104 protein-coding genes, 1 tRNA gene, 1 other RNA gene, 3 pseudogenes and 1 riboswitch (1 of these 110 only partly in view) are annotated in these 113195 nt (G+C 66.5%); of the genes and pseudogenes, 59 read left to right on the forward strand and 50 right to left on the reverse strand.

Annotated features, from left to right (window positions below; translation table 11 throughout):
* Nucleotides 1-169 precede the first annotated feature (169 nt).
* Nucleotides 170-748 (reverse strand): pseudouridine synthase, encoded by a 579-nt coding sequence (locus DIE11_RS03505; protein WP_059527744.1) that lies wholly within the window; start codon nucleotides 746-748, stop codon nucleotides 170-172.
* 274 nt (nucleotides 749-1022) lie between these two features.
* On the opposite strand from DIE11_RS03505, the gene icd reads away from it, so the two are divergent.
* Entirely contained in the window at nucleotides 1023-2279 is a 1257-nt protein-coding gene (icd, locus tag DIE11_RS03510; RefSeq protein WP_124621532.1) for an NADP-dependent isocitrate dehydrogenase, read from the forward strand.
* A 260-nt stretch (nucleotides 2280-2539) separates the two neighbouring features.
* Entirely contained in the window at nucleotides 2540-4768 is a 2229-nt protein-coding gene (locus tag DIE11_RS03515) for an NADP-dependent isocitrate dehydrogenase (RefSeq protein WP_124621534.1), read from the forward strand.
* A gap of 117 nt (nucleotides 4769-4885) precedes the next feature.
* Here DIE11_RS03515 and DIE11_RS03520 read toward each other — a convergent pair whose 3' ends face one another.
* Nucleotides 4886-5110 carry a hypothetical protein gene (locus DIE11_RS03520; RefSeq protein ID WP_006490888.1) on the reverse strand — a complete coding sequence of 75 codons (225 nt, stop codon included), beginning with the start codon at nucleotides 5108-5110 and terminating at the stop codon, nucleotides 4886-4888.
* A gap of 697 nt (nucleotides 5111-5807) precedes the next feature.
* Here DIE11_RS03520 and DIE11_RS03525 point away from each other — a divergent pair.
* The gene (locus tag DIE11_RS03525) at nucleotides 5808-7406 is read left to right on the forward strand and encodes a multicopper oxidase family protein (RefSeq protein WP_124621536.1); all 1599 of its coding nucleotides are present in this window, start codon (nucleotides 5808-5810) and stop codon (nucleotides 7404-7406) included.
* 179 nt (nucleotides 7407-7585) lie between these two features.
* Here the strand turns inward: DIE11_RS03525 and DIE11_RS03530 are convergent, their stop codons facing one another.
* On the reverse strand, nucleotides 7586-7789 hold the full coding sequence (locus DIE11_RS03530) for a cold-shock protein (RefSeq protein WP_004196460.1): 204 nt from the start codon (nucleotides 7787-7789) through the stop codon (nucleotides 7586-7588).
* 547 nt (nucleotides 7790-8336) lie between these two features.
* Between DIE11_RS03530 and clpS the strand changes: the two genes are divergently transcribed.
* From clpS to DIE11_RS03555, 4 genes are all read left to right on the forward strand, one after another.
* Nucleotides 8337-8651 (forward strand): ATP-dependent Clp protease adapter ClpS, encoded by a 315-nt coding sequence (gene clpS / locus DIE11_RS03540; RefSeq protein WP_006398529.1) that lies wholly within the window; start codon nucleotides 8337-8339, stop codon nucleotides 8649-8651.
* Nucleotides 8648-10948: an ATP-dependent Clp protease ATP-binding subunit ClpA gene (gene clpA, locus DIE11_RS03545; RefSeq protein ID WP_124621538.1), complete on the forward strand. Its 2301-nt coding sequence runs from the start codon at nucleotides 8648-8650 to the stop codon at nucleotides 10946-10948. The genes clpS and clpA overlap by 4 nt, the downstream gene beginning before the upstream one ends.
* 103 nt (nucleotides 10949-11051) lie before the next feature.
* Entirely contained in the window at nucleotides 11052-12431 is a 1380-nt protein-coding gene (locus DIE11_RS03550; RefSeq protein ID WP_124621540.1) for an amino acid permease, read from the forward strand.
* Nucleotides 12432-12588: 157 nt separating this feature from the next.
* Nucleotides 12589-13359, forward strand: coding sequence for a hypothetical protein (locus tag DIE11_RS03555; RefSeq protein ID WP_124621542.1), 771 nt, complete (start codon nucleotides 12589-12591; stop codon nucleotides 13357-13359).
* A 54-nt stretch (nucleotides 13360-13413) separates the two neighbouring features.
* Here DIE11_RS03555 and dut read toward each other — a convergent pair whose 3' ends face one another.
* The 5 genes from dut to DIE11_RS03580 form a co-directional block, all read right to left on the reverse strand.
* Entirely contained in the window at nucleotides 13414-13860 is a 447-nt protein-coding gene (gene dut, locus DIE11_RS03560) for a dUTP diphosphatase (RefSeq protein WP_057926079.1), read from the reverse strand.
* Nucleotides 13861-13915: 55 nt separating this feature from the next.
* On the reverse strand, nucleotides 13916-15127 hold the full coding sequence (gene coaBC, locus DIE11_RS03565; protein WP_124621544.1) for a bifunctional phosphopantothenoylcysteine decarboxylase/phosphopantothenate--cysteine ligase CoaBC: 1212 nt from the start codon (nucleotides 15125-15127) through the stop codon (nucleotides 13916-13918).
* Nucleotides 15128-15194: 67 nt separating this feature from the next.
* Complete coding sequence (gene lspA / locus DIE11_RS03570) at nucleotides 15195-15695, reverse strand: signal peptidase II (RefSeq protein WP_059603968.1); 501 nt, start codon at nucleotides 15693-15695, stop codon at nucleotides 15195-15197.
* A 2-nt stretch (nucleotides 15696-15697) separates the two neighbouring features.
* On the reverse strand, nucleotides 15698-18535 hold the full coding sequence (gene ileS / locus DIE11_RS03575; protein WP_124621546.1) for an isoleucine--tRNA ligase: 2838 nt from the start codon (nucleotides 18533-18535) through the stop codon (nucleotides 15698-15700).
* Nucleotides 18536-18637: 102 nt separating this feature from the next.
* Nucleotides 18638-19630 (reverse strand): bifunctional riboflavin kinase/FAD synthetase, encoded by a 993-nt coding sequence (locus DIE11_RS03580; protein WP_059603965.1) that lies wholly within the window; start codon nucleotides 19628-19630, stop codon nucleotides 18638-18640.
* A 123-nt stretch (nucleotides 19631-19753) separates the two neighbouring features.
* Here DIE11_RS03580 and purN point away from each other — a divergent pair, with 123 nt between their 5' ends.
* From purN to nadC, 6 genes are all read left to right on the forward strand, one after another.
* Complete coding sequence (gene purN / locus DIE11_RS03585; RefSeq protein WP_059603964.1) at nucleotides 19754-20416, forward strand: phosphoribosylglycinamide formyltransferase; 663 nt, start codon at nucleotides 19754-19756, stop codon at nucleotides 20414-20416.
* Nucleotides 20413-21675: an RsmB/NOP family class I SAM-dependent RNA methyltransferase gene (locus DIE11_RS03590; RefSeq protein WP_124621548.1), complete on the forward strand. Its 1263-nt coding sequence runs from the start codon at nucleotides 20413-20415 to the stop codon at nucleotides 21673-21675. The genes purN and DIE11_RS03590 overlap by 4 nt, the downstream gene beginning before the upstream one ends.
* An 18-nt stretch (nucleotides 21676-21693) precedes the next feature.
* Complete coding sequence (locus DIE11_RS03595) at nucleotides 21694-23070, forward strand: mechanosensitive ion channel family protein (protein WP_124621680.1); 1377 nt, start codon at nucleotides 21694-21696, stop codon at nucleotides 23068-23070.
* 210 nt (nucleotides 23071-23280) lie between these two features.
* Entirely contained in the window at nucleotides 23281-24477 is a 1197-nt protein-coding gene (locus DIE11_RS03600) for an acyl-CoA desaturase (RefSeq protein WP_059468287.1), read from the forward strand.
* A gap of 355 nt (nucleotides 24478-24832) precedes the next feature.
* Nucleotides 24833-25969, forward strand: coding sequence for a quinolinate synthase NadA (nadA, locus tag DIE11_RS03610; RefSeq protein ID WP_059511738.1), 1137 nt, complete (start codon nucleotides 24833-24835; stop codon nucleotides 25967-25969).
* Nucleotides 25966-26847, forward strand: coding sequence for a carboxylating nicotinate-nucleotide diphosphorylase (gene nadC / locus DIE11_RS03615; RefSeq protein ID WP_124621550.1), 882 nt, complete (start codon nucleotides 25966-25968; stop codon nucleotides 26845-26847). The genes nadA and nadC overlap by 4 nt, the downstream gene beginning before the upstream one ends.
* 89 nt (nucleotides 26848-26936) lie before the next feature.
* On the opposite strand, the gene nadB is transcribed toward nadC, so the two are convergent.
* The 4 genes from nadB to radC all read right to left on the reverse strand — a co-directional run bounded on the left by nadB (nucleotide 26937) and on the right by radC (nucleotide 30140).
* Nucleotides 26937-28523, reverse strand: coding sequence for an L-aspartate oxidase (nadB, locus tag DIE11_RS03620; RefSeq protein WP_059603954.1), 1587 nt, complete (start codon nucleotides 28521-28523; stop codon nucleotides 26937-26939).
* A 180-nt stretch (nucleotides 28524-28703) separates the two neighbouring features.
* Complete coding sequence (rpmG, locus tag DIE11_RS03625; RefSeq protein ID WP_006478046.1) at nucleotides 28704-28871, reverse strand: 50S ribosomal protein L33; 168 nt, start codon at nucleotides 28869-28871, stop codon at nucleotides 28704-28706.
* Between the two features lie 17 nt (nucleotides 28872-28888).
* Complete coding sequence (gene rpmB / locus DIE11_RS03630; RefSeq protein WP_004186391.1) at nucleotides 28889-29122, reverse strand: 50S ribosomal protein L28; 234 nt, start codon at nucleotides 29120-29122, stop codon at nucleotides 28889-28891.
* A 238-nt stretch (nucleotides 29123-29360) separates the two neighbouring features.
* A complete protein-coding gene (radC, locus tag DIE11_RS03635) occupies nucleotides 29361-30140 on the reverse strand; it encodes a RadC family protein (RefSeq protein ID WP_124621552.1) in 780 nt (259 codons plus the stop codon).
* A gap of 135 nt (nucleotides 30141-30275) precedes the next feature.
* Between radC and DIE11_RS03645 the strand changes: the two genes are divergently transcribed.
* From DIE11_RS03645 to DIE11_RS03680, 8 genes and pseudogenes are all read left to right on the forward strand, one after another.
* Nucleotides 30276-30731, forward strand: coding sequence for a peptidylprolyl isomerase (locus DIE11_RS03645; RefSeq protein WP_059468284.1), 456 nt, complete (start codon nucleotides 30276-30278; stop codon nucleotides 30729-30731).
* Between the two features lie 2 nt (nucleotides 30732-30733).
* Nucleotides 30734-31714 (forward strand): 4-hydroxy-3-methylbut-2-enyl diphosphate reductase, encoded by a 981-nt coding sequence (gene ispH / locus DIE11_RS03650; protein ID WP_059603948.1) that lies wholly within the window; start codon nucleotides 30734-30736, stop codon nucleotides 31712-31714.
* A 270-nt stretch (nucleotides 31715-31984) separates the two neighbouring features.
* Nucleotides 31985-32823 (forward strand): annotated as a pseudogene (locus DIE11_RS03655) (branched-chain amino acid ABC transporter).
* Nucleotides 32824-33033: 210 nt separating this feature from the next.
* Nucleotides 33034-33984, forward strand: coding sequence for a branched-chain amino acid ABC transporter permease (locus DIE11_RS03660; protein WP_059468282.1), 951 nt, complete (start codon nucleotides 33034-33036; stop codon nucleotides 33982-33984).
* A 19-nt stretch (nucleotides 33985-34003) separates the two neighbouring features.
* Nucleotides 34004-35173: an ABC transporter permease subunit gene (locus DIE11_RS03665; RefSeq protein WP_124621554.1), complete on the forward strand. Its 1170-nt coding sequence runs from the start codon at nucleotides 34004-34006 to the stop codon at nucleotides 35171-35173.
* A 24-nt stretch (nucleotides 35174-35197) separates the two neighbouring features.
* A complete protein-coding gene (locus DIE11_RS03670; RefSeq protein ID WP_011352945.1) occupies nucleotides 35198-35974 on the forward strand; it encodes an ABC transporter ATP-binding protein in 777 nt (258 codons plus the stop codon).
* Nucleotides 35974-36690, forward strand: coding sequence for an ABC transporter ATP-binding protein (locus tag DIE11_RS03675; RefSeq protein WP_059603937.1), 717 nt, complete (start codon nucleotides 35974-35976; stop codon nucleotides 36688-36690). Before DIE11_RS03670 ends, DIE11_RS03675 begins: the two co-directional genes overlap by 1 nt.
* 288 nt (nucleotides 36691-36978) lie before the next feature.
* Nucleotides 36979-37650 carry a DUF2278 family protein gene (locus DIE11_RS03680; protein WP_059603934.1) on the forward strand — a complete coding sequence of 224 codons (672 nt, stop codon included), beginning with the start codon at nucleotides 36979-36981 and terminating at the stop codon, nucleotides 37648-37650.
* Nucleotides 37651-37678: 28 nt separating this feature from the next.
* Here DIE11_RS03680 and DIE11_RS03685 read toward each other — a convergent pair whose 3' ends face one another.
* The 3 genes from DIE11_RS03685 to DIE11_RS03695 form a co-directional block, all read right to left on the reverse strand.
* Complete coding sequence (locus DIE11_RS03685; protein WP_124621556.1) at nucleotides 37679-38134, reverse strand: GNAT family acetyltransferase; 456 nt, start codon at nucleotides 38132-38134, stop codon at nucleotides 37679-37681.
* Nucleotides 38135-38147: 13 nt separating this feature from the next.
* Nucleotides 38148-39332, reverse strand: a complete 1185-nt coding sequence (locus DIE11_RS03690) for an acetylornithine transaminase (RefSeq protein ID WP_124621558.1) — start codon at nucleotides 39330-39332, stop codon at nucleotides 38148-38150.
* A 294-nt stretch (nucleotides 39333-39626) separates the two neighbouring features.
* A complete protein-coding gene (locus DIE11_RS03695) occupies nucleotides 39627-40658 on the reverse strand; it encodes a CDP-6-deoxy-delta-3,4-glucoseen reductase (RefSeq protein ID WP_124621560.1) in 1032 nt (343 codons plus the stop codon).
* A 105-nt stretch (nucleotides 40659-40763) separates the two neighbouring features.
* On the opposite strand from DIE11_RS03695, the gene DIE11_RS03700 reads away from it, so the two are divergent.
* Complete coding sequence (locus DIE11_RS03700) at nucleotides 40764-41801, forward strand: NAD-dependent epimerase/dehydratase family protein (protein ID WP_124621562.1); 1038 nt, start codon at nucleotides 40764-40766, stop codon at nucleotides 41799-41801.
* Here the strand turns inward: DIE11_RS03700 and DIE11_RS03705 are convergent.
* Nucleotides 41784-41972: a hypothetical protein gene (locus DIE11_RS03705; protein ID WP_059682071.1), complete on the reverse strand. Its 189-nt coding sequence runs from the start codon at nucleotides 41970-41972 to the stop codon at nucleotides 41784-41786. The two genes, DIE11_RS03700 and DIE11_RS03705, sit on opposite strands and share 18 nt — an antisense overlap.
* A gap of 105 nt (nucleotides 41973-42077) precedes the next feature.
* The gene (locus DIE11_RS03710) at nucleotides 42078-42794 is read right to left on the reverse strand and encodes a pseudouridine synthase (protein WP_124621564.1); all 717 of its coding nucleotides are present in this window, start codon (nucleotides 42792-42794) and stop codon (nucleotides 42078-42080) included.
* Between the two features lie 195 nt (nucleotides 42795-42989).
* Here DIE11_RS03710 and DIE11_RS03715 point away from each other — a divergent pair, with 195 nt between their 5' ends.
* The 3 genes from DIE11_RS03715 to DIE11_RS03725 all read left to right on the forward strand — a co-directional run bounded on the left by DIE11_RS03715 (nucleotide 42990) and on the right by DIE11_RS03725 (nucleotide 45566).
* Nucleotides 42990-43490, forward strand: coding sequence for a DinB family protein (locus DIE11_RS03715; protein ID WP_124621566.1), 501 nt, complete (start codon nucleotides 42990-42992; stop codon nucleotides 43488-43490).
* Between the two features lie 193 nt (nucleotides 43491-43683).
* Nucleotides 43684-44457, forward strand: coding sequence for an SDR family oxidoreductase (locus DIE11_RS03720; protein ID WP_124621568.1), 774 nt, complete (start codon nucleotides 43684-43686; stop codon nucleotides 44455-44457).
* Nucleotides 44458-44636: 179 nt separating this feature from the next.
* Nucleotides 44637-45566: a LysR family transcriptional regulator gene (locus DIE11_RS03725; protein ID WP_059603910.1), complete on the forward strand. Its 930-nt coding sequence runs from the start codon at nucleotides 44637-44639 to the stop codon at nucleotides 45564-45566.
* A gap of 249 nt (nucleotides 45567-45815) precedes the next feature.
* Here the strand turns inward: DIE11_RS03725 and DIE11_RS36175 are convergent, their stop codons facing one another.
* From DIE11_RS36175 to DIE11_RS03735, 3 genes are all read right to left on the reverse strand, one after another.
* Nucleotides 45816-45986, reverse strand: a complete 171-nt coding sequence (locus tag DIE11_RS36175) for a hypothetical protein (protein WP_185633706.1) — start codon at nucleotides 45984-45986, stop codon at nucleotides 45816-45818.
* Nucleotides 45987-46343: 357 nt separating this feature from the next.
* Nucleotides 46344-46583, reverse strand: coding sequence for a hypothetical protein (locus DIE11_RS03730; protein ID WP_124621570.1), 240 nt, complete (start codon nucleotides 46581-46583; stop codon nucleotides 46344-46346).
* Nucleotides 46584-46592: 9 nt separating this feature from the next.
* On the reverse strand, nucleotides 46593-47285 hold the full coding sequence (locus DIE11_RS03735; protein ID WP_124621572.1) for a PAAR domain-containing protein: 693 nt from the start codon (nucleotides 47283-47285) through the stop codon (nucleotides 46593-46595).
* Between the two features lie 670 nt (nucleotides 47286-47955).
* On the opposite strand from DIE11_RS03735, the gene DIE11_RS37495 reads away from it, so the two are divergent.
* The 4 genes from DIE11_RS37495 (at nucleotide 47956) to DIE11_RS03755 (ending at nucleotide 50723) form a co-directional block, all read left to right on the forward strand.
* Entirely contained in the window at nucleotides 47956-48207 is a 252-nt protein-coding gene (locus DIE11_RS37495; protein WP_185633707.1) for an ogr/Delta-like zinc finger family protein, read from the forward strand.
* 211 nt (nucleotides 48208-48418) lie between these two features.
* Nucleotides 48419-48928, forward strand: a complete 510-nt coding sequence (locus tag DIE11_RS03745; RefSeq protein ID WP_124621574.1) for a PAAR domain-containing protein — start codon at nucleotides 48419-48421, stop codon at nucleotides 48926-48928.
* Complete coding sequence (locus tag DIE11_RS03750; protein ID WP_124621576.1) at nucleotides 48925-49629, forward strand: VRR-NUC domain-containing protein; 705 nt, start codon at nucleotides 48925-48927, stop codon at nucleotides 49627-49629. Before DIE11_RS03745 ends, DIE11_RS03750 begins: the two co-directional genes overlap by 4 nt.
* A 5-nt stretch (nucleotides 49630-49634) precedes the next feature.
* Nucleotides 49635-50723, forward strand: coding sequence for a type VI immunity family protein (locus tag DIE11_RS03755; protein WP_124621578.1), 1089 nt, complete (start codon nucleotides 49635-49637; stop codon nucleotides 50721-50723).
* A gap of 143 nt (nucleotides 50724-50866) precedes the next feature.
* On the opposite strand, the gene DIE11_RS03760 is transcribed toward DIE11_RS03755, so the two are convergent.
* Nucleotides 50867-52039 carry an FRG domain-containing protein gene (locus tag DIE11_RS03760; RefSeq protein ID WP_260437069.1) on the reverse strand — a complete coding sequence of 391 codons (1173 nt, stop codon included), beginning with the start codon at nucleotides 52037-52039 and terminating at the stop codon, nucleotides 50867-50869.
* A gap of 139 nt (nucleotides 52040-52178) precedes the next feature.
* Here DIE11_RS03760 and DIE11_RS03765 point away from each other — a divergent pair, with 139 nt between their 5' ends.
* Nucleotides 52179-52529 carry a hypothetical protein gene (locus DIE11_RS03765; protein WP_124621582.1) on the forward strand — a complete coding sequence of 117 codons (351 nt, stop codon included), beginning with the start codon at nucleotides 52179-52181 and terminating at the stop codon, nucleotides 52527-52529.
* A 262-nt stretch (nucleotides 52530-52791) separates the two neighbouring features.
* Nucleotides 52792-53979: an HNH endonuclease signature motif containing protein gene (locus DIE11_RS36700; RefSeq protein WP_221622442.1), complete on the forward strand. Its 1188-nt coding sequence runs from the start codon at nucleotides 52792-52794 to the stop codon at nucleotides 53977-53979.
* 211 nt (nucleotides 53980-54190) lie between these two features.
* Here DIE11_RS36700 and DIE11_RS03775 read toward each other — a convergent pair.
* The 4 genes and pseudogenes from DIE11_RS03775 to DIE11_RS03790 form a co-directional block, all read right to left on the reverse strand.
* Nucleotides 54191-54733 (reverse strand): annotated as a pseudogene (locus tag DIE11_RS03775) (tyrosine-type recombinase/integrase); the annotation flags it as partial.
* Nucleotides 54734-54909: 176 nt separating this feature from the next.
* Nucleotides 54910-54994 (reverse strand) — tRNA-Leu (locus DIE11_RS03780).
* 93 nt (nucleotides 54995-55087) lie between these two features.
* A complete protein-coding gene (locus DIE11_RS03785; protein ID WP_124621586.1) occupies nucleotides 55088-56245 on the reverse strand; it encodes an ABC transporter substrate-binding protein in 1158 nt (385 codons plus the stop codon).
* A 64-nt stretch (nucleotides 56246-56309) separates the two neighbouring features.
* Nucleotides 56310-57251, reverse strand: coding sequence for a CysB family HTH-type transcriptional regulator (locus DIE11_RS03790; RefSeq protein ID WP_009689198.1), 942 nt, complete (start codon nucleotides 57249-57251; stop codon nucleotides 56310-56312).
* A 214-nt stretch (nucleotides 57252-57465) separates the two neighbouring features.
* Here DIE11_RS03790 and DIE11_RS03795 point away from each other — a divergent pair, with 214 nt between their 5' ends.
* From DIE11_RS03795 to cobA, 6 genes are all read left to right on the forward strand, one after another.
* Nucleotides 57466-59145, forward strand: a complete 1680-nt coding sequence (locus DIE11_RS03795; protein WP_059603855.1) for a nitrite/sulfite reductase — start codon at nucleotides 57466-57468, stop codon at nucleotides 59143-59145.
* A gap of 25 nt (nucleotides 59146-59170) precedes the next feature.
* Nucleotides 59171-59713, forward strand: coding sequence for a DUF934 domain-containing protein (locus DIE11_RS03800; RefSeq protein ID WP_124621588.1), 543 nt, complete (start codon nucleotides 59171-59173; stop codon nucleotides 59711-59713).
* Nucleotides 59710-60453, forward strand: coding sequence for a phosphoadenylyl-sulfate reductase (locus DIE11_RS03805; protein WP_124621590.1), 744 nt, complete (start codon nucleotides 59710-59712; stop codon nucleotides 60451-60453). Before DIE11_RS03800 ends, DIE11_RS03805 begins: the two co-directional genes overlap by 4 nt.
* Before the next feature lie 75 nt (nucleotides 60454-60528).
* Nucleotides 60529-61491, forward strand: coding sequence for a sulfate adenylyltransferase subunit CysD (gene cysD, locus DIE11_RS03810; protein ID WP_059603846.1), 963 nt, complete (start codon nucleotides 60529-60531; stop codon nucleotides 61489-61491).
* Between the two features lie 22 nt (nucleotides 61492-61513).
* A complete protein-coding gene (locus DIE11_RS03815) occupies nucleotides 61514-62830 on the forward strand; it encodes a sulfate adenylyltransferase subunit 1 (protein ID WP_059603843.1) in 1317 nt (438 codons plus the stop codon).
* Nucleotides 62831-62905: 75 nt separating this feature from the next.
* Nucleotides 62906-63655 carry a uroporphyrinogen-III C-methyltransferase gene (gene cobA, locus DIE11_RS03820; RefSeq protein WP_124621592.1) on the forward strand — a complete coding sequence of 250 codons (750 nt, stop codon included), beginning with the start codon at nucleotides 62906-62908 and terminating at the stop codon, nucleotides 63653-63655.
* Between the two features lie 78 nt (nucleotides 63656-63733).
* Here cobA and DIE11_RS03825 read toward each other — a convergent pair whose 3' ends face one another.
* The 3 genes from DIE11_RS03825 to lptF are packed head-to-tail and all read right to left on the reverse strand — an operon-like array spanning nucleotide 63734 to nucleotide 66386.
* A complete protein-coding gene (locus tag DIE11_RS03825) occupies nucleotides 63734-64117 on the reverse strand; it encodes a sirohydrochlorin chelatase (RefSeq protein WP_059603835.1) in 384 nt (127 codons plus the stop codon).
* A 25-nt stretch (nucleotides 64118-64142) separates the two neighbouring features.
* The gene (lptG, locus tag DIE11_RS03830; RefSeq protein ID WP_059603833.1) at nucleotides 64143-65291 is read right to left on the reverse strand and encodes an LPS export ABC transporter permease LptG; all 1149 of its coding nucleotides are present in this window, start codon (nucleotides 65289-65291) and stop codon (nucleotides 64143-64145) included.
* A 3-nt stretch (nucleotides 65292-65294) separates the two neighbouring features.
* Nucleotides 65295-66386, reverse strand: coding sequence for an LPS export ABC transporter permease LptF (gene lptF / locus DIE11_RS03835; protein ID WP_059603829.1), 1092 nt, complete (start codon nucleotides 66384-66386; stop codon nucleotides 65295-65297).
* Between the two features lie 122 nt (nucleotides 66387-66508).
* On the opposite strand from lptF, the gene DIE11_RS03840 reads away from it, so the two are divergent.
* The 3 genes from DIE11_RS03840 to DIE11_RS03850 are packed head-to-tail and all read left to right on the forward strand — an operon-like array spanning nucleotide 66509 to nucleotide 69186.
* The gene (locus DIE11_RS03840) at nucleotides 66509-68020 is read left to right on the forward strand and encodes a leucyl aminopeptidase (protein WP_124621594.1); all 1512 of its coding nucleotides are present in this window, start codon (nucleotides 66509-66511) and stop codon (nucleotides 68018-68020) included.
* A gap of 34 nt (nucleotides 68021-68054) precedes the next feature.
* On the forward strand, nucleotides 68055-68471 hold the full coding sequence (locus DIE11_RS03845) for a DNA polymerase III subunit chi (RefSeq protein ID WP_059603821.1): 417 nt from the start codon (nucleotides 68055-68057) through the stop codon (nucleotides 68469-68471).
* A 25-nt stretch (nucleotides 68472-68496) separates the two neighbouring features.
* Nucleotides 68497-69186 (forward strand): DUF2486 family protein, encoded by a 690-nt coding sequence (locus DIE11_RS03850; protein WP_124621596.1) that lies wholly within the window; start codon nucleotides 68497-68499, stop codon nucleotides 69184-69186.
* Nucleotides 69187-69329: 143 nt separating this feature from the next.
* Here DIE11_RS03850 and DIE11_RS03855 read toward each other — a convergent pair whose 3' ends face one another.
* Both DIE11_RS03855 and ilvD read right to left on the reverse strand, forming a co-directional pair.
* Complete coding sequence (locus DIE11_RS03855) at nucleotides 69330-69659, reverse strand: c-type cytochrome (RefSeq protein ID WP_059603815.1); 330 nt, start codon at nucleotides 69657-69659, stop codon at nucleotides 69330-69332.
* Between the two features lie 125 nt (nucleotides 69660-69784).
* A complete protein-coding gene (gene ilvD, locus DIE11_RS03860; protein ID WP_059603812.1) occupies nucleotides 69785-71458 on the reverse strand; it encodes a dihydroxy-acid dehydratase in 1674 nt (557 codons plus the stop codon).
* A gap of 135 nt (nucleotides 71459-71593) precedes the next feature.
* Between ilvD and DIE11_RS03865 the strand changes: the two genes are divergently transcribed.
* Both DIE11_RS03865 and lgt read left to right on the forward strand, forming a co-directional pair.
* A complete protein-coding gene (locus tag DIE11_RS03865) occupies nucleotides 71594-72511 on the forward strand; it encodes a LysR family transcriptional regulator (RefSeq protein WP_124621598.1) in 918 nt (305 codons plus the stop codon).
* Between the two features lie 89 nt (nucleotides 72512-72600).
* On the forward strand, nucleotides 72601-73491 hold the full coding sequence (gene lgt, locus DIE11_RS03870; RefSeq protein ID WP_059603806.1) for a prolipoprotein diacylglyceryl transferase: 891 nt from the start codon (nucleotides 72601-72603) through the stop codon (nucleotides 73489-73491).
* A gap of 167 nt (nucleotides 73492-73658) precedes the next feature.
* Here lgt and DIE11_RS03875 read toward each other — a convergent pair whose 3' ends face one another.
* The 5 genes from DIE11_RS03875 to DIE11_RS03895 form a co-directional block, all read right to left on the reverse strand.
* Complete coding sequence (locus DIE11_RS03875; protein WP_124621600.1) at nucleotides 73659-74399, reverse strand: SIMPL domain-containing protein; 741 nt, start codon at nucleotides 74397-74399, stop codon at nucleotides 73659-73661.
* 208 nt (nucleotides 74400-74607) lie between these two features.
* Nucleotides 74608-75069: an EVE domain-containing protein gene (locus tag DIE11_RS03880; protein ID WP_059603800.1), complete on the reverse strand. Its 462-nt coding sequence runs from the start codon at nucleotides 75067-75069 to the stop codon at nucleotides 74608-74610.
* 69 nt (nucleotides 75070-75138) lie between these two features.
* Nucleotides 75139-75320, reverse strand: a non-coding RNA gene (ssrS, locus tag DIE11_RS03885) — 6S RNA.
* Between the two features lie 80 nt (nucleotides 75321-75400).
* On the reverse strand, nucleotides 75401-75715 hold the full coding sequence (locus DIE11_RS03890; RefSeq protein WP_011885730.1) for a cell division protein ZapA: 315 nt from the start codon (nucleotides 75713-75715) through the stop codon (nucleotides 75401-75403).
* On the reverse strand, nucleotides 75712-76062 hold the full coding sequence (locus tag DIE11_RS03895) for a hypothetical protein (RefSeq protein ID WP_059603797.1): 351 nt from the start codon (nucleotides 76060-76062) through the stop codon (nucleotides 75712-75714). Before DIE11_RS03895 ends, DIE11_RS03890 begins: the two co-directional genes overlap by 4 nt.
* Before the next feature lie 176 nt (nucleotides 76063-76238).
* Nucleotides 76239-76492, forward strand: a riboswitch (cobalamin riboswitch).
* Nucleotides 76493-77190: 698 nt separating this feature from the next.
* Here DIE11_RS03895 and DIE11_RS03900 point away from each other — a divergent pair.
* Genes DIE11_RS03900 through cobC form a run of 5 tightly spaced genes read left to right on the forward strand, consistent with a single transcriptional unit; the run spans nucleotide 77191 to nucleotide 81441 of the window.
* Nucleotides 77191-78189 (forward strand): iron ABC transporter permease, encoded by a 999-nt coding sequence (locus tag DIE11_RS03900; RefSeq protein WP_124621602.1) that lies wholly within the window; start codon nucleotides 77191-77193, stop codon nucleotides 78187-78189.
* Entirely contained in the window at nucleotides 78186-78998 is an 813-nt protein-coding gene (locus DIE11_RS03905) for an ABC transporter ATP-binding protein (protein WP_124621604.1), read from the forward strand. Before DIE11_RS03900 ends, DIE11_RS03905 begins: the two co-directional genes overlap by 4 nt.
* A 52-nt stretch (nucleotides 78999-79050) precedes the next feature.
* On the forward strand, nucleotides 79051-80106 hold the full coding sequence (gene cobT / locus DIE11_RS03910; protein ID WP_124621605.1) for a nicotinate-nucleotide--dimethylbenzimidazole phosphoribosyltransferase: 1056 nt from the start codon (nucleotides 79051-79053) through the stop codon (nucleotides 80104-80106).
* A complete protein-coding gene (locus tag DIE11_RS03915) occupies nucleotides 80096-80872 on the forward strand; it encodes an adenosylcobinamide-GDP ribazoletransferase (RefSeq protein ID WP_059603788.1) in 777 nt (258 codons plus the stop codon). The genes cobT and DIE11_RS03915 overlap by 11 nt, the downstream gene beginning before the upstream one ends.
* Complete coding sequence (cobC, locus tag DIE11_RS03920) at nucleotides 80857-81441, forward strand: alpha-ribazole phosphatase (protein WP_124621607.1); 585 nt, start codon at nucleotides 80857-80859, stop codon at nucleotides 81439-81441. The genes DIE11_RS03915 and cobC overlap by 16 nt, the downstream gene beginning before the upstream one ends.
* A 47-nt stretch (nucleotides 81442-81488) precedes the next feature.
* Here cobC and DIE11_RS03925 read toward each other — a convergent pair whose 3' ends face one another.
* The 4 genes from DIE11_RS03925 to cobU are packed head-to-tail and all read right to left on the reverse strand — an operon-like array spanning nucleotide 81489 to nucleotide 84913.
* The gene (locus DIE11_RS03925) at nucleotides 81489-82406 is read right to left on the reverse strand and encodes a cobalamin-binding protein (RefSeq protein ID WP_124621609.1); all 918 of its coding nucleotides are present in this window, start codon (nucleotides 82404-82406) and stop codon (nucleotides 81489-81491) included.
* Nucleotides 82403-83422: a threonine-phosphate decarboxylase CobD gene (gene cobD, locus DIE11_RS03930; RefSeq protein ID WP_124621611.1), complete on the reverse strand. Its 1020-nt coding sequence runs from the start codon at nucleotides 83420-83422 to the stop codon at nucleotides 82403-82405. Before cobD ends, DIE11_RS03925 begins: the two co-directional genes overlap by 4 nt.
* On the reverse strand, nucleotides 83415-84359 hold the full coding sequence (cbiB, locus tag DIE11_RS03935; RefSeq protein ID WP_124621612.1) for an adenosylcobinamide-phosphate synthase CbiB: 945 nt from the start codon (nucleotides 84357-84359) through the stop codon (nucleotides 83415-83417). The genes cobD and cbiB overlap by 8 nt, the downstream gene beginning before the upstream one ends.
* On the reverse strand, nucleotides 84353-84913 hold the full coding sequence (gene cobU / locus DIE11_RS03940; protein WP_124621614.1) for a bifunctional adenosylcobinamide kinase/adenosylcobinamide-phosphate guanylyltransferase: 561 nt from the start codon (nucleotides 84911-84913) through the stop codon (nucleotides 84353-84355). The genes cbiB and cobU overlap by 7 nt, the downstream gene beginning before the upstream one ends.
* Before the next feature lie 75 nt (nucleotides 84914-84988).
* Between cobU and DIE11_RS03945 the strand changes: the two genes are divergently transcribed.
* The 4 genes from DIE11_RS03945 to DIE11_RS03955 all read left to right on the forward strand — a co-directional run bounded on the left by DIE11_RS03945 (nucleotide 84989) and on the right by DIE11_RS03955 (nucleotide 88080).
* Nucleotides 84989-86494 carry a cobyric acid synthase gene (locus DIE11_RS03945; RefSeq protein ID WP_124621615.1) on the forward strand — a complete coding sequence of 502 codons (1506 nt, stop codon included), beginning with the start codon at nucleotides 84989-84991 and terminating at the stop codon, nucleotides 86492-86494.
* Between the two features lie 81 nt (nucleotides 86495-86575).
* Nucleotides 86576-86716, forward strand: coding sequence for a hypothetical protein (locus tag DIE11_RS36180; RefSeq protein WP_170296487.1), 141 nt, complete (start codon nucleotides 86576-86578; stop codon nucleotides 86714-86716).
* 163 nt (nucleotides 86717-86879) lie between these two features.
* Nucleotides 86880-87293, forward strand: coding sequence for a DoxX family protein (locus DIE11_RS03950; protein ID WP_124621617.1), 414 nt, complete (start codon nucleotides 86880-86882; stop codon nucleotides 87291-87293).
* A gap of 127 nt (nucleotides 87294-87420) precedes the next feature.
* Nucleotides 87421-88080, forward strand: a complete 660-nt coding sequence (locus DIE11_RS03955; RefSeq protein WP_059603772.1) for a ParA family protein — start codon at nucleotides 87421-87423, stop codon at nucleotides 88078-88080.
* Between the two features lie 182 nt (nucleotides 88081-88262).
* Here the strand turns inward: DIE11_RS03955 and panD are convergent, their stop codons facing one another.
* The 4 genes from panD to DIE11_RS03975 all read right to left on the reverse strand — a co-directional run bounded on the left by panD (nucleotide 88263) and on the right by DIE11_RS03975 (nucleotide 90854).
* Nucleotides 88263-88649 carry an aspartate 1-decarboxylase gene (gene panD / locus DIE11_RS03960; RefSeq protein ID WP_006484038.1) on the reverse strand — a complete coding sequence of 129 codons (387 nt, stop codon included), beginning with the start codon at nucleotides 88647-88649 and terminating at the stop codon, nucleotides 88263-88265.
* A gap of 41 nt (nucleotides 88650-88690) precedes the next feature.
* On the reverse strand, nucleotides 88691-89530 hold the full coding sequence (panC, locus tag DIE11_RS03965; protein ID WP_124621619.1) for a pantoate--beta-alanine ligase: 840 nt from the start codon (nucleotides 89528-89530) through the stop codon (nucleotides 88691-88693).
* A 258-nt stretch (nucleotides 89531-89788) separates the two neighbouring features.
* The gene (locus DIE11_RS03970) at nucleotides 89789-90661 is read right to left on the reverse strand and encodes a ScpA family protein (protein ID WP_059527573.1); all 873 of its coding nucleotides are present in this window, start codon (nucleotides 90659-90661) and stop codon (nucleotides 89789-89791) included.
* A 4-nt stretch (nucleotides 90662-90665) separates the two neighbouring features.
* Nucleotides 90666-90854 (reverse strand): DUF3460 family protein, encoded by a 189-nt coding sequence (locus tag DIE11_RS03975; RefSeq protein ID WP_044849219.1) that lies wholly within the window; start codon nucleotides 90852-90854, stop codon nucleotides 90666-90668.
* A 254-nt stretch (nucleotides 90855-91108) separates the two neighbouring features.
* Between DIE11_RS03975 and DIE11_RS03980 the strand changes: the two genes are divergently transcribed.
* The gene (locus tag DIE11_RS03980) at nucleotides 91109-92935 is read left to right on the forward strand and encodes an autotransporter assembly complex family protein (RefSeq protein WP_124621621.1); all 1827 of its coding nucleotides are present in this window, start codon (nucleotides 91109-91111) and stop codon (nucleotides 92933-92935) included.
* Nucleotides 92936-92963: 28 nt separating this feature from the next.
* Nucleotides 92964-97010 carry a translocation/assembly module TamB domain-containing protein gene (locus DIE11_RS03985; RefSeq protein ID WP_124621623.1) on the forward strand — a complete coding sequence of 1349 codons (4047 nt, stop codon included), beginning with the start codon at nucleotides 92964-92966 and terminating at the stop codon, nucleotides 97008-97010.
* Between the two features lie 118 nt (nucleotides 97011-97128).
* Here DIE11_RS03985 and metG read toward each other — a convergent pair whose 3' ends face one another.
* Nucleotides 97129-99285, reverse strand: a complete 2157-nt coding sequence (gene metG / locus DIE11_RS03990) for a methionine--tRNA ligase (RefSeq protein ID WP_124621625.1) — start codon at nucleotides 99283-99285, stop codon at nucleotides 97129-97131.
* A 368-nt stretch (nucleotides 99286-99653) separates the two neighbouring features.
* On the reverse strand, nucleotides 99654-100295 hold the full coding sequence (locus tag DIE11_RS04000; protein ID WP_059527561.1) for an OmpA family protein: 642 nt from the start codon (nucleotides 100293-100295) through the stop codon (nucleotides 99654-99656).
* Nucleotides 100296-100647: 352 nt separating this feature from the next.
* Between DIE11_RS04000 and apbC the strand changes: the two genes are divergently transcribed.
* From apbC to DIE11_RS04025, 5 genes are all read left to right on the forward strand, one after another.
* On the forward strand, nucleotides 100648-101739 hold the full coding sequence (gene apbC / locus DIE11_RS04005) for an iron-sulfur cluster carrier protein ApbC (protein ID WP_124621627.1): 1092 nt from the start codon (nucleotides 100648-100650) through the stop codon (nucleotides 101737-101739).
* Nucleotides 101740-101872: 133 nt separating this feature from the next.
* Nucleotides 101873-102409 carry a superoxide dismutase [Cu-Zn] gene (gene sodC / locus DIE11_RS04010; protein WP_124621629.1) on the forward strand — a complete coding sequence of 179 codons (537 nt, stop codon included), beginning with the start codon at nucleotides 101873-101875 and terminating at the stop codon, nucleotides 102407-102409.
* 112 nt (nucleotides 102410-102521) lie between these two features.
* Nucleotides 102522-103091 carry a dCTP deaminase gene (gene dcd, locus DIE11_RS04015; RefSeq protein ID WP_006398615.1) on the forward strand — a complete coding sequence of 190 codons (570 nt, stop codon included), beginning with the start codon at nucleotides 102522-102524 and terminating at the stop codon, nucleotides 103089-103091.
* Between the two features lie 81 nt (nucleotides 103092-103172).
* The gene (locus DIE11_RS04020) at nucleotides 103173-105452 is read left to right on the forward strand and encodes an arginine/lysine/ornithine decarboxylase (RefSeq protein ID WP_059603751.1); all 2280 of its coding nucleotides are present in this window, start codon (nucleotides 103173-103175) and stop codon (nucleotides 105450-105452) included.
* The gene (locus tag DIE11_RS04025; protein ID WP_124621631.1) at nucleotides 105452-106294 is read left to right on the forward strand and encodes a lysozyme inhibitor LprI family protein; all 843 of its coding nucleotides are present in this window, start codon (nucleotides 105452-105454) and stop codon (nucleotides 106292-106294) included. Before DIE11_RS04020 ends, DIE11_RS04025 begins: the two co-directional genes overlap by 1 nt.
* Nucleotides 106295-106383: 89 nt before the next feature.
* Here DIE11_RS04025 and DIE11_RS04030 read toward each other — a convergent pair whose 3' ends face one another.
* From DIE11_RS04030 to DIE11_RS04045, 4 genes and pseudogenes are all read right to left on the reverse strand, one after another.
* Nucleotides 106384-107067 carry an HAD family phosphatase gene (locus DIE11_RS04030; protein ID WP_124621633.1) on the reverse strand — a complete coding sequence of 228 codons (684 nt, stop codon included), beginning with the start codon at nucleotides 107065-107067 and terminating at the stop codon, nucleotides 106384-106386.
* Nucleotides 107068-107161: 94 nt separating this feature from the next.
* Complete coding sequence (argH, locus tag DIE11_RS04035) at nucleotides 107162-108571, reverse strand: argininosuccinate lyase (RefSeq protein WP_124621635.1); 1410 nt, start codon at nucleotides 108569-108571, stop codon at nucleotides 107162-107164.
* A gap of 111 nt (nucleotides 108572-108682) precedes the next feature.
* Nucleotides 108683-108916, reverse strand: a pseudogene (locus DIE11_RS04040) (FimD/PapC C-terminal domain-containing protein); the annotation flags it as partial.
* A gap of 43 nt (nucleotides 108917-108959) precedes the next feature.
* Complete coding sequence (locus DIE11_RS04045; protein ID WP_011657642.1) at nucleotides 108960-109769, reverse strand: helix-turn-helix transcriptional regulator; 810 nt, start codon at nucleotides 109767-109769, stop codon at nucleotides 108960-108962.
* Between the two features lie 182 nt (nucleotides 109770-109951).
* Here DIE11_RS04045 and DIE11_RS04055 point away from each other — a divergent pair, with 182 nt between their 5' ends.
* Nucleotides 109952-110704 (forward strand): class I SAM-dependent methyltransferase, encoded by a 753-nt coding sequence (locus DIE11_RS04055; RefSeq protein WP_124621639.1) that lies wholly within the window; start codon nucleotides 109952-109954, stop codon nucleotides 110702-110704.
* Between the two features lie 148 nt (nucleotides 110705-110852).
* Here DIE11_RS04055 and ppc read toward each other — a convergent pair whose 3' ends face one another.
* Nucleotides 110853-113195 carry the 3' portion of a phosphoenolpyruvate carboxylase gene (gene ppc / locus DIE11_RS04060; protein WP_124621641.1) on the reverse strand. It continues 672 nt past the right edge of the window, so only the last 2343 of its 3015 coding nucleotides appear in the window; its start codon lies beyond the right edge, outside the window — the gene reads right to left on this strand; it ends in the stop codon at nucleotides 110853-110855.

Genomic DNA, 113195 nt, shown 5'->3' on the forward strand with positions numbered 1-113195 from the left:
GCGCTGCGGGCGCCGAATCGTATTCGATAAAAACGTCGCTTTCGTGACGCAAACACGGGTTCGGCTGCCAATGCCGGATAGCTAAGGTTGGCATCTGCGTGGTTTAACGCGCGATCTTCGCAGGCGGTTGACGAAAAAGATGACGAAAAATTCGCGCGTCTGGAATGTGTCATTCGGCGCGTGCGAAACCGTCCCACGGGGCGCGCGGTGGCAGCGCGATTGTTTCGCCCGGTGCAATGCCGAGCGCGAATATGTCGAGCGCGCCGATGCCGACGCGCACGAGACGCAACGTCGGGAAGCCGATAGCGGCAGTCATCCGCCGCACCTGCCGGTTCTTGCCTTCGGTGATCGCAAGTTCGATCCACGTGGTCGGGATCGCGGCGCGATAGCGGATCGGCGGATTGCGCGGCCACAGCGTGTCCGGCGGTTCGATGAATTCGGCGCGGCACGGGCGCGTCACGTAGTCGCCGAGATCGACGCCGCGCGCGAGCGCCTTCAGGTCGGCCGGGCCCGGCGCACCGTCGACCTGCGCCCAGTAGCGCTTGACGAGCTTGTGGCGTGGTTCGGCGATGCGCGCCTGCAGCGCGCCGTCGTCGGTGAGCAGCAGCAGGCCCTCGCTGTCCGCGTCGAGCCGGCCGGCCGGGTAGACGCCGGGTGCTTTTACCCAGTCGCCGAGCGACGGCCGCGTCTCGTGCGCGGAAAACTGGCAAATCGTGCCGAACGGCTTGTTGAGGGCGATCAGGGTCATGGCGGGCGTCCGCCCGGCGTGCCGCGGCGGAAGCGGGACGGGCGGTCTATGGCAAATGGCGGAATCTTAATGCATAATACGGAACGGCAAGTCCTCTGTCTTATATAAGACATAAGGGAAGACTTGATACGCAGCGTCGCGCTTCGTGCCGCCGGCCCCGGTTGGGGCGCTAGAATAGCGCTCGCTGTTGCCGTCACGAGGGTGGCAGGGCCACCTCGCCGCGCGCGCAGTTTCGACCAGCATCACCTGCTCAGCCACGTCACTGGAGTCGATCATGCCGTATCAGCACATCAAGGTTCCGGAGGGCGGTGACAAGATCACCGTCAACAAGGACTTCTCGCTCAATGTTTCCGATCAGCCGATCATTCCCTATATCGAAGGCGACGGTACGGGCTTCGATATCACGCCGGTGATGATCAAGGTCGTCGATGCGGCGATCGCGCATGCCTACAAGGGCAAGCGCAAGATCCACTGGATGGAGATCTTCGCGGGCGAGAAGGCGACGAAGGTGTACGGTCCGGACGTGTGGCTGCCGGACGAAACGCTGCAGGTGCTGAAGGAATACGTGGTGTCGATCAAGGGGCCGCTCACGACCCCGGTCGGCGGCGGCATCCGTTCGCTGAACGTCGCGCTGCGCCAGGAGCTCGACCTCTACGTGTGCCTGCGCCCGGTCCAGTATTTCAAGGGCGTGCCGTCGCCGGTGCGCGAGCCGCAAAAGATCGACATGGTGATCTTCCGCGAGAACTCGGAAGACATCTACGCGGGCATCGAATGGGCCGCGGGCTCCGAGCAGGCGAAGAAGGTCATCAAGTTCCTGCAGGAAGAGATGGGCGTGAAGAAGATCCGCTTCCCGGAAACCTCGGGGATCGGCGTCAAGCCCGTGTCGACCGAAGGCACCGAGCGTCTCGTGCGCAAGGCGATCCAGTACGCGATCGACAACGATCGCAAGTCGGTCACGCTGGTGCACAAGGGCAACATCATGAAGTTCACGGAAGGCTTGTTCCGTGACGCCGGCTATGCGCTCGCGCAGAAGGAGTTCGGCGGCGAGCTGATCGACGGCGGCCCGTGGATGCGCGTGAAGAATCCGAAGACGGGCAACGAGATCGTCATCAAGGATTCGATCGCCGACGCGTTCCTGCAGCAGATCCTGCTGCGTCCGGCCGAATACGACGTGATCGCGACGCTGAACCTGAACGGCGACTACATCTCCGACGCGCTGGCCGCTCAGGTCGGCGGCATCGGGATCGCGCCGGGCGCGAACCTGTCTGATTCGGTCGCGATGTTCGAGGCGACCCACGGCACGGCACCGAAGTACGCGGGCAAGGATTACGTGAACCCCGGTTCCGAGATCCTGTCGGCGGAAATGATGCTGCGCCACCTCGGCTGGACGGAAGCGGCCGACACGATCATCGCCGCGATGGAGAAGTCGATCCTGCAGAAGCGCGTCACGTACGACTTCGCGCGCCTGATGGAAGGCGCGACGCAGGTGTCGTGCTCCGGCTTCGGCGAAGTGCTGATCGAGAACATGTAAGTCCCCTTCCGGGGCAGGCCGGCGGACCGCCGGCAGCCCCGGCGCCTACTGCCGGCGGCGGGGCGTTTCATGAACGGCAGGTTTGTTGGCAGGGCGGTCCGGCATGCGGCCCGCATGCCCTGCAAGGTAGAACATGACGGCCCTCGCAACACCACCGCCCGGCTAGCCGGCACGCCCCTTTCGCGATCGACCCGGTCGCTCCCCGCCGATTACCGTCGGCGCCCCTCAGTCCCAAATTTTCACGTAGCAACGCATCGACCATGTCCACTTCGCCCAAGATCATCTACACCCTCACCGACGAAGCGCCGGCGCTCGCGACCTATTCGCTGCTGCCGATCGTCAAGGCCTTCACGCGCTCGTCGGGCGTCGCCGTCGAAACGCGCGACATCTCGCTCGCCGGCCGCATCATCGCGGCATTCGCCGACGTCCTGCCGCCGGAGCAGAAGGGTTCCGACGATCTGGCCGAACTGGGCCAGCTCACGCTGAAGCCGGAAGCGAACATCATCAAGCTGCCGAACATCAGCGCATCGGTGCCGCAGCTCAAGGCCGCGATCGCCGAACTGCAGGCGCAGGGCTACAAGCTGCCGGCGTACCCGGAAGAGCCGTCGACCGACGAAGAGAAGGCCGTCAAGGCCCGCTACGACAAGATCAAGGGCAGCGCGGTGAACCCGGTGCTGCGCGAAGGCAACTCCGACCGTCGCGCGCCGCTGTCGGTCAAGAACTACGCACGCAAGCACCCGCACAAGATGGGCGCGTGGAAGGCCACGTCGAAGGCGCACGTCGCGCACATGAGCGAAGGCGACTTCTACGGCAGCGAGAAGTCGGCGCTGATCGCCGATGCCGGCAGCGTGAAGATCGAACTCACGACGGCCGACGGCGTGAAGAAGGTGCTGAAGGAAAAGACGGCCGTGAAGGCCGGTGAAGTCATCGATGCATCGGTGATGAGCCGCAAGGCGCTGCGCAGCTTCATCGAAGCGCAGATCGCCGACGCGAAGGCGCAGGACGTGCTGTTTTCGGTGCACCTGAAGGCGACCATGATGAAGGTCTCGGACCCGGTCCTGTTCGGTCACTTCGTGTCGGTGTTCTACCGCGACGTGCTCGCGAAGCACGCGGAGGTGCTGGCGCAGGTCGGCTTCAACCCGAACAACGGCATCGGCGACCTGTACGCGCGCCTGAAGGACCTGCCGGCCGACACGCGCGAAGCGATCGAAGCCGACGTCAAGGCCGAATACGCAGTGCGTCCGCGCCTCGCGATGGTCAACTCGGACAAGGGCATCACGAACCTGCACGTGCCGAGCGACGTGATCGTCGATGCATCGATGCCGGCGATGATCCGCGAGTCGGGATGCATGTGGGGCCCGGACGGCGAACTGTACGACGCGAAGGCCGTGATTCCGGACCGCTGCTACGCGGGTGTCTATCAGGCCGTGATCGAGGACTGCAAGCAGCACGGCGCATTCGACCCGGTCACGATGGGCAGCGTGCCGAACGTCGGCCTGATGGCGCAGGCGGCCGAGGAATACGGTTCGCATGACAAGACGTTCCAGATCCCGGCCGACGGTGTCGTGCGCGTCACGGACGAAGCCGGCAACGTGCTGCTCGAGCACGCGGTCGAGTCGGGCGACATCTGGCGCATGTGCCAGACGAAGGACGCTCCGGTGCAGGACTGGGTCAAGCTCGCGGTGAACCGCGCCCGCGCGACCGGCGTGCCGGCCGTGTTCTGGCTCGATCCGGCACGTGCGCACGACGCGCAGATCATCGCGAAGGTCGAACGCTACCTTAAGGATCACGACACGAACGGCCTCGACATCCGCATCATGACGCCGGAAGACGCGACGCGTTTCTCGCTCGAGCGCATCCGCGCGGGCAAGGACACGATCTCGGTCACGGGCAACGTGCTGCGCGACTACCTGACCGACCTGTTCCCGATCATGGAACTCGGCACCAGCGCGAAGATGCTGTCCATCGTGCCGCTGATGGCCGGCGGCGGGATGTTCGAAACGGGCGCGGGCGGCTCGGCACCGAAGCACGTGCAGCAGTTCGTCGAGGAAGGCTTCCTGCGCTGGGATTCGCTCGGCGAATTCCTCGCGCTGGCCGCGTCGCTCGAACACCTCGGCAACGCGTACCAGAACCCGAAGGCGCTCGTGCTCGCGAAGACGCTCGACCAGGCGACCGGCAAGTTCCTGGACGAGAACAAATCGCCGGCGCGCAAGGTCGGCGGCCTCGACAACCGCGGCAGCCACTTCTATCTGTGCCTTTACTGGGCGCAGGCGCTGGCCGAGCAGACCGAGGATGCCGCGCTGAAGGCGCAGTTCGAAGGCGTCGCGAAGTCGCTGTCCGACAGCGAAGCGCGCATCCTGGAAGAACTGTCGGCCGCGCAGGGCACCGCGCAGGCGATCGGCGGCTACTACCGTCCGAACGTCGAGCTGACGAGCCGGGCGATGCGCCCGAGCGCAACGCTGAACGGCATCGTCGACGCAGTCGCCTGACGCAGGCCGCGCTCCCGCGCGCGCCACGGCAACGGCAGCGGCCGATGCGGCTCGCCGTTCCGCCGAACATGAAAACGCCCCGGTCACCCGGGGCGTTTTTCGTTGCCGGCGTGCCATTCAGACGTGAACGATTTCCCACTCGGCGATTTCGTGCGGCACTTCGAGCGTGGCCGTATCCAGTTCGGACAATTGCTCGCAGTCGCCGCGGGAGATGTGGTCGGCCGCCACTTCCGGGCACGAGAACGCGCCGAGCAGGGCGTTGCCGAACGTCGCTTCCCAGCCGCCGTTACCCGGCAGGATATAGAACGACCCGAGCGCTGAACCAAAGCGAAATCCCTTCATTTCCGTTCTCCCTTTCTGATCACAAGCGATTCTGTTGTGCCGCCCGCCGGCTCGTCCGGCTGTGGCCCGACTGGCTGCTTGCGCCGGGGTCCATATCGACCGTCGTGGCGAAGCGTCAGTGCATGGAACAAAGTCTACGTCCGGGGCGGCGCCCGATGGTGCGCGTAGAGCGCTTTCTCGAAACAAAAAATCTCTCGTAAAAACAGAGGCTTATTGCGCGCGTTTTGTATTGCGGAACGTTTTTTGGCATCGCGAAACAGCGAATTTGTGCCATGCACCACGAATTTTTATAACGCAGTGACTTATTCCGCATCGTGAAAAATTGGCGGGTTCATGCGTGGCTGCCGCGCGGCATGCCGATCGCGGGATGAGCGGCAGGGGCGAACTGTCTCGACCGGGCGTGGCGAAAGCGATCGGCGAAGGCCGGCGGTCGGCTCCAATTGCGATGAATGCGGTGAGGTGCCGCAGCACCCGGCGACGATCGAAAACGCTTGATGATCGCAAGCCGGCCTGTTCGTCCGACCGGCCGCCCTGCGTCGTATCGACGCTCGTCCGCTGCTGCCGTGCCTCAGCCGGGGGCTGCGGTTATGATGACGCGGGCATCAGGATTCGCGTCGCGCACGAGCGCTTCTCCGTGCCCGCCGGCGCGAGTGTCGCGACGGCGGCGCGACGCAGCATGAATAACGAGGAACGATTGATGATACGGAGAACCTTCCTGTCGCACGCCATCGGCGTCGCGGCGGCATCGCTGTTTGCGCGCACCGCCTGGGCGCAGCATGCCGGTCATACGGGCATGGCAGGCATGGATCAGATGGACGACATGCCGGGCATGTCAGGGATCGCAGACCACGCGCAACACGCGAAACCGGCGCCGGCTGCGCTCGCGGCGGCCGATGCGCTGCCGGCCGGCGCGCCGCTCGCGTCGCTGCGCACGCTTGCGAACGAAAGCCGCGAGCCGGGCACGTTCCGCGCGACGCTGGTCGCCCAGCCGGTCGCGCGTCCGATGCTGCACGGTGCGCGTCCGACGACGTTCTGGCAGTTCGGCGCGGGCACGCAAGGGCCGGTGGTCGGCTCGCTGATCGACGTGCGCGAGGGCGACACGGTCGAAATCCGCTTCGTGAACAAGCTGCCGCAGCCGTCGACGATCCACTGGCACGGCCTGCCGGTGCCGCCCGACCAGGACGGCAACCCGTCCGATCCCGTCGCGCCGGGCGCGTCGCGCGTGTATCGCTTCACGCTGCCGAAGGGGAGCGCCGGCACATACTGGTATCACCCGCATCCGCACATGATGACCGCCGAGCAGGTGTTCCGCGGGCTGGCCGGCCCGTTCATCGTGCGTGCCGCCGACGATCCGCTCGCCGGCTGGCCCGAGCGCAACCTGTTCGTGTCCGACCTGAAACTCGCGCGCGACGGCACGATCCCGCCGAACGACATGATGGACTGGATGAACGGCCGCGAAGGCCAGTTCGTGCTGGTCAACGGTGCGCGCCGGCCGCGGATCGACGTCTCGGGCGACGAGCGCTGGCGCGTGTGGAACGCGTGCAGCGCGCGCTACCTGCGCATTGCGTTCGACGACGGCCGCGCGTTCGAGCAGGTCGGCACCGACGGCGGGCTGTTCGATGCGCCGCGCCGCGTGACGTCGCTGCTGCTCGCGCCGGGCGAGCGCGCGGAACTGCTGGTGCGCGCCGGCGATCGCGCGTCACGCGCGGTGCTGCAGGCGGCCGAATACGACCGCCGCAAGATGGCGATGTCGCACGACGGCGGCCACGCCAGCCTGCCGCCCGATCCGGCGCTGCCGCTCGCCGACGTCACGTTCGCACCGGCTGCCGCCCGTGCGCTGCCGGCCACGCTGCGCGCGGTGCCCGCCCTCGGCGAACCGGTCGCGCACAAGGAAGTCGCGTTCGGCGAAGAGATGGACATGGACGCGATGATGAACAGCCCGGCGCATGGTCGCCCGGCCGGGATGCGCTTCACGATCAACGGCGCGACCTACGCGCCGCACCGTGCGACGCTGACGAGCCGCCGAGGCGACGTCGAACGCTGGGCGATTCGCAACGCCACCGACATGGATCACCCGTTCCACTTGCACGGCACGCAATTCCAGGTAATCGAGCGCGCATCGGGCGGCACGCGCACGAGCGAACCGTTCCGCGCGTGGCGCGACACCGTGAACGTGCGCAGCGGCGAGACCGTGACGATACTCGTCATGCAGGACATGCCCGGCGAGCGCATGTTTCACTGCCATATTCTCGAACACGAGGATCTCGGCATGATGGGCACGCTGAAGGTCGTGTAACGAGTATTGAATATGTTTCACGCGTATGTCGGCATTCGATTTGCGCGTGAAACAGGACAATGCATGTTCAATTATCGGGATTGAACGAAAAGGCCTGCCAATCGAATTAACGCGTGGCTGGTCTGAAAAAAAAGAAACCCGGCGCAATGCCGGGTTTCTTCGTCTGATATCCGGTGCCTTTACGCGGCCTGGATGTTCGACGCTTGCTTGCCCTTCGGCCCTTGAACGACCTCGAAGCTCACCTTCTGGCCTTCCTTCAGGGTCTTGAAGCCCTGCATGTTGATGGCCGAGAAGTGCGCAAACAGATCTTCACCGCCCTCGTCGGGAGTGATGAAACCGAAGCCCTTCGCGTCGTTGAACCACTTAACGATACCAGTTGCCATTTTCCTACTTCCCCTGTCACACAGTCGCTGCTACTTACCACGAGCACGCTCGAAAAGCTAAACGACCGGAAAATACAGCCGTTCCCCCCTCACAAGCTCACCTTCGGCCTCTTTCATTTCGCCAACCGACGAGTTGAAAAAAGTGCCAGCTTGATTGTTGGCGCTCTTTATTTGAGTGTCAAGCGGAATTTTTAGACGGTTAGAGGGCCGTTGTAAAGAACCCATTTTCAGGGTTTTTCCGGCTTTGCTTTGCAGCATGCCGCCGAGCGCGCGGACTTGAAAAGTCGCATAATCGGCTCATATACCAGGCTCGAGTGACACGCGATCGAGTCGTCCCGGCTTGTGGGATACTGGATGCGGATGCGACGTCCGGTGCGGTTTCCCCCTGACGGTTCGTGTTCCGCGCCACGCGTGAAAGCCGGCACCGCAGCCGGCTTTCGTATGGTGCGAAGACGATCGCGAGTCGTCGGGAACCAGGGAGGGCGCCGGCCGGTCGGTCGGGTAATGGCAGGATTGCGGGCCTGTCCGAGTTGTTTAGAATGGGTGTATGGCGATTATCCCGGACAAGCAGGACAGCACCGTCCTGGAACGCAAGCAGCAGAAGCTCAAGCCGCCTTCGATGTACAAGGTGGTGCTGCTGAACGACGACTTCACGCCGATGGAGTTCGTCGTGATGGTCGTACAGGAGTATTTCAAGAAGGATCGCGAGACGGCCACGCAGATCATGCTGAAGGTCCATCGTGAAGGGCGAGGGGTATGTGGGGTCTATACGCGGGACATCGCGTCGACCAAGGTTGAGCAAGTCGTTACCCATGCGCGGCAGGCCGGGCATCCGCTGCAGTGCGTGATGGAGGAAGCATGATTGCCCAGGAATTGGAAGTCAGCCTGCACATGGCGTTCATGGAAGCACGCCAGGCGCGCCATGAGTTCATTACGGTCGAGCATCTGTTGCTGGCCCTGCTGGATAATCCGACGGCAGCCGAGGTGTTGCGCGCGTGTGCGGCCAACATCGAGGACTTGCGTCAGAACCTGCGCAATTTCATCCACGACAACACACCTACCGTCCCGGGCACCGACGATGTCGATACCCAGCCGACGCTCGGTTTCCAGCGCGTGATCCAGCGCGCGATCATGCACGTCCAGTCGACGTCGAATGGCAAGAAGGAAGTCACCGGCGCGAACGTGCTGGTTGCGATCTTCGGCGAGAAGGACTCGCACGCCGTCTATTACCTGCAGCAGCAGGGCGTCACGCGCCTGGACGTCGTGAACTTCATTTCGCACGGCATCGCGAAGACGAACGGCGGCGAAGCCGCGAAGTCGACCGACGCGAACGCGGAAAGCGAAGACGCGAACGCGCAGAAGGAAACCCCGCTCGCGCAGTTCACGCAGAACCTGAACCAGATGGCGAAGGACGGCCGCATCGATCCGCTGATCGGCCGCGAGCCGGAGGTCGAGCGCGTCGTGCAGGTGCTGTGCCGTCGCCGCAAGAACAATCCGCTGCTCGTCGGCGAAGCCGGCGTCGGCAAGACCGCGATCGCCGAAGGGCTTGCCTATCGCATCACGCGCGGCGAAGTGCCGGACATCCTCGCGAACGCGCAGGTGTATTCACTCGACATGGGCGCGCTGCTCGCGGGCACCAAGTATCGCGGCGACTTCGAGCAGCGTCTGAAGACGGTGCTGAAGGAGCTGAAGGAACGGCCGCACGCGATCCTGTTCATCGACGAAATTCACACGCTGATCGGCGCGGGCGCCGCTTCGGGCGGCACGCTCGACGCATCGAACCTGCTGAAGCCGGCGCTGTCGTCGGGCACGCTCAAGTGCATCGGCGCGACCACGTTCACCGAATATCGCGGCATCTTCGAAAAGGACGCGGCGCTGTCGCGGCGCTTCCAGAAGGTCGACGTGACGGAGCCGACCGTCGAGCAGACGGTCGCGATCCTGCGCGGGCTGAAGTCGCGCTTCGAGGAGCATCACGGCGTCAAGTATTCGTCGGGTGCACTGTCGGCCGCGGCCGAGCTGTCGGCACGCTTCATCACCGACCGTCACCTGCCGGACAAGGCGATCGACGTGATCGACGAAGCGGGCGCCGCGCAGCGCATCCTGCCGAAGTCGAAGCAGAAGAAGACGATCGGCAAGAGCGAGATCGAGGAAATCATCTCGAAGATCGCGCGCGTGCCGGCGCAGAGCGTGTCGCAGGACGATCGCAGCAAGCTGCAGACGCTCGATCGCGACCTGAAGAGCGTCGTGTTCGGCCAGGATCCGGCGATCGACGCGCTCGCGGCGTCGATCAAGATGGCGCGAGCCGGTCTCGGCAAGATGGACAAGCCGATCGGCGCGTTCCTGTTCTCCGGCCCGACGGGCGTCGGCAAGACCGAAGTGGCGCGCCAGCTTGCGTTCACGCTCGGCATCGAGCTGATCCGCTTCGACATGTCGGAATACATGGAGCGTCACGCGGTGAGCCGCCTGATCGGCGCGCCGCCGGGCTACGTCGGGTTCGACCAGGGTGGCCTGTTGACCGAAGCCGTCACGAAGAAGCCGCACTGCGTGCTGCTGCTCGACGAGATCGAGAAGGCGCATCCGGACATCTTCAACGTGCTGCTGCAGGTGATGGACCACGGCACGCTGACGGACAACAACGGCCGCAAGGCGGATTTCCGCAACGTCATCATCATCATGACGACGAACGCGGGCGCCGAGTCGATGCAGAAGGCGACGATCGGCTTCACGACGCGCCGTGAAACGGGCGACGAGATGACCGACATCAAGCGCCTGTTCACGCCGGAGTTCCGCAACCGCCTGGATGCGATCATCAGCTTCCGCTCGCTCGATGAGGAAATCATCATGCGCGTGGTCGACAAGTTCCTGATCCAGCTCGAGGAGCAGCTGCACGAGAAGAAGGTCGACGCGCTCTTCACCGACGCGTTGCGCAAGCATCTCGCGAAGCACGGCTTCGACCCGCTGATGGGCGCGCGGCCGATGCAGCGGCTGATCCAGGACACGATCCGTCGCGCGCTGGCCGATGAACTGCTGTTCGGCAAGCTCGTCAATGGCGGTCACGTGACGGTCGACGTCGACGAAAACGACAAGGTGCAGCTGTCGTTCGACAAGCTGGCGAATCCGCCGCACAAGCCGAACGAAGAGACGGTCGAAGTCGAGTAAGCGATAATTCGTTGTTCATGCGAACGGCGCGGGAAGTTTTCCGCGCCGTTTCGTTTTATCTGGCGCCGGTGGCGCGATGGTGGTGGAGGGGAGTGGTAACGCGGTGACACAACAACAACGGTCGTTCGACAACATCGTCGCGCGCGAACAAGGGTTGCGCCATGCGCTGACGTCGGGGCAGATGGCGATGATCGCGATCGGCGGCGCGATCGGCACGGGGTTGTTCCTCGGCAGCGGGTTCGCGATCGGGCTCGCGGGCCCGAGCGTGCTGGTTTCGTACGCGATCGGCGCGCTGATCGCGCTGCTGTTGATGGGCGCGCTCGCGGAAATGACGGTCGCGCATCCGACGGCCGGCTCGTTCGGCGCGTACGCCGAGCACTACGTCGGCCCGCTCGCGGGCTTTCTCGTGCGCTATGCGTACTGGTTCGCGGTCGTGTTCGCGATCGGCACCGAGATCAGCGCGATCGCCGTCTTCATGAAGTACTGGTTCCCCGCCGTGCCCGGCTGGTACTGGGTGATCGGCTTCTCCGCGCTGCTGATCGCGGTGAATCTCGCGAGCGTCACGCTGTACGGCTCGGTCGAATATGCGTTCTCGTTGCTGAAGATCGCGGCGATCGTCGTGTTCATCGTGCTCGGCGCTTATTTCGTGTGGTCGGCGCCGACCGCATCGGGCATCGGCTTCGCGAACTACACCGCGCACGGCGGCTTCATGCCGAAGGGGCCGTGGGGCACCTGGGTTGCGGTGATCGTCGCGATCTTCAGCTACATGAGCATCGAGGCGGTCGCGATCGCGGCCGGCGAGGCGCGCGATCCGCAGCACGCGGTCACGCGCGCGTTCCGCTCGACGGTATTCCGCCTCGTTCTGTTCTACCTGCTCACGCTCGCGCTGATGCTCGCGATCGTGCCCTGGACGCAGGCCGGCACCGACGAGAGCCCGTTCGTGAAGGTTATGGCCGCGACGCACGTGCCGTATGCGGCCGGCGTAATCAACTTCGTGCTGCTGATCGCGGCGCTGTCGGCGATGAACAGCCAGCTCTACGTGACGACGCGGATGATGTTCAGCCTGTCGCGCGCGCGGCTCGCGCCGGGCGTGTTCGGCCGGCTCGGCAACAACGGCGTGCCGCGTGCGGCGCTGTGGATCTCGACCAGCGGCGTCGCGGTCGCGGCCGTGCTGGTCGCGCTGTCGCCGGATACCGCGTTTACCGTAATGATGGCGATCGCGATGTTCGGTGCGCTGTTCACGTGGCTGATGATCTTCGTCACGCACCTGCGTTTTCGCGCGCAATATCGCGGCCCGACGCTCCCGTTCCGGATGTGGGGGCACCCGTTCGGCAGCCTGCTCGGCGCCGGGCTCGTCGGCGCGATCCTGCTGACGACCGCGTTCACGCGCGAATTCCGGATGACGATGGTGGTCGGCGTCGTGTTCGTCGTGCTGCTGACGCTCGCGTATGCGCTGCACTACCGGCACGAACACGCACGCTGACGGTGCCCGCGCGGCCGCCCACGGCCGCGCTCGCCGGCCATACCGTTCTTCGCGTTCGCTAAGGTTTCGTTAAGCCGGCGGAGACTAGCATTCGATCCTGTCTGCAACGCGGGCCGGCACGCGCCGGCTCGCCGCTTTCCTGCATAAAGGGGTTCGAATGAACAAACTTCCTGAAATCACGCTCGCGTTCTGGATCATGAAGATCTGCGCGACGACGCTTGGCGAGACCGGCGGCGACTTGCTGTCGATGACGCTGAACGTCGGCTATGCGGTGAGCTCGATCCTGCTGTTCGGTTTCTTTCTCGTGACGCTGGGCGCACAGCTCAGAACGACGCAGTATCGCCCGGCGATCTACTGGGCCGTGATCGTCGCGACGAGCACCGCCGGCACGACGATGTCCGATTTCATGGACCGGACACTCGGCCTCGGCTATGCGGCCGGCTCGTCGATTCTCGTCGCGATCCTGCTGGCAATCTTCGCGGTGTGGCGCCTGAGCGGCGAATCGCTGTCGGTCGATCTGATCCGCACGCGCAAGGTCGAACTGCTGTACTGGATCGCGATCCTGTTCTCGAACACGCTCGGCACGGCGCTCGGCGATTTTCTCGCGGACAGTTCGGGCCTCGGCTTCGGCGGCGGCGCGCTGCTGATCGGCGGGCTGCTCACACTGATCGTTCTGGCCCACTATTTCACGCGCATTTCAGGCGTGCTGCTGTTCTGGGCCGCATTCGTACTCACGCGGCCGTTTGGGGCCACGGTAGGCGACCTGTTGACGAAACCGGTTGCCAAGGGCGGACTCGCGCTCGGCACGGTCGGATCGTCGGCGGTGCTGCTCGGCGTGCTCGTCGCGATGGTGATCTATGCAAGCATCGCGCAGGCGCGGCGACGCGAGCTTGTGCCCGCGCGGATCGCGCAGACGGCCGATCGGTGAGCGGTAACGGAAAAAGGAAAGGGGCCGCGAGGCCCCTTTTTTGCATGGTGTCGTTCAGTGTCGGCCGGTGCTGCCGAAGCCGCCTTCGCCGCGATCGCTTTGCGCGAAGTCGTCGACGATGTTGAACTGCGCCTGCACGACCGGCACGATCACGAGCTGCGCGAGCCGCTCGAACGGGTTCAGCACGAATTCGGTCTGGCCGCGATTCCACGTCGAGACCATCAACTGGCCCTGGTAGTCGGAATCGATCAGGCCGACGAGGTTGCCGAGCACGATACCGTGCTTGTGGCCGAGGCCCGAGCGCGGCAGGATCAGCGCTGCGTAGCCGGGATCCGCGAGGTGGATCGCGAGGCCGGTCGGCACGAGCGTCGTTTCGCCCGGCTGCAGCGTGACGGGTGCGTCGAGACACGCGCGCAGGTCGAGGCCCGCGCTGCCGGTGGTGGCGTAGGCGGGCAGGTAATCGCGCATGCGCGCGTCGAGAATCTTCAGATCGAGTTTCATGCGGTCGTCGAATCGGTCGGGAAGGGCGCGGCGGTGCGGGCCGCCGCGCGGGTGATCAGATCAGGCGGTTGTCCGGCAGGCGCTTCGCGATTTCCGCGACGAGCACGTGCGCGAGTTCGTCCTTCGGTGCGCGCGGCAGGCGCGTGAGGCCGGCCGCCTCGAACAGCACGACTTCGTTGTCGTCGCGGCCGAACGTCAGCGGGCCGAGATTGCCGACCAGGAGCGGCACGTTCTTGCGCTTGCGCTTCTCGTCGCCGTGCACGTCGAGGTCGCCGCTTTCGGCCGCGAACCCTACGCAATAGGGCGGATCGGGCAGCGCCGCGACCGACGCGAGGATGTCCGGGTTCTCGACGAACGCGAGTGCCGGCATCTTGCGGTCGGCCGTCTTCTTCATCTTGTGCTCGGCCGGATGATCGACGCGCCAGTCGGCGACCGCGGCCACCGCGATGAAGATGTCGGCGTCGGACACCGCTTGCATCACCGCGTCGTACATCTGCTGTGCCGTCTGCACGTCCTGGCGGGACACGCCCCACGGCGTGTCGAGCGCGACCGGCCCCGCGACGAGATGCACGTCGGCACCGGCCTGCTGCGCGGCGCGCGCGAGCGCGAAGCCCATCTTGCCGCTCGAGCGGTTCGTGAGGCCGCGTACCGGATCGAGCGGCTCGAACGTCGGGCCGGCCGTGATCAGCACGCGCCGGTGCGCGAGCACCTTCGGCGCGAAGTGCGCGACGATCGCTTCGTAAATCGCCTCGGGTTCGAGCATGCGGCCGTCGCCGACTTCGCCGCAGGCCTGGGCGCCCGAATCGGGGCCGAGCACCGACACGCCGTCGGCGCGCAACTGCGCGACGTTGCGCTGCGTGGCCGGGTTCTGCCACATCTGGCGGTTCATCGCGGGCACGACGAGCAGCGGGCAGTCGCGCGCGACGCACAGCGTCGACAGCAGGTCGTCCGCGAACCCGTGCGCGAGCTTCGCGAGGAAATCCGTCGACGCGGGCGCGATCACGATCGCGTCGGCTTCGCGCGACAGGTCGATGTGCGCCATGTTGTTGTCGATGCGTGCGTCCCACTGGCTCGTGTAGACGGGCCGGCCGGACAGCGCCTGCATCGTGACGGGCGTGATGAACTGCGTCGCGGCTTCGGTCATCGCGACCTGCACGGTCGCGCCTGCCTTCGTCAGCAGCCGGGTGAGCTCGGCGATCTTGTAGCAGGCGATGCCGCCCGTCAGGCCGAGAACGAGGTGTTTTCCTGCGAGTTCTGCGTGTGCCAACTCAGGCCTCCAAGGGTCAAACGGAACGGCCGGCGCGAAGCCGGCCGTCGACACCGAGTATGCGCGCTCAGCGCGAGCCGCGCACGCGACGCAGTTCGTCGTAGATCAGCAGCACCGCACCGATCGTGATCGCGGAATCGGCGAGGTTGAACGCCGGGAAGTGCCAGGCGCCGACGTGGAAATCGAGAAAGTCGATCACGTGGCCGTAGATCAGCCGGTCGATCACGTTGCCGAGCGCGCCGCCGAGGATCAGCGCGAGCGACAGGCTGAACAGTCGCTGCTGGCCGTGACGGCGCAGCAGGAAGCAGATCACGAGCGTGGCGCCGATGCCGAGCGCGGTGAACGCCCAGCGCTGCCAGCCGCTCGCGGTCGACAGGAAGCCGAACGCGGCGCCGCGGTTGTACACCAGCACGAGGTTGAAGAACGACGTCAGCGCATGCTGCGCGCCGTACGCGAACGTTTTCAGGATCGCGATCTTCGACAGCTGATCGAACAGGATCACGATCAGCGAAATGCCGAGCCAGGGCGCGAGCGCGCCGCTGGCCGGTTTCGACACAGTCTTCGCCATATTCAAGCAGCGCTCCGGGTTTCGCCGTTTTCAAACAGGTTCGAGAAGCAGCGGCCGCACAGCGTCGGATGATCGGCGTGCGCGCCGACGTCCTCGCGATAGTGCCAGCAGCGTTCGCACTTCTGGTACTTCGACGCCGCAACGTCGACGCTTTCCTGCGCTTCGTCGTCGACCTTCACGACCGTTGCCGCCGACGTGATCAGCACGAACTTCAGGTCCTCGCCGAGGCTCGCGAGTGCGTCGTAGCGCGCGCCGCTCGCATGCACGGCCACTTCCGCCTGCAGCGACGAACCGATGCGGTTCGCGGTGCGTGCCTCCTCGAGCGCCTTCGTCACGTTGCCGCGTACGTCGCGCAGCAGCGCCCACTTCTCGATCAGCGCGGCCGAGCCGGCAACTTCCGGATACGCGTAGTAGGTTTCCGTGAATACGGTGTCGCTGGCCGGCTGGAACACCTTCCACGCTTCTTCCGCCGTGAACGACAGGAACGGCGCGAGCACGCGCAGCAGGCCGTGCGTGAGGTGGTACAGCGCGGTCTGCGCGGAGCGGCGTGCGCGCGAATCGGCCGCGCTCGTGTACAGGCGGTCCTTCAGCACGTCGAGGTAGAAGCCGCCGAGGTCTTCCGAGCAGTACGTCTGCAGCTTCGCGACGACCGGGTGGAACTCGTACTTCTCGTAGTGGCCGAGCAGTTCCGTCTGCAGTTGCGCGGAGAACGCGACCGCGTAGCGGTCGATCTCGAGCCATTCGTCGACCGGCACCGCGTGCTGCGCATAGTCGAAGTCCGACAGGTTCGCGAGCAGGAAGCGCAGCGTGTTGCGGATGCGGCGATAGCCTTCCGTCACGCGCTTCAGGATTTCCTCGGAGATCGCGAGCTCGCCCGAATAGTCGGTCGACGCGATCCACAGGCGGATGATTTCCGCGCCGAGTCGGTTCGCGACTTCATGCGGGTCGATGCCGTTGCCGAGCGACTTGCTCATCTTGCGGCCTTCGCCGTCGACCGTGAAGCCGTGCGTGAGCAGGCCCTTGTACGGCGCGCGGCCGTCGATCATCGACGCGGTCAGCAGCGACGAGTGGAACCAGCCGCGGTGCTGGTCCGAGCCTTCGAGGTACAGGTCGGCCGGGAACTGCAGCTGATCCTTGTGCGAGCCACGCAGCACGTGCCAGTGCGTCGTGCCCGAATCGAACCATACGTCTAGCGTGTCGCGGTTCTTTTCGTACAGGTTCGCGTCGTCGCCGATCAGCTCGCGCGGGTCGAGCGTCTGCCACGCCTCGATGCCCGACTGCTCGACACGTTTCGCGACTTCCTCGAGCAGCTCCAGCGTGCGCGGGTGCAGCTCGCCGGTTTCCTTGTGCACGAAGAACGCCATCGGCACGCCCCACTGGCGCTGGCGCGACAGTGTCCAGTCGGGACGGTTCGCGATCATGCTGAACAGGCGCTGCTTGCCCCACGACGGGTAGAACGCGGTCGCCTCGATGCCCTCGAGCGCGGTTTCGCGCAGCGTCTTGCCGTCGTCGCGCGGGGTGACGTCCATGCCGGCGAACCACTGCGACGTCGCGCGGTAGATGATCGGCGTCTTGTGGCGCCAGCAGTGCATGTAGCTGTGCGTGTACTTCTCGCTGCGCAACAGCGAGCCGGCCGCGTTCAGTGCATCGACGATCTTCGGGTTCGCGTCCCAGATCGACAGGCCGCCGAACAGCGGCAGCGATTCGATGTAGCGACCGTCGCCCATCACCGGGTTGATGATGTCCGAGTCGGTCATCCCGTGCGCCTTGCACGACTGGAAGTCCTCGATGCCGTATGCGGGCGACGAGTGCACGACGCCGGTACCCGTATCGGTCGTCACGTAGTCGCCGAGGTAGACGGGCGCGGTGCGCTTGTAGCCGGGGTGGGCCGATGCGAGCGGGTGGTGGAAGCGCAGGTTCGCGAGCTTCACGCCGGGGGTGGTCGCGACGACGCGGCCGGTCAGCTTGAACTCGGTCATGCAGGCTTCGACGCGTTCTTGCGCGATGATCAGCAGCCCGCGCTCGGTGTCGACCAGCGCATAGACGATTTCCGGATGGAGGTTCAGCGCCTGGTTGGCGGGGATCGTCCACGGCGTGGTGGTCCAGATCACGATGCCGCCCTCGGCGCGCGGCAGCGCCGGCAGGCCGAACGCCTGCGCGGTCTTTTCCGGTTCCGCGAATGCGAACATCACGTCGATCGTCGGGTCGGTGCGGTCCTTGTACTCGACCTCCGCCTCGGCGAGTGCCGAGCCGCAGTCGAAGCACCAGTTCACCGGCTTCAGCCCGCGATACACATAGCCCTTCTCGATGATCTTGCCGAGCGCGCGGATCTCTTCCGCCTCGTTGACGAAGTTCATCGTCTTGTACGGATTCGCCCAGTCGCCGAGCACGCCGAGGCGCTTGAAGCCGACCTTCTGCTTCTCGATCTGCTCGGTCGCGTACGCGCGCGCCTTGCTCATCACTTCGGCCGCCGGCAGCGACTTGCCGAACTGCTTTTCGATCTGGATCTCGATCGGCATCCCGTGACAATCCCAGCCCGGCACGTACGGTGCGTCGAAGCCGGCCATGTTGCGCGACTTGACGACGATGTCCTTCAGGATCTTGTTGACCGCATGACCGAGGTGGATGTCGCCGTTCGCATACGGGGGGCCGTCGTGCAGGATGAACTTCGGCCGGCCCTGGCTGGCCGCGCGGATCTTCTCGTAGATGCCGCGCTCTTCCCATTCCTTGACCCACTGCGGCTCGCGCTTGGGCAGGTCGCCGCGCATCGGGAACGGCGTGTCGAGCAGGTTGACCGGATACTTGGCCTGCGGTTTCGAATCGGCTTTCTTGTTGCTCATGATGGGATCGCTATCTAAATCGGGGGACGCTCGGGCGTCGTGAATCGGGGATGCGCGTGAGTGGGCGGCGCGAGGGTGCGGCGCCAGGCGCCGCCGTCCGGATCAGCTAATTCGGTCGGTTGCCGACGTCGAGAAGCCGGTCGCGCGGCTGCCCGGCGCACGGTCGCGCTCGATGAAGTACGCGCGCGCGTTCGCGACGTCCAGTGCGATCGCGCGCGACAGCGCCTCGAGATCGTCGTACTTCGCCTCGTCACGCAGCTTCTTCAGGAATTCAACGCGGATCAGCTTGCCGTACGCGTCGCCGTGCCAGTCGAGCAGGTGGACTTCGAGCAGCACGCGGCCGGAATCGTCGACGGTCGGGCGCAGCCCGAGGCTCGCGACGCCCGGCAGCGGGTCGGGGCCGAGGCCGTGCACCTGCACGACGAAGATGCCCGCGAGCGCCGGCCGCTTGTGCGCGATCGGCAGGTTCAGCGTCGGGAAACCGAGGTCGCGGCCGAGCTTCAGCCCGTGCGCGACGTGGCCGCTGATCGCATAGCCGTGGCCCAGCGCCTGCGCAGCCGCGCCGAGATCGCCCGCGGCGAGCGCGGCGCGCACGCCCGAGCTCGAGATGCGCGTGCCGTCGCTGCCGGCGACCGTGCCCATCTGCTCGACCTCGAAGCCGTACTGTTCGCCGGCCGCCTTCAGCGTGTCGAAGGTGCCCGCGCGCTTCGCGCCGTAGCAGAAATCGTCGCCGACCATCATCCAGCGCGTGTGCAGCCCGTTCACCAGCGTGCGTTCGACGAACGCCTGCGGCGACTGGCTCGCGAAGGTGTGGTTGAAGTGCTCGACGACGACGCGGTCGACACCGTGATCGCGCAGCGCCTCGAGCTTGTCGCGCAGCATCGCGATGCGCGGCGGCGCGCCGGCCGGATTGAAGAATTCGCGCGGGTGCGGCTCGAACGTCATCACGCACACGGGCAGGCCGCGCGCGTCCGCTGCCGCGCGCACGCGCGCAAGCAGGGCCTGGTGGCCGCGATGGACACCGTCGAAGTTGCCGATCGTCAGCGCGCACGGGGCACGGCTCTCGGCGTTGGGCAGGCCGCGGAAGACTTTCACGATAGCGGATGCAGCGGTCGGGGAATGGGCGGTGGGATGCCGCAAAGCAGAAGATTATAAACGTTCGGGCGGCCCGGCGGCCGAGAAGGGGGGAAACGCGGGGGCGAATGGTAAAATTCGCGGATGAAAAAACTCGTGATCCTGATTTCCGGTCGCGGCAGCAACATGGAGGCCATCGTCCGCGCGTGCGCGCAGGAACGCTGGCCGGCCGAGGTCGCTGCCGTGATCGCCAACCGGCCCGACGCGGCCGGCCTGGCTTTTGCCGCGTCGCACGGGGTGGCGACCGCGGTGGTCGACCATCGCTCGTTCGACGGCCGCGACAGCTTCGACGCGGCGCTCGCCGCCGAGATTGACCGTTTCGCGCCTGATCTCGTCGTGCTCGCCGGCTTCATGCGCATCCTTACGCCCGATTTCGTCAGACGATATGAGGGCCGGCTGCTGAACATCCATCCGTCGTTGCTGCCGAGCTTCAAGGGCATCCACACGCACCAGCAGGCGCTGGATGCCGGCGTCGCGCTGCATGGCGCGAGCGTGCATTTCGTGATTCCCGAGCTCGACAGCGGCGCGATCGTCGCGCAGGGCGCGGTGCCCGTGCGCGCGGGCGACGACGCGGCCGCGCTCGCGCAGCGCGTGCTGACGGTCGAGCACGTGCTGTATCCGCGTGCGGTGCGCTGGTTCGTCGAGGGGCGCCTGCGCCTCGAGAACGGCCGGGCAGTGGTGCCGCCGGATGAGGCGCGCTGGATTTTCGCGGATCAACCGCATACCGAAACGAGCGAGGGCGTATGAAGCTGCACGGATTCCTGATTGGCCAGACCGAGACCTTGCTGGCCGAGGTGCTGAAGTTCACCGGCCCCGCCGACGCGACCACGAGCCGGTTCTTCCGCGCGCACCCGAAGCTCGGCCACGCCGAGCGCGGCGTGATCGCCGAGGCGGTGTTCGCGGTGCTGCGCCGGAAGATGGAGTTTTCGCACCTGGCCGAGAGTGGCACGGGCAGCCCCGCGCGGCGCCTGACGCTGCTCGGCCTGATGCAGACGCTCGGCCGCAATGCGCTGAAGCCGTTCGTGTCCGACACCGAGGCCGCGTGGCTCGAGCACGTGTCGAAGATCGATCCGGCGAGCCTGCCGGTGCGCGTGCGCACGAACCTGCCGGACTGGATCTACCAGGCGCTGTCGGCCCGTTTCGATGCCGAGGAACTCGCGCAGCTCGCCGCGGCGCTGAACTACCCGGCGCCGCTGGACCTGCGCGCCAACGCGCAGAAGGCCACGCGCGATCAGGTGATCGACGCGCTGCGCGCGAACGGCATCGACGCGGGCGAGACGCCGTTTGCGCCGCACGGCGTGCGCGTCGTCGGCAAGCCGGCGCTCACGCGCCTGAAGCTGTTCGAGGAAGGTCAGATCGAGGTGCAGGACGAGGGCAGCCAGCTGCTGTGCTCGCTGGTCGCGCCGCGACGTGGCGAGATGGTCGTCGATTTCTGCGCGGGCGCCGGCGGCAAGACGCTCGCGCTCGGCGCGATGATGCGCTCGACCGGGCGCCTGTATGCGTTCGACGTGTCGGAAAAGCGCCTCACGAAGCTGAAGCCGCGCCTCGCGCGCAGCGGGCTGTCGAACGTGAATCCGGTGCTGATCGACAGCGAGCACGACGCGAAGATCAAGCGGCTCGCCGGCAAGATCGACCGCGTGCTGGTCGACGCGCCGTGCAGCGGTCTCGGCACGCTGCGCCGCAACCCCGACCTCAAGTGGCGCCAGACGCGCACGTCGATCGAGGAACTCACGCCGAAGCAGGCGTCGATCCTCGCGAGCGCCGCGCGTCTCGTGAAGAAGGGCGGCCGGCTCGTGTACGCGACCTGCAGCGTGCTCGACGCGGAGAACGAAGCGATCGTCGAGCAGTTCCTGGCCGATCATCCGGACTTCGTGCTGGTGCCCGCGCAGAAGGTGCTGGCCGACCAGCGCATCGCGCTCGAGACCGGCGACTACCTGTCGCTGTGGCCGCACCGCCATGCGACCGACGGCTTCTTCGCCGCGGTGCTCGAACGGCGCGCGCAGTAACGGCAGGACCCACGGATGATGCAGAACCGCCTGCTGTCGCACCGGCTCGCGTCGGTAATCCGCGACTTCAACCAGCCCGTGATGATCTGGCAGGCAGCGATCCTCGTCGGCGCGCTGTGTTTCGCGTGGGTCGCCGCGCGCTTCGTGCACGGCCGCATCGACGCGCGCCGGCGCGCGGCCGGCCGGACGCCGGGTGCCGGTGCGCAAAGCCTGAAGCGCGCGCTGTTCCCGCTGTTCGGCGGCCTGTTCGTGCTGGCCGCGCAGCTTGGGTTCGACCCGTTCATGTCGACGTCGCTGCTGTCGCTCGCGCTTGTGCCGCTGTTCGGCATCGGGTTGATCTACGTACTGTTCTTCTTCGCGCGGCGCGTGTTTGCCCGTGACGGCCACACGCACGCGTGGCTTTCGATCGTCGAGAAGATCGTGTCGGTGATCGTGTGGGCGGCGATGGTGCTCACGGTGCTGGGGATCCAGCGCGACGTGATCGCGTGGCTCGACAGCGTGCAGTTCCGCGTCGCGAATGCGCACCTGACGCTGCTGTCGGTGATTTCCGGTGCGCTGTGGGTGTGCGTGACGCTGATGGTCGCGATGTGGCTCGGCTCCGTGTTCGAGGAGCGACTCGCGCGCGCCTCCACGCTCGACGCGAACCTGAAGGTCGTGCTGTCACGGGTCGGCCGCGCGCTGCTCGTGTTCGCGGCGATCCTGATCGGACTGTCGCTCGTCGGCATCGACGTGACGGTGCTCGGCGTGTTCGGCGGCGCGGTGGGCGTCGGCCTCGGCTTCGGGCTGCAGAAGATCGCCAGCAATTACGTGTCGGGCTTCATCATCCTGCTCGACCGCTCGTTGCGGCTCGGCGACGCGATCAGCGTCGGCGGGCTGCAGGGCGTCGTCACGCAGATTCGCACGCGTTACACCGTCGTGCGCGGCCTCGACGGCAACGAGACGCTGATCCCGAACGAGAAACTGATCACCGACGTCGTGCAGAACCAGTCGTCGTACCTGACGCGCGGCTACGCGAAGGTCGCCGTGCAGGTCGCCTATACCAGCGACGTCGAGCAGGCGCTCTCGGTGCTCGCGGAAGCCGCGAACGGCGTGCCGCGCGTGCTCGCGGAGCCGGCGCCGACCGCGTACCTGGTCAGCTTCGGCGCGGACGGGATCGATCTGGAGCTCGGTTTCTGGATCGAGGATTCGGCGAAAGGCACGTCGGGCGTGCGTTCGTCCGTGAACCGCAACATCTGGCGGCTTTTCGGCGAGCACGGAATCTCGATTCCGTTCCCGCAGCGCGAAGTGCGCGTGGTCGGCCTGCCCGACGGGTTTGCCGCGACCGGCGTGGTGGCCGAGGGCGTGCCCGTGGCGGCGGTCAACGGCGCGGGGGACGGGCGGGCGTCGGCGGCCTAGGCGCGAATCGGGCAATTCGGGCGGTCAGAACCGGAGCGCGGGGCTTTCCCGGTCCGCCGATGGACTGTCCGCGTTGCGTCAAGACAAGAAAATATTCATTTTTTACAAAGACTTGGAACGGTTGAAGTAAAATTCCGGTCTACACGCGGTATGCTTTCATTTTTATGACGTCGGCCTGCGCCGGCGTCGCTCTCACCACAGGTAACTGCCTTGTTGAATTCCCTGCTCGATTTTCTTTCCCACGGGCTCCTGCGCTTTTCGTGGTGGCAGGTCGCGCTGTTCGCGCTCGCCGTCACGCACGTCACGATCATCGGCGTGACGGTCTACCTGCACCGCTGCCAGGCGCACCGCGCGCTGGAGCTGCACCCGATCGCGAGCCACTTCTTCCGTGTCTGGCTGTGGATGACGACGGGCATGCTGACGGGCCAGTGGGCCGCGATCCATCGCAAGCACCATGCGAAATGCGAAACCGAGGAAGATCCGCACAGCCCGCAGACGCGCGGCATCTGGAAGGTGTTCCTCGAAGGCGCCGAGCTGTATCGCGCGGAAGCGAAGAACGAAGAAACGATGCGCAAGTTCAGCCACGGCACGCCGAATGACTGGATCGAGCGCAATCTGTACTCGAAGTACCCGATCCTTGGCGTGAGCCTGATGATGGTGATCGACGTCGCGCTGTTCGGCGTGCTCGGCCTGACCGTGTGGGCCGTGCAGATGGTCTGGATTCCGTTCTGGGCCGCGGGTGTCGTGAACGGGTTCGGCCACTTCTGGGGCTACCGCAACTTCAACTCGGCCGACGCGAGCACGAACCTGTTCCCGTGGGGCATCGTGATCGGCGGCGAAGAACTGCACAACAACCACCACACGTTCGCGACGTCGGCGAAGCTGTCGAACAAGTGGTACGAGTTCGATATCGGCTGGATGTATATCCGTATCATGTCGGCATTCGGTCTCGCGAAGGTGAAGAAGGTCGCCCCGACCCCGCGTCTGAACAAGCCGAAGACGGTGCTCGACCAGGAAACGCTGCAGGCCGTGCTGTCGAACCGCTACGAAGTGATGGCGCGCTACGGCAAGGCCGTGAAGCGTGCGTACCGCCAGGAGCTCGCGCACCTGAAGGAACTCGGTTCGAGCGAGAAGTACCAGCTGATGCGTGGCGCGCGCAAGTGGTTCCACAAGGATGCCGACGGCCTCGACGAGCCGCAGAAGAAGCTGCTGCCGGAGATTTTCGCGAACAGCCAGAAGCTGCATACGTACTTCCAGCTGCGCCAGGATCTGGCCGCGATCTGGGATCGTTCGACCGCCTCGCGCGAACAGCTGCTCGCGCAATTGCAGGATTGGTGCCATCGCGCGGAACAAAGCGGCATCAAGGCGCTGCAGGAATTCGCGACGCGCCTGCGTCGCTACGCCTGATTCGAAATCGATTAGAATCTCAGGACGTCACAAACCCCGCGTTGGCGGGGTTTTTTCATTTGGGCGGCTGGTTTTCGAAGGGCGACCGGAAGCGCCGGAATTCGTGTGAGGCTTGGGGCGCGGCGACGTGGCGCTCCGGGTGATAGCGTAGAGGATGGGGCTGGAGTGCGCGCTGAAGCGCTGACTCGGACCGACCGCGAAGCATGGGGCCCGAGTAAGTGCTAAAGGACTGACTCGGGCCGACCGCGAAGCATGGGACCCGAGTAAGTGCTAAAGGACTGACTCGGGCCGACCGCGAAGCATGGGACCCGAGTAAGTGCTGAAGCACTAACTCGGGCCGACAGGAGATATGGAGATGCAATCGACGATCAAATCCGTCGAGTACGACCGGCCGGTCTCGGCAGGAACCGTCTGTGGCGTCGGGCAAGCGTGGGCCAAGGTGCCCGATGCACCGTCGGCCGAAGAACGCGCCGCCCTGAAGGCGCGCATCAAGGCGCTGCTCGCACGTGAAAAGGCCGTGCTCGTCGCTCACTACTACGTGGATGCCGAGCTGCAGGAACTGGCCGACGAAACCGGCGGCTGCGTCGCCGATTCGCTTGAAATGGCCCGCTTCGGCCGCGACCACGACGCACAGACGCTCGTCGTCGCCGGCGTGCGCTTCATGGGCGAAACCGCCAAGATCCTGAGCCCCGGGAAACGCGTACTGATGCCCGATCTCGACGCGACCTGCTCGCTCGATCTCGGTTGCCCGGTCGACGAATTCTCCGCGTTCTGCGATGCGCATCCCGATCGCACCGTCGTCGTCTACGCAAACACCAGCGCCGCCGTGAAGGCGCGCGCCGACTGGATGGTCACGTCGTCGATCGGCCTCGAGATCGTCGCTGACCTGCACGCACGGGGCGAGAAGATCATCTGGGCACCCGATCGCCATCTCGGCAGCTACATCCAGAAGAAAACCGGCGCGGACATGCTGTTGTGGCAGGGTTCGTGCCTCGTCCACGACGAATTCAAGGGCATCGAGCTCGACCTGCTGCGCGCCGAGTATCCGGACGCGAAGGTGCTCGTGCATCCCGAGTCGCCGGAAAACGTCGTCGCGCAGGCGGACGTCGTCGGCTCGACGACGCAACTGATCGACGCAGCCGTGAAGTTCGACGCGACGCACTTCATCGTCGCGACCGACCTCGGCATCCTGCACAAAATGCAGCTCGCGGCACCCGGCAAGACCTTCATCGCCGCGCCGACGGCCGGCAACAGCGCGACCTGCAAGAGCTGCGCCCATTGCCCGTGGATGGCGATGAACGGTCTCGCGAACCTCGCCGACGTGCTCGAGCGCGGTCACAACGAGATCTTCGTCGATCCCGCGATCGGCGCGCGCGCGCGTCTGCCGATCGACCGGATGCTCGATTTCGCAGCGGCGCACAAGAAGCGCGTGCAGGCGAGCGGCGATCTGCAGCGCGATCAGCAACTGTTCGCGAACGTGGGGGCTGCATGAACGGCGCAGTTTCTCCACTGTTCGAAGCCGTGCGCGCACAATACGGCGCGGCATTCGACGAAGCGATCGCACGCAACGTCGCCGATGCGATCGCCGAAGACGTCGGCACCGGTGACCAGACCGGGCGGCTCGTGCCGGCCGGGGAGCGGCGCCGTGCGCGCATCATCGTGCGTGAGGAAGCAGTGTTGTGCGGCGTGCCGTGGTTCGAGGCCGTCATCTCGCGCATCGATCCGTCGATCGTCGTGCAGTGGCGGTTTCGCGAAGGCGACCGGATGACGCCGGATTCGACGGTCTGCGAACTCGAAGGACCGGCGCGCGCGCTGTTGACGGCCGAGCGCAACGGCCTGAACTTCCTGCAACTGCTGTCGGGCGTCGCGACCGCAACGCGTCGTTACGTCGATCGCGTCGAAGGCACGCGCGCGAAGATTCTCGATACGCGCAAGACGCTGCCGGGCCTGCGGCTCGCGCAGAAGTACGCGGTGCGGGTCGGCGGCGGCGAGAACCAGCGTCTCGCGCTGTACGACGGCATCCTGATCAAGGAAAACCACATTGCGGCAGCCGGCGGCGTCGGCGAAGCGCTCGATGCGGCGTTCGCCCTCGATTCAGGCGTGCCGGTGCAGGTCGAGGTCGAGACGCTTGCGCAGCTCGACACGGCGCTCGCGCATGGCGCGCAATCGGTGCTGCTCGACAACTTCACGCTCGACATGATGCGCGAAGCGGTGCGTGTCGCGGCTGACAAGGCCGTGCTCGAAGTGTCGGGCGGTGTCAATTTCGATACGGTGCGCACGTTCGCGGAGACGGGCGTCGACCGCATCTCGATCGGCGCGCTGACGAAGGACGTGCGCGCGACCGACTATTCGATGCGGATCGTCGACTGACCACGCGATAGTCCGTCTGACGAAAAAAGCCGCTGGCGCGCAAACGCCAGCGGCTTTTTTGTGGGCCTCAAGCCGGAAGGGTCTGCCGCTCAGCGGCGCGAGCGGGGCGTGAGCACGCTCGGCAGCGCCTTCGGCAGCGTGTGCGGCCAGTCGCGGCTGTAGTGCAGCCCGCGGCTTTCGCGGCGCGAGTACGCGCTCTTCACGATCAGTGTCGCGACGTCGACGAGATTGCGCAGTTCGAGCAGGTCGCGCGTCACGCGGAAGTTTGCGTAGTACTCGTGGATCTCGTCGCGCAGCAGCGACAAACGATGCTTCGCACGCTCGAGACGCTTGTCGGTGCGCACGATGCCGACGTAGTTCCACATCAGCCGGCGCAGTTCGTCCCAGTTGTGCGCGACGACGACTTCCTCGTCCGCATCCGACACGCGGCTTTCGTCCCATGCGGGCAGCGTGCCCGGCGTTTCGGCGTCGAAGCCGGCGGCCTCGATTGCCTCGGCCGCCGCGCGGCCGATCACGAGGCATTCGAGCAGCGAATTGCTCGCGAGCCGGTTCGCGCCGTGCAGCCCCGTGTACGACGTCTCGCCGACCGCATACAGGCCCGCGAGATCGGTGCGTCCGGCGAGGTCGGTGACGACGCCGCCGCACGTGTAGTGCGCGGCCGGCACGACCGGAATCGGCTGCTTCGCGATGTCGATGCCGAATTCAAGGCAGCGCGCGTGGATCGTCGGGAAGTGTTCGCGCAGGAATGCTTCCGGCTGATGGCTGATGTCGAGATACACGCAGTCGATCCCGCGCTTCTTGATCTCGAAGTCGATCGCGCGCGCGACGATGTCGCGCGGCGCGAGTTCCGCGCGCGGATCGTGCGCGGGCATGAAGCGCGTGCCATCCGGCAGTTTCAGCAGGCCGCCTTCGCCGCGCACGGCTTCCGAAATCAGGAACGATTTCGCGTACGGATGGAACAGGCAGGTCGGGTGGAACTGGATGAATTCCATGTTCGACACGCGGCAGCCCGCGCGCCACGCCATCGCGATGCCGTCGCCGGTCGCGGTGTCGGGGTTCGTCGTGTACAGGTAGACTTTGCCGGCGCCGCCGGTCGCGAGTACCGTGTGCGGCGCCTCGATCGTGATCGTGCGATCGTTGTCGACGTCGAGCGCATACAGCCCGTGACAGCGGCGACCGGGCAGCCCGAGCCGGTCCGACGTGATCAGGTCGATCGCATGGTGGTTTTCGAAGAACGTGATGTTCGGATGCTGGCGCGCGCGGTCGGACAGCGTCGCGAGCACCGCATGGCCGGTTGCGTCGGCCGCATGGATGATTCGGCGGTGACTATGGCCGCCTTCGCGCGTCAGATGGAAGCCGAGTTCGGCCGCATCGTCCTTCGTGAACGGCACGCCCTGCGAAATCAGCCATTCGATCGCTTCGCGGCCGTGCTCGACGATGTAGCGCGTCGCGCCTTCGTCGCACAGCCCGCCGCCGGCGACCAGCGTGTCGTCGACGTGGTTCTCGATGCTGTCCGCCGAATCGAGGACGGCCGCAATGCCGCCTTGCGCGTGATCGCTTGCCCCCTCCATCATCGAACGTTTAGCGATCAGCGCGACACGTCGCGTGCTGGCCAGGTTGAGTGCGACCGACAGCCCTGCCAGGCCGCTGCCGACGATCGCCACGTCGAATTTCATGCTGCATCTCCATCGTTACGCTTTAGCTCTTGTGCGTTCCGTCGGCCGTGGCCGGGGAAAGAGGAGAGCATACCGCGTCGGGCTCGCGCGTGCGCGCAAAACCCCACGCGTGCGCGCAAAACAAAAAGCCCCGCATGTGCGGGGCTTTTTGGTCGCCGTCAGGCTGGCAGAAACCGGAGATTACTTGATCTTGGTTTCTTTGTATTCCACATGCTTGCGGACGACGGGATCGAACTTCTTGATCGCCATCTTTTCCGGCATGTTGCGCTTGTTCTTCGTGGTCGTGTAGAAGTGACCCGTACCAGCGGTCGACTCCAGCTTGATCTTGTCGCGTGCGCCTTTTGCCATGATTGTGCTCCTTGGGCTTAGGCTTCGCCGCGTGCGCGCAGGTCAGCGAGCACGGAATCGATGCCGTTCTTGTCGATCAGGCGCAGGCCGGCGTTCGAGACGCGCAGGCGCACCCAGCGGTTTTCGCTCTCAACCCAGAACCGGCGGTTTTGCAGGTTCGGGAGGAAGCGGCGCTTCGTCTTGTTGTTGGCGTGGGAAACGTTGTTGCCGCTCATCGGCGCTTTCCCAGTTACTTGGCATACGCGTGCCATGAGAGCACTCCTAATACGCTAAATTCGGGGTTCGATCGCCGATGAAGGTTCCATCGTACCGCCACGTGATCCATGGCTGCACTCAGAACGCCGAAGCCTTTACAGACAAGGCCCTTCGATGGCTAGAACTGGTTGGAAAAAAGACAGACGACGATTCTAGCAGAAAAAGTTCAGAAAAATCAAACCCAATTTCGCTTCGTCGTTGCGGAGACCCCGGGGCGGGTCGCCGGGCCACAGTCTACAGCCAACCGGCGCGTGCGAACGAAAATGTATCGTCGGTGCCGACGACGACGTGATCGAGCAGCTTCGCGTCGACGAGCGTGAGCGCTTCGTGCAGCATGCGCGTCAGGCGGCGATCTTCCGCGCTGGGCTGCACCGCGCCGGACGGGTGATTGTGCGCGATGATCAGCGCGGCGGCATTCAGCATGAGCGCGCGCCGCACGATCTCGCGCGGATAGACGACCATCCGTGTCAGCGAGCCGCGTGCGCTCTCTTCAACGTCGATGAGGCCATGACGGGCGTCCAGGTACAGCGTGACGAATACTTCGTGCGGACGCGTGCCGATCCTGAGCCGCAGATAGTCCTCGACCGCGCCTGGCGAGCCGATCTGCATCCGCTCGCGGGCTTTCTCGGCGAGCGCGCGCTGAACGATCTCGGTCACCGCGATCAGCACCGCCGAGCGAGCGGGGCCGATGCCGGGGTGCATGGCGAACGCGCCGGGCTCCGCGTCGAGCATGTTGCGCAGCGAATCGCCGAAACGTGCGAGCAGCGCGCGGGCGCTGGCGAACACGTCGTGGCCGCCGCCGCCCGTGCCGAGCAGCAGCGCGATCAGCTCCGCGTCGGTCAGCGCGGCCGGCCCGCGTTCCAGCAACCGCTCGCGCGGCAGATGGGGTTTCCAGTTTCGCGGGCGGCGCGTGCGCGGCGGCGTGGCTGCGTCGATGCGGCGGGCCGGAGCGACGGGCGCATCGGCGATGTCGCGACATTCGGTCGCCGGGGCGGCGAGACAGGGTGACAGCATGATCCAGACTCCATTGGCGGCGTGCGCGGGCGCGATGTCGTCGCACTTTCAGCCTTGCGCGCTCAGGTGACTTACAATATTGGCTTTGCGCCGGGCCTTTCGGCCAGTTCGGGCGCCGACGAACACGAGTCATTCATGAGCATCATCGACCTATCCGAAGTGAAGCCCGGTTCCCATGTCACGCTGCATTACCGGCTTGCGTTGGCCGACGGCGCCGACATCGTCAACACCTTCTCCGACAAGCCCGCCACGCTGCTGCTCGGCGCGGGGCAACTGGCGCCCTCGCTGGAACAGATTCTGATCGGGCTCAGGGTGGGCGACCATTCGACTTATCAGCTAACGCCCGAGCAGGGGTTCGGTCCCCGCAATCCCGACATGCTCCAGCGCGTGACGCTGTCGACGCTGCGCGAGAACGGGATGGTCGGCGACGATTTCACGCCGGGCGACCTGATCGAGTTCAACGCGCCGGACGGCGGCCGCTATGCAGGGGTGCTGAAGGAAGTCAGCGAAACCTCGGCGCTGTTCGACTTCAATCATCCGCTCGCGGGCCAAGCGCTCACGTTCGAAGTGAAAATCATCGGAATCCTGTAATCATGAGCACCACCGATACGCTGTCCGGGCAGACCGTCGCCGCCGATGCCGAAATCCTGCTGGCCCAGCCGCGTGGCTTCTGCGCGGGCGTCGATCGTGCGATCGAGATCGTCGAGCGCGCGATCGCGATGCACGGTGCGCCGATCTACGTCCGTCACGAGATCGTCCACAACAAGTACGTGGTCGAGGATCTGAAGAAGAAAGGCGCGATCTTTGTCGAGGAACTCGAGGAAGTGCCGGCCGGCAACACCGTGATCTTCAGCGCGCACGGCGTGTCGAAGGCCGTGCGCGACGAGGCGGACGTGCGCGGGTTGCGCATTTACGACGCAACGTGCCCGCTCGTCACGAAGGTGCACGTCGAAGTGGCGAAGATGCGCCAGGACGGTGTCGACATCGTGATGATCGGCCACAAGGGCCACCCGGAAGTCGAAGGCACGATGGGGCAGGTCGAGCGCGGCATGCATCTCGTCGAAAGCGTCGAGGACGTGCAGAAGCTCGAGCTCGCCGATCCCGAGCGCATCGCACTCGTCACGCAGACGACGCTGTCCGTCGACGACGCCGCCGAGATCATCGGCGCGCTGAAGGCGAAGTATCCGAAGATTCGCGAACCGAAGAAACAGGACATCTGCTACGCGACGCAGAACCGCCAGGATGCGGTGAAGTTCATGGCGCCGCAGTGCGACGTCGTGATCGTCGTCGGCAGCCCGAACAGCTCGAATTCGAGCCGGCTGCGTGAAGTGGCCGAGAAGCGTGGCGTGGCCGCGTACATGGTCGACGCACCGGACCAGATCGATCCGGCATGGGTCGCCGGCAAGCGCCGCATCGGCGTGACGGCCGGGGCATCGGCGCCGGAAGTGCTCGCCCAGGCCGTGATCGCGCGGCTGCGCGAGTTGGGTGTGCGCAACGTCCGTGCACTCGAAGGCATCGAGGAAAACGTGTCGTTTCCGCTGCCGCGCGGGCTGAACCTGCCGCCTGCCGCCTGATTGCCGCATCGCACCCGCGATACCCCGAAGCGCGCCGTTTGGCGCGCTTTTTTTTGCGTTGCGAAAACGAGATCGCAACCATTATTCACATCAATGGTGCAACCCGGTTGCTATCGCCGCGCTGAACCGCCTCTCAAAATTGGTTGCAATGCAGGAAAACCCCATCGAATCAGGATTATTGGCGTCCTATAAATGGAGTTACAATGCGCCCGTTTTCAGGCCGGAATGGCTTTGAAATCGGGTTTTGGCAAGGCGCGGGAGACCTACTCGATGCATGTGAAGTTGGCTTACGCCATGTCCGTCGCCGCACCGGTTGCAATGACTGCCGGCTGCAGCAAAAAGAGCGACGACGAGGCGGGCAGGGACGCTGCGGCACGCGCAGCACTGGCAGCCAGCGACGTGCGCGCTGCCGGAACCGGTCGTGCGGTGCCATTGGTGTGCCGCATTGCGCAATCGGACAGTGACAAGGACTACGGGGCACGTTTGGCGATCGAGGAAATCAACGCGCAGGGCTCGAAGATCGGCATGCATTCGGTACGGCGGGCAGCACGCGCCGGCGCCGCCGCCATCGACCGGGCGACGGGCCTGCAGATTGTCCGACAACGAGCCGCGGACCGCGATGCGGCAACGGCAGGGCGCGTCGAACGACGGACGCCCGGGTTTCGGGGCAACGCAGGCGACGTGCAGATGTCACGGGTCCCCTTTCATTTCGATTCGACGAAACAGCGTGTCGCCGCGACCCATCGCGTCGCGGCGGGCGGTCTGCTTCGTTTCACGGATTCCGACGCAGTCCTGACGAGAGTCGGGCGCCACCTTCGCGATGCCGGTTCGGGCGCCGCGGGGGCGGCGGCGGACGGCCCGCTTGCAGCGCAGGCGACGGCGTCCGGCATCGGAGCGCAAACCCTTGGCGACAACGGCATGTGCGTCGCCAAGGTGGTCGAGCCCGCGGGCGACGCGGCGCGCAACCTGATCTGTCCGGATGCAGGGTTCGTCCCGGCCCGGACGGAAAAAGGCATGGCGTTCGGGAAACCGGACACCGGCCGTTGCGGCACGTGCCCTACGACTTCAAGGAGGCCAAGTACACCGTCCTCGATGTCGTGACGATTTAGCGACGGGACTCATGATGGCACCGAAACAGTGCGGTGCCGTTCTGTATCCGCTCCGGCGGCAGGTCCGGCCGTACAGGCCGGGCGGCGCGCGCCGGGACGATCCACCCTTACCGGTATCGACTAGTACCCGCAGTGTCGCCGAGAAGGCGCGATTCCTCGCTTACCCGCGGGGCGCAACGTCCTCCGGCAGCATGGGCCAAGGAGCTTTAAATGGATATTTTCATCCAGCAGATCCTCAACGGGCTGGTGCTCGGCAGTGTCTACGCCATCATCGCGTTGGGCTACACGATGGTGTACGGCATTCTCGGCATCATCAACTTCGCGCACGGCGACGTGCTGATGATCGGCGCGATGGTCGCCCTGTCGGCGATCACCGTGCTGCAGAACCACTTCCCCGGACTCGGCAACGTCGCGACGCTGACGATCGGCCTTGGCATCGCTGCGGTCGTCTGCGCATGCGTGGGCTACACGATCGAGCGTGTCGCGTACCGGCCGCTGCGCCGCGCGCCGCGTCTCGCCCCGCTGATCACCGCGATCGGCGTGTCGATCCTGCTGCAGACGGCCGCGATGATCATCTGGTCGCGCAACCCGCTGCCGTTCCCGCAATTGCTGCCGACCGATCCGATCAACGTGATCAAGGCGACCGACACGACGCCCGGCGCCGTGATCTCGGTGACTGAAATCGTGATCATCGCGGTGGCGTTCATCGTGATGGCAGGTCTCCTGCTGCTCGTGCACAAGACCAAGCTCGGCCGCGCGATGCGTGCGATCGCCGAAAGCCCGAACACCGCGAGCCTGATGGGCGTGAACCCGAACTTCGTGATCTCGGCGACGTTCATGATCGGCTCCGCGCTCGCCGCGCTGGCCGGCGTGATGATCGCGTCCGAATACGGCAACGTGCACTTCTACATGGGCTTCATCCCCGGCATGAAGGCGTTCACGGCGGCGGTGCTCGGCGGGATCGGCAACCTCGGCGGCGCGATGGTCGGCGGCGTGGTGCTCGGCCTGATCGAGCAGCTCGGCGCGGGCTACATCGGCAACCTCACGGGCGGCGTATTCGGCAGTAACTACCAGGACGTGTTCGCATTCATCGTGCTGATCATCGTGCTGGTGTTCCGTCCGTCGGGCCTGCTGGGCGAACGTGTCGCGGACCGCGCGTAACGGAAGGGGAGCAAACAACATGACATCCATTCAACCGATCGAATCCTCGACGTCGCTCGTCGAAGAACGCAACACGGCCAAGACCGTCATCATCGGCATCCTGACCGCGGCCTTCGTGATCGCGGCGCCGATCATCATCGGCTCGGCAGGCGGCAATTACTGGGTCCGCGTGCTCGACTTCGCGATGCTGTACGTGATGCTCGCGCTGGGGCTGAACGTGGTGGTCGGCTTCGCCGGCCTGCTCGACCTCGGCTACATCGCGTTCTACGCGGTGGGCGCGTACACGGCGGCACTGCTGAGCTCGCCGCACCTGACCTCGCAGTTCGAGTGGATCGCGGCGATCGCGCCGAACGGCCTGCACATCCCGTTCCTGATCATCGTGCCGATCGCGATGGCGCTGGCGGCGACCTTCGGGATCCTGCTCGGCGCGCCGACGCTGCGCCTGCGCGGCGACTACCTGGCGATCGTCACGCTCGGCTTCGGTGAAATCGTCCGGATCTTCATGAACAACCTCGACCGTCCGGTGAACATCACCAACGGCCCGAAGGGGATCACGGGCATCGATCCGGTGCACGTCGCCGGCTTCAACCTGTCGCAGACGCACTCGCTGTTCGGCTTCCAGCTGCCGTCGGTGTACATGTACTACTACCTGTTCGTGCTGTGCTCGCTGCTGGTGATCTGGGTGTGTACGCGCCTGCAGCACTCGCGTATCGGCCGCGCATGGGCCGCGATCCGCGAGGACGAAATCGCGGCGAAGGCGATGGGCATCAACACCCGTAACGTGAAGCTGCTCGCGTTCGCGATGGGCGCGTCGTTCGGCGGCCTGTCGGGCTCGATGTTCGGCGCGTTCCAGGGCTTCGTGTCGCCCGAGTCGTTCACGTTCTGGGAATCGATCGTCGTGCTCGCCTGCGTCGTGCTCGGCGGCATGGGCCACATCCCGGGCGTGATCCTGGGCGCGGTGCTGCTCGCGATCTTCCCGGAATTCCTGCGCTCGACGATGAGCCCGCTGCAGCATGCGATCTTCGGTCACGACATCGTCGATACCGAAGTGATCCGTCAGGCGCTGTACGGCCTCGCGATGGTCATCATCATGCTGTACCGCTCGGAAGGCCTGTGGCCGGCGCCGAAGCATGAGGACAAGATCGCGAAACTGGCGAAGCGCAACAGCAAGAAGCCGGTGCGCGCTTAACCAACGGACAAGGGGATATCACACATGAGCGACAAGCAAATCCGACTGTCCGTCAAAGGCGTGAACAAGCGCTTCGGCGGCTTGCAGGCACTGTCCGACGTCGGCCTCGAGATCAAGGAAGGCGAGATCTACGGCCTGATCGGCCCTAACGGCGCCGGCAAGACGACGTTCTTCAACGTGATCACCGGCCTTTACACGCCGGACTCCGGCGAGTTCAAGCTCGACGGCACGGAATACAAGCCGACCGCGGTGCACCAGGTCGCGAAGACGGGCATCGCGCGTACGTTCCAGAACATTCGACTGTTCGGCGGGATGACCGCGCTCGAGAACGTGATGGTGGGCCGCCACGTGCGGACCAAGCACGGGCTGCTCGGCGCGGTGTTCCAGACGCCGGCGGAACGCCAGGAAGAGCGTGAGATCAAGGAGCGCGCGATCGAGCTGCTCGAATACGTGGGCGTGCTGCAGTACGCGGACTACACGTCGCGCAACCTGTCGTACGGCCACCAGCGCCGGCTGGAAATCGCCCGCGCGCTGGCGACCGACCCGAAGCTGCTCGCGCTCGACGAGCCGGCGGCCGGGATGAACGCGACCGAGAAGGTCGAACTCACGCGCCTGCTCGACAAGATCCGCTCGGACGGCCGCACGATTCTCCTGATCGAGCACGACGTGAAGCTCGTGATGGGGCTGTGCAACCGGATGACGGTGCTCGATTACGGCAAGGTGATCGCCGAGGGTCTGCCGCAGGACGTGCAGAAGAATCCGAAGGTGATTGAGGCATATCTCGGCGCAGGGGTGCACTGATGGCAGCGGCAATGTTGAAAATCAAGGGCTTGCAGGTCAACTACGGCGGCATCCAGGCCGTCAAGGGCGTTGACATGGAAGTCCGCCAGGGCGAACTCGTGACGCTGATTGGCGCGAACGGTGCCGGCAAGACCACGACGATGAAGGCGATCACGGGTCTCAAGCCGTATTCGGCGGGTGACATCGAGTACGACGGCAAGTCGATCAAGGGCGTGCCGTCGCACGAACTGCTCAAACGTGGGCTCGCGATGGTGCCGGAAGGCCGCGGGATCTTCGCGCGGATGTCGATCATCGAGAACATGCAGATGGGCGCGTACCTGCGCAACGACAAGGAGCAGATCAAGAAGGACGTCGACCGGATGTTCGGCTTCTTCCCGCGTCTCAAGGAGCGTGCGACGCAGCTCGCGGGCACGCTGTCGGGCGGCGAGCAGCAGATGCTGGCGATGTCGCGCGCGATCCTGAGCAAGCCGAAGCTGCTGCTGCTCGACGAGCCGTCGATGGGGCTGTCGCCGATCATGGTCGAGAAGATCTTCGAAGTGGTTCGCGAGATCTCGAAGGAGGGCATCACGGTGCTGCTGGTCGAGCAGAACGCACGCCTCGCGCTGCAGGCGGCCGACCGCGGTTATGTGATGGACTCGGGTGTGGTCACGATGGAAGGCGATGCGAAGCAGATGCTCGACGATCCGAAGGTGCGGGCCGCGTATCTGGGTGAATGAGCGGGCCCGGTGTGGCGCGGCGGCGGATGCCGGCGTGCCGCACAAGGGCTTCGAAAGGCTGTCACGGGATGCCGTGACAGCTTTTTTTCGTGCGGCGCGCCCGGCGACGAACTGTGCGTGCGGATGCGACTCCATTCATTCGGCGGTGACGCCGACCATGCGGTGCGCGACTCGGTAGCAGGCCGTCCGCGACCGGCCGTCCGCAACCGGCCGTCCGCGACCGGCCGTCCGCAAACCGACACGCGGGCTGCGTAGCATGGTCGATCCATCGGGACACGGAGAGCACGCATGAGTCTGGACTACGGTTTCGTGAAGGCGAAGGTGACGTCGGTGGCGCAGCTGAAGGGCTCGCCGCACGGCGGCGAGATCCAGTATCACATCCACCTGACGCTCGCATTGCCGACCGGCGACTGGGACGTCGCGATCAACGTCGGCACCAACGACTCGGACGACCTGCTGAACTACAAGCTCGTCTACGATTTCCATCATCCGGTCACGGCGACGCTCGCGGCCGCGGCCGAAGGCTACAACGATCTCACCGGGCAAACCGCGCTGCCGGCGCTCGACTATCTGCGCAGCGACATCCTGAACGAGACCGGGGCATGGCGCGCGAGCGCCGTGATGGACGGCACCGAGAACGCGGAGCCGATCCCGTCTCTGCTGCGGCTCGTCAACGCCGCGCAGTCGCAGGGGCTCGACGTCGTCGTGTTCGGCCGCACGTATTCGGAAGGCAACGGCATCCACGACACGCACATGAACCAGGGTTCGACGGGCTCGAACTACCTGCACCGCGCGGGCGACGACCACAACGATCACAACGACGTGTGGCAGGACGGCGCACTGATCGTGCGCGTGAGCGAGACGCAATGGGCCGCGTATTTCGCGGCGTTCGAGCAGCAGGCCGTGCCGACCGACGCGCTCGGCAATCCGCTGCCGGACGCGGGGCCGATCACGCGCTGATGGGGGCTGATGGGGGCTGCCGGCGGCGTTAGGCGGCCGGCAGCGACTTGCCGAACGAGATGCGTTCCTCGACGCGATAGCCGAGCGCCGCATAGAAGCGGCACGCATCGTCGTTGCCAGGCAGCACCTGCAGATTGATCTTGAGGCAGCCGCGCGCGGCGAGCGCGCGTTCCGCATGCGCGATCAGCGCGCGGCCGATGCCGAGTCGCCGAGCATCGTTCGACACGCCGAACGAGTACAGCCAGCCGCGATGACCGTCGAAACCCGCCATCAGCGTGCCGACGACCCGCGCGCCGCTGGTCGCGACGAAGAACAGTTCCGGCTGCGTCGCGAGCTTCAGCTCGATCGATCGCAGCGGATCGCGGTGCGGCGGCGCGTCGGCTTCGTCGTAGTGCGGGAACGCGTCGCGCCAAACCGCGAGCACGGCATCGGTGTCGGCGCGTTCGAACGGGCGGATAGCAACAGCCTCGGCGGCGGCATCCATCGCGACGGTCTCCTCAGAGCGTGTCGAGGATCGACCGCAGCATCGCCATCATCTGGTCGATTTCCTCGGTCGTGACGTTCAGCGCGGGCATGAAGCGCAGCAGGTTCGGCCGCGCGGCGTTCAGCAGCAGGCCGTCGGGCTGCATGTCGCGCGCCTTCTCGACGATCTGCGGGCCGATATCCTTGCCGAGCAGCAGCGCGCGCAGCAGGCCTTCGCCGCGTTCGCCTTCGAAACCGCGCTCTTCCGACAGCTCGAGCAGCTTGCGCTTCAGGTATTCGCTGCGCTCACGCACGCCTTCGAGGAAACCGGGCGCGACGAGCTGCGAGATCACCGAATAGCCGACCGCCGTCATCAGCGGGTTGCCGTTGTAGGTGCCGCCCTGGTCGCCGGCCTCGAACACCGCGACGTCGGCCTTCGACAGCAGCGCGCCGAGCGGTGCGCCGCCGCCGATGCCCTTCGCGAGCGTCATGATGTCCGGCTCGATGCCCGACAGCTCGTACGCGAACAGCGTGCCCGCGCGGCCGCAGCCGCTCTGCACTTCGTCGACGATCAGCAGCAGGTCGTGCTGCTTCGTCAGCGCACGCAGCGCCTGCATGAATTCACGCGTCGCCGGAATCACGCCGCCTTCGCCCTGGATCGGCTCGAGCATCACCGCGACGGTCTTGTCGGTGATCAGCTTCTCGACCGAGTTGATGTCGTTCAGCTCGGCCTTCGGGAATCCCGGCACCTGCGGTGCGTAGATCGTGTCCCAGCCCGGCTTGCCGCTGGCCGACATCGTCGCGAGCGTGCGGCCGTGGAAGCTGTGGTCGAACGTGATGATCTCGTACGCGCCGTTCTTGAACTTGCGGCCCCACTTGCGCGCGAGCTTGATCGCGCCTTCGTTGGCTTCCGCGCCGCTGTTCGTGAAGAACACCTTGTCGAACACGCTGTGCTGCGTCAGCAGCCCCGCGAGCTTCGCCATCGGCTCGTTGTAGAACGCGGGCGACGGGTTCAGCAGCTTTTCCGCCTGCGTCTTCAGCGCTTCGACGATGCCGTCGTTGCAGTGGCCGAGGCTGTTGACGGCCCAGCCCTGAATGAAGTCCAGATAGCGCTTGCCCGTGTGATCGTAGAGCCACGAACCCTTGCCGTGCGTAAACACGATGTCGGGGCGGTTCGTGATGTACATCAGCGAGTCGATCGGGTAATCGTTCAGGGGCATGACAGCAGACTCCAGCGGACGTTGAAAGGGAAACGGGCAATAAAAAAGCCACGGGAGGCCGTGGCTGGTAGGTCGAACAGCTTGTGCGTAACCGGTGAAGCGGAGGAGGGTTACGCGCGAGTCCGTGACGAGCCGGCGGCATCCGGGCGGAGCGGCGAGCGGCGACGTCGGAGAGCGGACAGGAAGCGGTTCATGTGCGCAAGCATAAGGCATCCCGCGCCCCACTGTAAACCGCCGCGATGCCACGAATGTGTCACGGCGGCGCGCAGGAGGGGACGCGGGCGCGCCCGGTGTTCAGACCGGATGCGCGAGATCGGCGGCGCTCGTGAACGAGTCCGCGTAGAACTCGTCGGCCGGCAGCGCGTGGTGCTGGGTGAAGTCGCGCTGCGCGGATTCGACCATCACCGGCGCGCCGCATGCGTACACCTGGTGGCCCGACAGATCGGGCAGGTCCTCGATCACCGCGCGGTGGACGAAGCCGGTGCGCCCGGTCCACTGGTCGGCGTCGTCCGGCTCGGACAGCACCGGCACGTACTTGAAGTTCGGGATCTCGCGCGTCCATTGCTCGGCGAGCTCGCCGAGGTAGATGTCCTTCTTGCGGCGTGCGCCCCAATAGAGCGTCATCGGGCGCGTGATGCCCGAATGCCTGACGTGCTCGATGATCGCCTTGATCGGCGCGAAGCCGGTGCCGGACGCGAGCAGCACGATCGGCTTGTCGGAATCCTCGCGCAGGAAGAACGTGCCGAGCGGGCCTTCGAAGCGCAGGATGTCGCGCTCCTTCATCGCGCCGAACACGTGGTCGGTGAACTTGCCGCCCGGCATGTGGCGGATGTGCAGCTCGATCGGGCCTTCCTCGTGCGGCGCATTCGCCATCGAGTAGCTGCGGCGCGAGCCGTCCTTCAGGATGAACTCGACGTACTGGCCCGCGAGGTATTGCAGGCGCTCGTTGGCGGGCAACTGCAGCTTCACGACCATCACGTCGTCGGCGCGGCGCTCGAGCGCCGCGATCCGGCACGGCAGCTTCTTCACCTGCACGCCGTCGACGCCGGCGATTTCGCGCACGTCGATCTCGAGGTCGCATTGCGCCTTCGAACAGCAGAGCAGCGCGAGGCCGCGCGTGCGTTCGTCGTTGGACAGTGCCGACGCGGCGTGCGGGCCCTGTTCGATCTGGCCCGACACGATCTGGCCCTTGCAGGAGCCGCACGCGCCGTTCTTGCATCCGTACGGCAGATGGACGTTCTGGCGCAGCGCCGCCGCCAGCACGGTTTCGTCCGACTCGACCTGGAACTGCCGGCCGCTTTGCTTGAGAGTAACGTTGAATGCCATAGAACCAAATAGAACAAAATGTGGGGACCGTGCATGTCGGCACGGCAGCTACAATGCAAATCCGTTGCGCGCCGCGCAACGGTGGCTACTGATTTCGCAACCAACATGATCGCGACTCGAATCCTGCGCCGGCCGCGCGTACTGATCGTCGGCTGCGGCGACGTCGGCCTGCGCTGCGTCGCGCAATGGCGCGCCGCGCGCCGCAACCTGCGCATTGTCGCGCTGACGAGCCATCCGGGCCGCCGCGACGAATTGCGCGCGGCAGGCGCGACGCCGATCGTCGGCGACCTCGATCGCCGGGCGACGCTCGGACGTCTCGCGGGGCTCGCCCGCACGATCCTGCATCTCGCGCCGCCGCAATCCGACGGCCGCGACGATCGCCGCACCCGCGCGCTGATCGCCGCATTGTCCGTGCCTGCACGGCGGCCATCCGCACCGCCGGTGTCGTCGGTCGGCCGGCTCCGCACGCTGCGTGCCGCGACCCGACAGGCCGGCACGCCGGTGCGGGCAGCGCGTATTGTACCCGACGCCCTTCGCGCGCCGACGCTCGTCTACGCCAGCACGACGGGCGTATACGGCGATTGCGGCGGGGCGCGAATCGACGAAACGCAGCCGCTGCGCCCCGCGAATCCGCGCGCGTTCCGGCGCGTGTCGGCCGAGCGTCAGTTGCGAGCGGCGACGGTGCGCGGCGTGCTGTCCGCGCGCATCGTGCGCATTCCCGGCATCTATGCGGCGAACCGGCTGCCGCTCGCGCGGCTCGAGCGCGGCACACCGGCGCTCGACGCGGCCGACGACGTCTACACGAACCATATCCACGCGGACGATCTCGCGGCGATCCTGCGGCGCGCGGCCGTGCGCGGCAAGCCGGCGCGCGCCGTGCACGCGTCGGACGACAGCGAACTGCGGATGGGAGAGTATTTCGACCGGGTCGCGCAGGCGTTCGGCCTGCCGCTGCCGCCGCGGATCAGTCGCGCGGACGCCGAGCATCGGCTCGAGCCGACGCTCCTGTCGTTCATGCGCGAGTCGCGGCGCCTGTCCAATGCGCGGCTCAAGGCCGAATTGTGCGTGACGTTGCGCTATCCGACCGTAGACGAATTCCTTCAAACGGTCGCGCCGCGCGGCGCGTCAGGTCAGCGCCGGTAACGCCTCGATCAGCAGGAAGCACAGCAACGCGCCGATCAGCGCGCCGATCAGGTTCGGATGATACTTGTGCTTCATGTGCATCGTGGCCAGCAGCCCGCCGATCACGATGGCACCCACGATCGCGAACGCGATCGTTACGTACGACAGTTCGAAAGAATGGTTGATGTTCATGATGTCTCCCCTGCATCGCTGCTCGTACAGCTTGTGATTTCAGTATAGCGGGGGATCGTGCGGCCGCGACGCGGCCGGACACCGAACGGTCGTGCGGATTTTCCCTTACAGGGTTTTGACGGAATGGCGCAGTGCTGAAAGGTCGTCTTCCCCGAGCCAGCGCCATGCGCCGGGCGCCAGGTCGTCCGGCAGCGTGAAGCCGCCGATGCTTTCGCGGTGCAGCGCCTCGACGCGGTTGCTGGCCGCGGCGACCATGCGTTTCACTTGATGATATTTGCCTTCGAGGACGGTCAGCGCGAGCGCGTGCGTGTCGCGCGCGTCGGCGGCGACCGCCGCGATCGGCTTCGGCTCGCCGTGGAGCTGCACGCCGGCGCGCAGCGCGTCCAGCTGGGCGTCGTCGAGCGGGTGGCGCACGGTCGCGACGTAGGTCTTCGGCACCTTGCGCTTCGGCGACGTGTACGCGTGCACGAACTGGCCGTCGTCGGACAGCAGCAGCAGGCCCGTCGTGTCCTGGTCGAGGCGGCCGACGCACTGCACGCCGCGTGCGACGAGCGGCGCGGGCAGCAGGCTGAACACGCTCGCATGGTGTTGCGGCTCGCGCGAGCACTCGTAGCCGGCCGGCTTGTTGAGCGCGATATACGCGCGGGCGTGGAACGGCCAGGCGGTGTCGTCGACCGTGAATACGAGGCCGTCGGTGTCGAACGACGCGTCGGGGTCGGTCGCGCTCGCGCCCGCGACGGTGACGCGGCCCGTTTCGATCAGTCCGCGGCACTGGCGGCGCGAGCCGAAGCCCTGCGTGTAGAGAATGCTTTCGAGATCCATAGCGCGCGCATTCTATCAAGCGGCGGGCCGGCGCCGGCACGAACCCGCCCGCGCTGGTAAGCTGCGGAGCGCCGCGCGCGACGCGGCGCACGTTCCTTCTTCACGGAAAGACGGTGTCAGCGTGAAGTAGCGCCAGGGCGGCGGCCGGTCCGTGCGAGGGCTGCCACCGTTCTCATCCGACACGGAGTTTGCCGCATGAATCCGACGACGCTCGATGCACTCGCCGATTTTCCCCGCCAGCTCGAAGCCCATTTCGCCGCCGTGCCGGACGGCTATGCACGCTGGACCCCCGACGACTGGAACGGCATCCCGAGCGAGCACTTCTCGCCGCTTGGGCAACTCTGCCACGTGCGCGACATCGAGATCGACGGCTACCACGTGCGGTTGAGGCGGATGCTCGATGAGGATCATCCGCTGCTCGTGTCGGTTGACGGCGAGGCGCTCGCGATCGAGCGCCGCTATGACGCCGCGTACGCATCCGACGTGCTCGCGGCGATTCGCGACGCGCGGCGCGAGACGCTCGACCTCGTGTCGCGCCTGACACCCGAGCAGCTTGCTCGCACCGGCGAGTTCGAAGGCTATGGCGCGCTGACCGTGCGCGGCTTGGTTCATTATCTGTGCAGCCACGACCAGCAGCATCTGGCCGGGATGCAGTGGCTGCTCGGCAAGATCGACGCGGCGCTTTACGCACGCTGACTCGCGCGTGGGCGGTGGCCGTGCGACGTGTCGCGTCCAGCAGATTTCGCCGCCCCTGTCGGTGGGGCAGCCCACCATTCCGGATGCCTGATTGGATCGTTTCTCTGGATAATCCATCCAGCCATGCCCGGCTGACCGGCGCGTCGCGCGTGCCTACACTCCTAGCTTCATTCAACGCAAAAAGGAGTCAACCGTGGCTACTCACACGCTCGCAGACAAGGTCGTCCTGATCGCCGGTGGCGCCAAGAATCTCGGCGGCTTGATCGCCCGGGATCTGGCCGGCCACGGCGCGAAGGCGGTGGCGATTCACTACAACAGCGCGGCGTCGCAGGCGCAGGCCGAAGAGACGGCCGCCGCCGTGCGCGCGGCCGGCGCGCAAGCCGCGACGTTCCAGGCCGACCTGACGACGGCCGCCGCGGTGGAGAAGCTGTTCGGCGACGCGAAGCAGCGCTTCGGCAAGATCGACATCGCGATCAATACCGTCGGCAAGGTGTTGAAGAAGCCGATCACCGAAATCTCCGAGGCCGAATACGACGAGATGTTCGCGGTAAACAGCAAGTCCGCATTCTTCTTCATCAAGGAAGCGGGGCGGCATCTCGAGGATCACGGCAAGCTCGTCACGCTCGTGACGTCGCTGCTCGGCGCGTTCACGCCGTTCTACGCGGCCTACGAAGGATCGAAGGCACCCGTCGAGCACTTCACGCGCGCGGCATCGAAAGAATATGGCGCGCGCGGCATCTCGGTGACGGCGGTTGGGCCGGGCCCGATGGACACGCCGTTCTTCTACCCGGCCGAAGGCGCCGACGCGGTCGCGTATCACAAAACGGCGGCTGCGCTGTCGTCGTTCAGCAAGACGGGCCTCACCGATATCGAGGACGTCGTGCCGTTCATCCGCCATCTCGTGACCGACGGCTGGTGGATCACCGGCCAGACGATCCTGATCAACGGCGGCTATACGACCAAGTAACGGGCCGTGCCGGCGGTCGTCGCGTGCGCGCGGCGATCCGCAATGGACCGTTTGCATGGACAATGGGCGGGCGCGCGGGCACAAGGCCGCGCGCCCGTTTTTTCTGTGCCGCCGGGATCGGCCGCGACGCGCGGCGCTTGCCGGTGACGGTCGTCCGAACCCACGTTTTCCGCCCGCCGATGGACAAGCTGGACCAGGTCAGAATCTTCCTTCAGGTTGCCGAGATGGGCAGCTTCATCAAGGCCGCGCATGCGCTCGACGTGCCGCGCGCGACGGTGTCGGCCGCTGTCCAGCAGCTCGAGGCCGCGCTCGGCACGCGCCTGTTGCACCGTACGACGCGGCAGGTGCAGCTGACGGCCGACGGCGCGCTGCTGCTGGAGCGCGGCCGGCGCCTGCTCGCGGAAGCCGACGAGCTCGACCGGCTGTTCCGGCGCCGCGATCGCGACGTGATCGGGCGGCTGAACGTCGATGTGCCGAGCCGGATCGCGCGCCGCGTGATCGCGCCCGCGCTGCCGTCGCTGTTTCGCCGCTACCCGAAGCTGCAACTGTCGCTCGGCTCGACGGACCGCTCGATCGATCTCGTGCAGGAGGGCGTCGACTGCGCAATCCGGGTCGGGCGGCTCGCGGACAGCAGCCTCGTCGTGCGGCCGCTCGGGCAGTTCGCGCTGATCAACTGCGCGAGCCCCGACTACCTGCGCGAATGCGGCGTGCCCGAGCACCCCGATGCGCTCGCGCACGGGCACTGGGCGATCGGCTATGCGTCACCGACGACCGGCCGCGAGCTCCGGTGGGAATACTGCGCGGACGGCGGCCACCACACACTGGCGCTGCCGAGCCGCGTGACGGTCAACAACGCCGAAACCTATATCGCGAGCTGCATTGCCGGGATGGGGCTGATCCAGATTCCGCGCTTCGACGTCGTGCATCTGCTCGACAGCGGGGCATTGGTCGAGGTGATGCCCGGCCATCGGGCCGCGCCGATGGACGTGTCGGCCGTCTATCCGCATCGCCGGCACCGGTCGAGACGGCTCAACGCGTTCATCGAATGGTTCGCGGAGTTGATGGCGGATGCGTTGAACGACAAGGGCGCGACCGCGACCGGCGACTGAAAAGGGCGCCGCGCCCGCCCACGCCGACTGCGATCGACGGCGGCATTCGACAGGTATAGCGGTATTGCGGCCAGCGCGCGCCTTCAGCCCGGTCGGCTGGGAAGCCGTGGCGAAACGCTGGCCGCGCGCGGCTACCGCGTGCTCGCCCGGCGTTGCGCGGCTTCGCGCCGACCCGCATGCGCGACCCGCGGTTCTGCGAGCAGGGCTGAACGCGCGGCGCGCGCGTGGGGGCGAGGTCGGTCGAGCCGGTCACTCGGTGCGGTGGGGAATGTTGTCCGGGAACGGGTAGGGCGCATGCGGCCCGGGCCATTCGGGCACGGGTGGCTGGCGGAGCAGGTCGCATCCGCCCAGCATGATCGACAGCAGCACGACGAGCATGCCTCGGCCAATCCGGCTCGAAAAGAAGACGCGCGTGGACATGGGGCCTCCGTGCTTGCGTGTCCTGATATTTGGACTGCCGAGGGAGGGCGCGCGTTGCGGTGTGCGATGCGCGCGGGAAAAAACGCGCGGGAAAAAACAAAAAACCCGCGAAGCGGCGAGCTTGCGCGGGTTTCGACAGGTGCAGCGCATGACGCTGCGAAATACTGGTGCCAGGGTCGGAATGAAATAATTCAAAGAGACCCATGCGGTACAAGGGCTTTACTTGGCGTAGTTTGTGGAATTGCCCGCAGAGTTGCCCCCGTATCGATGGGGCTGCCCACTGATAGCCCATGGCAAAGCCGCCCGAGTGGCGGCATTTGCGATTCGATCAAATTCGCTACAGCCTGTAGGGTGCCGTCAGTCGCGATTCTCGCTGATGACTTGCTCAAGGAGTGGCCACGGGTCATCGGCCGCTTCTTCCGCCCCTCTGAATGCGCATACTTCGATATGTCCGTCCCTGAACACATCGACTTCAACGCGCAGCCCGACTGCCGTGATTGAAACCAACACCGTATCAGGGCGATTGCGACTCAGCATGTAATGAATCTTCGCGGCGTCGAGCCGGTCAAGCAGGTTAAAGAGTACGTTTTCAGCCATCGCCATCACCTATTTTTTAAACCGATTGTCGTTAAGAAGCTTGAGAGCCTTTCGGGCTTCCTTGACGCCGTCACCCGCATCGCTCTGAATTTCTCCAAGGGTCGAGTTCAGGTATTGCCCTGGAAACTCTCGCAATACCGACCCCTTACACTCCGCCCGTATGATGTCGCACGCCATCATGTCGGATCGATCCACACCGGCCAGTTGCTCCGCGTCCCCGGTGACATCTTCAGCATATTCGAACGGGTCGGCGTCGCCGAGCGGTTTGATCGGACTATCGGAGGGATTTTCTAGTGCGGGAGTTTGAGTAGCCCATGGAGAGGTTCCCGGGTATTCCTTGGGCAATGTAATGCCGACCAACCGGGGGCCAGGAGTAACCACCATTGGCGTCACTGCGGCGGCATCACTGCCTTGCCCGAAGTTTTGCACGCCAATGTGCTGGCTGGCGATCATGGTAGGCGGTGGATTGCACAGGCACCGGCAGAGATCGTCTTCAAGGGCCTGCTCTTTGCCGTACATCGTCATCGGCAAGCGATGCCCGGCTGCCTCAATATGGCCGATCGATTTGCATACCGGACAGAAAACCTGCGCCCCGACGAAAGTAAGGGCCACACCGTGATGTGCGGCGTTCTCGATGCCTTCGAGTACTTCGCCCCCTGCCGATGACGTGTCGCCCTTTCTGATCCAAGCTCGTTCAGACATAACCCTCCTGTTTGCTGGGTGGTTAGCGGCCACCCTAGACGCTCTGGCGGCTCATATTAGCGCAGGGCCACATTCCGAATGTCGGGTAACGTCAAACAATCCGAGCATCGTAAATCCAGCGATGTGCCGGGCGGACGGCCGTTTTGGTGTTAGCGGCTTTAACAAAAGTGTGAAAAGGGGGAAATTTTCCGCGCGTGCGGGAGCGGTCGGTCTAGATGAAAAAGGGGCCGGAAGTTTTGACACCCCCGGCCCCTTTGGCATCCGCGCCGCCGTTCCGCTTAGACACCTTGGATGCCGCGAGGGTTGATACCAGCCATTGCCGCGTGAACAGTTTTGATGCTCCGTTGAACTTGAGTCGATTGCAAGTGATACCTCGTAAAGTGGATTTGATTTGCTTGACAAACCGGCCAATGCATAAATGACGCTGTTTGTCGAAGCGCTGATATTTTACGGAGTCCTCAGTGTGTAGTCGCTCCCGTCTCAATCCGGCACACTTCCGATTTCTCGCCCGCTGCGTCCACGACGCTGATAGCGGTCTCCAACATGCCGCCGGCCATCGCGTAGGAAACGCAGCCTTCGTCCGGTGCGATGTTGGATTTCGCGCGCGAGGATACGCGCTCGCGCTGCACGAGCAGCGCATGAATGAAGTCGTGATGAAGGAGGGCGCATTGTGAAATTCACCTGTCCACACTGCGGCGCTCGTTCGACATATCGGACGACTCGCGTGCTGTCCGAACTGACCAAAGAGGGTTACGCGGACTGTCGAAATCCGGATTGCGGGCATGGCTTCCGCGTGTTGAGTTCGATCACTCATACGACCCGGACGAGTCGCCAGCCGAACGACGTGATAGCGCGACAGTTACAGGTGAAGGCTTTGTCTGTGGATTTGTCTTCGGTTCCACTGGCGCCGTATGAACTGTAGTTGCGGTGCCCTTTGACTTGCCGGGGACGCAATGAGTCGTGCTTCCCTGACTGACGGCGCATCCCATTCCCCCTTTGTGTCGGCCTGCGACGGGCTGGTGCAGAGGGGCGTATGAATTCGCTGCGCACGTTCTCCCGTCAACTTTGACAGGGTGGTTACGTATCGATATCGCGTGCTACAGTCCCCGCGGATTTCGTCATAGGAGTTCAGCATGGGATTCGCGTTCATTCGAGAGGGCGATCATACGGACCACGGTGGCACTGTACTGTCATCCGGAGCGATTACTTTTATCGACGGTCGGCCGATTGCGTTTGTTGGCACGATGGTCACCTGCCCGAAGTGCAAGGGGGTATTTCCGATCGTCACCAGCAAGAATCCCGGTATGAGTTTCGATGGTCGGCGAGCGGCATTTCAGGGGGGCATGACCGCATGTGGCGCGACACTGATTGCTAGCCAGGGCAATGCCGTTGCGAACGTTCCCGTGGGTTCTGGCGGGACCACGATGTCAGCTCGGCATGAGGCCGATGATTCAACGGAGCGATATCGCGGTCGATTCCAGGTCGTCGGCGCGGACGGGCAACCGGCCGCAAACAGTCCGTACAGTTTGCGAACGCCAGAAGGCCAGACCATCAGCGGCACAACCGATGCCGACGGTTACACTCAGTGGCATCACGCAGACTCGCCAGCCTCCCTGATATTCGGTCGGGAGAAGCCTGAATGAGCCACGACGTCCCCGGCGGAATGTCGACCGAAGGCACGACGACTAAGGTGTATGTCGGCGGCGATCTCGATCAACAGGACAAAAAGGTACTCTGCGGAGCGCTTTGCCAGTGCAAGAAAGGCCCGAACATCAGCATCGTCGGCGCCCGACTAAAGCAGGCATGCGTGGCGACGAAGCTGAACGCGCTGGACGCGAGGGGCGATAGCATCTATAAGCCCGAAATCAGCTACAACATGAACGAATACCCGCCCGCGCCTATCATGTCGTCGCGAAACCCGCTCGAGCCGCACGGGTTTATTCCGAACTGGATCAAGGCTCACTACCCGGAAGGCTACGTCCCTGGCGTTGGCTGGATTCGACGGCCTGATGTCGTGATCGTCAAAGACCCCGGAAAGTCGCCCACGCAAGATAATCTATCCGGCGTGGTCGAAATGAAATTCCCGCCGGACAAACGTGACATCGAGCAGATAGCGGATTATCAGGAAATCGCGGGCCCGCACGCGAAGGTCACCGAACTCGATCCGGCGACCTGTGGCTGCCCTGATGATGGTGGCGAAGAGTCATCCAGTCCCACCGCCGACGCGCTGCGCGACGCCTTTTCGTCGATTGGAAGGCAGGTGAAGAAGCTGCTCAACCAAACCGGAGTTGGTCCCGCCCCAGGAGGCGGCATGCCGCCTCCTGCACCCGTTCCAGTTCTCTAACTGACATGACCGACAAAGCATTCATCGAATACGCGAAAGCACATCAGCGCGAAGCGCTGATTCCGGGCGGAGCGCTCGAACCGACCGACAAGCACGACTATGTCGGTGCTGCCGTCGTTGTGCGTGGCGCACTGTTCTTCCGCAACGCTGCGGACCCTGAAGTACGCCGGGCGATATCGGAGTGCTACGAGCAATATCGCGAGATCGCGAAGGACGAGTTGAAATGGCTTTGGCAGGACGGCAAGGAACCCGTCAAGATCAGGGGCGGAAACCTTCCCTCCGGGACGTTCACGTCCTACTCTGACAAGGTCGCACTGACCGCTTACGTGACATCAGGGGATGCCTCAGCCGACGCCGGGTTCTGGCATTTCCAGGTGTTCGGTCAACAACGCTGGCGCGAGGCGCGCCCGCATGCAGGCCTGAATACACTGACATTTTCCACGTCGTTGCTGTATGTCGCCGAAAACCCTGCTGCGTTTCAGAAACTGTTCGTCGACTTCGCCCGTCGACTCAAAGCTGTCAGCGGGTATGCCGGCTACGCATTGAATCTCAGTCTCGCGAAAACCGCAGCAAACGTGCCGACCGAATACCAGCTCGCAAAGCAGATGATCGCCCTTGACGTTGGCGAACCGCTACTGCAGGCGGCACGCCTGCGTGACGGCATCAAGACGGTCGGCTGGCTTACCGCGCTCGACAAGGAGCTGCTCGACAAGGCTGGCGGGCTCGATACCCTGCGAAACGAACTGCCTCCAAACTGGTACGCGCTCTACGATCTGAACGGTGGCGTTGTGATCCAGGCCGGCCGGCGCCCTGAAGCTGGCTCGTCGACCGACAGCGATGAGAACGGGCCACCCGTTCCGCCTCCCAATTACGTGATCCTCAACGCAGCCCTCAAAGCGGTGCGCGTTCCCTCCGTCTGGCAACTGCAAATCGGCCAGCCAGGCTCGGCATCGCCGTATTTCGCCACGACGGCCGAAAGCGATGACTGGCTGCGGCGCTTCGATGTGCCGGACGATCAGCTTGTCGAGTACAAGGCGAAGCTACTGCATATGCCGACGCTCGACGCCGAGTGCACGTTGCCAGATCGCGCTTGATCAGTCGGTGCATGGTTGCCGGATGCATCGTCTACACTGACTTTGCCAGCTCCCGTAAGGAGTGTGGAGATCAGAATGGATGATTTCGACGCATTAGATGACCGCATCGACCAAGTATTGGATGTCGACGATTGGGCTCTCGCTCACGAAGAGAAATAACGTTCCCTTACTTCCTCGCATGTCCCGTCCAAGCCAGGAAATAGCGAGCCTGAGGTGATACCCATAATGCTCAGCTCGCGCATGATGCGTGGACGGTCTTTTATCGGAATGTCGATTACCTTCATATAGCACCGATCCGCAGATTCTTTTGACCGAATATAAGATTCGACATCGTCCACGTTCGTGAGGCCAGAAAGTGCCTGTTGAGGAATCATGCGCTCATTTTCGATCGCGACAAATTCGAGAACCGAAAAATGTGGCATTGCCGGTGTTAGCTTCTGAACTTGATTGAAATCCTTGGACCACCGCTCTCGGTCAAACTGGAAGATTCGGACACGCTCGTTATCCTTCGCCTTCGCCGCCTCAGAGTTTCTGATGCCACGATAGGCAAAGAACGCTGCCACAAACGGTGAATACGACCAGTCCAACAGCGGCGTCGGGTACCCATGATGTTGAATCATATGGAAGAACGCGCCATTTTCCTCAGGGTTTCGTCTATCGAATAGATGACGAGTTCTCGCGCTCAAGTGCCGGTGAAGCGACGGTATATCCTCAGCTAGGAAGCGCGCCAAATCTGCGCGTCCCGTCCGATGGTAATTCGTTCTCAACCGCCAAGGCTTTTTTTGGCCGCGAAAGATGAAGCGACGGTAGTCCAAATCCGCCACGTACCCTTTGAAATCATCCCATTCCATTAGTGTTGGGACGTACTCCGATGGCTTCGCCGCGTCACTCTTACTCAGGGTTGCACTACCTTCTGTTTGGAGATTTGTCGACCACTTCAGCGAAAGGCTACTATTCGTCCACCTAATATTGACCGTACCCTCCGATGCGAACGTCGCCCCAGGAAAACGATTTGCAATGACAGGCCATGGCACAACCTCGCCGGCCTGCGGATCGATCGGCATCAATTCGGCGTGCGCAGTTGCGTGGCGCTTCTTATCGGAAGTCCTGACGTAAGCAACCGCGTGTGGAATGGCAGGGTTTGTCGGATATAGATACGCGCGCCCGGCGAAGCAATCGCCGAGATCGTCGACCTCGACAACGATGTTGCCTTCGGCATTTGTCGCCTTGTACTGTCCCATCCATTGTCCGTTCACGCTGTTCCCCTTTCTTCTTCTGGCGTACGGCGATGCTAACGACTTTTCCTTACAAATCACCAGCGCCAATCACTCTTCCTTCAACGCTCACCAGTTAAACATGAGCCACCGGCCAGCATGCCTCGCGAGCACACAACTCGCCGAGGCGGTTGCCCCAATCGCCTACACTGAAACCTTGTGGAATCACGGGGGACCAACGATGGACGAAATCGAAGAATTGGACGAACGCCTCGATAGTGATCCTGACGTAGACGGGGTTCGACTTGATATCGCCGATCTGCTCGGGCGACTGATTGGAGAGCGGCGCGACTATCTTAGTTACTGGGAAAAATTCTGGTTCGTCCAGGCGCTCGTCTCCCTCGACGGAAACATTCAGCGCGGACAGCGCGACTCAACGGCGTTCTTGCGCGTAACCCTGCTCGCGATTGCGAACGCCCTCAGACCAGCACAGGAACGGGACGAAAACTACGCCCCGCACCGCGCCGATATTGAAGCGGTGACTGCGGAACTACTCCTCGAATACGTGCGCACGCTCGGTGGAGCAGCCTAGCTTGCATGAGCAGTCGACGACTGCATAACCAAGGCGCATAAAAGTGCATAGGAGGATCGGGCCGCCGATCGCCATGTGGCCCGCGCCAGGCGGCCCGAGGGTACGATATTCCGCCGCGGCCGCGGCCTCGCGAGCAGGGCGGAAAAAGGCAGTGCACCGCGGATTTATGGGGAGCGCGGGGAGGACCGTCGACGTTCCGGCCAGAAGCGGACATTGAGTGTGAGAACATGCTCTCCGAAAATACTCGGGGAGAAACGTCGACATGACGCCTAGCGAAGATATTGCCTTCACCGATTTCCTATTGCAGAAGGCCACCGAAGCCCAAGCGTTGGGCTACAACCCAACGCTCTTCAAGCAAATGCTCGGCGCGCAGGGCGGCAACGCGACCGTGCGTCAACTGCTGGCCAGGGGAAAGCCGTCGGAGGGTTTTACGCGCTTGTGGGAACTGGGTCGCCTGGATCTAACTGTTGAAGCGCTGGCCGTCGAAACGAAGTGGCGGCTACTCATCGATCCAATCCTGGTACAGCAGGCGGAGCGCCTGCTGACGCAGTCCAAATACAGCTTCATTCCGTTCTCCGGATCGGCATCAGCTGAGGTAACCGACGCTTCAGTGAGCGCTCCCGTACCAGCTCAGTCACCGACGTCTCCCGTACCACCGCGGTCGTCGCACAGAAAGAACACCCTGTCGTTCTCCGCGTTCTGCGCCCTTCTAGGCGCGCCGCTGGCGAATCGCGCGAACCGGTGGTGCGGGTACGATCCAATGCGCGGCGTCGCCGTCTTCACGCTGTGGGCCGATCGCTTGCAGGGTGATCACTACGTTCTCTGGGACGCATTTCAGCGGTCAGACGATACGCGCATTGGCGCGATCGAGCTAAGGCAGGTACTCGAAGCTGTAATTTCCAAAGGACATGCTGCGTACGGCATTCGCTGCGAACCTCGCGATGCCCGTGCGACCCCGCGCGAGCGCGGATACTTCGACGAGGACCAGCTCTTGGTCCTCGACCTAGAGGAAGATGGCGCGAACGTGGTGGCCAGAGTGTTAGGCGCAGTCCCGGCTGCCGATGTCGCGGCAGGACGTCGCGGGCTGGTGACTCCGTTTGAGAGTGCAATCAACGATCTTGGGAGTCCCCCGCACGGCCAAGTCTCGCCTGAGAGGACGACCACGAAGGGCGGGACAGGATACCGGCGAGACGGGGCGGTGAGAGATTACGTGATCTATCGATCGCGAGGGCGTTGCGAGTACTGCGGGGTGCTCGGTTTTGAGATGGCCGACGGCTCGTATTACGTGGAAGCACACCACGTCATCGCGTTGTCGGCGGAGGGGCCGGATACCGTTGAGAACGTGATCGCGCTATGCCCCGGACACCATCGGGAGGCGCACTATGGCAAGCAGGCAGAGTCACTGGAAACGGCGTTCCTAGCCAAGCTGCGGAAGATTGCCGGACGATAGAGACTGGGTGAACGAGAAGCATGCGTTGAATGTCCGCTTACTAAAGGCACGGATGGCTTCTCCGGGTCGCGGAAGCGACATGCGCGGAAATCAACGAACAACCAACAAGCCGCCGGCATGAAGGCGCTCGGCGACTCGGTTCTTTGCATGTTGTGAGGAGTCAGGCAGCGCGAGGCGTGCCGGTATCTATCAGTTTGACATTTGCTCCACTCTACTGGTCGAGGTAGTCAGCCCACCATTGCATCATGCGATGCCGCTCCGGCAGGTGCTGCGCATGGTTGTACGCAGCCCGGATGCTGTTTTGCTCGGTATGTGCGAGTTGGCGCTCGATCCAGTCCGGGTTGAAGCCGCGTTCGTTGAGGATGGTCGATGCCAGTCCTCGGAATCCGTGCCCCGTCATGCGCCCGTGGAATCCCATGCGATAGAGTGCATATAGGATCGTATTTTCGCTGATTGGCTGCTCGGAGTTGCGCGGGCTTGGCAATAGCCAACGCTTGTTCGTCGTCGCACTCCGAATGGCTTGAATGACGGCGATCGCCTGTTTCGATAGCGGGACGATGTGCGGCTGCCGCATCTTCATTCGCGGAGCAGGGATGCGCCACTCGGCGCGCTCTAGATCGAATTCCGACCATTCGGCGAAGCGCAGTTCTATGGTGCGTACGAATGTGAGAGATAGCAGGCGCAATGCGAGCTTCGTTCGCCGGTCGCCGTCGTAGCCCTCAATGGCCGCGAGCAACTCCGGTAGTTCCCCTTCGCTGGTTGGTCCCTGTCGTCGGCTTACCCCCAAATCGGCAAACCGTACCCCCGATCTTACCCCCGATTTTTGGGGCTTTCCCGGTTCCACTTGGGACCTTCCGAAACGAAAAAACCCGCGAAGCCTTGTGCTGTCGCGGGTTTTGGGACTTCCGGGAATTTCTCGGAACTATGTCATGGTGCCCAGGGCCGGAATCGAACCGGCACGCCTTGCGGCGGGGGATTTTGAGTCCCCTGCGTCTACCAATTTCACCACCTGGGCTTTGATCCTGGCCGCGCATGCGATTGTGCGCGGCGAAACGCAAATTATGGCGGAAAACGGGGCACCGGGCAAGCTTTCCGGCGGCCGCCAGTGTTACTGGCTCAGGTAGACGAACTGGCCGTGCTTCACGATCCCCATCACGCTCGCGCGTTGGTCGAGCCCCACATGATCCTTGTTGCTGGTGTTGACGACGCCGTTCGGCACGACGAGCTCGTGCGCGCGTTCGAGCTCGCGCCGCAGCGCCGCGCGGAAGGCCGGCGTGCCGGGCTGTGCGGCCTTGAGCGCGCGGCCGACTGCGTCGACGAGGCGCGGGTACACGCCCGCCGCGTCGCCAGCGAACTGCGTGACGGTGCCGGCGCCGTATTTCGCTTCATATGCATCGACGAACGCGAGCGCGGCCTTGCGGGCCGGATGGTCGGCCGGCAGCGTGCGCGCGACGACGACCGGCTGGGTCGGGAACAGCGTCCCGTCGACGTCCTTGCCGCCGAGCTTGATGAATTCCGGCGTCGCGATCCCGTGTGTCTGGTAGATCGCGCCCTTGTAGCCGCGCTCGATCAGCGTGCGCTGCGGCAGCACGGCCGGCGTGCCCGAGCCCGCGATCAGGATCGCGTCCGGCTTCGCCGCGATAAGCTTCAGCGCCTGGCCGGTGACGCTTGCGTCGGTGCGGTTGAAGCGCTCCGTCGCGATCACGCGGATCTTGCGGACTTCGGCGAAGCGTGTGAATTCGTTCAGCCAGCTGTCGCCGTAGCTGTCCGCGAAGCCAATGAAGCCGACCGTCTTCACGCCGTGGTTGGCCATGTAGCGCGTCATCACGTCGGCCATCGCGCTATCGCTCTGCGCCATCTTGAATGCCCAGGTCCGCGCGCCTTCCTGCGGCTCGACGATCGCGCCGGAGCCGACCAGCGTGATCATCGGCGTCTGCGCGGCCGCCACCGCGTCGAGCGCCGCGAGCGCAGCCGGCGTGATGTTCGGCCCGACCACGACGTCGACTTGATCCTCGTCGACCAGCTTGCGGATGTTGCGCACGGCGGCGCCCGGGTCGGACGCGTCGTCGAGCACCGTCACCTGCAGCGGCTGCCCGGCGATCGTCTTGGGCCACATCAGGATCGCGTTCTTGCTGGTGATGCCGATCGCGGCGGCCGGGCCGGTCGACGACAGGTCGACGCCGACCTTCAGGTCGGCATGCGCGGCCGCGCAGGCGAGCACGAGGGCGGCGCCGGCGGCGCGGCGCAACAGGGCGGGAAGCGTCATGCGGGATTCTCCGTCGGACAGCAAAAAGGGGCGCGATATGCGCCCCCGTGGTTATACACGCCGCTCAGAGTTCGTACGATTCGGATTCGCCCTTGAGCGCCTGTTCGATCAGCTTGCGGTTCAGCGTCGGCGACAGCAGCTCGACGAGCGTATATACATAGCTGCGCAGGTAGGCGCCCTGCTTGAGCGCGACGCGCGTCACGTTGCTGCCGAACAGGTGGCCGACCGGGATCAGCCGCAGGTTGCGGTCGCGCTCGGGATTGAACGCGATGTCGGCCATGATCCCGACGCCGAGACCGAGTTCGACGTAGGTCTTGATCACGTCGGCGTCGATCGCCTCGAGCACGATGTCCGGCGACAGCCCGCGCAGCGCGAACGCATGATTGATCTTCTTGCGGCCCGCGAACGCGTCGTCGTACGTAATCAGCGGATACTGCGCCAGATCGTCCAGCGTGACCGGCTTGCGTTCCAGCAGCGGATGGTCGGCCGGCACGACGGCCGCGTGGTGCCACTGGAAGCAGGGCAGCGACACGAGTTCCTTGTAGTCGGCGATCGCCTCGGTCGCGATCGCGAGATCGGCCTGGTCGTGGATCACCATCTCGGCCACCTGCGTCGGGCTGCCTTGCAGGATCGACAGGTGCACCTTCGGGAAGCGTTTCTTGAATTCGGCGATCGCGGCGGGCAGCGAGTAGCGGGCCTGCGTGTGGGTCGCCGCGATGGTCAGGTTGCCCTGATCCTGTGCCGCATAATCCTTCCCGACCCTTTTTAGGCTCTCAACCTCCTGAAGAATCCGCTCGACCGACGCGAGGATGATCCTGCCCGGCTCGGTCAGCGAGCGCACGCGCTTGCCGTGCCGCGTGAAGATCTCCACGCCCAGCTCGTCCTCGAGCTCGATGATCGCCTTCGATACCCCTGGTTGCGACGTGTAGAGCGCCTTGGCGGCCTCGGTGAGGTTGAAATTCTGCCGGACGGCCTCGCGCACGAAGCGAAATTGGTGCAGGTTCATTTATAACCCTTCCGCATATCAACAGAATTTTTTAGTCGTTTGAAATATAAGGCGAGTTTATTACGATTCACCGGAGTTTTTCAAATATGGATATCTGTTTTCGTCATTAGCAATCCACCCGGCAGCGGATGGTGGCGGTGACGGCGGAACGGAGATTCGGGCGCGACGTGGCTAGGACGTCGCGCGGTCACCACGAAAACCCTGGGGTCCCCGAATGTATCAGTACGACCAGTACGACCAGACGATCGTCGACGAGCGAGTCGCGCAGTACCGCGATCAGGTGCGCCGCCGCCTGTCGGGCGAGTTGAGCGAAGACGAGTTCCGTCCGCTGCGCCTGCAGAACGGCCTGTACATGCAGCGCCACGCGTACATGCACCGCATCGCGATTCCGTACGGCAACCTGCGCAGCGAGCAACTCCGCATGCTGGCGCGCATCGCCCGCGAACACGACCGCGGCTACGGCCACTTCTCGACCCGCTCGAACATCCAGTTCAACTGGGTCCAGCTCGAGGAAACGCCCGAGATCCTGGCGAAGCTCGCGTCGGTGCAGATGCACGCGATCCAGACGTCGGGCAACTGCATCCGTAACATCACGGCCGACCAGTTCGCCGGCGTCGCTCAGGACGAGGAGATCGATCCGCGTCCGTGGTCGGAAATCCTGCGCCAGTGGTCGACGTTCCATCCCGAATTCGCATGGCTGCCGCGCAAGTTCAAGATCGCGGTGTCCGGTTCGAAGGACGATCGCGCGGCCGTGCAGATCCACGACCTCGGCGTGTACCTGAAGAAGAACGCACAGGGCGAAGTGGTCGCGAGCATCCTCGCGGGCGGCGGTCTCGGCCGCACGCCGATCGTCGGCGCGGTGATCAAGGAAGACCTGCCGTGGCAGCACCTGCTGACCTACTGCGAAGCCGTGCTGCGCGTATACAACCGCTACGGTCGCCGTGACAACCTGTACAAGGCGCGTATCAAGATCCTCGTGAAGGCGCTGTCGCCCGCGAAGTTCGCGCAGCAGGTCGAGGAAGAGTGGCAGCACCTGAAGGACGGCCCGTCGACGCTCACGCAGGCCGAACTCGACCGCGTGTCGCAATACTTCAAGCCTCCCGTCTACGAGAAACTCGCCGACACCGACGCGTCGTTCGAACAGCACCTGCTCGAGAACAAGGCGTTCGCGCGCTGGGTCGAGCGCAACGTCGCGCCGCACAAGGTGCCGGGCTATGCCGCCGTCACGCTGTCGCTGAAGGATCACCGCGTGGCTCCGGGCGACGCGACCGACGCGCAGATGGAGCTGGTGGCCGACTGGGCCGACGCGTACTCGTTCGGCGAACTGCGCGTGTCGCACGAGCAGAACCTGATCCTCGCCAACGTGAAGAAGCGCGACCTGTTCGCGCTGTGGGAAAAGGCGAAGGCGGCCGGTTTCGCGACGCCGAACGTCGGCCTGCTGACCGACATCATCGCGTGCCCGGGCGGCGATTTCTGCTCGCTCGCGAACGCGAAGTCGATCCCGATCGCGCTGGCGATCCAGCAACGTTTCGACGATCTGGACTACGTGTACGACCTCGGCGACCTGTCGCTGAACATTTCCGGTTGCATGAACTCGTGCGGTCACCACCACGTCGGCAACATCGGCATCCTCGGCGTCGACAAGGACGGTGCCGAGTGGTACCAGGTGTCGCTTGGCGGCGAGCAGGGCACGGGCCGCAACGGCGCGCGCCTCGGCCGCGTGATCGGGCCGTCGTTCTCCGCGGAGGAAGTGCCGGACGTGATCGCGAAGCTGATCGACACGTTCGTCGAGGCGCGCATCGACGGCGAGCGCTTCATCGACACGTACGACCGCATCGGCATCGCACCGTTCAAGGAGCGCGTGTATGCAGCGCGCCAGGCAGTGAACGCGTAACCAACCGGCTAGAAGGAATTTGCAGATGGCTTCGATTATCAAGAACCGCGCAGTGATCGACGACGCATGGCAGGTCGTGCGCGCGGCGGAAGACGGTGCGCTGCCCGCGGTCGACGCGTTGCCGGCCGGCAAGGTGCTGGTGCCGTTCGCCCTGTGGCAGGCCGAGCGCGCGGCGCTCGTCGCCGCGAAGACGAAGGACGAACTCGGCGTGTGGCTCGCGCCGGACAGCGAGCCGGCCGATCTCGTGGCCGACTTCGGTGCGATCTCGCTGATCGCCGTCGATTTCCCGCGCTTCGCGGACGGCCGCGGTTACAGCATCGCGCGCCTGCTGCGCGAGCGCCACGGCTGGACCGGCGAGCTGCGCGCGATCGGCGACGTGCTGCGTGACCAGTTGCTGTACATGTCGCGTTGCGGCTTCGACGCATTCGCGGTGCGTGCCGACAAGGACATCCGCGACGCGCTGAATGCGTTCACGGAATTCACGCAGCGTTACCAGGGCGCGTTCGACGAGCCGGCACCGCTGTTCCGCCGCCGCGACGCCGCGGCCGACGCCAAGGTGAACGCATGAGCACCGCGACCGCACTGACGCCGGAACTCGCCGCGAAGGTCGAGCGCCTCGACGCCCTGCTTGCGCAGATCGGCGCGCGCCACGAGAAGGTGAAGTTCGCGAGCAGCCTCGCCGCGGAAGACATGCTGCTCACGCACGCGATCCTGTCGAAGGGCGTGTCGATCGGCATCTTCTCGCTGAACACCGGCCGCCTGCACGCGGAAACCGTGGGCATGATCGACCGCGTGCGCGAGCGCTACGGCTACGAGATCGAGCAGTTTCACCCGCGCCAGGACGCGGTCGACCAGTACGTCGCCGAGCACGGCCTGAACGCGTTTTACGAAAGCGTCGAGCTGCGCAAGTCGTGCTGCCACATCCGCAAGGTCGAGCCGCTGAACCGCGCGCTGGCCGACGTCGGCGCGTGGGTCACGGGCCAGCGTCGCGAGCAGTCGGTCACGCGTGCCGAGCTGCACGAGGAAGAGCAGGACGAAGCGCGCGGGATCGCGAAGTACAACCCGCTCGCCGACTGGACGGAAGCCGACGTATGGGCGTACCTGAAGGCGTTCGACGTGCCGGTCAACCCGCTGCATGCGCGCGGTTACCCGAGCATCGGCTGCGAGCCGTGTACGCGCGCGATCCGCCCCGGCGAGGACAGCCGGGCGGGCCGCTGGTGGTGGGAGTCGCGCGACACGAAGGAATGCGGGCTGCACATCACGATCACGCCGATTCCCGCGAATGCCGAAACCGGCGCCGCGCACTGAAAGCCGACAAGAAACCGAATATTGCGCCGCCTGCGACAGCGGGCGGCACGAACCCAGAAGAGAAGGACTGAAATCATGAGCACGACGCTCGAGCAATCCGCCTTTGCCCCGCCCACCGGTGCCGACGACCGCATGGGCCACCTCGACTGGCTCGAAGCCGAGTCGATCCACATCCTGCGCGAACTCGTTGCCGAATGCAGCAAGCCGGCGCTGTTGTTCTCGGGCGGCAAGGACTCGGTCGTCGTGCTGCACCTCGCGCTGAAGGCGTTCGGCCTCGGCGCGAACCGCAAGACGACGCTGCCGTTCCCGCTCGTGCACATCGACACGGGCCACAACTACGAGGAAGTGATCGACTTCCGCGACCGCCGTGCGCAAGAGCTCGGCGCCGAACTGGTGGTCGGCCACGTCGAGGATTCGATCCGGCGCGGCACGGTCGTGCTGCGCCGCGAAACCGATTCGCGCAACGCCGCGCAGGCCGTCACGCTGCTCGAGACGATCGAACAGCACGGCTACACGGCGCTGATCGGCGGTGCGCGCCGCGACGAAGAGAAGGCGCGCGCGAAGGAGCGGATCTTCTCGTTCCGCGACGAATTCGGCCAGTGGGATCCGAAGGCGCAGCGCCCGGAACTGTGGAGCCTGTTCAACGCACGCCTGCACAAGGGCGAGCACCTGCGCGTGTTCCCGATCTCGAACTGGACCGAGCTCGACGTGTGGCAGTACATCGCGCGAGAGAACCTCGAACTGCCGTCGATCTACTACGCGCACCAGCGCGAGATCGTGCGCCGCAACGGTCTGCTCGTGCCGGTCACGCCGCTCACGCCGATGCGTGACGGCGAGACGAGCGAACTCGCGCAGGTGCGCTTCCGCACGGTCGGCGACATCAGCTGCACGTGCCCGGTCGAGAGCGATGCGGACGACGTCGAGAAGATCATCGCCGAAACGGCGGTGACCGAGATCACCGAGCGCGGCGCGACCCGGATGGACGATCAGGCATCCGAAGCCGCGATGGAACAGCGCAAGAAGCAAGGTTATTTCTGAAGCACACGAGGACATTCACATCATGAGCATCATCGAGAACACCGAAGACCTCGGCGTGTTGCGCTTCATCACCGCGGGCAGCGTCGACGACGGCAAGAGCACGCTGATCGGCCGCCTGCTGTACGACAGCAAGGCCGTGCTGTCCGACCAGCTGTCCGCGCTGTCGCGCGCGAAGAACAAGCGCACGGTCGGTGACGAGATCGACCTCGCGCTGCTGACGGACGGGCTCGAAGCCGAGCGCGAGCAGGGCATCACGATCGACGTCGCATACCGCTACTTCGCGACCGCGAAGCGCAAGTTCATCATCGCCGACACGCCGGGCCACGAGCAGTACACGCGCAACATGGTGACGGGTGCATCGACCGCGCATGCGGCGATCATCCTGGTCGACGCAACGCGCGTGACGGTCGAGAACGGCGTTGCGGAACTGCTGCCGCAAACGAAGCGCCACAGCGCGATCGTGAAGCTGCTCGCGCTGCAGCACGTGATCGTCGCGATCAACAAGATGGACCTCGTCGACTACAGCGAAGCGCGCTTCAACGAGATCCGCGATGCGTACGTTGCGCTCGCGAAGCAGCTCGGCCTGAAAGACGTGCGTTTCGTGCCGGTGTCGGCGCTGAAGGGCGACAACATCGTCGGTGCGAGCGAGCGCATGCCGTGGTATGCGGGCGAGCCGCTGCTCGACGTGCTCGAATCGCTGCCGGTCGAGACGCAGGCCCATGACGCGCTGCGCTTCCCGGTGCAGTGGGTCGCACGCCAGGACGGCAGCTCGGCCGACGATTTCCGCGGCTACATGGGCCGGATCGAATCGGGCGAGGTGAAGGTCGGCGACGAAATCGTCGTGCTGCCGTCGAACCGCACCGCGACGATCGCGGAGATCGTCGCGCCGGTGCCGGGCGGCACCGCGTCGGTTGCGCACGCATTCGCGGGCCAGACGGTGACGATTCGCCTTGAACAGGACGTCGACGTGTCGCGCGGCGACATGTTCGTCACGACCGCCGAGACGGTCGCGCCGGCGAAGAAGCTCGAGGCGGACCTGTGCTGGTTCGACGAGACGCCGCTGTCGCCGCACCGCAAGTATCTGCTGAAGCAGACCACGAGCACGGTGTTCGCGAAGATCGGCGCGGTCAAGGAAGTGCTCGACGTGCATACGCTGTCGCACGCGACCGACCGCCAGGAACTGAAGATGAACGACATCGGCCGCGTGGCGCTGACGCTGCAGAAGCCGATCGTGTGCGACACGTACGACGCGCACCCGGGCACGGGCGCGTTCGTGCTGATCGACGAGGCGACGCATCATACGGTCGCCGCCGGCATGATCCGGGCGTTCTCGGCATAACTGGCGTTTAGCGCCGCCCGTGCGGGCGGCGCGCGCCGGTTGCCGTCCACGAGCAGGACAAGCGAAGCGACAAACATGGGCAAGGTGTATCTGATCGGAGCAGGGCCGGGCGCTGCGGACCTCATCACGGTGCGTGGCGCGCGGCTGCTCGAGCAAGCCGACGTCGTGCTGCACGACGCGCTCGTCGAGCCGGCGATGCTCGACTATGCGCCGAACGCGCGGAAAATCGCGGTCGGCAAGCGCTGCGGGCAGCGTTCGACCGCGCAGCACTTCATCAACAAGCAGATCGTCGACGCGGCGCGCGAGCATGCGTGCGTCGTGCGCCTGAAGGGCGGCGATCCGATGCTGTTCGGTCGCGCCGAAGAGGAAATGCGCGCGCTCGAGGCGGCCGGCATCGATTACGAGGTCGTGCCGGGCATCACCGCGGCGCTGGCCGGCGCGGCGACGCTGAAGCGCTCGCTGACGTTGCGCGGCGTGTCGCGCAGCGTCGCGTTCGCGACGCACAGCCGCGCACCGGGCAGCGACGAGATTCGCGAGACCGCGCGCGCCGATTCGATCGTCTACTACATGGGCCGCGACAGCGCGCCGGGCATCGCCCGCGAACTGATCGACGCGGGCCGTGCGCCCGCGACGCCGGTGGCGATCGTCGAGGCCTGCAGCACCGTGCGCGAGCGCACGCTGACGCTCACGCTTGCGCAGATGGCGGCGGGCGACGCGCAGGCGTGGCTCGACCCTGCGGAACCGAGCCTGCTGATGATCGGCGATGCGTTCGCCGAACGCGTGCGGCGCGTGAAAGAGGGCGATGCGCTGCAGGACGCCGCTTGAGTCGAACGCGTGGTTTGCAGGCAAAAAAAAGCGCTGGCTTCGGAGGCCAGCGCTTTTTTGTTTGGGCCAACGATTCGCTTATGCGTCGCGGCCGAGCTGGTCGATGCAGTAGCGTGCGATCGCATCGAGCACGCCGTCGTCTTCCCCGACGGCCGTCGCGCAATGGATCTCGATGCCCGGATGCGCGGCACGGCACGCGTCGACGAGCTGCGGCAGGTCGCGGCGCACATGGCCGCCCTGGCCGAAGAACACGGGCACCACGGTGATGCGCGTGCAGCCGGCCGCGACCTGCGCGGCAACGGCCGTATCGAGCGACGGCGTCATCAGCTCGAGAAACGCTAGCGACACGTGCGGGGCGGGGGAGCCGGCCGCGCGCAGCCGTGCGGCGAGCCGCTCGAACGGCTCGGCCCAGCGCGGATCGCGTGCGCCGTGGCCGAACAGGACGATACCGTGCGAACTCATGTCGAAGCCTCCGTCGTGACGGCGCTCAGTGCCGGTCGACCCACTTGAGCGCGAACAGGCCGAGCGCGAGATAGATGAGGCCCGGTGTCGCCGCGGTCAGCGGCGCGGGCCACGTGTTCAGCGTGCCGATGTGCGAGAACAGCGTGTTGAGCAGCTGGAAGCTCATGCCGAGCATGATGCCGCCGAACACCTTCACGCCGACCACGCCGGCACGCGTATGCAGGTACGCGAACGGCAGCGACAGCACGAGCATCACGAACACCGCGAACGGGTAGAGCAGCTTGCGCCACAGTGCGATGTCGTAGCGCTGCGTGTCCTGCTGGTTTTCGCGCAAGTGCTGGATGTAGCGGAACAGGTTGATGAGCGACATCCGTTCCGGCGACACGAGCAGCACCGACAGGATCTGCGGCGTCAGGTCCGAGCGCAGCCGGTATTCGGGCAGCATCACCTGCTGCGACCGGTATACGGGGTTCAGCGCGTCGGCCGGTTCGCCGCTGATCGGCTTGATCGGCGTCAGTTCGGTTTCCGTCACGCCCTTGAGCAGCCAGTGGCCGGGCGGCTCGTAGCGGCCGGTCTGCGCGATCCGCACGTTCTGCAGCTGGAATTTCGAGTCGAATTCGTAGATGCGCACGTTGCTGATCGTCGAATCGGGCGACAGGCTGCCGACGTTGACGAAGCGCGTGACCTGCTCGCCGTTCTCGCGGGCCGCGAGCGTGTCCTTCACCCACACGCCCGACTGGAAGTTCGACGATACCGACGCACCGAGCGCCTGCAGTCGCACGCGTTCGGACAGCTGGTCGGCGTACGGGCCGACGAATTCGCCGATCAGGTAGGTGATGATCACGAGCGGAATGCCGATCTTCAGCAGCGAGCGCAGCGCCTGGTTGGTCGCGAGGCCCGACACGCGAAAGATCGTGAATTCCGAGTTCGCCGCCATTTGCGCGAACACGTAGATCGCGCTGATCAGCGCGGCGACCGGGATGATCTCGTAGAAGCGCGACGGGGTCTGCAGCGCGACGCGCAGCACCGCGTAGCCGAACTTGTAGTTGCCGTGCCCGACCGAGTTCAGTTCGCTGATCAGGTCGAAGAAGAAGAACAGGCCCGAGAACGCGAACAGGATGAAGACGAACGTGACGTAGATCTGCCGCGCGAAGTATTTTTCATAGAGCCGCATCGATCATGCTCCCGAGCGGCCGAACAGCGCGCGTGTAAACAGCGGACGATTGCGCACGCGCAACCAGAAGATGAACGCGACGATCGCCGCGACGACCAGGTGCAGGCCGACGAGGCCGACGCCGAACGACATCTTGCCCTGCTCGATCTGCGACTGCACGACGTTCAGCAGGTTCGAGTACGTGAGGTAGATCAGCACGGCCATCACGAGGTTGATCGTGCGGCTGCGGCGCGGGTTCTGGTACGACAGCGGAATGCCGAGCACCATCAGGTTGATCGCGATCAGCGGCAGCCCCGCGCGCCACGCGAATTCCGCGAGGTTGTCGCGCGTCGGGTTGCGCAGCAGGTCGGGCGTCGGCGTGCTGTTGGTGGTCGGTACGTTGGTGACCGGCGTGCTCGTGATCTTCACGCCGTAGCGCTGGAACTCCATGATCTTGAAGTTCGGCTGGCCGGGCGTGCCGTCGTAGCGGCGGCCGTCCTCCAGCACGACGAAGCGATCGCCGTCCTTCGTTTCCGTGTGGCCCGTGTGCGATACCACGACGTTGACCTTGCCGTTCTCGGTCGACGTGACGAACACGTTCTGCACCTTGCTCTGGTCCGGCGACATCTTCTCGATGAAGAACACGCGATGGTTCGACGCCGATTCGCGGAACTGGCCTGGCGCGAGCAGCGAGATCTCGTCGCGCTGCTGGAAGCGCGCCTTGATCATCTTGCTCTGCTGGTTCGACCACGGCCAGCCGACGAACGCGAAGAACGCGATCAGCAGGACGATCGGCGTGGCGAACACGCCGATCGGCTTGATCAGGCGCGTGAGGCTCACGCCCGACGCGAGCCAGACGACCATTTCGGAGTCCCGGTACCACCGGGTCAGCACGAACAGGATCGACACGAACAGCGTGACGACGAGCATCACGGCGAGATAGCCGATCACGGTCAGGCCGATCAGCACGAGCACGTCGCGCGGATCGATTTCGCCGGACGCGGCATAGCCGACGATGCGGATCATCATCGTCGTGAGCATGATCGTGAGCAGCACCATGAACACGGCGCCAGCCGTATACGCAAGCTCGCGCTGGAGGGAGCGTTCGAAGATCATTCTTGATGAGAAGAGGGCGGGAGGCTGCGCACGCGTGGTGGAGCGCTCGCGCCGCCACGGGAAAAATAGCGGATAATTGCGGCTTTCATCCTTAGCCCAGATTTTATCCGAGGACAAGCGCGATGGACTTTAGCATAAAAGGCTGTGATTGGAGCAAAGGCGAGGCCAAGGGGTTCCTGACCGGGAAGTCCGACTGCATCGTGCTCGGCATCTTCGAGGCGCAGACTCTCTCGGGCGCGGCGCTCGACATCGACACGGCCACCAAGGGGCTGATCTCGCGCGTGGTGAAGGCCGGCGACATGGACGGCAAGCGCGGCAAGACGCTGTTCCTGCACGAGGTATCGGGCATCGGTGCGTCGCGCGTGCTGCTCGTCGGCCTCGGCAAGCAGGATGCTTTCAATCAGAAAGCCTACAACGACGCGGCGACGGCCGCATGGCGCGCGCTGCTGGCCACCAAGATCGTGCAGGTCACGTTCACGCTCGCGCAACTGCCGGTCGACGAGCGCGGCTCCGACTGGGGCGTGCGTGCGGCGATTCTCGCGCTGCGCAACGAGACCTACCGCTTCACGCAGATGAAGAGCAAGCCGGAACCGGCGTCGCATGCGCTCAAGCGCGTCGTGTTCAGCGTCAATCCGGCCGATGAAAAGGCGGCGAAGCTGGCGGCCAAGCAGGCCGTCGCGCTGGCGAACGGGATGGACCTCACGCGCGACCTCGGCAACCTGCCCGGCAACGTGTGCACGCCGACCTATCTCGGCAATACCGCGAAGAAGATCGCGAAGGATTGGGGTCTGAAGGTCGAGGTGCTCGGCCTGAAGCAGATCCAGGCGCTCAAGATGGGCTCGTTCCTGTCGGTCGCGCGCGCGTCGGTCGAGCCGCCGCAGTTCATCGTGCTGCATTACCAGGGCGCCGCCGCGAAGGCCGCGCCGGTCGTGCTGGTCGGCAAGGGCATCACGTTCGACACGGGCGGCATCTCGCTGAAGCCGGGCGAGGGCATGGACGAGATGAAGTACGACATGTGCGGCGCGGGCTCGGTGCTCGGCACGATGCGTGCGGTCGCCGAAATGGGCCTGAAGATCAATGTCGTCGCAATCGTGCCGACCTGCGAGAACATGCCGGGCGGCAACGCGACGAAGCCGGGCGACATCGTCACCAGCATGAAGGGGCTGACGATCGAGGTGCTCAACACCGACGCCGAGGGCCGCCTGATCCTGTGCGACGCGCTCACTTATGCGGAACGCTTCAAGCCCGCGGCGGTGATCGACGTGGCGACGCTGACGGGCGCTTGCGTGATCGCGCTCGGCGGACACAACAGCGGCCTGTTCTCGAAGGACGATGCACTCGCGGGCGAGCTGCTCGACGCCTCGCGCGAAGCGAACGATCCGGCGTGGCGCATGCCGCTCGACGACGAATACCAGGATCAGCTGAAGTCGAATTTCGCGGACATCGCGAACATCGGCGGGCGTCCGGCCGGCGCCGTGACGGCGGCGTGCTTCCTGTCGCGCTTCACCGACAGCTATCCTTGGGCGCACCTGGACATCGCCGGCACGGCGTGGAAGGGCGGCGCGGCGAAGGGCGCGACCGGCCGTCCGGTGCCGCTGCTCGCGCAGTTCCTGATCGACCGCGCCGGCCAGTGATGGCAGGTCTCACGACGATGCGGGTGCGCGGGCAATGACGCGAATCGATTTCCATTCGAACGTCGGCGATTCGCTCGCGTACGCGTGCCGGCTGCTGCGCAAGGCCTACCAGGCCGGGCAGCCGGTCGTCGTGCTCGCGGAACCCGCGCGCCTGCGCGCGCTCGACGAGCAGCTCTGGACGTTCTCGCCGCTCGATTTCATTCCGCACTGCGGCGTCGACAGCGCGCATGCGGCCGGCACGCCGATCGTGCTGACCGCTGATCTCGACCAGGCGCCGCATCACCACGTGCTGCTGAACCTCGGCGCGGCCGTGCCCGCGCAGTTCGCGCGCTTCGAACGCCTGCTCGAGGTGGTCGGCAATGCGCCGGACGAACTGGCCGCGGGCCGCGACCGCTACCGCTTCTACCGCGATCGCGGATACGCGCTGAACAACTACAAGCAAGGCAGCTAGCCGAAACCGTCGACGGAGCGTCCCCGTGACACAAGCCGAATCCTCTTCGATCCCGACGCTGACCGACGTGCTGGTGCCGGGCAAGCCAGTGCCGGCGCGTTCGTCCGCGACCGATGTGCCGCCGCGCGACGATGCCGCCGCCCCGGAGCGCACGGGAACCGACCCCGAATTCGTGGTGGTCGAGCCGGTGCCGACGCCGGACGTCCCGACCGTCGAACTGCCGGGCGACAGCGATGCGCCGGCGCAACCCGGTGCCGCCGGACACGTCGTCGCCGAGGAATCGGCTGCGGCGCAGGCGCCGTTGCGCTCCGCGCTGGCCGATGACGAGGGGCAGCAGGCCGGCGTTGCCGCGACGCCGCGCGAGCCCGGTGAAGCGATGCCGTCCCACGCGGGCGCACCGGCTGCCGACGGGCTGGCCACCGATCATCCTGCTCGCGCAGCGCTCCCGGAGTCGCGTGCGGCCGCCGCGCTGACACCGGAGGACGCGCACCATATCGCCGAGCGTCTGCGCGATCGGCTGACGAATTATCTGACCGGGGAAGGGCGCGAGGCCATCGAGGCACGCTGCCGCGACGCGCTGCACGACCATACGGCCTGGCTGGTCGGCCAGATCACGCGCGAAGTGGCGCTGGCGCTCGAAACCGAAGTGATGGAATGGGTTCGCGACGCGGTCGACGAAGAGATCGCTCGCCGCCGGACGGGTCGTTCAGGCTGAGCGCACGGCGAGTGTCGTGCGCTGGCGCCGCGGGCGCGGCTCCGATCGTCGTCGCTGACGATCGCCGATCCGGTTGCAACGAGAGGCATGGAATCGTGCCGGGCGCCAGGCGCGGCGCGCGTGCGCGCGCCCGGTCACCGGGCTCAGTGGAGCGATAGCACCCACTGCGCGAGCGTGTGCGCCTCGACGCTCGTCAGCTGCGTATTGGCGGGCATCGGCACGCCCCCCCACACCCCGACGCTGCCCTTCACGATTGATTGCGCGAGGTAATCGACGGCGTCGGCACGTGCCGCGTACTTGCCCGCGATGTCGTGGAACGACGGGCCCATCAGCGGCTTGCCGACCGCATGGCAGGCCATGCAGTTCTTGCGCTGCGCGAGCACGAGTCCGTCGCTGGCCTGGTCGGCGTGTGCCGCCGCCGCGCCGCCGGTCAGCAGCGCCACGAGCAGCGCGCGCGATATCGTCTGTTTCATGCGGTTCTCCGCCGGCGGGAACGGCCGGCTTCACGGTCCGCGCATTATAAAAGCAAAGGGAATGCGCGTTTTGCGCGTTTCCCCGGCGGCCGTCTGCAATGGGGTCGCATGACCTGCGTGCCGCATCAGCCGGTGACGGCACCCTTGTTCGCCGGGCGGGCGAGGGCTGCGTACTTGGCGAGCACGCCGCGCGTGTAGCGCGGCGCAGGCTGCTTCCACGCGGCGCGCCGGCGCGCGAGCTCGGCGTCGTCGACGTTCAGCTGCAGCACGAGCCGGTGCGCATCGATCGTGATCGAGTCGCCTTCCTGCACGAGCGCGATCGTGCCGCCGACGAAGGCCTCGGGCGCGACGTGCCCGACCACCATCCCCCAGGTGCCGCCCGAGAAGCGGCCGTCGGTGATGAAGCCGACCGATTCGCCGAGCCCCTTGCCGATGATCGCCGACGTCGGCGCGAGCATTTCCGGCATGCCGGGGCCGCCCTGCGGACCGAGATAGCGCAGCACCAGCACGTCGCCTGCGCGGATCCGGTCGCCGAGGATCGCGTCCATCGCGCTTTGCTCGTCGTCGAACACGCGCGCCGGGCCCGTGATCACCGGGTTCTTCAGGCCGGTGATCTTCGCGACCGCACCGTCTTGCGCGAGGTTGCCCTTCAGGATCGCGAGATGCCCTTCCTTGTACAGCGCGCGGTCGATCGGGAAGATCACCTTCTGGTCCGCGCGCGGCACGCCCGGCACGTCTTTCAGCTCCTCGGCGATCGTGCGGCCGGTGATCGTCATGCAGTCGCCGTGCAGCAACCCCGCATCGAGCAGGATCCGCAGCACCTGCGGGATGCCGCCGGCCTGGTGCAGGTCGGTCGCCACGTACTGGCCCGACGGCTTCAGGTCGCAGATCACCGGCACGCGCTTGCGGATGCGCTCGAAGTCGTCGATCGTCCAGTCGATCTCGGCCGCGTGCGCGATCGCCAGATAGTGCAGCACCGCGTTGGTCGAGCCGCCGGTCGCCATGATCAGCGACACCGCGTTCTCGATCGACGCCTTCGTGATGATGTCGCGCGGCTTCAGGTCGCGCTTCACGGCCTCGACCAGCACGCGCGCCGATTCGGCGGCCGAGTCGACCTTCTCCTGATCGGGGTTCGCCATCGTCGACGAATACATCAGCGACATGCCGAGCGCCTCGAACGACGAGCTCATCGTGTTCGCGGTGTACATCCCGCCGCACGACCCCGACGTCGGACACGCGTTCTGCTCGACACCCTCGAAATCTTCCTGCGACATCCGGCCCGCGGTGAACTCGCCGACCGCCTCGAACGACGACACGATGGTCAGGTCGCGGCCCTTCCAGTGGCCGGGCCGGATCGTGCCGCCGTACACGTAGATGCCCGGCACGTTCAGGCGCGCGAGCGCGATCATCCCGCCCGGCATGTTCTTGTCGCAGCCGCCGACCACCACCACGCCGTCCATCCACTGGCCCTGCACGCAGGTCTCGATGCAGTCGGCGATCACTTCGCGCGACACGAGCGAATACTTCATGCCCTCGGTGCCCATCGACATGCCGTCCGAGATCGTCGGCGTGCCGAAGATCTGCGGGTTCGCATCGGCCGCCTTCACGGCCGCGACGGCCGCGTCCGACAGCCGCTGCAGGCCCGAGTTGCACGGCGTGATCGTCGAGTGGCCGTTCGCGATGCCGATCATCGGCTTGTCGAAATCGTCCTTCTGGTAGCCGAGGGCGTAATACATCGAGCGATTCGGCGAACGGGCCACGCCTTGCGTGATGTGCTTCGAGCGACGGTTGTACGGCATGGGGGACTCCATCGTTGTATTGGCGACTCCCGCGAACGGCGCGCCGGTTCGGATCAATCAAGAATGGAGTTTCCGGTTTGGAATGTCCAATATATTATTTGTCGATTATTAAGTCGTTTTGCGAATGAGTGAGACATGGCCGACCCGACGCCCGATCTGCGCCAGTGGCGCTATTTCGTGACCGTTGCCGACGAGCGCCATTTCGGCCGCGCGGCCGAGCGCCTGTCGATGACGCAGCCGCCGCTGTCGCAGGCGATCCGGGCGCTGGAGGAGGCGCTCGGCGTCGCGCTGTTCGCGCGTACCAAGCGCTCGGTCGCGCTGACGGCGGTCGGCGCGGCGCTGCTGCCCGACGTCCGCCGGCTGCTCGCGTCGGCCGACGCGCTGCCGCCGCTCGCGCGGCGACTCGCGCGCGGCGAAGCCGGTTCGCTGTCGCTCGCGTTCGTGTCGACCGCCGATTACGGGCTGCTGCCGGCGCTGCTGCGCGCGTTCGGCGCACGCTATCCGCACGTGCGGCTGCAGCTCGCGGAAGCGACGAGCGACGTACAGATCGACGAACTCGTCGCCGGCCGCATCGACGCGGGGCTCGTGATTCCGCCGGTGCCGCCGCGCCACGCGGCCGGGCTGTCGTACCTGCCGGTCGTGCGCGAGCCGCTGGTGGTCGCGATGCCGGCGGCCGCGGCCCCCGGCGTGCCCGAAGACGAACCCGTGCATCTGGCCGAGCTGTCCGCGCTGCCGCTCGTCATCTTCCCGCGTCGTTTGGCGCCCGGCTTTTATGACATCATTACGGGCTGCTACGGCGCGGCGGGGGAAACCCCGCGCATCGGCCAGGAGGCAATCCAGATGCAGACGATCGTCAGCCTCGTGTCGGCCGGCATGGGCGTCGCACTGGTGCCGCAGTCGTTGCGTAACCTGCGGCGCACCGGCGTGGTCTATCGGCCGCTCGCCGGCGACGCACCGGTCGTCGAGACTGGCCTCGTGTGGCGCACGGGCGATGTCAGCCCGGTGCTCGCCGGCTTCATCGACGTCGTGCGCGCGCACGGTCTTGCCGCATGATGCGAACGATGGCGCGCCAGCGCCGTCCAATGCGCGGTGCGGCGCCTGTGCGAGCGCCGTACCGCATTCGAAAACTTCATCGCTAACCCATGATCATTCACCCGAATTTCGACCCCGTAGCGATCCATCTCGGGCCGCTGGCCGTGCGCTGGTACGGCCTCATGTATCTCGTCGGCTTCATCGCGGCGATCGTCGTCGGCCGGATCCGCCTGAAGCTGCCGTACGTCGCCGCGCAGGGCTGGACCGCCAAGGACATCGACGACATGATGTTCTACGGTGTGCTCGGCACCGTGCTCGGTGGCCGGCTCGGCTACGTGCTGTTCTACAAGGCCGACTTCTACTTCTCGCATCCACTCGACGTATTCAAGGTGTGGGAAGGCGGAATGTCCTTCCACGGCGGCTTCCTCGGCGTGACGCTCGCGATGGCCCTGTTCGCGTGGCAGCGCAAGCGTCACTGGCTGCAGGTCACCGATTTCGTCGCGCCGATGGTGCCGACGGGGCTCGCGGCCGGGCGGCTCGGCAACTTCATCAACGGCGAGTTGTGGGGCCGCGTGACCGATCCGAGCGCGCCGTGGGCGATGCTGTTCCCGGGCGCGATGCGTGACGACGCGGCGTGGCTGCCGAGGCATCCGGCGCTCGTCGAGAAGTGGCATCTCGCCGACGTGTTCATGCAGTACCAGATGTTGCCGCGCCATCCTTCGCAGCTCTACGAAATCGCGCTCGAAGGCATTGCGCTGTTCTTCGTGCTCTTCTTCTTCTCGCGCAAGCCGCGGCCGATGGGCGCGATATCCGCGCTGTTCCTGATCGGCTACGGGCTCGCGCGCTTCACGGTTGAATTCGCGCGTGAACCGGACGACTTCCTCGGCCTGCTTGCCCTCGGCCTGTCGATGGGGCAGTGGCTGTCGCTGCCGATGATTCTCGCGGGCATCGCGCTGCTGGTATGGGCGTACCGTCGCCGCGCGGCGAGCGTGGCGGCGTGATGTTGCTGCGTCATGCGGTTGCGTCACGCGCGAGCTGTGTGACGCATGACGCGTGATGCGATGCGGATGCGCACGATCGGCGTGCGCATCGATCGCAGACTCTCGAACGAAAAACGCCGGCCCGAAGGCCGGCGTTTTCGCATCTGCCGCGCGTTGCGCGACGTGCGTTACTTCATCTGCACCGAGCCGTTGACCGTGACCGACACGGTCGCCTTGCCGCCTTCGACCGAGATCGGCGCGCTCATCTTCGCGCTGTCCGTCGGTGCCGCGGCCATCGCCAGCATGCGCGGGTACGGCTGCACGTTGCGGCTGCCGCCGACGTTCACGTCGCGGATCGAGTAGCTGTTGTAGCCGAAGGCCTTCGCGGCTTCGTCCGCGCGTGCGCGGAACGACTTGATCGCTTCGGTCGTGAGCTTCTGCTCGGCCGTGCGCTGTGCTTCGGGCGACAACGAGAACTCGACGTTCGCGACCTGCATCTGGTTCGACAGCTGGCCCGCGAGCTTCGACGCCGCCGCGAAATCGCGCGATTCGAGCACGACTTCGGTACGGCCGCGCCATGCGGAGATCTTGCCGTCGCGATCGGTGCTCGGATACACGGAGAACGCACCGGTGTGCGCGTTGACGCCCGATACGCCCTTCGCCTGCGCGAGCGCCGCGTCGGCCCGCTGGTTGAGCGCGGACGTCAGGCTGCCCGGGTCCTTCGCCTGCTGTTCGTAGAACAGCGTGATGTGGATGATGTCCTGCGGTACGTCGGCGCTGGCCTGCGACGACAGCGACAGCACGCCCGCCGGTTCCGGAAAGTGCGGGTTCGCGGTCTGCGCGTGCGCGGCCGGTGACGCGAGCGTCAGCGCGACGGGCACGGCGGCGGCGAGGGCGAGCGACAGCGCGAGTGCGGATTTCTTGGTCATTGTTGGACTCCTTGTGCGAGGGCGCGCATGCGGATCACGCGTGCGCGACGCGGGCGTACCGCGCGACGAAAAAACGGCCGTCGTCCCGATCGGGCGACAGCGGTTGCTTAGGCCGCACGAACGCGTCGCGAGTTCCGTGGCGGCGGCGCGTCTTGACGGGATTTGACCTTTGCTGTTTGTCTGTTGCGCATGCCGCGACTGCGTGCGCCTACTTCATCAGCCTTTCGGTGATGAAGCGCCACTCGGCGCGCGTGACGGGCGTGATCGACAGCCGATTGCCGCGTGCGAGCACGCGCATGTCGGCGAGTTCGTCATGCTCGCGCAATGCGGCGAGCGGCACGAGCGGCGACTTCTTCACGAAGCGCACGTCGACGAGCAGCCAGCGCGGTGCTTCCTGCGTCGACTTCGGATCGTAATACGGGCTTTTCGGATCGAACTGGGTAGGGTCGGGGTAGGGCGTCGACGAGACTTCGGCGAGGCCCGCGATGCCCGGCTCAGGGCAGCTCGAGTGATAGAACAGCACGCCGTCGCCGATCTTCATCGTGTCGCGCATGAAATTGCGCGCCTGATAGTTGCGCACGCCGGTCCATGGCAGCGAGTGCTGCGGTGCGTGCGCGAGATCGTCGATGCTTGCTTCGTCCGGTTCGGACTTCATCAGCCAGTATTGCATGGATCGTAATCGACGCAGAAAGGGCTGCTACAAAAGGAAACGGCATCGGGGATCCCCGATGCCGTTGGATAGGCCCCCGCCTTGGCCGCTAGGCCGGCATCCTGAACCTGGGGTTCAGAATTGGTCGCAGTTAGCAGCACTTCGGGTACATCAGACAGAGTGACGCGCGCGCCCGTGCTACAAATTTCCGCAACCGTGCACATGGCATTGGTTCAAGGAATATATGACCTTGGCGAACCAGGCAGGGAAGCTGACTGAACTGTGTTTCGTTGCGCCAATTTGACCACCGTTGATCGCCGAGATCAAGGGGAATCGACGCATCGATCAAACGTTACTGCGTCTCGTGCTGTGCGAGCACCGCGCCGAGCTGTTCGTTCATCTGGTGCATTGTACGACGGATTTCTTCCGCCGGAAATGCTTCACCGTGACGCACGCTCGTTTGCAGTCGCAGCAATTCGGATGCGAGCGACAGTGCCGCCATCACCGCGATACGGTCCGTGCCGCGCACCGAACTGTTCGCGCGGATCTTCGACATTTCAGCGTCGACGCGTGCGACGGCCTCGAGCAACGCCGCTTCGGTCTCGGCCGAACAGGCGAGCCGATAGGGCTGGCCGAGAATCGAGACTTCGATCTGCTTGGTGCTCATGCATGTTCTCCGTGGCTGGCCGCGTCGTCGCCATCCGTGCGCGCCTGCGCATCGAGCAGGTCGAGCTGGTTGTCGGCTTGCTCTGCGTTCTTCGTGCGAGGCAGCTTTTCGAGAATCGCGTTCAGTTTGACCTGAGCGTCGTCGATCTTTGCCGACAGCGTGTCGCGCTCGGCCGCGAGCGCATTGCGTTCGTCGCGCAGTTGCGCGAGTTCCGCGCGGACCGTGTCCGCTTCCGCGCGCATTTGCGCGACTTGCTCCTCGAGCGCGAGCCGTTCCGCGTGATAGCGCTTGTTCAGCGAGATCAGACGGCCAATATTTTGAGATAAGGTTTCGAGTTCGTTGAGCATTTGCTGCGTCCTCTAAAGACCCAGCATTTTAGCGCGGAATAACGCGCATTCCGACATCTGTAACGTTTCCAGTCGTAACACCCCGGCTTCTTGCCGCGAATACGCGGCTCCGGCGTGTTCGCGGCGTGCTCCCGGCATACGTTCGGCCGCTTTCTTGACGCTTGCGCGACCCGCTCCTAAACTGGCGCCGCCTCGGTGCTCGCGCGCATGTCGCGCGGTTAAACGGGAAGCAGGGCGCGTGCTCCGCATGGAGATCGCCAACCTGCGCTGCCCCCGCAACGGTAAGCGGCCGCGTCGGACGACGCAGGCCGGCTCGGGCGCGTTTCGCGTGCAGGTCGCACGCGGGCGCGGGCCACTGCGCGTGATACGCGCGGGAAGGCGAGCCGGTACGCCGCCAGCCCGGATACCGGCCGAGGCGGGGAGCCTGTACGGCTTCATGACGCGCGGCCTGCGGGGACGCGGGGCGCGCAGTGCTTCACGGGACTTGTCTTCGATGCTGACCCCAATCGTCCGCACGGCCTCCGGCGCACGCCGCGGCGCGCCGCATCTCGCCGTCGCGCACACTGCGGCGGCGGCTGGTTCGCCCGGATCGGCGACGACGCAGGCCGTTGCGGCGCCGGCACCTGTCGCGCCGCGCGCCGCCGCGCCGTTGCCGCCGGAAGTCGCGGTCGCCGCGCCGAACATGCCTGATGGCTACGACGCAACCGCGATGCCGATCGACCCGATGCGGCGGCTTCCTCTATATTGCGCAGAATGTCGACCGCACGCAGGTGCGGCTCGATGGATCGTGGCCGTGTCACGCCGGTGCGACCGACGTTCGGCCGGCCGAACGCTTGCGGGACGCGATCGGCCAAACGCGGGAATCGGTGTACCGATCGTGGTGCGCGCTCTAGTGCGCCGCCGGCCGTGCATCGCTCGCTTTGCCGCACATGGGCATGGCATCCGCGCCGCGCGCGCGATGACATCTCCGGGGCGCTGTTCGTCCGTGCACGCATCAACAATCTGTTCGACGAGGATGACGAGCTTGCGTAAGTCTGCAACACGCCGGAGCGCGACGCTGGTGCCGCACCCGGCCGGCAACGATGGTCGGCGGAAGCATCGCGCGTCGTGCGCGATGCCGTGCGGCGCATGAGCGCCGCGCGTGCCGCCGCGATCTGGCTAGCGCTCGCGGCCGTGGTCGCGTTGCTGTTCGTCGCATCGCTGTCGATCGGCAGCGTGCCGATGTCACCGTGGCAGGCGCTCGCGTCGCTCGTGCCGCACGGCGGCGACGCACTGTTCGCCGACATCGTGCGCACGCTCCGGCTGCCGCGTGCGCTCGCGGGGTTCGCGTGCGGCGCGCTGCTTGCGCTGGCCGGTGCGCTGCTGCAGGTGCTGCTGCGTAATCCGCTCGCAGAGCCGTATGTGCTCGGCGTGTCCGGCGGCGCGGCCGGCTTCGCGCTCGTCACGATGATCGCGGGCGGCGCGTGGTGGCTCGTCGATGCATCCGCGTTCGCCGGTGCGCTCGTTTCGGTCGCGCTCGTGCTCGGGCTTGCACGCCGCGAGCTGTGGCGCGGCGACTCGCGCGACGCATCGCCGCGGCTGCTGCTCACGGGTGTCGTGATCGCGGCCGGGTGGGGCGCGCTCGTCACGCTGCTGCTGTCGCTCGCGCCCGATGCGCGACTGCGCGGCATCATCTTCTGGCTGACGGGCGACCTGAACGGCGTGACGGCGCCGTGGTTCGCATGGGGCGCGCTGCTGGTGGCCGCATGCGTCGCGCTGCCGGCCGCGCCGCAGCTCAACGTGCTGCTGCGCGGCGACGCGACCGCACTCGCGCTCGGTGTGCCGGTCGCGCGAGTTCGCGTGCGGATCTACCTCGTCGCGTCGCTGGCCGCCGCGGCCGCGGTGACGACGGCCGGCACGATCGGCTTCGTCGGCCTCGTCGTGCCGCATGCGTTGCGGCTCGCATTCGGAAACGACCAGCGCATGCTGCTGCCCGCCGCGATGCTTGCGGGCGGCGGCGGCGTGATGGCCGCCGACCTGCTCGCGCGCACGGCGATCGCACCCGCGCAATTGCCGGTCGGCGTGATGACCGCGTTGATCGGCGTGCCGGTGTTCCTGTGGATGTTGCTGAGGAGACCGATGCGATGACGCACGCCGCACCGCACACTGCCGGCGACATGACCTACGCAGCGATCGCTCTCACGCTGAAGGCCGGCGAACGGACGCTGCTCGACGGCTTCACGCAGGCGTTCCGTTCCGGCGAGATCTGGTGCGTCGCGGGGCCGAACGGCGCGGGCAAGACGACGCTGCTCGCGACGCTCGCGGGCCTGCAGCGACCGGCCGGCGGCCACATCGAGATCGACGGCCGGCCGCTCGCCGCATGGCCGCCCGAACAGCTCGCACGGCGCCGCGCACTGATGCCGCAGCAATTGCACGATGCGTTCAGCGCGACGGTATTCGACACGGTGCTGCTCAACCGCTTCCCGTATCTCGGCGGCTGGGGATGGGAGCGCGACGGCGACCGCGCGGCCGCGCGCGACGCGCTCGCGACGTTCGGGCTGACCGCACTCGCGTCGCGCGACGTGCTGTCGCTGTCGGGCGGCGAGCGGCAGCGCGTCGCGCTGGCCGCGACGCTGTGCCAGGACGCGCCGCTGATGCTGCTCGACGAACCGCTCGCCCATCTTGACCTGCATCACCAGATCGATGGCCTGACCGCGCTGAGCGCATGGCTCGACGGGGGCCCGCGCACGGTACTGTTCTCATGCCACGACCTGAATCTCGCGCGGCGTTTCGCGACGCACGCGCTGTTGCTCGACGGCCGCGGCCATGCGTGGGCGGGCCCCGTGCACGATGTACTGACGCCGGCGCGCGCGAGCGACGCGTTCGGCTACCCGCTCGTGCTGATCCGCGAGAACGGCCGCGACGCGCTGCTGCCTGCGTGGCCCGAGCGACGATGAACTTCATTCTTTCGATGCGCGGCACCGGCCGCGCCAACAAGGCAACCTTCCGATGACGAATCCGACCGACTTCCCGCCCGCGATCGCGCCGCTCGACGACACGCTGCGAAAGCGCCTGCAGCATGTGATCGATCACAAGACCAAGCCGCCCGGCAGTCTCGGCCAGCTCGAGGCTCTCGCGCTGCAGATCGGCCTGATCCAGTGCACCGAGAAGCCGCATGTACAGCGTCCGGTGACGATCGTGTTCGCCGGCGACCACGGGATCGCGGCCGAGGGCGTGAGCCCGTATCCGCAGGCGGTCACCGCGCAGATGGTCGCGAACTTCCTGGCCGGCGGCGCGGCGATCAATGCGTTTTCGGGCGTCGCGCAGAGCGTGCTCGAGATCGTCGATGCGGGCGTCGCGTCGCCGCTGCCGGTGTCCGACCGGCTCGTGTCGCTGCCCGTCGCGCGCGGCACGCGCAACTTCGCGGTTGAACCGGCGATGACGCCCGACGAAGCGAAGACGGCGCTCGCCGCCGGCGCGGCGCGCGTGCGCCTGCACGCCTCGCTGGGCACGAACGTGATCGGCTTCGGCGAAATGGGGATCGCGAACACGTCGTCGGCCGCATGCCTGATGAGCCGTCTGCTCGACGTGCCGATCGACGCGTGCGTCGGGCGCGGCACGGGCCTCGACGACCAGGGGCTCGCGCACAAGCGCGCGGTGCTCGGCCGCGCGCTCGTCCGGCATTCGCATGCGATCGCGCCGCTCGATGTGCTCGCGACGTTCGGCGGTTTCGAGATCGCGATGATGACGGGCGCGTATCTCGCGGCCGCGAGCGAGCGGATGACGATCCTCGTCGACGGCTTCATCGCGACGGCCGCGCTGCTGGTCGCCGAGCGCATCGCGCCCGGCGTGCGCGACTACTGCGTGTTCTCGCATGCGTCGCACGAGGCCGGGCACCGGCGCATGCTCGAGCATTTCGGCGCGAAGCCGCTGCTCGCGCTCGACCTGCGCCTCGGCGAAGGCACGGGCGCCGCGCTCGCGCTGCCGCTGGTGCGCGCGGCGGTCGCGTTCCTCACCGAGATGGCGAGCTTCGAATCCGCGGGCGTAGACAATCGTGACGCCTGAGCGCGCGAGCGGTGTACGCGCCGAACTGCGCTATTTCTTCGTCGCGCTCGGCTATTTCACGCGCGTGCCGGTGCCGCGCGCGATCGGCTACGCAGCCGGCGATCTCGATCAGGCCGCACGTTACTTTCCGCTGGTCGGCGCGTGCGTGGGCGCGTGGGGCGCGCTCGTTTATCTGGCGACACTGCGCGTGTTGCCCGCGTCGATCGCGGTCGGCCTGTCGATGGCCGCGACGCTGCTCGCGACCGGCGCGTTCCACGAGGATGGCCTGGCCGACAGCTGCGATGCGTTCGGCGGCGGCTACGCGCGAGACGACGTGCTGCGCATCATGCACGATTCGCGCATCGGCACGTTCGGCGCGGTCGCGCTCGTGATCGCGCTCGGCCTGAAATGGCAGGCGCTCGCGGCCATGCCGCCGCTGCGCGCCGCGTGGACGATGATCGCCGCGCATGCGGCGAGCCGCGCGGGGGCCGTGAGCCTGCTGATGTCGCTCGACTATGTCCGGCCGGAAGGCAAGGCGAAACCGGTCGCGCAACGCATGGGCGCACGCGCGGCCTGGATCGCGGCCGCATTCGGGCTGCCGTGGCTGTTCTGGCCGGACTGGCGCGCGGGTCTCGCGGCTCTCGTCTCGCTCGTGCTCGTGCGCGCATGGGCGGCCCGCTATTTCGTGAAGCGGATCGGCGGTTATACGGGCGACTGCCTCGGCTTCGCGCAGCAGTTGAGCGAGCTGGCGATTTATCTCGTGGTGCTCGGATGGATCTCGTACTGATTCGCCATCCGGCCGTCGATGTCGAACCGGGCGTTTGCTACGGACGCAGCGACGTGCCGCTCGCCGCATCGGCCGAGGCGGGGGCGCGGGCCGTGCGCGAGCGTCTGGCGGCGCTCGGGGCGCCGTTGCCCGAGCAGGTCTGGACGAGCCCGCTGACACGGTGCACGTCGGTCGCCGAGCGGCTCGCACAGACGTTCGACGTGCCGCTGCGGCGCGATGCCGGCTGGCAGGAAATGGACTTCGGCGCGTGGGAACTGCGGCGCTGGGACGATATCGACCGCGCGGCGCTCGATGCATGGGCGGCCGACCTGATGCATGCGTGCGCGCATGGCGGCGAAAGCGTCGCACGGTTCGCCGCGCGCGTCGCACGGATCGCGGACGCGGTCGCGCGGACCGACGCGCAGCAATGGGCGCTCACGCATGCAGGCGTGATTCGCGCATTCGCGTCGCATGCGTTGCGCGTGCCGCTCGATACGCTGCTGTCGCGACCGGTGCCGACGGGCGGCGTCGTCTGGTTGCGGACGGAGGATGCTGCGCGCACATGGGAAGTCGTCCACTGGGACGAATAGGCGAGCGCTTGCTCGTCTGACGTGCGCAAGGGCATCGAGGCCCGGAGTCAGCGCGCCGGCCGCCGCGCCCGTGCGGCGTCGAGATCCTCGCACAGCGCGGCCGCGCCTTGCGCGATGCGCGGCGACGGCCGGGTCAGCAAATCGCCGTCGATCGCGAACAGGTTGTTGCGCGCCACGGCCGTCAGCGCAGGCCACGCACGCCAGCGCGCGAGGCTCGGCAGCGGTGCGTCCGAACGTGTCGCGCCGGCACTCGTCGTCACGATCGCTTCCGGATTCGCCGCAAGCACGGCCTCGTCGGTGACGGTCGGCGCGAGCGGCTTCAGCGCCGCGAACACGTTGCGACCACCGCACAGCGTGATGACTTCGTTGAACAGATGCGCGCCGTTGAGCGTCGTCAACGGGCGATCCCAAACCTGGAAGAACATCGTGACGGGCGGGCGTGCCGCGTACCGCGCCCGCAGCGCGGCGATATCGTGCGAGAACGATGCCGCGGCTGCGTCGGCGACCGGTTCCGTGCCGAGCAGCGTGCCGAGCCGACGCAGCGACGTGGCCACGTCGTCGAGATGTTTCGGTTCACTGAAGAACAGCGGAATGTGCAGTGCACGCAGCGCGTCGGTTTGCCGCTCGGCGTTGCCGTGTCGCCAGACGACGATCAGGTCGGGCTTCAGCGCGGCGATTCGCTCGAGGTCGAGCGCCTTGTTGTCGCCGACGCGCGGCACGGCTTGCGCGGCGGGCGGGTAGTCGCTGTACGTGACCGTGCCGACCAGTTTCGCACCGCCGCCGGCCGCGTAGACCAGCTCGGTCGCATGCGGCGCGAGGCTGATCACGCGTTGCGCCGGCGCGGGCAGCGCGACCGTATTACCGGCATCGTCGCGGGTCGTCACGTCCGCGTGAGCGAAGGGCGCGTGCGCGAGCGCGACCAGCGACGCGAGGGCCGGCAACCGACGGAACAGGCACGCGTTCATGCGGATGCCTGTGACACCGTCGGGACGCACTGCGAGAGTGCGTCGGCGACGCGCCGCCATTCGGCTTCGTTGCCCGGCAAGCCGACGCGCACGCTCGACGGTCGTGCAAAGTACCGCGTCCAGATCCCGTGTGCGGCGAGCGCCGCGTGCAGCGCGGCGGCGCGCGGATCGTCGGTCCAGCTGAACAGCGGCGTCGCGTGCACCGCGAAGCCGTGCGTGCGCAGCAGCGCGGCCAGGCGCTGGCCGTCGGCCGCGAGCCGCGCGCGCGCGGCGGCCTGCCATGCGCGATCGGCGAAGGCGGCGGCGACCGCGTGACGCGCGGGGCCGCTCACGGTCCATGCGCCGAGCATGTCGCGCAGCGCGGCGACCCGCTCGGGGCAGGCGAGCACGAAGCCCGCTCGAATGCCGGCGAGTCCGAAGAACTTGCCGACCGAGCGCAGCACGACGAGGCCCGGACGATCGGTGAACTGCGCGAGCGACGGCGTGACGCCCGTATCCGCGAATGCCTCGTCGACGATCAGCGTGCCGCCGCGTGCCGACAGCTGAGCATGCCAGCCGAGCAACCGTTCGGCCGGAACGAATTCGGCGGTCGGATTATTCGGATTCCCGACGATGACGTGGCGTAGCGTTGCGGGCAGCACGTCCGCGCCGATGTCGAGCGGGACGACGCGATGGCCGTGGCGTGCGAATGCAGGTGCGTATTCGCCGTACGCGAGCGCAGCGACGCCGGCGTCGCCAGTCGGCAGCAGCGCGGGCAACGCGCGGATCGCGGCCTGGCTGCCGGCGACCGGCAGCACGTGCGCGGCATCGGGTGCGCCGTAGTAGCCGGCCGCGCATGCGGCGAGCGTATCGCCGTCGTCGGGCAGCCGGCGCCATGCGTCGGCCGGGACCGGCGGCACCGGATAGCCGACCGGATTGATACCGGTCGACAGGTCGAGCCAGGCGTCGTACGGAATGCCGTGGCGGCGCGCGGCTTCGTGCAGGTTGCCGCCGTGCGGGATGCGTGCGTCAGACATGATGGGTAGCGAGAATGAGTGCGCCGCTCGCGACGAGCAGCGCGAGCCACAGCGCGAGCGTGCGCGTGACGAGCGACAGCGCGGCGACGACGTGCACGGCAGTCGCCGGCGCGCCGGTGCCGAGCGCGGGACGGTCTTCGATTTCGCCATGATAGACGGCCGGGCCGCCGAGCTGCACGTTCAGGCTGCCGGCGCCGGCAGCCATCACGGGGCCTGCGTTCGGGCTGTCCCAGTGGCGCGCCTGGGTGCGCCAGCAGCGCCACGCGGCGGCCGTGTCGCCGAGCAGCGCGTAGCTCGCGGCGGTGAGGCGCGCGGGAATCCAGTTGAGCGCGTCGTCGAGGCGCGCGGCGGCCCAGCCGAACGTCAGGAAGCGCGGTGTGCGGTAGCCCCACATCGCGTCGAGCGTGTTCGCGAGCCGGAACAGCAGCGCGCCGGGGCCGCCCGCGACGACGAACCAGAAGAGTGCGCCGAAGATCGCGTCGTTGCCGTTCTCGAGCGCCGATTCGACGGCCGCGCGCGACAGTGCGCCTTCGTCGGCTTCGCTCGTGTCGCGCGAGACGATGCGTGCGGTCAGCGCGCGCGCGGCGTCGAGGTCGTGCCGCAGCAGCGCGGCGGCGATCGGTGCGACATGGTCGGCGAGGCTTTTCGCGCCGAGCGCGAACCACAGCAGCGCGACGTGCAGCGCGGCCGCGAGCGGCCAGGGCAGCACGGCCGCAAGCCACGCGGCGACGGCCACCGGCGGCACCACCGCCGCGAGCCATGCGGCGACGCCGACCATGCGGCCGCGCCGGCCCGTGTTCAGCGCGCCTTCGATGCGCGCGGCGAGCCGGCCGAACGCGACGAGCGGATGCCAGCCGGCCGGTTCGCCGACGATGCGATCGACGATCGCGGCCGCGACCGCGAGCATCGCGACGACCGGCAGCGACAGCATCAGCATGACGGCGCTCCGGCCTTGAGTTCGAGCGGCAGCCCGGCGACCAGCAGCGTCACGCGCGTCGCGAGCGCGGCGATGCGCTGGTTCAGGCGCCCGAGTTCGTCGACGTAGCGGCGCGTGACCGACCCGAGCGGCACGACGCCGAGCCCGATTTCGTTGCTGACGACAATCACCTTCGCGCGCGCATCGCACAACGCGTGCTCGAGCCGCTCGACCTGCGCCGCATACTGCGCATCGTCGAGCGGCTCGCCGTCGAGCGGGCACAGCAGGTTCGTGAGCCAAAGCGTCAGGCAGTCGACGAGCAGGCACGCGCGCGGATCGTCGAGCCGCGCGAGCGTGCCGGCGAGGTCGACGGGCGCGTCGGCGAAGCCCCAGTCGGCCGGCCGGCGCGCGCGGTGATGCGCGATGCGCCGTTCGAATTCGGCATCGGCGCTCGTCGCGGCCGCGGTCGCGATATAGGTGACGGGGCGGCCGCTGTCGGCGGCGAGCCGCTCGGCGTGCGCGCTCTTGCCCGAGCGCGCGCCGCCGAGGACGAAGGTGAGGTCGTGCGGAATCATCGCGTGATTGTAACGGCGCACGCGTGGCGGCGCGGGCGATAATGCGGCCTTTGCTTCGCCACGACCTTGCATACGATGAACGCACCCGAACCGCAGCCGCGCGGCACGTTGATGATCCAGGGCACGACCTCCGACGCGGGCAAGAGCACGCTCGTCGCGGGCCTGTGCCGCCTCGCGCGTCGCGCGGGCGCGCGCGTCGCGCCGTTCAAGCCGCAGAACATGGCGCTGAACAGCGCGGTGACGGCCGATGGCGGCGAGATCGGCCGCGCGCAGGCGTTGCAGGCGCTCGCCGCGGGTGTCTTGCCACATACCGATTTCAACCCGGTGCTGCTGAAGCCGACGAGCGATCGCGGCGCGCAGGTGATCATCCAAGGCAAGGCGCGCATGAACCTCGATGCGCGTGCGTACCATGACTACAAGCCGGTCGCGTTCGACGCGGTGCTCGAGTCGTACGCGCGGCTGCGTGCCGGCTACGACACGGTGCTCGTCGAAGGCGCGGGCAGCCCGGCCGAAATCAACCTGCGCGAAGGCGATATCGCGAACATGGGCTTCGCCGAACGCGTGGACTGCCCGGTCGTGCTGGTGGCCGACATCGACCGCGGCGGCGTGTTCGCGCACCTGGTCGGCACGCTCGCGTGCCTGTCGGACAGCGAGCGCGCGCGCGTGCGCGGCTTCGTGATCAACCGCTTTCGCGGCGACATCAAGCTGCTCGAACCGGGCCTCGACTGGCTGCGCGCGCAGACGGGCAAGCCGGTGTTCGGCGTGCTCCCGTACCTGCACGGGTTGATGCTCGACGCGGAAGACATGCTGCCATCGCAGGCGCGCAGCGCCGCCGCCTTGCGCGGCGACGCCGGCGTGCTGCGCGTGGTGGTGCCCGCGCTGCCGCGGATCAGCAACCATACCGATTTCGATCCGCTGCGCGCGCATCCGCAGGTCGAGTTCACGTACTGGAAGAGCGGCCCGGTGCCCGATGCCGACCTGCTGATCCTGCCCGGCTCGAAAAACGTGCAGCGCGATCTCGCGTGGTTGCGCGACGCGGGCTGGGACGCGCTGATCCGCCGGCACCTGCGCTATGGCGGCAAGGTGATCGGCATCTGCGGCGGCATGCAGATGCTCGGCCGCACACTGGACGATCCGCTCGGCCTCGAAGGCGCGCCCGGCAGCATGCCGGGGCTCGGGCTGCTCGACTTCGACACGACGCTGCAGCCGGACAAGACGCTGAAGAACGTGACCGGGCATCTCGCGCTGCCCGGCGCGGCCGCCGTGAACGGCTATGAGATCCATATGGGCGACACGCGCGGCTCTGCGCTCGCGTCGCCCGCGCTGGAACTGGCGGCGGGCGACGCACCGGGCGGCGTGCGCACGGACGGCGCACGGTCGGCCGACGGGCAGATCCTCGCGACCTACGTGCACGGGCTGTTCGACGCGCCCGACGCGTGTGCGGCACTCCTCGCGTGGGCGGGGCTCGACGGGGCGGCGCGCATCGACTATCCGGCGCTGCGCGAGGCGTCGCTGGAGCGGCTGGCCGATTCGTTCGCCGAGCATCTCGACCTGAGCGCGCTGTACGCGGAGTTCCGCTGACGCAGGGCGTGCCTGGCCTGGCATTTTGCGGCGGAGCGTGTACAACTCAGATGGGCGGAGGTCCGCCGAAGGAGCGCGACGATGAAGGCTCGATGGTGGTTGGGCATGCTGCTCGCGGCGCTGCTGGGCGCGTCGGCGGTGGCGCATGCGTGCGACTCGTACGCGCCGGGCGGCGGCCCGGCCGGTTCGGGTGACGCCGCGCAAGGCAAAAGCGGCGGCTGACGTTCATAGCCAGTACGGGCAGCGGGGCATGATCGGTCATGCCCCTTTTTACGCCGCAATTCGTTCCTGCGGGGAATCAGTTAAAGCCGTATCGCGTGTTTATTGGTCGAATTGATTCGAATAGAGTGCGATCCATTCTCATCCACTCATGAAGGAATTCGCCATGAACCCGCATCGCCTGAACGATCTCGGCGCGACGCTGCTGCGCGTCGCACTCGGTGTGCTGTACCTCGCGCACGTCGCGCAGAAGGTGTTCGTCTTCACGCTGCCCGGCACCGCGCAGTTCTTCGCGTCGATCGGCCTGCCGGGCTGGCTCGCGTATGTGACGACGTTCGTCGAACTGGCCGGCGGCCTTGCGCTGCTCGCGGGCTTCCGCGTGCGTATCGCCGCGCTGGTGCTGCTGCCGTTCATGCTCGGCGCGGTGTCCGCGCATCTGCCCAACGGCTGGAGCTTCGCGTCGCCGAACGGCGGCTGGGAATATCCGGCGTTCTGGGCCGTCACGCTGGCCGTGCAGGCGCTGCTGGGCGGCGGCGCATTCGCGCTCGGCGCATCGCGTGCCGCGGCGCGAACCGCTTGAAAGGGGGCGCGCATCGGCGCAACCCGTTCCGGTGACACCCCGTTTGCCGATATCATCGCTCCCTGTATCCGCAATCGAGCGGCGCCTGCCAGGCGGCAGGTGCCGCGCGGCTTTTTCGGGGGAATTCATGACGGTCATCGTGGTGGCAAATCCGAAGGGCGGCGTGGGGAAAAGCACGCTGTCCACCAATCTTGCCGGCTATTTCGCGGCGCAGGGCGCATGGGTCGCGCTCGCCGATCTGGATCGGCAGCAGTCCGCGCATGCGTGGCTCGACCTGCGGCCGGCCGGCCTGCCGGCGATCGAGGCGTGGAGTCTCGATCCGGACGCGCCGTCGAAGCCGCCGCGCGGCCTCGAATATGCGGTGATCGACACGCCGGCCGGCCTTCACGGCAACCGGCTGAACGTCGCGCTGCAACTCGCCGACAAGGTGATCGTGCCGCTGCAGCCGTCGATGTTCGATATTCTCGCGACCCAGCAGTTTCTGGAGCGCCTCGCCGGCGAAAAGGCCGTGCGCAAGGGCAGCGTCGAGGTCGGGATCGTCGGGATGCGGGTGGACGCGCGCACGCGCTCGTCCGACCAATTGCACCGTTTCGTCGAAGGGCTCGGGCTGCCGGTGCTCGGCTACGTGCGCGACACGCAGAACTACGTGCAGATCGCCGCGCACGGCCTGACGCTGTGGGACGTCGCGAAAAGCCGCGTCGAGAAGGATCTCGAACAGTGGCGGCCGATCGTCGAATGGGCCGAGCGTCGCGCGCCGAAAGCGGAGAAGGTCGCCAAGGCGTCTTGATCGCCGATGGCCGAATACCGGCGAGGCCAGGTGCAGCAGGATGAATGAAGAAGGGCCTGATCCGGCATCGTGACGGATCAGGCCCTTCCTGCATATGCGACTGCGCGGCGCCGGCCGTCACGGCGCGTGGGCGCGCCGCGGCAGCGATCCGGCGCGTCGCGACACGCCGGCCGCGGCGTGGATCAGGTCCAGTTCTGCGTCGGCACGTGATCGCGGTGGCCCTTGATCTTGTTGCCTTCGTCGATGAACACGAGCTTCGGCTTCCAGCCGGCCTGCAGCTCGGCTTCATCGACCATCGCGAACGCCGCGATGATCACGAGGTCGCCGAGTTGCGCGCGGCGAGCGGCCGAGCCGTTCAGCGAAATCATCCCGCTGCCGCGCTCGCCCTTGATCGCGTACGTCGAGAAGCGCTCGCCGTTGTTGATGTTCCAGATGTCGATCCGTTCGTTTTCGATGAGGCCCGCCGCTTCGAGCAGGTCTTCGTCGATCGCGCACGAGCCTTCGTAATGCAGCTCGCAGTGCGTGACGGCCGCGCGGTGGATCTTCGATTTGAGCATATGGCGCTGCATGGTATCTCCGTGATGCGTGAGAGGCGAGGGCGGGCGGCCCGTCAGATTTCCAGGTTGTCGATCAGGCGCGTCGCGCCGAGTTTCGCGGCCGCGAGCACGACGAGCGGCTCGCCGGCTTCGAGTTCGGCGGCGCTCGGCGCAATCAGGTTCGCGCGGCGGCGGATCGAGATGTAGTCGGGCGCCCAGCCGCGCTCGGCCAGGTGCGTGCGCGCGGTCTGCTCGAGCCTGCCGAGGTCGCGTTCGCCGCCGAGCACGCTGTCGCGCACGCGCTGCAGCGTTTTCGCGAGTTCGGGCGCTTCCTTGCGCTCGTCGGTCGTCAGGTAGCGGTTGCGCGACGACAGCGCGAGGCCGTCCTCGTCACGCACGGTCTCGGCCGCGACGATGTCGACCGGCAGCGCAAGCTGCTGGCACATCCGGCGCACGATCATCAGCTGCTGGTAGTCCTTCTTGCCGAACACGGCGACGCGTGGCTGCACGCACGACATCAGCTTCGTGACGACCGTGCACACGCCGGCGAAGAAGCCCGGGCGAAACTCGCCCTCGAGAATCCCGCCGAGATCGTCGGGCGGCAGCACGCGGTACTCCTGCGGCTCCGGATACATGTCGCGCTCGGTCGGCGCGAACAGCACGTAGACGTTTTCCTTCTGCAGCTTCTCGATGTCGTCCTGGAGCGTGCGCGGATATTTGTCGAAATCCTCGTTCGGGCCGAACTGCAGCCGGTTGACGAAGATGCTCGCCACGACCGGGTCGCCGTGCTGGCGCGCGAGGCGCATCAGCGACAGGTGACCTTCGTGCAGGTTGCCCATCGTCGGCACGAACGCCGTGCGGTTCTGTCCGCGCAACTGGTCGCGCAGTTCCTGGATCGAGCTGATGACTTTCATGATCGGGTAGCGGGTTCCTCGCGCAGGCGCGCGTTGGCGCCGCAACAGCGGCGTCGGGGTCGAAGCGGAGAACGCCGGCGCGCGGGCGGCGCATCGGGCGTCGGCGGATTGTAGAGGATTTGGCCGCCGGGCGCATCGAAAAAAGTACGATCGTTCACTTTTTGATCGGGCGCACCGCGAGCGAGCCGCGCCGGCGGGCCCGGCGGCAGGATGCGGTGCATTTCGGTGTGCGGGGTGGCGCGGGCGCAGCGGCGCGCCTTACGCGGGCAGGTACGCGAGGCGCACGTAGATCGGCGCGAACGGTTCGGCCTGCGTGATCTCGACGAGCGATTCGCGCGCGAGTTCGAGCATCGCGATGAAGTTCACGACGACGACCGGCACGCCGCGCGACGTGTCGAACAGGTCGGCGAACTCCATGAAGCGTGCGTTTTGCAGCCGGCGCAGGATCAGGCTCATGTGTTCGCGCACCGACAACTCCTCGCGGGAGATCTTGTGGTGCTGGACGAGCTTCGCGCGCTTGAGCACGTCGGCCCATGCGGCGCGCAGGTCGTCCGAATCGACGTCCGGGAAGCGCGGCGTGATGCTCTGCTCGATGTAGACCTCGGCGCGCAGGAAGTCGCGGCCGAGCTGCGGCAGCTGGTCGAGGCGTTGCGCGGCGAGCTTCATCTGCTCGTATTCGAGCAGGCGGCGCACGAGTTCCGCGCGCGGATCCTCGGCTTCCTCGCCGGTATCGGCCTTCTTGACCGGCAGCAGCATTCGCGACTTGATCTCGATCAGCATCGCGGCCATCAGCAGGTATTCGGCCGCCAGCTCGAGGTTCGACGTGCGGATCTGGTCGACGTAGCCCAGATATTGCGCGGTGACCTGCGCCATCGGGATGTCGAGCACGTTGAAGTTCTGCTTGCGGATCAGGTACAGCAGCAGGTCGAGCGGGCCTTCGAACGTCTCGAGGAACACCTCGAGCGCATCGGGCGGGATGTAGAGATCCTGCGGCAGCTTGAAGAGCGGCTCGCCGTACAGACGTGCGAACGCCGCGACACCGTCAACCGTGTCGGGCGTCGAATCGGCGCCCGCGGGCGCGGCAATCGCGTCGTCCTGCCGGGCGGCGCTGGCCTCGTCGGCGGCGCTCACGTCGTCAGAAGTTCTGGTAGTAGACGTAGGACGTTTGCTTCACGCGCGATTCCTGCTGCTCGGCGCGCTCGTCGAGGTCGATCGGCTGCTTGTCCCACAACAGCGAACGGCCCTTGCGCTGCTCTTCTTCGAGCGTCGGCTTCTGTTGCTTGAGCTGGTTCAGGAATTGCGTGACGTCGGACTGGTACGGCATGGCTTGGCTTTCCGTTTCGGGCGGCGCACGACGCGCCGGGTTCGCGATGGCGGGATTTTACCGCATCGCGGGGAACAGCCGGCGGCAATCGCGCGTCGAATCCGCTGGCCGACACCCGCGGCCCGACCGGCCGGGCCCGCGCGCGCTTCGTTGCGTCCCGGCGTCAAAGCGGTGCCCGTGCGGGCAGAGCCGCCGCCCTGTGGTCAAATACGGGGTTTTCCACACAATCACGACAACCGAGGACGAGGTCATATTTGGCGGGTCAGGTGAACCAGCAGGCACATACGGCGCATGAGGCGAGCCCGCGCGCGGCGCTTCACCGCGGTCGTCGCGCGCGGCGCGGCGCCGGTGCGGCGGCCCGGGCAGCCCTCGTGGGCTGTCTCGCCGCGTTCGTGGTGCTGCCGGCTTACGCGAAGTACGACGTCGACATCGACGCGCCGCGCGCGATCCGCAAGCTCCTCGAGGCCCATCTCGACATCGCGCGCTTCGCCAAGCGCGACGACATCAGCGACGACCAGTTCGACTTCCTCGTGACCGCCACGCCGCAGCAGGTGCGCGACCTGACCGCGACGGCCGGCTATTTCTCGCCGGTCGTGCGCACCGACGTGCGCACGCGCGACGGCAAGCGCGACGTGCGCGTCGCCGTCGATCCGGGGCCGCAGACCGTCGTGTCGACGGTCGACCTGGCATTCAAGGGCCCGGTCGGCACCGAGGATCCGAAGCAGGAGGCCGCGACCCGCTTCGCGTTCTCGCTGAAGCCGGGCGACCCGTTCACGCAGTCCGACTGGGATGGCGCGAAGGGGGCGGCGCTCAGGCAGTTGCAGTCGCGCCGCTACCTGGGCGCGAAGATCGCGTCGTCGGAGGCGCGCGTCGATCCACGCACGCAGCGCGCGACGCTGGCCGTCACGTTCGACAGCGGCCCGACGTTTACGATCGGCAAGGTCGACGTCGACGGCGTGCGCCGCTATCCGGAAAAGATCGTCACGAACGTCAATCCGCTGTCGGAAGGCGAGATCTACGACGTGCAGCGGATCACCGAGCTGCAGCGGCAGTTGCAGAACACGCCGTACTACGCGAGCGTCGCGATCGACGTCGGCGACGATACGGCGAAGCCCGAGCGCACGCCCGTGCACGTGAAGGTCAGCGAGTTTCCGTACAACAACATCCGCGGCGGCGTCGGCTATGCGACCGATACGGGCCCACACGTGCAGGGCTCCTACACGTATCTCGACACATTCGGCGCCGCGTGGCCGCTCACCGTGTCGGGCCGGCTCGACCAGATCCAGCAGTACGGCCAGGTCCAGCTGTCGATGCCGCCGGGCGAGAAAGGATGGACCAACAGCGTGCTCGCGTCGTACACGAACACCAACGTGTCGGACACGCGCATCTACAGCGCGCGGGTCGGCGTGCAGCGGACACGCACCGGTCAGTTCATCGACTACGCGTACTCGCTGATGTTCTACCAGGACCGGCTCGACCAGAACGGCGCCGGCCCGACCACGAGCCGCGCGCTGGTGCCGCAATGGGCATGGACGCGCCGCAACGTCGACGATCCGCTGTTCCCGCGCTCGGGCAACCTGATTCACGCGGAGGCCGGCTTCGCGATCAAGGGCGTGCTGACCGATCAGACCTTCATCCGCGGTTACGCGCGCGGCCAGCAGTACGTGCCGATCGGCAAGCGCGACTTGTTCGTGTTCCGCGCGGAGCTCGGCGGCGTGTTCACGAGCGGCAGCTCGAGCGGCGTGCCGGCGTCGCTGCTGTTTCGCGCGGGCGGCTCGAATTCGGTGCGCGGCTATGGCTACCAGAGCATCGGCAACAGCGTCGACGGCTCCGTGCTGCCGACCAAGTACCTGATGACGGGCACCGCCGAATACCAGCACTGGTTCAACCGCGACTGGGGCGCCGCGACCTTCTTCGACATCGGCACCGCGACCGATGCGTGGGGTGAGCGCGTGTTCTACCCGGGCGTCGGCATCGGCGCGCGCTGGCGCAGCCCGGTCGGCCCGATCAACGTCGACGTCGCGTACGGACTGCGCAACCACAGCGTGCGCCCGTACCTGACGCTCGGCATCGCTTTCTGACCTTGTTGCACGAGCCACGACGAACCGCATGACGAAGGATCCGAACGACACGCCGCCGCCCAACGATCCGGACTCGCCCGAGCGCGCGCCGGACGCGCCGCCGCGCCGCGTGCGTGGGGGCCGGATCGCCGCGTGGGCGCTCGTGACGGTCGTGCTGCTCGTCGTGCTGGCGGCCGGGCTCGTGCTGGCCGCGGCGACGACCGAGCGCGGCACGCGGCTCGCGTGGCAGGCGGCCGTGCGCGTGCTGGGCGGCCGGCTGGCGGGCACGCTCGAAGGCGGTTCGCTCGCAACCGGCGTGCGCGTGCGCGGCTTCGCGTGGACGAGCCCCGGCGGCGCCGGCACCGAAGTGCGGATCGACCGGCTCGACGGCCGCTGGGCGCTCACCCGCGCGCCGTGGCGGTTGTCCGTTGACTACCTTCGCGCGGGCACGATCGATGTACGGATCGCGCCGGGTCCGTCGACGCCGGCTGCGACGCCGCAGGACCTGAGCCTGCCGCTGCAGTTGCGGATCGACGACCTGCGCGTCGATCACCTGGCGATTCACGAAGGTGGGTCGACGACGCAGCTCGACCATCTCGCGTTGAACGGCCGCAGCGACGGCCGTCACCATGAACTTGCGCTCGACGGCGTCGACACACCGTACGGCGCGCTGACCGCCCGCGCGAAGCTCGACGGCGTGAAGCCGTTCGCGCTGACGGGCAACGCGACCTACGTGGGCAAGCTCGCGAACGAACCGGTCAACGCGAGCGCGAACGTATCGGGTTCGCTCGAAGCGCTCGTCGCCGACGTCGCCGCGAGCGGGATGAAGCTGAACGGGCGCGCGCACGTCGAGGCCGCGCCGTTCGGCGCGGTGCCGCTCACGCGTGCGTCGCTCGCGTTCGATCACGTGAACCCGCAGGCGATCGCGCCGGGCGCGCCGGCCGCCGATCTCGCGGTGCGCGCGGAGCTGGCGCCCGTGACCGCGCCGGCCGGCGCCGCACCGGCGAAGGGTTTCGCGGTGACCGGCCCGGTGTCGATCGTCAACGCGAAGCCCGGCACGCTCGGCGAGCACCTGCTGCCCGTCGTCGACGCCCATGCGACCGTCAATCTCGACGCGCACGCGCAGCGGATCGACGGCCTCGCGCTGAAACTGATCCGCGACGGCAGCGTGACCGGCAACGGCACGCTGACGGACGGCAAGGGCCGCTTCGACCTGAAGGTCGCGAACCTCGACCTCAATGCGTTCGTCGCCGAATTGCGGCCGATGCGCCTCGGCGGGCCGCTCGGCGTGACGCTCGCCGGCGACGTGACGACCGTCGACTTCAACCTGAACGATCCGAAGCTTGCGCTCGGCGCACGTGCGAAGGTCGCGCTGACGCGGCAGCAGACGGTGCTGACCGATGCGCGCGTGACGGCGGGCAAGGGCCGTATCGACCTGACCGGCGTGTTCCGTCACGACGCGCATTCGAGCTACGACGCGAAGGCGACGCTGACCGCGTTCGATCCGCTGCTGCTCGCCGCGATGCGCGCGCCGGGCGCGGGCGGCGGCAAGGCGGCCGCCAGAACGGCGAAGGCAGCAGCGAAAGCGCCGGCCAGGCGCGGCGAGACGCGCGTATCGGGCACGCTGACGGCCTCCGGCGCGTTCGAGCCGCAGGTGTCGACGAAGGCGACCTTCAAGCTCGGCGACAGCCTCTACGACGGCGTGCCGCTGACCGGCGCCGGCGTCGTGCAGCTCGTCGGCGCGCGGATCCTGCCGAGCAACGCGAACCTGACGATCGCGGGCAACCACGTCGACCTGCGCGGCAGTTTCGGCGCGCCGGGCGACCGGCTGCGCTTCGTCGTCGACGCGCCCGAGCTCGACCGGCTCGGCTTCGGCGTGCAGGGCCTCGTGCAGGCGCAGGGCGAGCTGACCGGCAGCTTCGCGCATCCGAACGTGACGGCCACCTACAAGGCCCAGCACGTCGTGGTCGGTTCGAACCGGATCGGTGCCGCGCAGGGGCGCGCCGACATCCGCGACGGCGCGCACGGTGCGCTCGTATTCACGGCCGACGCGACCGACATCGCGCTAGGCTCGCTGCAATTGAAATCGCTACGCGCGAACCTCGACGGTACGCGCGCGAAGCATACGCTCGACGCGTCGGCGGTCGGGACGGCCGGCGGCCGCGTGATCGACCTGACGCTCGCGGCGAACGGCGGCGTGGTCGAGAATCGCGACGGGATGCGCTGGGACGGCACCGTCACGCGCCTCGCGAACCGCGGCACGCCGGCGGTGGCGCTGCAGTCGCCGCTCGCCGTGTCGGCCGGCGCCGGTCGCGTGACGCTCGGCGCGACGCGGCTCACGCTCGAAGGCGCCGCGATCGACCTGAAGTCGTTCGTGTTCGATCACGGCCAGATGCGCTCGGCAGGCACCGTGCGCGGCGCGTCGGTCGCGCGCTTCCTCGAGATCCGCCAGGAGCTGACGGGCCAGCGGTCGCCGGTGCGCACCGACGTCGTGCTCGATGCCGACTGGGATTTCTCGCTCGGCGCGAACGCGACGGGCTACGTGCAGGTGAAGCGGCGCGGCGGCGACGTGACGATCGAGACCGGGCGCGGCATCGCGTCGCTCGGGCTGACCGACCTGTCGGCGCGCGCGAGCTTTGCGCCGGGCAACCGGCTCAACGTGGTGGCGCTGGCGAAGGCGAACCGGGTCGGCACGCTCGACGCGAACGTCACCGTGCCGTTCGCGCTGCGCGACGGCGTGTTCGGCGTCGTCGACGACGGCCCGCTGGCGGGCCGCATCGACGCCGACATCCCGTCGCTGAAGGCGACCGGCAACCTGTTCGGGCCGAGCTACCTGCTCGGCGGGCGCGCGGCGCTGAAGCTGACGATCGCTGGCACGCCGGTGAAGCCGAACGTGTCGGGCATGCTGACGGGCGACGATCTGTCCGCGACGCTCGTCGACCAGGGCGTGCAGCTGAAGGACGGCATCGTGCGCGTGAAGCTCGCGGAGAACCTCGTCGAATTCCAGCAGGTCGAGTTCCATGGCGGCGACGGCACGCTGCGCGCGATCGGCCGTGTGCGTCTCGACGGCGAGGCGCCGGACCTGACCGCGAGCATCGTCGCCGACAAACTCGAACTGTTCGCGGCGCCGGACCGCAAGCTGTCGCTGTCGGGCAAGGCGACCGTCGCGAACGACGGGCCGCGCGGCGCGCTGTCGATCGACGGCAAGTTCGTCGTCGACCGTGCGCTGTTCGACCTGCCGGAAGACGCGGCGCCGCACTTGTCCGACGATGTCGTCGTGGTGCGACCGGACGGGACCGTGCGCGGCGAGACGCCGACCGGCACGGCGGTCGCGAAGCCGCAGAAGGTCGAGGACAAGCCGGCGCCGTCGCTCGCGCCGCGCGCGAACATCGACATCGGCCTCGGCAACAACTTCCGCTTCAAGGGACACGGCGCGGATCTCGGGCTGCGCGGCACGATCACCGTAATGAGCGCGCCTGGCGTGCCACTGCGCGCGATCGGCAACGTGCGCGTGACCGAAGGGTCGACGTACACGTCGTTCGGCCGCAAGCTCGCGGTCGAGAATGGCTTCTTCACGTTCAACGGCCCCGTGTCGAATCCGGGCGTGAACATCCTCGCGATGCGGCGCAACCAGGAGGTCGAGGCCGGGGTGCAGGTCACCGGCACGATCCAGGCTTTGACGGTCAAGCTGGTGTCGGAACCCAACGTCACCGACAACGAAAAGCTGTCGTGGCTGCTGTTCGGGCACGGCACCGACCAGGGCAACAACGTCGGCCAGCAGGGCACGATGACGGCGGCGCTCGCGCTGCTCGGCAGCGTGACCGGCAAGCGCGTCGCGCAGACCTTCGGCCTCGACGAATTCTCGATCGGCCGCAGCGACGTCGGTCTGACCGATCCGCAGGTCATCCAGGTTTCGAAGGCGATCAACGAGCGTTTCGTGCTCGGCTTCGAGCAGGGCCTGCAGTCGGCGAGCAACGCGTTCAAGGCGACGATCAACCTGACGCGCTTCTGGTCCGTGTCTGCATATGGCGGCACGTTCCAGGGCGTCGACCTGAACTACACGCGGCGCTTCGATCGCTGGTTCAGCCGGCGATGACGGCACGCGCTGCGACGCGCATCGGAATCGTCGTCGCGACTCGCACCGTCGTCGTGCATGAAAAAAGCCCCGCACGCATCGTGCGGGGCTTTCGTGCGCAACGGGCGGCGCGTGCTGCTTACTTCACGCGCATGCCGGGCTTCGCGCCGCTGTGCGGCTCGAGGATGTAGAGGCCCGGCTCGGCCTTCTCGTCGGCGGCCGACGCGGCGAGCACCATCCCTTCGGACAGCCCGAACTTCATCTTGCGCGGCGCGAGGTTCGCGACCATCACCGTCAGCTTGCCGACGAGCTGCTCGGGCTGGTACGCGGACTTGATGCCCGAGAACACGTTGCGGGTCTTTTCCTCGCCGATGTCGAGCGTGAGCTGCAGCAGCTTGTCCGAGCCTTCAACGGCCTGGCACGCGACGATCTTCGCAATGCGCAGGTCGACCTTCGCGAAATCGTCGATCGAGATCGGACCGTCGTCGGCGCCGTTCGCGGCGGCGGCCTTCGCGTTCGCCTTGGCGTTCTTGCCTTCCTTCGCGGCGTTGGCCGCGCTCGCGGCAGCGGCGCCGGTGGCCTCGGCCTGCAGCGAATCGCGGTTCGCGGCGAGCAGCGCGTCAATCTGCTTCGGATCGACGCGCGTCATCAGGTGCTGGTACGCCTTGATCGGCTGCGCGGACGACAGCGGTTTCGCGGCGTCGGCCCACGTGAGCGGCGCGATCCCGAAGAAGGTCTCGACGGCTTCGGCCACGCGCGGCATCACCGGCTTCAGCGCGAGCGACAGCAGGCGGAATGCCTCGAGGCTCACGCTGCAGGTTTCGTGCAGCGCGACCGCGTTGGCCGGATCCTTCGCGAGTTCCCACGGCTTCGCGCCGTCGACGTATGCGTTCACTTCGTCAGCGAGTTCCATCGTCTGGCGCAGCGCGCGGCTGTATTCGCGCGCTTCGTAGTGCGCGGCGATCGCGGGAATCGCATCGCGCAGCTTCGCGACGAGCGGATGGTTCATCGCGCTGTCCTGCACGCGGCCGTCGAAGCGCTTGAGCAGGAAGCCGGCCGCGCGGCTCGCGATGTTCACGTACTTGCCGACGAGATCGCTGTTCACGCGCGCCTGGAAATCGTCGAGGTTCAGGTCGATGTCTTCCATCGTCGCGTTCAGCTTCGCGGCGAAGTAGTAGCGCAGCCATTCCGGGTTCAGGCCGGTGTCGATGTAGCTCTGCGCGGTGATGAACGTGCCACGCGACTTCGACATCTTCGCGCCGTCGACCGTCAGGAAGCCGTGCGCGAACACGTTGGTCGGCGTGCGATGGCCCGAGAACTCGAGCATCGCCGGCCAGAACAGCGTGTGGAAATACAGGATGTCCTTGCCGATGAAGTGGTACTGCTCGGCGGTCGAGCCCGACCGGATCCACGCGTCGAAGTCGATGCCCTTGCGGTCGCACAGGTTCTTGAAGCTCGCGTAATAACCGACCGGCGCGTCCAGCCACACGTAGAAGTACTTGCCGGGTGCGCCCGGGATCTCGAAGCCGAAGTACGGCGCGTCGCGCGAGATGTCCCAGTCGGCGAGGCGGGCTTCGCCGGCGTCGCCGAGCCATTCGCGCATCTTGTTGGTGGCTTCGGGCTGAGCGAGGCCGCTGACCCATTCGCGCAGGAACGACTCGCAGCGCGGGTCGGACAGGCGGAAGAAATAGTGCGTCGACGTCTTGCGCACCGGCGTCGCACCGGACACGACCGAATACGGATTCAGCAGTTCGGTCGGCAGATAGGTCGAACCGCACACTTCGCAGTTGTCGCCGTACTGGTCCTTCGCGTGGCACTTCGGGCATTCGCCCTTGATGAAGCGGTCCGGCAGGAACATTTCCTTGACCGGGTCGTACGCCTGCTCGATCTCGCGCTCGGCGATCAGGTCGTTTTCCTTCAGCGCGAGGTAGATATTCTCGCTCAGCACGCGGTTCTCGTCCGAGTCGGTCGAGTAGAAGTTGTCGAACGACACGCCGAAGCTGTCGAAATCGCGCTTGTGCTCGGTCCACACGCGGTCGATCAACTGCTTCGGCGTCAGGCCTTCCTTCTCCGCGCGCAGCATGACCGGCGTGCCGTGCGTGTCGTCGGCGCCGATGTAGTAGACCTCGTGGCCGTGCATTCGCAGCGTCCGCACCCAGATGTCGGTCTGGATGTACTCGACCAGGTGGCCGATGTGGATCTGGCCATTGGCATAGGGCAGTGCGGACGTAACGAGGATCTGGCGGCTGCCTTGCGGCGCCGCAGCCTGCACGGAAGTGAGGTCGGATGCGGACATAGGGTCTGTAGAAGAACGGCGGAAACGACGGAAACTGCGATTCTAGCAGGGGCGCGGGCAGGTCAGCCGGCGCGGGCGCCATGGCGCGGACGCAGGAAGGGGCGGGGCCGCCGTGGCGGCTTGCCCGGTGGCGCAATGCTGCGGCGCAGCATACGAATTCCGGGCAAAAAAAACCGGGGCGGATTCGGCCCCGGAGCAACAACGACAAGAGGAGAATGGTGACGCGCCGGCTGCGCCAGCCGCGTACCGTAAAGACAGACCGCGGGCCGCGACAGAAGTTCGAAATTTTTTTCGATTCGTTACGGATCCCGCTGGAAGCCTTGTGCGGCGGGGGCGCGTGCCCCCGTTTTCTCCTCTCGCGGCGATGCTTACTGCTGTGCTGCGCGCAGGTAGATCTCGACGCGGCGGTTTTGCGCACGGCCGGCTTCGGTCGCGTTGTCCGCGATCGGGTTCGACGGGCCCATGCCTTGTGCCGACAGGCGGCCGCCGGCGACGCCGCGCTGCACCAGTGCGTTCACGACGCTCTGTGCGCGGTTCTGCGACAGCGTCTGGTTCAGCTGTGCCGAGCCCGTGCTGTCCGTGTAGCCGACGATCGATGCCGTCACTTGCGGGTTCTGGTTCAGCGTCGTGGCCAGGTCGTTCAGCAGCGGCGTGAAGGCCGGCGTGATCGCGTACTGGTTCGTCGCGAACGTCACCGAGCTCGGCACGTTCAGCTTCAGCGAGCCGTCCGGCTGCTCGGTCACCTGCGTGCCCGTCTTGGCTGCCGACGGCGCGAGCTTGTTCTTGATCGCTTGCCAGTTGTAACCCGTCACGCCGCCGACCAGTGCGCCGACGCCCGCGCCGATCGCCGCGCCCTTGCCGCCACCGGCCAGCGCGCCGATGCCCGCGCCCAGCGCCGCACCCGTGCCGGTGCCGACGGCCGTATTGTTGCCTTGCTGCGTGGCGCAGCCTGCCAGCAGCGCGCCGGCGAGTGCGAAGACGGACAGGCGAGTCGCGATTTTCATGTTCATCTTGAATTCCTCTCTTGGTTGAACGAGTCGACAACGACGACAAACAACAGTTACGGCTCCCTGCACGGACGCCCGAAAAAGGAAGGGCCGGCCCGTGCCGCGGCAGCCGCCGAGGCGGCCGCATGCCCTGTTCGCCAGCGGGGCTGTTCCGGACAGGGCGACGCATCAGCCTCTACAATATAGGCGGTTGGTGGCCGATTTGGCCCTATAGCATGCCGCACGCGAAGATTGCTCCGACGCGCGCGTTCGCGCAATGGCGTGCAACAGATTCTTTCACTTTTCCCGATTTTCGCAGCGTTATTTGATATTTCTTGACGTTTGCGCGCGAGAAAAACGTTTTCACGGAGTTTCAATGAGCATTGACCGGGCACAAGTCGACGCCGCACTGGCGGCTGTCGTCGACCCCAATACCGGCCGTCCGTACGCGGCGAACAAGGGCGTGCGCAACGTCGCGATCGACGGCGACGTCGTGGCGGTGGACGTGGTGCTCGGCTATCCCGCGCGCAGCCAGCACGACGACGTGCGCGCACGCATTGCCGATGCGCTGAAGGCCGTGCCGGGCGTGCGCGAGGCGCGCGTCGCCGTGTCGCAGGAGATCGTCGCGCACACGGTGCAGCGTGGCGTGAAGCTGCTGCCGAACGTGAAGAACATCGTCGCGGTCGCATCGGGCAAGGGCGGCGTCGGCAAGAGCACGACGGCCGTGAACCTCGCGCTCGCGCTCGCCGCGGAAGGCGCGTCGGTCGGCATTCTCGACGCCGACATCTACGGTCCGTCGCTGCCGACCATGCTCGGCATTCACGGCCAGCGCCCCGAGTCGCCGGACAACCAGTCGATGAATCCGCTGGTCGGCCATGGGCTGCAGGCGAACTCGATCGGCTTCCTGATCGAGGAAGACAACCCGATGGTGTGGCGCGGTCCGATGGCGACGTCGGCGCTCGAGCAGCTGCTGCGGCAGACCAACTGGCGCGAGCTCGACTACCTGATCGTCGACATGCCGCCGGGCACGGGCGACATCCAGCTCACGCTCGCGCAGCGCGTGCCGGTGACGGGCGCCGTGATCGTGACGACGCCGCAGGACATCGCGCTGCTCGACGCCAAGAAGGGCCTGAAGATGTTCGAGAAGGTCGGGATTCCGATCCTCGGTATCGTCGAGAACATGAGCATCCACGTCTGCTCGAACTGCGGTCACGAAGAGCACATCTTCGGCGCGGGCGGTGCCGAGCGGATGGCCCGGGATTACGGTGTGAACGTGCTCGGCAGCCTGCCGCTCGACATCGCGATCCGCGAGCGCGCCGACAGCGGCACGCCGACGGTCGTGGCCGAACCGGACGGCGCGCTGGCGCGGCGCTACCGCGATATCGCGCGCGGGGTCGCGCTGGCGATCGCCGAGCGCGCGCGCGATATGACGTCGAAGTTCCCGTCGATCGTTGTTCAAAATACGTAAAACCCTTGCGGGGCGGGGCCTCACGCTGTTTACGGCGCCGCGAGGCGCGGTATCATGGCGACTTTTCCCGGGTCCCTTTACCCGCCCGGCATGGCCGCCGTGTCGAACGGCCGCCAGCCGGCATGAGGATCGAATGAACCAACGACATCACGGCGTGCACGCCGGCCGCGCGCGGCGCGCGCTGCTGGCCGCCGCCGCGCTGGGCCTGCTGGCCGGCTGTACCTCTTTTTCCTCGTCGCACGAAAAGCGCGCCGACGCGCAACTGCAGCCGACCGTCGGCTCGCAGGCACGCGGTGCGGTGACGTTCGTCGAACGCCCGGACGGCGTCCAGGTCACGTACAACCTGGCCGGCCTGCCGCCGAACAGCGATCACGCGCTGCAGGTGCACGAGCGCGGCGACTGCAACGCGGGCGACGGCTCGAGCGCCGGCCAGGTGTTCGCGCCGGCAGCCGACCGGCTGCGCGCGGGTGCGCGCGTCGCCGGCGATCTCGGCAACATCCATGCGGATGCGAACGGCGTGGCGGCGGGTTTCATCGTCGCACCCGATCTGGCCCTCGACGGTGTGCGCTCCGCGCTGAATCGCGCGGCGCTGGTGCACCGCGACCCGAGCGACCCGGCGTTTCCGCAGCACGGCGCGGGGCCGGCGCTCGCGTGTGGCGTGATCCGATGACGGACGCCGCATGCGCGGGCCGATGATCGCGTAAAATGTGCGCCTTTCCCGGCCGCGGCCTCGCGGGTCCGGCCCTCACCGACTGTCACGCAGCGTTTCCAGGCGCCCTGTTATGAGCATCAAGTCCGACAAGTGGATTCGGCGCATGGCCGAAGAACACAAGATGATCGAGCCGTTCGTGCCCGATCAGGTTCGCGCGTCCGAGGACGGTCGCAGGATCGTCAGCTACGGCACGTCGAGCTACGGCTACGACATTCGCTGCGCGGACGAATTCAAGATCTTCACGAACATCAATTCGACGATCGTCGATCCGAAGAACTTCGACGAGGGTTCGTTTGTCGATTTCAAGGGCGACGTGTGCATCATCCCGCCGAACTCGTTCGCGCTGGCCCGCACCGTCGAATATTTCCGCATCCCGCGCACCGTGCTCACCGTCTGCCTCGGCAAGTCGACGTACGCGCGCTGCGGGATCATCGTCAACGTGACGCCGTTCGAACCCGAGTGGGAAGGCTACGTCACGCTGGAATTCTCGAATACCACGCCGCTGCCCGCGAAGATCTACGCGAACGAAGGTGTCGCGCAGGTGCTGTTCTTCGAAAGCGACGAAGTGTGCGACGTGTCGTACGCCGATCGCGGCGGCAAGTATCAGGGTCAGCGCGGTGTCACGCTGCCGAAAACCTGATCTGGTTGCATAACGTCTCACCAGTTTCCGGGTGACCGCTGCGCGTGACGCGCCGCGGTCGTTCTTTTTGGAGAATCGCCCATGAAGTTTCGTTTCCCCGTCGTCATCATCGACGAAGATTTCCGCTCCGAGAACATCTCGGGCTCCGGCATCCGGGCGTTGGCCGAAGCGATCGAGAAGGAGGGCGTCGAAGTCCTCGGCCTCACGAGCTACGGCGATCTGACGTCGTTCGCGCAGCAATCGAGCCGCGCGTCGTGCTTCATCCTGTCGATCGACGACGACGAACTCATGCTCGGCGAAACGGGCCCGGACGGCGAGCTGCCCGAGCTCGCGACCGCGATCATCGAGCTGCGCGCGTTCGTCACCGAAGTGCGCCGCCGCAACGCGGACATCCCGATCTTCCTGTACGGCGAAACGCGCACGTCGCGCCACTTGCCGAACGACATCCTGCGCGAACTGCATGGCTTCATCCACATGTTCGAGGACACGCCGGAGTTCGTCGCGCGCCACATCATCCGCGAGGCGAAGGTCTATCTCGACTCGCTCGCGCCGCCGTTCTTCAAGGAGCTGGTGAAGTATGCGGACGAAGGCTCGTACTCGTGGCACTGCCCGGGCCACTCGGGTGGCGTCGCGTTCCTGAAGAACCCGCTCGGCCAGATGTTCCACCAGTTCTTCGGCGAGAACATGCTGCGCGCCGACGTCTGCAACGCGGTCGACGAACTCGGCCAGCTGCTCGATCACACGGGCCCGGTCGCGGCGTCCGAGCGCAACGCGGCGCGCATCTTCAGCGCGGACCACCTGTTTTTCGTGACCAACGGCACGTCGACGTCGAACAAGATCGTCTGGCATGCGACGGTCGCGCCCGGCGACATCGTGCTGGTCGACCGCAACTGCCACAAGTCGATCCTGCACGCGATCACGATGACGGGCGCGATTCCGGTGTTCCTCACGCCGACGCGCAATCACTTCGGCATCATCGGGCCGATCCCGCGCGACGAATTCAAGCCGGAGAACATCCGCAAGAAGATCGAGGCGAACCCGTTCGCGCGCGAGGCGCTGCGCGAGAACCCGGACATGAAGCCGCGGATCCTGACGATCACGCAGAGCACGTACGACGGCGTCGTCTACAACGTCGAGATGATCAAGGACCTGCTCGGCGACCTGCTCGACACGCTGCACTTCGACGAAGCGTGGCTGCCGCACGCGACGTTCCACGACTTCTACCGCGACATGCACGCGATCGGCGACGGCCGTCCGCGCACGGGCGCGCTCGTGTTCGCGACGCACTCGACGCACAAGCTGCTCGCGGGCATCTCGCAGGCGTCGCAGATCGTCGTGCAGGATTCGGAGAACCGCACCTTCGACAAGCACCGCTTCAACGAGGCGTACCTGATGCACACGTCGACGAGCCCGCAGTACGCGATCATCGCGTCGTGCGACGTCGCGGCCGCGATGATGGAACCGCCGGGCGGCACCGCGCTCGTCGAGGAATCGATCGCCGAGGCGATCGACTTCCGCCGCGCGATGCGCAAGGTCGACGCCGAATACGGCGACGACTGGTTCTTCAGCGTGTGGGGGCCGGACAACCTGTCGGCAGAAGGCATCGGCTCGCGCGAGGACTGGATGCTGAAGCCGAACGACCACTGGCACGGCTTCGGCCCGCTGGCGGAAGGCTTCAACATGCTCGACCCGATCAAGGCGACGATCATCACGCCGGGGCTCGATGTCGACGGCGAGTTCGGCGAAACGGGCATTCCGGCCGCGATCGTCACGAAGTATCTGGCCGAGCACGGGATCATCGTCGAGAAGACCGGCCTGTACTCGTTCTTCATCATGTTCACGATCGGCATCACGAAGGGCCGCTGGAACTCGATGGTGACCGAGCTGCAGCAGTTCAAGGACGACTACGACAACAACCAGCCGCTGTGGCGCGTGCTGCCGGAATTCGTCGCGCAGCATCCGCGCTACGAGCGCGTCGGCCTGCGCGACCTGTGCACGCAGATCCACGACGTGTACCGCGCGAACGACATCGCGCGCCTGACGACGGAAATGTACCTGTCGGACATGGAGCCGGCGATGAAGCCGTCGGACGCGTTCGCGAAGCTCGCGCACCGCAAGATCGACCGCGTGCCGCTCGACGAGCTCGAAGGCCGCGTGACGAGCATCCTGCTCACGCCGTACCCGCCGGGCATCCCGCTGCTGATTCCGGGCGAGCGCTTCAACAAGACGATCGTGAACTACCTGCGGTTCGCGCGCGACTTCAACGAGCGCTTCCCGGGCTTCCACACCGACATTCACGGCCTCGTCGCGGAAGAGGTGAACGGCCGCGTCGAGTACTTCGTCGATTGCGTGCGCGACTGATGGCGACGCAGGGACGAATCCGGACGATGCGTGCGGCGTTGGCCGCGCTCGTCGTCTGGGCGGCAGGGGCGGCCGGGCTGGCGGGCGTGGGTGTCGCACACGCGGAAGTCGCGGCGGCCGATCCGATCGACGTCGCGATGCGGCAGTGTCTCGCGCGGCGCGACCGGTCGTCGACGGCCGGCCAGATCCAGTGCATGGGCGAAGCGCAGCAGCAGTGGCAGGCGGTGATGGACGGCGCGTACCAGCGCCTGTCGAACAATGCGCCGGCCAACGTGAAGCGCGGCTGGCAGGACAGCCAGCGCCACTGGGTCACGTGGCGCAAGGATGAAGTTCATCTGCTGAAAGCCGTGTACGACACGACGCGCGGCACCGCGTACGCGATGTCGAGCGCCGACATGCAGTTGCAGCCCGTGCGCGATCGCGCATTGGCGCTGCGCGCGGCGGCCGACCGCTATGCGCTGCCGCCTGCCGCCGTGCCGGTGGCGGCCACGAGCGGTGCGCAAGGCGACCCCCAGGGCGGTGCGGGCACGGCGCCGGGCACGGCCGCGCCAGCCGGCGGCAAGCCGGCGAACGCGCCGCGCGATTCGGCGATAAGCCGCGTGCGGCCGTGTGTGCAGGATGCCGCGTGCGAGCACGCGCTGTTCGATTTGAACCGCTATTACCAGAAGCTGCGTCGCAAGATGCCCGCGCATTCGGCCGCGACACTCGTGCGCGCGCAGCGCGCGTGGGTCGCGTTCAGCGATGCGACGGCGCCGCTCGTCGGCGAGGACGGACGCGTCGATCTGATCGGCGCGCGCATCGCGACGATGAAGCGGCTGTCGGAGACGGCCGGCAACAACTGACGATCGCCGCGACGCCGGTCATTCGGCGCGGCAACGGAAAACGGGCACCCGAGGGTGCCCGTCTGCATATGGCGTGCCGCGAGCGGCGCCTACCCGCGCTGCTGCGTGTCCAGGCGGCCGAACCACGACGGCACGAACGCGACCGCATCGTCGAGCGACTCGAGCACGTGCAGGCTCAGCGCGACGATCTCGGGCGTCGGTGCCTTCAGGTCGGGCACGGTGACGACCGATGCGCCCGCGCCGGCGGCCGATTGCGCGCCGAAGTCGCTGTCCTCGAACGCGACGCACGCGTGCGCCGGCACGCCGAGGCGTTCGGCCGCGAGCCGGTACACTGCCGGGTCGGGTTTGCCGCGCGCGACTTCGTCGCCGCCCGCGATCGCGTGGAAGAACGGCAGCACGCCGACCGCGTCGAGCCGCGCACGGATCACGTCGCGCGCGGACGACGATGCAACCGCGCACGGAACGCCGGCCTGCGCGAGCGTCTCGAGCAGCGTCAGTGCGCCGGACTTCAGCGGAAATTTCGGGTGAGGTTCGGGCGCGGCGAGCCGTTCGCGCACGAGGGTGCGCACGGCGTCGAACGTGTCGGTGTCGCCGATCAGCCGCGCGAGAATGACCTGGCCCTCGGCGAACGAGCGGCCGACGATCTGCAGGTAGTCGATCTCGGTCAGCACGACGCCGTGCGCGGTCGACACGTCGATCCACGTGTTCATGATGGTCCGCTCGGAATCGACGAGCAGGCCGTCCATGTCGAAGAGCGCGGCGGAGAAGGTCATCGGCGGTATCCGGGAAGCGGGAAGGGCGTCGGGCGGCACGACGGCCGCCCGAGTGAAAGACGGACGCCGAAGGCGCCCGTCCGGGCCGGCAGGCTTACTTGTCGAGCGCGGCGCGAGCGGCCTTGACCGCCGCACGCACTTGATCGGGCGCGGTGCCGCCCGGATGGTTGCGGCTCGCGACCGAACCTTCGAGCGTCAGGTAGCCGAACACGTCGTCGCCGATCAGGTGCGCGACGTTCGGCAGTTCCTGCTTCATTTCGTCGAGCGAGAGGTCGGCGAGGTCGATTCCGCGATCGTCGCAGATCTTCACCGCGTGCGCGACGGCTTCGTGCGCGTCGCGGAACGGCAGCCCGCGCTTCACGAGATAGTCGGCGAGGTCGGTGGCGGTCGAGAAGCCCTGCAGCGCGGCCGCGCGCATCGCGTCCGGCTTCACCGTGATGCCGGCGACCATCTCGGCGAAGATCCGCAGCGTGTCGGCGACCGTGTCGACCGTGTCGAACAGCGGTTCCTTGTCTTCCTGGTTGTCCTTGTTGTACGCGAGCGGCTGGCCCTTCATCAGCGTGAGGAGCGCCATCAAGTGGCCGTTCACGCGGCCCGTCTTGCCGCGTGCGAGCTCGGGCACGTCCGGGTTCTTCTTCTGCGGCATGATCGAGCTGCCGGTGCAAAAGCGGTCGGCGATGTCGATGAAGCCGACGCGCGGGCTCATCCACAGCACGAGTTCTTCGGAGAAGCGCGACACGTGCGTCATCACGAGCGCGGATGCCGCCGTGAATTCGATCGCGAAGTCGCGATCCGACACCGCGTCGAGCGAGTTCGCGCAGATGCCGTCGAAGCCGAGCGTCTTCGCCACGGCATGACGGTCGATCGGGTAGCTGGTGCCGGCGAGCGCGGCCGCGCCGAGCGGCAGGCGGTTCACGCGGGTGCGGCAGTCGCGCATGCGCTCGGCGTCACGCGTGAACATTTCGACGTACGCGAGCAGGTGATGGCCGAACGTGACCGGCTGCGCGACCTGCAGGTGGGTGAAGCCCGGCATGATCGTGTCGGCGTTCTTCTCCGCGAGGTCGATCAGCGCGCCGCGCAGGTCGTTCAGGAGGCCGCCGATGCGGTCGATCTCGCCGCGCAGCCACAGACGGATGTCGGTCGCGACCTGATCGTTGCGCGAGCGGCCCGTGTGCAGGCGCTTGCCGGCGTCACCGATCAGCGCGGTCAGGCGCGCCTCGATGTTCAGGTGGACGTCCTCGAGATCCAGCTGCCATTCGAATTCGCCGCGCTCGATCTCGCCCTTGATCTGCGTCATCCCGCGTTCGATCGCGGCGAGGTCGTCGGCGCTGATGATCTTCTGCGCCGCGAGCATGCTCGCGTGCGCGAGCGAGCCGGCGATGTCGACGAGCGCGAGGCGCTTGTCGAAAAACACCGACGACGTGTAGCGCTTGACCAGCTCCGACATCGGTTCCGAGAAGCGGGCCGACCAGGCCTCGCCCTTTTTGTGCAGTTGGGACGTCATGGCGATTCTTCGAAGGGGAGTTGGGCGGCGTGCGCCGCCGAGGGAATCCCGCAATTCTAGCATTCGCGGGGCTGGCGGCCGGCGCGCGCGTCGGCCGCGAACGGGCGCGGATTACCGGGGGCCGCAGGTCAGCGGTCCGATCCGCGGCAGCGTGCCGTCGTCCGGGCGCCGGTACGCGAATTCGACGGCGCAGTCGCGGCCGCCGCCCGAGATTTCGAGGTGATTGTTCTGGACGAGGCCGTCGACGAAGGTCAGGCCGTCGTAGCCGACGATCGTGCGCTGGCCGCTTTCGACGTGGCGAACGTCGAGGCCGGGCGGCAGCGGCGTGCCGTCCGTCGCGCGCAGCGTCTGCGCATCGATCACCGCGACGATGAGCTTCTGAGCTGCTTCAATCGCGCACGAGCACGACCAGCTTGAGGTCTTCGCGGTGCGCGGGCTTCAGCGTGATCTGCTGGTACACGAGCCGGCCGTCGGCCGGATGGTCGAACTCGCGCAGGCCGCCTTCGCGCTCGAACACGTCCTGCGACGCCCAATACTGCGCGAATGCATCGCTGCCGGCCATCAGCGCGTCGATCAGCGCGCGGGTCGGCGCATCGGCGAGGTGGCGGATCGAGTCGGCGCGGAATTCGGCCGCGAGCCGGCGCGCGCGGGTTTCCCAGTCGACGATCAACGTGCGCGCGGCCGGCGCCATGAACGTGAAGCGCAGCAGGTTGCGGTCGTGCTCGCCGTCGAGCCAGCCCGTGAACAGCGCGGCGGCCGGCGCGTTCCATGCGAGCGCGTTCCATTGCCGGTCGAGCACGTATGCAGGCGTGGCGATCGCGGCGACGGTCGCCGCGAGCGTGGGCGGCAGGTCGCCAGCCGCGACGTCGGGCTCGGCCGGATCGCGCTGCGCGGCCAGTTCGAACAGGTACGCGCGTTCGGCCTTCGACAGTTGCAGCGCGACGGCGATCCGCGCGAGCGCATCGGCCGACGCCGACACCGGGCGGCCCTGCTCGATCCACGTGTACCAGGTCGGGCTGACGCCGCACAGCTGCGCGACTTCCTCGCGCCGCAGCCCCGGCGTGCGGCGGCGTGGGCCGGGCGGCAGGCCGACGGCCTGAGGCGACAGCCGTTCGCGATGCGCGCGGATGAATTCGCCGAGGGCGCGGGCGGGCGTGGCGTCGAGCGGCGGGGTGGGGGCGGAGGACGGCTGGTTCATGCGGAAACGGCTGAAACGACAAAAAGGGGCGCGCGACGCGCGGCGTAGATCGGGCCGGAAATCAGGCAGGTGTAACAAATACCAGAATAACTGCTTAACTTGTACTGGTACAAGCGCGGCCCTATTGTAGCGATTCGCGCGCTGGCAGGCAGCGGGCGTCCCACCCAACGAAGGAGCGAACGATGAAACACCACGACCAGGTCGCCGACGCATTCGGCACGACGGCCGCCGCCTACCTGACGAGCACGGTCCACGCGACGGGCGCCGATCTGCAGGCCCTGGCAGACGCCGTGCGCGCGACGCCCGACGCCGCGGTGCTCGATCTCGGTTGCGGTGCGGGCCATGCGAGCTTTGCGGTCGCGCCGCACGTGCGCGACGTGGTCGCCTACGATCTCGCGGCGCCGATGCTCGCGACCGTCGCCGCCGCCGCGCGCGAGCGCGGGCTCGCGAACGTCCGCACGCAGCAGGGGCCGGCCGAACGGCTGCCGTTCGAAGCCGGCACTTTCGACTGGGTAATCAGCCGGATGAGCGCGCACCACTGGCACGACGTGAGCGCTGCGCTTGCGGAGGTGCGTCGCGTGCTGAAGCCGGGCGGCCGCGTGCTGATGATCGATATCGCGGGCAACGATCATCCGCTGCTCGACACGTATCTGCAGGCCGCCGAAGTGCTGCGCGACGCGTCGCACGTGCGCGACTACCGTGCCGACGAATGGCTCGCGATGTTTCGCGGCGCCGGGTTCGACCCACACGTGCAGAGCCGCTGGCGCCTGCCGATCGATTTCGACACATGGGTCGAGCGCATCCGCACGCCGGCCGACAGCGTCGCGGGCATCCGCGCGCTGTGGGCGCATGCGCCAGACGAGGTGCGCGGCTACTACGCAGTGCAGCCGGACGGGTCGTTCGAGCACGATGCGCTGCTGATCGACGCGCAATGAGCGTATGGGGCGACACGGCGGCCGGCGCCGTCGTGCCGTTCCATGAGAAAAAGCCGCGATACGCGTGGTTGCGTATCGCGGCTTTCGTTTTGCGGCGCGCGTTTCGCAACGCCGGCGCGGCGCGGAGCAGGCCCGCGCTGCGCACGGATCAGCCCGTATTGCGCAGGCCGGCCGCGATCCCGTTGATGGTCAGGTGAATCCCGCGGCGCAGCCGCGCGTTCGTGTCGCCCGCGCGGTGACGCTTGATCAGCTCGACCTGCAGGTGGTTCAGCGGATCGAGATACGGGAAGCGGTTCTTGATCGAGCGCGCGAGCAGCGGGTTGGTCGCGAGGCGGCCAGCGTGCCCGGTGATTTCCGCGAGCGCCTGCGACGTGCGCTCCCATTCCGCGACGATCCGCTCGAACACGTGCTTGCGCAGCTTGCGGTCGGCGACCAGCTGCGCATAGCGCGACGCGACCGCGAGATCGGTCTTCGCAAGCACCATGTCCATGTTCGACAGCAGGTTCGCGAAGAACGGCCACGTCTTGTTCATCTTCTTGAGCAGCGTCAGGCGCTTGGTGCGTTCGGCCGCGTCCGGCGCGCCGTCGAGATACGCGCTCACCGCGCTGCCGAAGCCGTACCAGCCCGTCAGCAGCAGTCGGCACTGGCCCCACGAGAAGCCCCACGGAATCGCACGCAGGTCTTCGATCCTGCGATTCTTCGGATCCTGCAGCTTGCGCGAGGCCGGGCGGCTGCCGATGTTCAGCTCGGCGATCTCGGTGATCGGCGTCGACGAGAAGAAGTAGTCGGTGAAGCCGGGCGTTTCATAGACGAGCGCGCGATACGACGCCATCGCGGCATCGGACAGCGTCTGCATCGCGGCTTCGAACGCGGGTAGCTGCGCGGGCGCGTTCGATTGCGGCAGCAGCGACGCCTCGAGCGTCGCGGCGACCACGGTCTCCAGATTGCGCCGGCCGATCTCGGGGTTTGCGAACTTGCTCGCGATCACCTCGCCCTGTTCCGTCAGGCGGATCTGGCCGTTCACGGTGCCCGGCGGCTGCGACAGGATCGCCTGGTAGGTCGGGCCGCCTCCGCGGCCGACCGTGCCGCCGCGGCCATGGAACAGCCGCAGCGTGATCTTGCGTTCGCGGAACAGGTCGACGAGCGCGAGCTCCGCGCGATACAGCTCCCAGTTCGATGTCAGGAAGCCGCCGTCCTTGTTGCTGTCCGAGTAGCCGAGCATCACTTCCTGCTCGGCACCCTGGTGCGCGATCAGCGCGTCGATGCCAGGCAGTGCGAAGTATTCGCGCATGATGCGCGCGGCGTCGCGCAGGTCCGGGATCGTCTCGAACAGCGGAATCACCATCAGGCCATTGCGCGCGCTGTCGTGAGCGGCGCCGAATGCGCCTTCGAGCAGCCCGGTTTCCTTCTGCAGCAGCAGGACTTCGACGAGGTCGCTGACCGTCTCGGTGTGCGAAATGATGTAGTTGCGTACCGCACGCGGGCCGAACTGCGCACGCACCTCGCGTGCCTTCTCGAACACGCCCAGCTCGCTTTGCGCGAGCGCCGAGTATTCGATGTACGGCGAGCGCAGCGGGCGCGGATCGGCCAGCGCGGCAAGCAGCGCGATCAGCTTGTCGTCCTCGGAGAGCGACGCGTAGTCCGCATGTACGCCGGCACGCGCGAACAGCTCGGCGACCACGGCTTCGTGGATGTCGGAGCTCTGGCGCAGGTCGATGCTCGCGAGATGGAATCCGAACACTTCGGCCGCGCGCACGAGCGGTGCGAGGCGCGGCGCGGCGAGCGACGTGCCGTGGTGTTCGTCGAGCGAGGCGGTCAGCACCTTGAGGTCGGCGACGAAGGCTTCGGAATCGGCGTAGGGCACCGCGCGCACCGGCGGCGCGCCGCGGCCGGCGCTGCGCACCGGCACCGTGCCTTCGCCCAGTCGGACGCGCGCGCTTGCGGCGAGCCGTGTGTAGATGCCGATCAACGCACGGCGATACGGTTCGTCGACGCGGTGCGGCGACTGGTCCGGCGACGCGGCCGCGAGCGCTTTCACGGCGTCGTTCGCGCCGACCAGCAGGTTCGACACCGACAGCTCGGCGCCGAGCTTGTGCACCTGTTCCAGATAGTGTTCGAGAATCACCGCGGACTGGCGGTTGATCGCTTCTTCGAGCGTCGGGGCGGTCACGTTCGGGTTGCCGTCGCGGTCGCCGCCGATCCAGCTGCCCATCTGGAAGAATGCGGGCACGCGCGCGGACAGGCCGTGCTCGGCGAGCGCGGCCTCGATGTCGCCATACAGCGCGGGCAGTTCGTCAAGGAACGTCGCGCGGTAGTACGACAGCGCGTTCTCGATCTCGTCGCCGACCGTCAGGCGCGCGTCGCGCAGCATGCGGGTCTGCCACAGCGCGGTCACGCGTGCGCGCAGCATCGATTCGTTGTACGAGCGTTCGCGCGCCGTCAGCGGCTGGTCACGCTCGGCGAGCAGGCGCGCGATGTCGTGCTGCGCGTC

This window comes from Burkholderia sp. Bp9012, from assembly GCF_003853825.1.
Taxonomy (GTDB): Bacteria; Pseudomonadota; Gammaproteobacteria; order Burkholderiales; family Burkholderiaceae; genus Burkholderia; species Burkholderia diffusa.

Coding starts and splice junctions, on each gene's coding strand:
- DIE11_RS04055 (WP_124621639.1), top strand. CDS start 109,952: ATGAAACACCACGACCAGGTCGCCGACGCATTCGGCACGACGGCCGCC.
- DIE11_RS04030 (WP_124621633.1), bottom strand. CDS start 107,067: ATGACCTTCTCCGCCGCGCTCTTCGACATGGACGGCCTGCTCGTCGAT.
- DIE11_RS03895 (WP_059603797.1), bottom strand. CDS start 76,062: ATGCTCAACGAACTCGAAACCTTATCTCAAAATATTGGCCGTCTGATC.
- ispH (WP_059603948.1), top strand. CDS start 30,734: ATGAGCACCACCGATACGCTGTCCGGGCAGACCGTCGCCGCCGATGCC.
- DIE11_RS03925 (WP_124621609.1), bottom strand. CDS start 82,406: ATGAACGCGTGCCTGTTCCGTCGGTTGCCGGCCCTCGCGTCGCTGGTC.
- DIE11_RS03515 (WP_124621534.1), top strand. CDS start 2,540: ATGTCCACTTCGCCCAAGATCATCTACACCCTCACCGACGAAGCGCCG.
- DIE11_RS04045 (WP_011657642.1), bottom strand. CDS start 109,769: ATGAACCAGCCGTCCTCCGCCCCCACCCCGCCGCTCGACGCCACGCCC.
- DIE11_RS03795 (WP_059603855.1), top strand. CDS start 57,466: ATGTATCAGTACGACCAGTACGACCAGACGATCGTCGACGAGCGAGTC.
- DIE11_RS03790 (WP_009689198.1), bottom strand. CDS start 57,251: ATGAACCTGCACCAATTTCGCTTCGTGCGCGAGGCCGTCCGGCAGAAT.
- DIE11_RS03890 (WP_011885730.1), bottom strand. CDS start 75,715: ATGAGCACCAAGCAGATCGAAGTCTCGATTCTCGGCCAGCCCTATCGG.
- DIE11_RS04020 (WP_059603751.1), top strand. CDS start 103,173: ATGAAGTTTCGTTTCCCCGTCGTCATCATCGACGAAGATTTCCGCTCC.
- ilvD (WP_059603812.1), bottom strand. CDS start 71,458: ATGCCGTACAACCGTCGCTCGAAGCACATCACGCAAGGCGTGGCCCGT.
- rpmB (WP_004186391.1), bottom strand. CDS start 29,122: ATGGCACGCGTATGCCAAGTAACTGGGAAAGCGCCGATGAGCGGCAAC.
- DIE11_RS03855 (WP_059603815.1), bottom strand. CDS start 69,659: ATGAAACAGACGATATCGCGCGCGCTGCTCGTGGCGCTGCTGACCGGC.
- DIE11_RS36700 (WP_221622442.1), top strand. CDS start 52,792: ATGACGCCTAGCGAAGATATTGCCTTCACCGATTTCCTATTGCAGAAG.
- dut (WP_057926079.1), bottom strand. CDS start 13,860: ATGAAACTCGATCTGAAGATTCTCGACGCGCGCATGCGCGATTACCTG.
- panC (WP_124621619.1), bottom strand. CDS start 89,530: ATGAAAGTCATCAGCTCGATCCAGGAACTGCGCGACCAGTTGCGCGGA.
- apbC (WP_124621627.1), top strand. CDS start 100,648: ATGAGCATTGACCGGGCACAAGTCGACGCCGCACTGGCGGCTGTCGTC.
- DIE11_RS03750 (WP_124621576.1), top strand. CDS start 48,925: ATGAGCCACGACGTCCCCGGCGGAATGTCGACCGAAGGCACGACGACT.
- DIE11_RS03730 (WP_124621570.1), bottom strand. CDS start 46,583: ATGGCTGAAAACGTACTCTTTAACCTGCTTGACCGGCTCGACGCCGCG.
- cobA (WP_124621592.1), top strand. CDS start 62,906: ATGGGCAAGGTGTATCTGATCGGAGCAGGGCCGGGCGCTGCGGACCTC.
- radC (WP_124621552.1), bottom strand. CDS start 30,140: ATGCTGTCACCCTGTCTCGCCGCCCCGGCGACCGAATGTCGCGACATC.
- nadB (WP_059603954.1), bottom strand. CDS start 28,523: ATGAAATTCGACGTGGCGATCGTCGGCAGCGGCCTGGCAGGGCTGTCG.
- DIE11_RS03765 (WP_124621582.1), top strand. CDS start 52,179: ATGGACGAAATCGAAGAATTGGACGAACGCCTCGATAGTGATCCTGAC.
- lspA (WP_059603968.1), bottom strand. CDS start 15,695: ATGGCGAAGACTGTGTCGAAACCGGCCAGCGGCGCGCTCGCGCCCTGG.
- DIE11_RS03590 (WP_124621548.1), top strand. CDS start 20,413: ATGAAGCTGCACGGATTCCTGATTGGCCAGACCGAGACCTTGCTGGCC.
- DIE11_RS03665 (WP_124621554.1), top strand. CDS start 34,004: ATGACATCCATTCAACCGATCGAATCCTCGACGTCGCTCGTCGAAGAA.
- DIE11_RS03725 (WP_059603910.1), top strand. CDS start 44,637: ATGGACAAGCTGGACCAGGTCAGAATCTTCCTTCAGGTTGCCGAGATG.
- DIE11_RS03675 (WP_059603937.1), top strand. CDS start 35,974: ATGGCAGCGGCAATGTTGAAAATCAAGGGCTTGCAGGTCAACTACGGC.
- clpS (WP_006398529.1), top strand. CDS start 8,337: ATGGCGATTATCCCGGACAAGCAGGACAGCACCGTCCTGGAACGCAAG.
- DIE11_RS03955 (WP_059603772.1), top strand. CDS start 87,421: ATGACGGTCATCGTGGTGGCAAATCCGAAGGGCGGCGTGGGGAAAAGC.
- DIE11_RS03645 (WP_059468284.1), top strand. CDS start 30,276: ATGAGCATCATCGACCTATCCGAAGTGAAGCCCGGTTCCCATGTCACG.
- DIE11_RS03865 (WP_124621598.1), top strand. CDS start 71,594: ATGGCCGACCCGACGCCCGATCTGCGCCAGTGGCGCTATTTCGTGACC.
- DIE11_RS03985 (WP_124621623.1), top strand. CDS start 92,964: ATGACGAAGGATCCGAACGACACGCCGCCGCCCAACGATCCGGACTCG.
- DIE11_RS03505 (WP_059527744.1), bottom strand. CDS start 748: ATGACCCTGATCGCCCTCAACAAGCCGTTCGGCACGATTTGCCAGTTT.
- DIE11_RS03845 (WP_059603821.1), top strand. CDS start 68,055: ATGACGCGAATCGATTTCCATTCGAACGTCGGCGATTCGCTCGCGTAC.
- DIE11_RS03975 (WP_044849219.1), bottom strand. CDS start 90,854: ATGCCGTACCAGTCCGACGTCACGCAATTCCTGAACCAGCTCAAGCAA.
- DIE11_RS03695 (WP_124621560.1), bottom strand. CDS start 40,658: ATGGCATTCAACGTTACTCTCAAGCAAAGCGGCCGGCAGTTCCAGGTC.
- DIE11_RS03875 (WP_124621600.1), bottom strand. CDS start 74,399: ATGACCAAGAAATCCGCACTCGCGCTGTCGCTCGCCCTCGCCGCCGCC.
- icd (WP_124621532.1), top strand. CDS start 1,023: ATGCCGTATCAGCACATCAAGGTTCCGGAGGGCGGTGACAAGATCACC.
- DIE11_RS36180 (WP_170296487.1), top strand. CDS start 86,576: ATGAAGGCTCGATGGTGGTTGGGCATGCTGCTCGCGGCGCTGCTGGGC.
- nadA (WP_059511738.1), top strand. CDS start 24,833: ATGCAATCGACGATCAAATCCGTCGAGTACGACCGGCCGGTCTCGGCA.
- nadC (WP_124621550.1), top strand. CDS start 25,966: ATGAACGGCGCAGTTTCTCCACTGTTCGAAGCCGTGCGCGCACAATAC.
- dcd (WP_006398615.1), top strand. CDS start 102,522: ATGAGCATCAAGTCCGACAAGTGGATTCGGCGCATGGCCGAAGAACAC.
- cobD (WP_124621611.1), bottom strand. CDS start 83,422: ATGTCTGACGCACGCATCCCGCACGGCGGCAACCTGCACGAAGCCGCG.
- DIE11_RS03800 (WP_124621588.1), top strand. CDS start 59,171: ATGGCTTCGATTATCAAGAACCGCGCAGTGATCGACGACGCATGGCAG.
- DIE11_RS03700 (WP_124621562.1), top strand. CDS start 40,764: ATGATCGCGACTCGAATCCTGCGCCGGCCGCGCGTACTGATCGTCGGC.
- DIE11_RS03670 (WP_011352945.1), top strand. CDS start 35,198: ATGAGCGACAAGCAAATCCGACTGTCCGTCAAAGGCGTGAACAAGCGC.
- rpmG (WP_006478046.1), bottom strand. CDS start 28,871: ATGGCAAAAGGCGCACGCGACAAGATCAAGCTGGAGTCGACCGCTGGT.
- lptG (WP_059603833.1), bottom strand. CDS start 65,291: ATGCGGCTCTATGAAAAATACTTCGCGCGGCAGATCTACGTCACGTTC.
- DIE11_RS03950 (WP_124621617.1), top strand. CDS start 86,880: ATGAACCCGCATCGCCTGAACGATCTCGGCGCGACGCTGCTGCGCGTC.
- cobU (WP_124621614.1), bottom strand. CDS start 84,913: ATGATTCCGCACGACCTCACCTTCGTCCTCGGCGGCGCGCGCTCGGGC.
- DIE11_RS03530 (WP_004196460.1), bottom strand. CDS start 7,789: ATGGCAACTGGTATCGTTAAGTGGTTCAACGACGCGAAGGGCTTCGGT.
- cbiB (WP_124621612.1), bottom strand. CDS start 84,359: ATGCTGATGCTGTCGCTGCCGGTCGTCGCGATGCTCGCGGTCGCGGCC.
- metG (WP_124621625.1), bottom strand. CDS start 99,285: ATGTCCGCATCCGACCTCACTTCCGTGCAGGCTGCGGCGCCGCAAGGC.
- cobT (WP_124621605.1), top strand. CDS start 79,051: ATGACGAATCCGACCGACTTCCCGCCCGCGATCGCGCCGCTCGACGAC.
- DIE11_RS03710 (WP_124621564.1), bottom strand. CDS start 42,794: ATGGATCTCGAAAGCATTCTCTACACGCAGGGCTTCGGCTCGCGCCGC.
- DIE11_RS03840 (WP_124621594.1), top strand. CDS start 66,509: ATGGACTTTAGCATAAAAGGCTGTGATTGGAGCAAAGGCGAGGCCAAG.
- DIE11_RS03945 (WP_124621615.1), top strand. CDS start 84,989: ATGAACGCACCCGAACCGCAGCCGCGCGGCACGTTGATGATCCAGGGC.
- DIE11_RS03690 (WP_124621558.1), bottom strand. CDS start 39,332: ATGCCCCTGAACGATTACCCGATCGACTCGCTGATGTACATCACGAAC.
- DIE11_RS03525 (WP_124621536.1), top strand. CDS start 5,808: ATGATACGGAGAACCTTCCTGTCGCACGCCATCGGCGTCGCGGCGGCA.
- DIE11_RS03785 (WP_124621586.1), bottom strand. CDS start 56,245: ATGACGCTTCCCGCCCTGTTGCGCCGCGCCGCCGGCGCCGCCCTCGTG.
- DIE11_RS03735 (WP_124621572.1), bottom strand. CDS start 47,285: ATGTCTGAACGAGCTTGGATCAGAAAGGGCGACACGTCATCGGCAGGG.
- sodC (WP_124621629.1), top strand. CDS start 101,873: ATGAACCAACGACATCACGGCGTGCACGCCGGCCGCGCGCGGCGCGCG.
- DIE11_RS03805 (WP_124621590.1), top strand. CDS start 59,710: ATGAGCACCGCGACCGCACTGACGCCGGAACTCGCCGCGAAGGTCGAG.
- DIE11_RS03680 (WP_059603934.1), top strand. CDS start 36,979: ATGAGTCTGGACTACGGTTTCGTGAAGGCGAAGGTGACGTCGGTGGCG.
- DIE11_RS03825 (WP_059603835.1), bottom strand. CDS start 64,117: ATGAGTTCGCACGGTATCGTCCTGTTCGGCCACGGCGCACGCGATCCG.
- DIE11_RS03815 (WP_059603843.1), top strand. CDS start 61,514: ATGAGCATCATCGAGAACACCGAAGACCTCGGCGTGTTGCGCTTCATC.
- DIE11_RS03900 (WP_124621602.1), top strand. CDS start 77,191: ATGAGCGCCGCGCGTGCCGCCGCGATCTGGCTAGCGCTCGCGGCCGTG.
- clpA (WP_124621538.1), top strand. CDS start 8,648: ATGATTGCCCAGGAATTGGAAGTCAGCCTGCACATGGCGTTCATGGAA.
- DIE11_RS04000 (WP_059527561.1), bottom strand. CDS start 100,295: ATGAACATGAAAATCGCGACTCGCCTGTCCGTCTTCGCACTCGCCGGC.
- lgt (WP_059603806.1), top strand. CDS start 72,601: ATGATCATTCACCCGAATTTCGACCCCGTAGCGATCCATCTCGGGCCG.
- DIE11_RS04025 (WP_124621631.1), top strand. CDS start 105,452: ATGGCGACGCAGGGACGAATCCGGACGATGCGTGCGGCGTTGGCCGCG.
- purN (WP_059603964.1), top strand. CDS start 19,754: ATGAAAAAACTCGTGATCCTGATTTCCGGTCGCGGCAGCAACATGGAG.
- DIE11_RS03880 (WP_059603800.1), bottom strand. CDS start 75,069: ATGCAATACTGGCTGATGAAGTCCGAACCGGACGAAGCAAGCATCGAC.
- DIE11_RS03520 (WP_006490888.1), bottom strand. CDS start 5,110: ATGAAGGGATTTCGCTTTGGTTCAGCGCTCGGGTCGTTCTATATCCTG.
- cysD (WP_059603846.1), top strand. CDS start 60,529: ATGAGCACGACGCTCGAGCAATCCGCCTTTGCCCCGCCCACCGGTGCC.
- DIE11_RS03555 (WP_124621542.1), top strand. CDS start 12,589: ATGAACAAACTTCCTGAAATCACGCTCGCGTTCTGGATCATGAAGATC.
- ileS (WP_124621546.1), bottom strand. CDS start 18,535: ATGAGCAACAAGAAAGCCGATTCGAAACCGCAGGCCAAGTATCCGGTC.
- DIE11_RS03755 (WP_124621578.1), top strand. CDS start 49,635: ATGACCGACAAAGCATTCATCGAATACGCGAAAGCACATCAGCGCGAA.
- DIE11_RS03660 (WP_059468282.1), top strand. CDS start 33,034: ATGGATATTTTCATCCAGCAGATCCTCAACGGGCTGGTGCTCGGCAGT.
- DIE11_RS03705 (WP_059682071.1), bottom strand. CDS start 41,972: ATGAACATCAACCATTCTTTCGAACTGTCGTACGTAACGATCGCGTTC.
- cobC (WP_124621607.1), top strand. CDS start 80,857: ATGGATCTCGTACTGATTCGCCATCCGGCCGTCGATGTCGAACCGGGC.
- argH (WP_124621635.1), bottom strand. CDS start 108,571: ATGACGTCCCAACTGCACAAAAAGGGCGAGGCCTGGTCGGCCCGCTTC.
- DIE11_RS03715 (WP_124621566.1), top strand. CDS start 42,990: ATGAATCCGACGACGCTCGATGCACTCGCCGATTTTCCCCGCCAGCTC.
- DIE11_RS03905 (WP_124621604.1), top strand. CDS start 78,186: ATGACGCACGCCGCACCGCACACTGCCGGCGACATGACCTACGCAGCG.
- lptF (WP_059603829.1), bottom strand. CDS start 66,386: ATGATCTTCGAACGCTCCCTCCAGCGCGAGCTTGCGTATACGGCTGGC.
- DIE11_RS03685 (WP_124621556.1), bottom strand. CDS start 38,134: ATGGATGCCGCCGCCGAGGCTGTTGCTATCCGCCCGTTCGAACGCGCC.
- DIE11_RS03745 (WP_124621574.1), top strand. CDS start 48,419: ATGGGATTCGCGTTCATTCGAGAGGGCGATCATACGGACCACGGTGGC.
- DIE11_RS03595 (WP_124621680.1), top strand. CDS start 21,694: ATGCAGAACCGCCTGCTGTCGCACCGGCTCGCGTCGGTAATCCGCGAC.
- panD (WP_006484038.1), bottom strand. CDS start 88,649: ATGCAGCGCCATATGCTCAAATCGAAGATCCACCGCGCGGCCGTCACG.
- DIE11_RS36175 (WP_185633706.1), bottom strand. CDS start 45,986: ATGTCCACGCGCGTCTTCTTTTCGAGCCGGATTGGCCGAGGCATGCTC.